The organism is Pedobacter sp. MR22-3, assembly GCF_026240075.1.
In the GTDB taxonomy this organism is placed as follows: Bacteria; Bacteroidota; Bacteroidia; order Sphingobacteriales; family Sphingobacteriaceae; genus Pedobacter.
In genome coordinates this window covers 346,029-461,371 of record NZ_JAPIVF010000003.1, presented here as the reverse complement: position 1 = coordinate 461,371, position 115,343 = coordinate 346,029, and the positions used below count along the sequence as shown (strand labels likewise).

General features: G+C 39.3%; 95 protein-coding genes and 2 tRNA genes (2 of these 97 cut by a window edge). 36 read left to right on the top strand and 61 right to left on the bottom strand.

Annotated features, from left to right (window positions below; all coding sequences use genetic code 11):
- Both OQ267_RS08915 and OQ267_RS08910 read right to left on the bottom strand, forming a co-directional pair.
- Positions 1-1,993: the 5' portion of an efflux RND transporter permease subunit gene (locus tag OQ267_RS08915; RefSeq protein WP_088302814.1), read on the bottom strand. Its footprint begins 1,178 nt before the window's first position; 1,993 of the gene's 3,171 nt are visible here — the first part of the coding sequence; its start codon is at positions 1,991-1,993; its stop codon lies off the left edge, out of view.
- A 21-nt stretch (positions 1,994-2,014) separates the two neighbouring features.
- A complete protein-coding gene (locus OQ267_RS08910) occupies positions 2,015-3,097 on the bottom strand; it encodes an efflux RND transporter periplasmic adaptor subunit (RefSeq protein ID WP_265818511.1) in 1,083 nt (360 codons plus the stop codon).
- Positions 3,098-3,430: 333 nt separating this feature from the next.
- Here OQ267_RS08910 and OQ267_RS08905 point away from each other — a divergent pair, with 333 nt between their 5' ends.
- A complete protein-coding gene (locus OQ267_RS08905) occupies positions 3,431-4,135 on the top strand; it encodes a RibD family protein (protein ID WP_265835612.1) in 705 nt (234 codons plus the stop codon).
- A 76-nt stretch (positions 4,136-4,211) separates the two neighbouring features.
- Positions 4,212-5,864 carry a carboxylesterase/lipase family protein gene (locus OQ267_RS08900; protein ID WP_265835611.1) on the top strand — a complete coding sequence of 551 codons (1,653 nt, stop codon included), beginning with the start codon at positions 4,212-4,214 and terminating at the stop codon, positions 5,862-5,864.
- 18 nt (positions 5,865-5,882) lie between these two features.
- Here OQ267_RS08900 and OQ267_RS08895 read toward each other — a convergent pair whose 3' ends face one another.
- The 4 genes from OQ267_RS08895 to OQ267_RS08880 all read right to left on the bottom strand — a co-directional run bounded on the left by OQ267_RS08895 (position 5,883) and on the right by OQ267_RS08880 (position 9,169).
- Complete coding sequence (locus OQ267_RS08895; RefSeq protein ID WP_265835610.1) at positions 5,883-6,605, bottom strand: MBL fold metallo-hydrolase; 723 nt, start codon at positions 6,603-6,605, stop codon at positions 5,883-5,885.
- 165 nt (positions 6,606-6,770) lie between these two features.
- The gene (locus OQ267_RS08890; RefSeq protein WP_265835609.1) at positions 6,771-6,965 is read right to left on the bottom strand and encodes a contractile injection system tape measure protein; all 195 of its coding nucleotides are present in this window, start codon (positions 6,963-6,965) and stop codon (positions 6,771-6,773) included.
- 112 nt (positions 6,966-7,077) lie between these two features.
- Entirely contained in the window at positions 7,078-7,542 is a 465-nt protein-coding gene (locus tag OQ267_RS08885; RefSeq protein ID WP_265835608.1) for a phage tail protein, read from the bottom strand.
- A gap of 46 nt (positions 7,543-7,588) precedes the next feature.
- Entirely contained in the window at positions 7,589-9,169 is a 1,581-nt protein-coding gene (locus tag OQ267_RS08880; protein WP_265835607.1) for a phage tail sheath family protein, read from the bottom strand.
- A gap of 814 nt (positions 9,170-9,983) precedes the next feature.
- On the opposite strand from OQ267_RS08880, the gene OQ267_RS08875 reads away from it, so the two are divergent.
- The 6 genes from OQ267_RS08875 to OQ267_RS08850 all read left to right on the top strand — a co-directional run bounded on the left by OQ267_RS08875 (position 9,984) and on the right by OQ267_RS08850 (position 18,305).
- A complete protein-coding gene (locus OQ267_RS08875) occupies positions 9,984-10,880 on the top strand; it encodes a S1 family peptidase (protein WP_265835606.1) in 897 nt (298 codons plus the stop codon).
- Between the two features lie 364 nt (positions 10,881-11,244).
- Positions 11,245-11,883: a hypothetical protein gene (locus OQ267_RS08870; RefSeq protein WP_265835605.1), complete on the top strand. Its 639-nt coding sequence runs from the start codon at positions 11,245-11,247 to the stop codon at positions 11,881-11,883.
- Between the two features lie 262 nt (positions 11,884-12,145).
- Positions 12,146-12,949 carry a hypothetical protein gene (locus OQ267_RS08865; RefSeq protein WP_265835604.1) on the top strand — a complete coding sequence of 268 codons (804 nt, stop codon included), beginning with the start codon at positions 12,146-12,148 and terminating at the stop codon, positions 12,947-12,949.
- Between the two features lie 207 nt (positions 12,950-13,156).
- The gene (locus OQ267_RS08860) at positions 13,157-14,383 is read left to right on the top strand and encodes a hypothetical protein (protein ID WP_265835603.1); all 1,227 of its coding nucleotides are present in this window, start codon (positions 13,157-13,159) and stop codon (positions 14,381-14,383) included.
- Positions 14,384-14,471: 88 nt separating this feature from the next.
- Positions 14,472-16,205: a hypothetical protein gene (locus tag OQ267_RS08855; protein WP_265835602.1), complete on the top strand. Its 1,734-nt coding sequence runs from the start codon at positions 14,472-14,474 to the stop codon at positions 16,203-16,205.
- Between the two features lie 669 nt (positions 16,206-16,874).
- Positions 16,875-18,305 (top strand): DNA/RNA non-specific endonuclease, encoded by a 1,431-nt coding sequence (locus OQ267_RS08850; protein ID WP_265835601.1) that lies wholly within the window; start codon positions 16,875-16,877, stop codon positions 18,303-18,305.
- A gap of 372 nt (positions 18,306-18,677) precedes the next feature.
- Here the strand turns inward: OQ267_RS08850 and OQ267_RS08845 are convergent, their stop codons facing one another.
- Together OQ267_RS08845 and OQ267_RS08840 are read right to left on the bottom strand one after the other, a co-directional pair.
- Complete coding sequence (locus tag OQ267_RS08845; RefSeq protein ID WP_088302800.1) at positions 18,678-18,962, bottom strand: GIY-YIG nuclease family protein; 285 nt, start codon at positions 18,960-18,962, stop codon at positions 18,678-18,680.
- A gap of 37 nt (positions 18,963-18,999) precedes the next feature.
- Positions 19,000-19,083: transfer RNA gene (locus tag OQ267_RS08840), tRNA-Leu, on the bottom strand.
- A gap of 403 nt (positions 19,084-19,486) precedes the next feature.
- Between OQ267_RS08840 and OQ267_RS08835 the strand changes: the two genes are divergently transcribed.
- Positions 19,487-20,125, top strand: coding sequence for a DUF6266 family protein (locus OQ267_RS08835; protein ID WP_265835600.1), 639 nt, complete (start codon positions 19,487-19,489; stop codon positions 20,123-20,125).
- A 34-nt stretch (positions 20,126-20,159) separates the two neighbouring features.
- On the opposite strand, the gene OQ267_RS08830 is transcribed toward OQ267_RS08835, so the two are convergent.
- From OQ267_RS08830 to OQ267_RS08810, 5 genes are all read right to left on the bottom strand, one after another.
- Positions 20,160-20,924: an MBL fold metallo-hydrolase gene (locus OQ267_RS08830; protein WP_265835599.1), complete on the bottom strand. Its 765-nt coding sequence runs from the start codon at positions 20,922-20,924 to the stop codon at positions 20,160-20,162.
- Positions 20,925-20,973: 49 nt separating this feature from the next.
- The gene (locus OQ267_RS08825) at positions 20,974-21,246 is read right to left on the bottom strand and encodes a hypothetical protein (RefSeq protein ID WP_088302797.1); all 273 of its coding nucleotides are present in this window, start codon (positions 21,244-21,246) and stop codon (positions 20,974-20,976) included.
- A gap of 507 nt (positions 21,247-21,753) precedes the next feature.
- Complete coding sequence (locus tag OQ267_RS08820; protein ID WP_265835598.1) at positions 21,754-22,656, bottom strand: right-handed parallel beta-helix repeat-containing protein; 903 nt, start codon at positions 22,654-22,656, stop codon at positions 21,754-21,756.
- A 270-nt stretch (positions 22,657-22,926) separates the two neighbouring features.
- Positions 22,927-23,577: a LolA family protein gene (locus OQ267_RS08815; protein ID WP_088302795.1), complete on the bottom strand. Its 651-nt coding sequence runs from the start codon at positions 23,575-23,577 to the stop codon at positions 22,927-22,929.
- Between the two features lie 60 nt (positions 23,578-23,637).
- A complete protein-coding gene (locus tag OQ267_RS08810) occupies positions 23,638-26,235 on the bottom strand; it encodes an FtsK/SpoIIIE family DNA translocase (RefSeq protein WP_265835597.1) in 2,598 nt (865 codons plus the stop codon).
- Positions 26,236-26,574: 339 nt separating this feature from the next.
- On the opposite strand from OQ267_RS08810, the gene OQ267_RS08805 reads away from it, so the two are divergent.
- Positions 26,575-27,228, top strand: coding sequence for an ankyrin repeat domain-containing protein (locus tag OQ267_RS08805; protein WP_265835596.1), 654 nt, complete (start codon positions 26,575-26,577; stop codon positions 27,226-27,228).
- Positions 27,229-27,271: 43 nt separating this feature from the next.
- Here OQ267_RS08805 and OQ267_RS08800 read toward each other — a convergent pair whose 3' ends face one another.
- The 5 genes from OQ267_RS08800 to pyrF form a co-directional block, all read right to left on the bottom strand.
- A complete protein-coding gene (locus OQ267_RS08800) occupies positions 27,272-27,490 on the bottom strand; it encodes a PspC domain-containing protein (RefSeq protein WP_010601800.1) in 219 nt (72 codons plus the stop codon).
- Between the two features lie 129 nt (positions 27,491-27,619).
- Positions 27,620-27,835, bottom strand: a complete 216-nt coding sequence (locus tag OQ267_RS08795) for a hypothetical protein (RefSeq protein ID WP_140418711.1) — start codon at positions 27,833-27,835, stop codon at positions 27,620-27,622.
- A 378-nt stretch (positions 27,836-28,213) separates the two neighbouring features.
- Positions 28,214-29,518, bottom strand: coding sequence for a DUF2851 family protein (locus OQ267_RS08790; protein WP_265835595.1), 1,305 nt, complete (start codon positions 29,516-29,518; stop codon positions 28,214-28,216).
- A 122-nt stretch (positions 29,519-29,640) separates the two neighbouring features.
- A complete protein-coding gene (locus tag OQ267_RS08785; protein WP_253249082.1) occupies positions 29,641-30,552 on the bottom strand; it encodes a DMT family transporter in 912 nt (303 codons plus the stop codon).
- A 144-nt stretch (positions 30,553-30,696) separates the two neighbouring features.
- Positions 30,697-31,527 (bottom strand): orotidine-5'-phosphate decarboxylase, encoded by an 831-nt coding sequence (gene pyrF / locus OQ267_RS08780; RefSeq protein ID WP_265835594.1) that lies wholly within the window; start codon positions 31,525-31,527, stop codon positions 30,697-30,699.
- Positions 31,528-31,947: 420 nt separating this feature from the next.
- On the opposite strand from pyrF, the gene rho reads away from it, so the two are divergent.
- Together rho and pssA are read left to right on the top strand one after the other, a co-directional pair.
- Positions 31,948-33,669 carry a transcription termination factor Rho gene (rho, locus tag OQ267_RS08775; protein ID WP_088302789.1) on the top strand — a complete coding sequence of 574 codons (1,722 nt, stop codon included), beginning with the start codon at positions 31,948-31,950 and terminating at the stop codon, positions 33,667-33,669.
- 65 nt (positions 33,670-33,734) lie between these two features.
- A complete protein-coding gene (gene pssA / locus OQ267_RS08770) occupies positions 33,735-34,427 on the top strand; it encodes a CDP-diacylglycerol--serine O-phosphatidyltransferase (RefSeq protein WP_265818556.1) in 693 nt (230 codons plus the stop codon).
- Between the two features lie 34 nt (positions 34,428-34,461).
- On the opposite strand, the gene OQ267_RS08765 is transcribed toward pssA, so the two are convergent.
- Positions 34,462-34,833, bottom strand: coding sequence for an Hpt domain-containing protein (locus OQ267_RS08765; protein WP_088302788.1), 372 nt, complete (start codon positions 34,831-34,833; stop codon positions 34,462-34,464).
- 16 nt (positions 34,834-34,849) lie between these two features.
- Positions 34,850-35,356 (bottom strand): 2-amino-4-hydroxy-6-hydroxymethyldihydropteridine diphosphokinase, encoded by a 507-nt coding sequence (folK, locus tag OQ267_RS08760; protein ID WP_265835593.1) that lies wholly within the window; start codon positions 35,354-35,356, stop codon positions 34,850-34,852.
- Between the two features lie 38 nt (positions 35,357-35,394).
- Here folK and sppA point away from each other — a divergent pair, with 38 nt between their 5' ends.
- Positions 35,395-37,161: a signal peptide peptidase SppA gene (gene sppA / locus OQ267_RS08755; protein WP_265835592.1), complete on the top strand. Its 1,767-nt coding sequence runs from the start codon at positions 35,395-35,397 to the stop codon at positions 37,159-37,161.
- 78 nt (positions 37,162-37,239) lie between these two features.
- On the opposite strand, the gene OQ267_RS08750 is transcribed toward sppA, so the two are convergent.
- From OQ267_RS08750 to OQ267_RS08740, 3 genes are all read right to left on the bottom strand, one after another.
- The gene (locus tag OQ267_RS08750) at positions 37,240-39,000 is read right to left on the bottom strand and encodes an ABC transporter ATP-binding protein (RefSeq protein WP_265835591.1); all 1,761 of its coding nucleotides are present in this window, start codon (positions 38,998-39,000) and stop codon (positions 37,240-37,242) included.
- On the bottom strand, positions 38,984-40,720 hold the full coding sequence (locus tag OQ267_RS08745; protein WP_265835590.1) for an ABC transporter ATP-binding protein: 1,737 nt from the start codon (positions 40,718-40,720) through the stop codon (positions 38,984-38,986). Before OQ267_RS08745 ends, OQ267_RS08750 begins: the two co-directional genes overlap by 17 nt.
- Positions 40,721-40,870: 150 nt before the next feature.
- Complete coding sequence (locus OQ267_RS08740; RefSeq protein WP_088302783.1) at positions 40,871-41,470, bottom strand: LURP-one-related/scramblase family protein; 600 nt, start codon at positions 41,468-41,470, stop codon at positions 40,871-40,873.
- A 117-nt stretch (positions 41,471-41,587) separates the two neighbouring features.
- Here OQ267_RS08740 and OQ267_RS08735 point away from each other — a divergent pair, with 117 nt between their 5' ends.
- Positions 41,588-42,433: a S1 RNA-binding domain-containing protein gene (locus OQ267_RS08735; RefSeq protein WP_088302782.1), complete on the top strand. Its 846-nt coding sequence runs from the start codon at positions 41,588-41,590 to the stop codon at positions 42,431-42,433.
- Between the two features lie 82 nt (positions 42,434-42,515).
- Here the strand turns inward: OQ267_RS08735 and OQ267_RS08730 are convergent, their stop codons facing one another.
- The 3 genes from OQ267_RS08730 to OQ267_RS08720 all read right to left on the bottom strand — a co-directional run bounded on the left by OQ267_RS08730 (position 42,516) and on the right by OQ267_RS08720 (position 46,192).
- Positions 42,516-43,181 carry an MCP four helix bundle domain-containing protein gene (locus tag OQ267_RS08730; protein ID WP_265835589.1) on the bottom strand — a complete coding sequence of 222 codons (666 nt, stop codon included), beginning with the start codon at positions 43,179-43,181 and terminating at the stop codon, positions 42,516-42,518.
- 190 nt (positions 43,182-43,371) lie between these two features.
- Complete coding sequence (locus OQ267_RS08725) at positions 43,372-44,805, bottom strand: ATP-dependent DNA helicase (protein ID WP_265835588.1); 1,434 nt, start codon at positions 44,803-44,805, stop codon at positions 43,372-43,374.
- 247 nt (positions 44,806-45,052) lie between these two features.
- Positions 45,053-46,192: a putative sensor domain DACNV-containing protein gene (locus OQ267_RS08720; RefSeq protein ID WP_088302778.1), complete on the bottom strand. Its 1,140-nt coding sequence runs from the start codon at positions 46,190-46,192 to the stop codon at positions 45,053-45,055.
- A 311-nt stretch (positions 46,193-46,503) separates the two neighbouring features.
- Here OQ267_RS08720 and OQ267_RS08715 point away from each other — a divergent pair, with 311 nt between their 5' ends.
- From OQ267_RS08715 to coaD, 3 genes are read left to right on the top strand one after another with little or no spacing between them, the layout of a single operon-like run.
- On the top strand, positions 46,504-47,310 hold the full coding sequence (locus OQ267_RS08715; RefSeq protein WP_265835587.1) for a DUF3822 family protein: 807 nt from the start codon (positions 46,504-46,506) through the stop codon (positions 47,308-47,310).
- Positions 47,301-47,837: a 16S rRNA (guanine(966)-N(2))-methyltransferase RsmD gene (gene rsmD / locus OQ267_RS08710; protein ID WP_265835586.1), complete on the top strand. Its 537-nt coding sequence runs from the start codon at positions 47,301-47,303 to the stop codon at positions 47,835-47,837. The genes OQ267_RS08715 and rsmD overlap by 10 nt, the downstream gene beginning before the upstream one ends.
- A 48-nt stretch (positions 47,838-47,885) precedes the next feature.
- Complete coding sequence (gene coaD, locus OQ267_RS08705) at positions 47,886-48,347, top strand: pantetheine-phosphate adenylyltransferase (RefSeq protein WP_088302775.1); 462 nt, start codon at positions 47,886-47,888, stop codon at positions 48,345-48,347.
- A 601-nt stretch (positions 48,348-48,948) separates the two neighbouring features.
- On the opposite strand, the gene OQ267_RS08700 is transcribed toward coaD, so the two are convergent.
- Complete coding sequence (locus OQ267_RS08700) at positions 48,949-49,560, bottom strand: NUDIX domain-containing protein (protein ID WP_265818566.1); 612 nt, start codon at positions 49,558-49,560, stop codon at positions 48,949-48,951.
- Here OQ267_RS08700 and pyrE point away from each other — a divergent pair.
- The 3 genes from pyrE (at position 49,559) to clpB (ending at position 53,613) form a co-directional block, all read left to right on the top strand.
- Positions 49,559-50,209 (top strand): orotate phosphoribosyltransferase, encoded by a 651-nt coding sequence (gene pyrE / locus OQ267_RS08695; protein ID WP_088302772.1) that lies wholly within the window; start codon positions 49,559-49,561, stop codon positions 50,207-50,209. The two genes, OQ267_RS08700 and pyrE, sit on opposite strands and share 2 nt — an antisense overlap.
- A gap of 47 nt (positions 50,210-50,256) precedes the next feature.
- A complete protein-coding gene (locus OQ267_RS08690) occupies positions 50,257-50,655 on the top strand; it encodes an SRPBCC family protein (protein WP_088302771.1) in 399 nt (132 codons plus the stop codon).
- Positions 50,656-51,000: 345 nt separating this feature from the next.
- On the top strand, positions 51,001-53,613 hold the full coding sequence (clpB, locus tag OQ267_RS08685; RefSeq protein ID WP_265835585.1) for an ATP-dependent chaperone ClpB: 2,613 nt from the start codon (positions 51,001-51,003) through the stop codon (positions 53,611-53,613).
- 72 nt (positions 53,614-53,685) lie between these two features.
- On the opposite strand, the gene OQ267_RS08680 is transcribed toward clpB, so the two are convergent.
- Positions 53,686-53,892, bottom strand: a complete 207-nt coding sequence (locus OQ267_RS08680; RefSeq protein WP_265818567.1) for a helix-turn-helix domain-containing protein — start codon at positions 53,890-53,892, stop codon at positions 53,686-53,688.
- A gap of 3 nt (positions 53,893-53,895) precedes the next feature.
- Complete coding sequence (locus OQ267_RS08675) at positions 53,896-54,387, bottom strand: DUF2975 domain-containing protein (protein ID WP_265835584.1); 492 nt, start codon at positions 54,385-54,387, stop codon at positions 53,896-53,898.
- Positions 54,388-54,827: 440 nt separating this feature from the next.
- On the opposite strand from OQ267_RS08675, the gene OQ267_RS08670 reads away from it, so the two are divergent.
- Complete coding sequence (locus OQ267_RS08670) at positions 54,828-55,688, top strand: sigma-70 family RNA polymerase sigma factor (protein WP_010601359.1); 861 nt, start codon at positions 54,828-54,830, stop codon at positions 55,686-55,688.
- A 716-nt stretch (positions 55,689-56,404) separates the two neighbouring features.
- On the opposite strand, the gene OQ267_RS08665 is transcribed toward OQ267_RS08670, so the two are convergent.
- From OQ267_RS08665 to OQ267_RS08630, 8 genes are all read right to left on the bottom strand, one after another.
- The gene (locus OQ267_RS08665) at positions 56,405-57,268 is read right to left on the bottom strand and encodes an AMP nucleosidase (protein WP_172406571.1); all 864 of its coding nucleotides are present in this window, start codon (positions 57,266-57,268) and stop codon (positions 56,405-56,407) included.
- An 82-nt stretch (positions 57,269-57,350) separates the two neighbouring features.
- Positions 57,351-58,622 (bottom strand): ATP-dependent Clp protease ATP-binding subunit ClpX, encoded by a 1,272-nt coding sequence (gene clpX / locus OQ267_RS08660; RefSeq protein WP_371566952.1) that lies wholly within the window; start codon positions 58,620-58,622, stop codon positions 57,351-57,353.
- Positions 58,576-59,283 (bottom strand): ATP-dependent Clp endopeptidase proteolytic subunit ClpP, encoded by a 708-nt coding sequence (clpP, locus tag OQ267_RS08655; protein ID WP_088302766.1) that lies wholly within the window; start codon positions 59,281-59,283, stop codon positions 58,576-58,578. Before clpP ends, clpX begins: the two co-directional genes overlap by 47 nt.
- Before the next feature lie 63 nt (positions 59,284-59,346).
- Positions 59,347-59,706 (bottom strand): four helix bundle protein, encoded by a 360-nt coding sequence (locus OQ267_RS08650; protein ID WP_029283759.1) that lies wholly within the window; start codon positions 59,704-59,706, stop codon positions 59,347-59,349.
- A gap of 60 nt (positions 59,707-59,766) precedes the next feature.
- Entirely contained in the window at positions 59,767-61,116 is a 1,350-nt protein-coding gene (gene tig, locus OQ267_RS08645; RefSeq protein ID WP_265835583.1) for a trigger factor, read from the bottom strand.
- Between the two features lie 136 nt (positions 61,117-61,252).
- Positions 61,253-61,334 (bottom strand) — tRNA-Leu (locus tag OQ267_RS08640).
- A 322-nt stretch (positions 61,335-61,656) separates the two neighbouring features.
- Positions 61,657-61,959 carry a hypothetical protein gene (locus OQ267_RS08635; protein WP_265835582.1) on the bottom strand — a complete coding sequence of 101 codons (303 nt, stop codon included), beginning with the start codon at positions 61,957-61,959 and terminating at the stop codon, positions 61,657-61,659.
- A 51-nt stretch (positions 61,960-62,010) separates the two neighbouring features.
- Positions 62,011-62,811, bottom strand: a complete 801-nt coding sequence (locus tag OQ267_RS08630) for an ABC transporter substrate-binding protein (RefSeq protein ID WP_265835581.1) — start codon at positions 62,809-62,811, stop codon at positions 62,011-62,013.
- Between the two features lie 140 nt (positions 62,812-62,951).
- On the opposite strand from OQ267_RS08630, the gene OQ267_RS08625 reads away from it, so the two are divergent.
- Positions 62,952-63,998, top strand: coding sequence for an L-dopachrome tautomerase-related protein (locus OQ267_RS08625; RefSeq protein ID WP_265835580.1), 1,047 nt, complete (start codon positions 62,952-62,954; stop codon positions 63,996-63,998).
- Here the strand turns inward: OQ267_RS08625 and OQ267_RS08620 are convergent.
- The 10 genes from OQ267_RS08620 to OQ267_RS08575 all read right to left on the bottom strand — a co-directional run bounded on the left by OQ267_RS08620 (position 63,982) and on the right by OQ267_RS08575 (position 84,222).
- Entirely contained in the window at positions 63,982-64,677 is a 696-nt protein-coding gene (locus OQ267_RS08620) for an ABC transporter ATP-binding protein (RefSeq protein WP_265818574.1), read from the bottom strand. The genes OQ267_RS08625 and OQ267_RS08620 overlap by 17 nt on opposite strands.
- Before the next feature lie 106 nt (positions 64,678-64,783).
- Complete coding sequence (locus tag OQ267_RS08615; protein ID WP_265835579.1) at positions 64,784-67,189, bottom strand: ABC transporter permease; 2,406 nt, start codon at positions 67,187-67,189, stop codon at positions 64,784-64,786.
- A gap of 71 nt (positions 67,190-67,260) precedes the next feature.
- Complete coding sequence (locus OQ267_RS08610) at positions 67,261-69,651, bottom strand: ABC transporter permease (protein ID WP_265835578.1); 2,391 nt, start codon at positions 69,649-69,651, stop codon at positions 67,261-67,263.
- Between the two features lie 83 nt (positions 69,652-69,734).
- Positions 69,735-72,116 (bottom strand): ABC transporter permease, encoded by a 2,382-nt coding sequence (locus tag OQ267_RS08605; RefSeq protein ID WP_265818577.1) that lies wholly within the window; start codon positions 72,114-72,116, stop codon positions 69,735-69,737.
- 78 nt (positions 72,117-72,194) lie between these two features.
- Complete coding sequence (locus tag OQ267_RS08600; protein ID WP_265835577.1) at positions 72,195-74,573, bottom strand: ABC transporter permease; 2,379 nt, start codon at positions 74,571-74,573, stop codon at positions 72,195-72,197.
- Between the two features lie 78 nt (positions 74,574-74,651).
- Positions 74,652-77,030, bottom strand: a complete 2,379-nt coding sequence (locus OQ267_RS08595; protein ID WP_265835576.1) for an ABC transporter permease — start codon at positions 77,028-77,030, stop codon at positions 74,652-74,654.
- 78 nt (positions 77,031-77,108) lie between these two features.
- Entirely contained in the window at positions 77,109-79,481 is a 2,373-nt protein-coding gene (locus tag OQ267_RS08590; RefSeq protein WP_265835575.1) for an ABC transporter permease, read from the bottom strand.
- A 78-nt stretch (positions 79,482-79,559) separates the two neighbouring features.
- On the bottom strand, positions 79,560-81,929 hold the full coding sequence (locus tag OQ267_RS08585) for an ABC transporter permease (protein WP_265818580.1): 2,370 nt from the start codon (positions 81,927-81,929) through the stop codon (positions 79,560-79,562).
- Positions 81,930-82,123: 194 nt separating this feature from the next.
- A complete protein-coding gene (locus OQ267_RS08580; RefSeq protein ID WP_088302383.1) occupies positions 82,124-82,822 on the bottom strand; it encodes an ABC transporter ATP-binding protein in 699 nt (232 codons plus the stop codon).
- A gap of 155 nt (positions 82,823-82,977) precedes the next feature.
- Positions 82,978-84,222, bottom strand: coding sequence for an efflux RND transporter periplasmic adaptor subunit (locus OQ267_RS08575; RefSeq protein ID WP_265835574.1), 1,245 nt, complete (start codon positions 84,220-84,222; stop codon positions 82,978-82,980).
- A gap of 296 nt (positions 84,223-84,518) precedes the next feature.
- Here OQ267_RS08575 and OQ267_RS08570 point away from each other — a divergent pair, with 296 nt between their 5' ends.
- The 3 genes from OQ267_RS08570 (at position 84,519) to OQ267_RS08560 (ending at position 89,747) form a co-directional block, all read left to right on the top strand.
- Positions 84,519-85,928 (top strand): sigma-54-dependent transcriptional regulator, encoded by a 1,410-nt coding sequence (locus tag OQ267_RS08570; RefSeq protein WP_265835572.1) that lies wholly within the window; start codon positions 84,519-84,521, stop codon positions 85,926-85,928.
- Positions 85,929-86,020: 92 nt separating this feature from the next.
- The gene (locus tag OQ267_RS08565) at positions 86,021-87,379 is read left to right on the top strand and encodes a sensor histidine kinase (RefSeq protein ID WP_265835571.1); all 1,359 of its coding nucleotides are present in this window, start codon (positions 86,021-86,023) and stop codon (positions 87,377-87,379) included.
- Between the two features lie 169 nt (positions 87,380-87,548).
- Positions 87,549-89,747, top strand: coding sequence for a bifunctional alpha,alpha-trehalose-phosphate synthase (UDP-forming)/trehalose-phosphatase (locus OQ267_RS08560; protein ID WP_265835570.1), 2,199 nt, complete (start codon positions 87,549-87,551; stop codon positions 89,745-89,747).
- Positions 89,748-90,207: 460 nt separating this feature from the next.
- Here OQ267_RS08560 and OQ267_RS08555 read toward each other — a convergent pair whose 3' ends face one another.
- A complete protein-coding gene (locus tag OQ267_RS08555) occupies positions 90,208-91,992 on the bottom strand; it encodes a glycoside hydrolase family 15 protein (RefSeq protein ID WP_088302147.1) in 1,785 nt (594 codons plus the stop codon).
- 268 nt (positions 91,993-92,260) lie between these two features.
- On the opposite strand from OQ267_RS08555, the gene OQ267_RS08550 reads away from it, so the two are divergent.
- The gene (locus tag OQ267_RS08550) at positions 92,261-93,679 is read left to right on the top strand and encodes a glycogen synthase (RefSeq protein ID WP_265835568.1); all 1,419 of its coding nucleotides are present in this window, start codon (positions 92,261-92,263) and stop codon (positions 93,677-93,679) included.
- A 2-nt stretch (positions 93,680-93,681) separates the two neighbouring features.
- Positions 93,682-94,950, top strand: a complete 1,269-nt coding sequence (locus OQ267_RS08545) for a glucose-1-phosphate adenylyltransferase (protein ID WP_088302144.1) — start codon at positions 93,682-93,684, stop codon at positions 94,948-94,950.
- 170 nt (positions 94,951-95,120) lie between these two features.
- Here the strand turns inward: OQ267_RS08545 and cobA (OQ267_RS08540) are convergent, their stop codons facing one another.
- The 9 genes from cobA (OQ267_RS08540) to OQ267_RS08500 form a co-directional block, all read right to left on the bottom strand.
- The gene (gene cobA / locus OQ267_RS08540; RefSeq protein WP_265835567.1) at positions 95,121-95,915 is read right to left on the bottom strand and encodes a uroporphyrinogen-III C-methyltransferase; all 795 of its coding nucleotides are present in this window, start codon (positions 95,913-95,915) and stop codon (positions 95,121-95,123) included.
- 518 nt (positions 95,916-96,433) lie between these two features.
- Positions 96,434-96,898, bottom strand: coding sequence for a hypothetical protein (locus tag OQ267_RS08535; protein ID WP_265835566.1), 465 nt, complete (start codon positions 96,896-96,898; stop codon positions 96,434-96,436).
- Between the two features lie 168 nt (positions 96,899-97,066).
- Complete coding sequence (locus tag OQ267_RS08530; RefSeq protein WP_265835565.1) at positions 97,067-98,317, bottom strand: sulfate adenylyltransferase subunit 1; 1,251 nt, start codon at positions 98,315-98,317, stop codon at positions 97,067-97,069.
- 91 nt (positions 98,318-98,408) lie between these two features.
- Positions 98,409-99,314 carry a sulfate adenylyltransferase subunit CysD gene (gene cysD, locus OQ267_RS08525; RefSeq protein WP_265835564.1) on the bottom strand — a complete coding sequence of 302 codons (906 nt, stop codon included), beginning with the start codon at positions 99,312-99,314 and terminating at the stop codon, positions 98,409-98,411.
- 81 nt (positions 99,315-99,395) lie between these two features.
- The gene (locus OQ267_RS08520) at positions 99,396-100,139 is read right to left on the bottom strand and encodes a phosphoadenylyl-sulfate reductase (protein WP_265835563.1); all 744 of its coding nucleotides are present in this window, start codon (positions 100,137-100,139) and stop codon (positions 99,396-99,398) included.
- A gap of 2 nt (positions 100,140-100,141) precedes the next feature.
- Positions 100,142-101,650, bottom strand: a complete 1,509-nt coding sequence (locus OQ267_RS08515; RefSeq protein ID WP_088302138.1) for a TSUP family transporter — start codon at positions 101,648-101,650, stop codon at positions 100,142-100,144.
- Complete coding sequence (cobA, locus tag OQ267_RS08510; protein ID WP_265835562.1) at positions 101,634-102,404, bottom strand: uroporphyrinogen-III C-methyltransferase; 771 nt, start codon at positions 102,402-102,404, stop codon at positions 101,634-101,636. Before cobA (OQ267_RS08510) ends, OQ267_RS08515 begins: the two co-directional genes overlap by 17 nt.
- A 130-nt stretch (positions 102,405-102,534) precedes the next feature.
- Complete coding sequence (locus OQ267_RS08505; protein ID WP_265835561.1) at positions 102,535-104,625, bottom strand: HEPN domain-containing protein; 2,091 nt, start codon at positions 104,623-104,625, stop codon at positions 102,535-102,537.
- 557 nt (positions 104,626-105,182) lie between these two features.
- Positions 105,183-105,629 carry an RrF2 family transcriptional regulator gene (locus OQ267_RS08500; protein WP_088302178.1) on the bottom strand — a complete coding sequence of 149 codons (447 nt, stop codon included), beginning with the start codon at positions 105,627-105,629 and terminating at the stop codon, positions 105,183-105,185.
- Between the two features lie 226 nt (positions 105,630-105,855).
- Here OQ267_RS08500 and OQ267_RS08495 point away from each other — a divergent pair, with 226 nt between their 5' ends.
- A complete protein-coding gene (locus tag OQ267_RS08495) occupies positions 105,856-107,073 on the top strand; it encodes a metallophosphoesterase (RefSeq protein ID WP_265835560.1) in 1,218 nt (405 codons plus the stop codon).
- 73 nt (positions 107,074-107,146) lie between these two features.
- The gene (locus OQ267_RS08490; RefSeq protein ID WP_265835558.1) at positions 107,147-107,773 is read left to right on the top strand and encodes a M23 family metallopeptidase; all 627 of its coding nucleotides are present in this window, start codon (positions 107,147-107,149) and stop codon (positions 107,771-107,773) included.
- A 13-nt stretch (positions 107,774-107,786) separates the two neighbouring features.
- Here OQ267_RS08490 and OQ267_RS08485 read toward each other — a convergent pair whose 3' ends face one another.
- Positions 107,787-108,905, bottom strand: coding sequence for a DUF808 domain-containing protein (locus tag OQ267_RS08485; protein WP_265835557.1), 1,119 nt, complete (start codon positions 108,903-108,905; stop codon positions 107,787-107,789).
- Between the two features lie 29 nt (positions 108,906-108,934).
- Here OQ267_RS08485 and OQ267_RS08480 point away from each other — a divergent pair, with 29 nt between their 5' ends.
- Together OQ267_RS08480 and OQ267_RS08475 are read left to right on the top strand one after the other, a co-directional pair.
- Positions 108,935-109,123 carry a hypothetical protein gene (locus OQ267_RS08480; RefSeq protein ID WP_140418690.1) on the top strand — a complete coding sequence of 63 codons (189 nt, stop codon included), beginning with the start codon at positions 108,935-108,937 and terminating at the stop codon, positions 109,121-109,123.
- A gap of 176 nt (positions 109,124-109,299) precedes the next feature.
- A complete protein-coding gene (locus OQ267_RS08475; protein ID WP_265835556.1) occupies positions 109,300-109,737 on the top strand; it encodes a hypothetical protein in 438 nt (145 codons plus the stop codon).
- A gap of 47 nt (positions 109,738-109,784) precedes the next feature.
- Here the strand turns inward: OQ267_RS08475 and OQ267_RS08470 are convergent, their stop codons facing one another.
- Positions 109,785-110,387, bottom strand: a complete 603-nt coding sequence (locus OQ267_RS08470) for a hypothetical protein (protein WP_265835555.1) — start codon at positions 110,385-110,387, stop codon at positions 109,785-109,787.
- 228 nt (positions 110,388-110,615) lie between these two features.
- On the opposite strand from OQ267_RS08470, the gene OQ267_RS08465 reads away from it, so the two are divergent.
- Entirely contained in the window at positions 110,616-111,230 is a 615-nt protein-coding gene (locus OQ267_RS08465) for a ferritin-like domain-containing protein (protein ID WP_322974828.1), read from the top strand.
- Between the two features lie 81 nt (positions 111,231-111,311).
- Here OQ267_RS08465 and OQ267_RS08460 read toward each other — a convergent pair whose 3' ends face one another.
- Positions 111,312-112,277 carry an SDR family oxidoreductase gene (locus OQ267_RS08460; RefSeq protein WP_265835554.1) on the bottom strand — a complete coding sequence of 322 codons (966 nt, stop codon included), beginning with the start codon at positions 112,275-112,277 and terminating at the stop codon, positions 111,312-111,314.
- Positions 112,278-112,470: 193 nt separating this feature from the next.
- Here OQ267_RS08460 and OQ267_RS08455 point away from each other — a divergent pair, with 193 nt between their 5' ends.
- The 3 genes from OQ267_RS08455 to OQ267_RS08445 are packed head-to-tail and all read left to right on the top strand — an operon-like array spanning position 112,471 to position 113,649.
- Positions 112,471-112,863 carry a hypothetical protein gene (locus OQ267_RS08455; RefSeq protein WP_265835553.1) on the top strand — a complete coding sequence of 131 codons (393 nt, stop codon included), beginning with the start codon at positions 112,471-112,473 and terminating at the stop codon, positions 112,861-112,863.
- Between the two features lie 38 nt (positions 112,864-112,901).
- The gene (locus tag OQ267_RS08450) at positions 112,902-113,396 is read left to right on the top strand and encodes a hypothetical protein (RefSeq protein ID WP_265835552.1); all 495 of its coding nucleotides are present in this window, start codon (positions 112,902-112,904) and stop codon (positions 113,394-113,396) included.
- Between the two features lie 19 nt (positions 113,397-113,415).
- A complete protein-coding gene (locus OQ267_RS08445) occupies positions 113,416-113,649 on the top strand; it encodes a hypothetical protein (protein ID WP_265835551.1) in 234 nt (77 codons plus the stop codon).
- Positions 113,650-113,763: 114 nt separating this feature from the next.
- Here OQ267_RS08445 and OQ267_RS08440 read toward each other — a convergent pair whose 3' ends face one another.
- Positions 113,764-114,345, bottom strand: coding sequence for a Crp/Fnr family transcriptional regulator (locus OQ267_RS08440; protein WP_265835550.1), 582 nt, complete (start codon positions 114,343-114,345; stop codon positions 113,764-113,766).
- A gap of 201 nt (positions 114,346-114,546) precedes the next feature.
- Here OQ267_RS08440 and OQ267_RS08435 point away from each other — a divergent pair, with 201 nt between their 5' ends.
- Positions 114,547-115,343: the 5' portion of an SDR family oxidoreductase gene (locus OQ267_RS08435; RefSeq protein WP_265835548.1), read on the top strand. 271 nt of this gene lie beyond the right edge of the window; 797 of the gene's 1,068 nt are visible here — the first part of the coding sequence; its start codon is at positions 114,547-114,549; its stop codon lies beyond the right edge, outside the window.

The window sequence follows — 115,343 nt, the reverse complement described above, 5'->3', positions numbered from 1 at the left end:
CAACTGTGGCCCCAGGAATATCTTTGGCTTTTTCTTCAAGCACTTTAATAACATCAGTTGCTGAATTTTTACGTTCGCTCCAATCTTTAAGGTTGATTAAACAGGTACCTGTATTTGATCCCGTACCTTCTGATAAAACCTCATAACCTGCCAATGAAGAAACTGATTTTACGCCTTCCACACTTTCAGACATTTTTTGCAGTTTTTCTGCAGCCTGATTGGTACGCTCTAAGGTTGAACCCGGAGGCATCTGAAGAATGGCATAAACCATCCCCTGATCTTCATTCGGAATAAAGCCTGATGGCACACTGTTACTGATAAAATAAATGCCCACACAAAATACGGCCAATACGCCAAAGGTAAATAACCGCCTGCCTACGACCTTACTTAAGACATTTTCATATCGGCCAGTTAGTTTGTAAAAGCCATTGTTAAAGCCATCCAGTAATTTATCAACAATCGTTTTCTTTTTAGCAACACCATGATTATTTTTCAACATCATTGCACATAGGGCCGGCGTTAAAGTTAATGCCACCACACCCGATAAGATAATCGCTGTAGCCATCGTGATGGAGAACTGCCGGTAAAAAATACCCACCGGACCAGACATAAAGGTTACCGGAATAAACACTGCCGCCATCAAAAACGTAATGGCAATAATGGCGCCGCTGATTTCTTTCATGGCCATTTGTGTGGCCTTCAAAACAGATAACTTCGGATCATGCTCCAGCTTGGCGTGTACCGCTTCAATTACCACAATCGCATCATCCACAACCACACCAATCGCCATGACCAAAGCAAAAAGTGTAATCAGGTTTAAAGTGATGCCAAAGAACTGCATGAACACAAACGTACCAATTAAAGATACCGGAACAGCAATCGCCGGAATTAGTGTAGACCTCCAGTCACCAAGGAACAAGAAGACCACTAAACCCACCAGGATAAACGCTTCTACCAGTGTGTGCACTACCTTCTCAATAGAGGCATCCAAAAATTTAGAAACGTCATAACTGATTTCATAATCCAGACCTTTTGGAAAGGATGTGGCTTTAATTTCAGCCATCTTGGCTTTTACATCTTTAATTACCTGCGTGGCGTTACTTCCGTACGATTGTTTTAATACAATAGCTGCAGAAGATTTTCCATTTAAAGTTGAGTAAAGGTTGTAGAATGAAGAACTGAAACTGATATCAGCCACATCTTTTAAGCGCAACATTTCACCATTGGGATTGGCCCTTAAAATGATATTGCCATATTGCTCAGGTGTGGTAAAACGGCCTGAATATTTTAACACGTATTCAAAAGCTTCAGAACGCTGACCAGAACTTTCACCTGTTTTACCCGGCGATGCTTCCAAACTTTGTTTACCCAAAGCATCCATGACTTCATCCGGAGAGATTTTATAGGTCTGCATCCTGTCTGGCTTTAACCAGATCCGCATGGCATAATCCCTGTCTCCCAGGATATCTGCAAAACCTACCCCGTCTACCCTTTTCAATTCCGAAAGTAAATTGATATCGGCAAAGTTATACAGGAAGTTCTGATTCATTTTTGGGTCGTTACTATACAAGTTGATATACATCAACATGTTAGGCTCTTCCCTACTGATTTTTACCCCTTCGCGAATGACCAAAGGCGGGAGCTTGTTGTTCACCGCAGCCACACGGTTTTGTACGTTTAATGAAGCCTGATTAGGATCAGTTCCCAGATTGAAAACCACCTGTACACTGGCTTCACCATCGTTACCGGCATTTGAAGCAATATATTTCATTCCTGGTACACCATTTAAGGCACGCTCTAAGGGAATGATAACTGATTTAACTAATAACTCGTTGTTTGCACCCGGATACTCAGCCGTGATGTTAACTTTAGGAGGTGATATCGTTGGAAATTGGGTTACGGGCAGACCTGTGATGGCCAAAACACCCAGAAACACAATAATTAGCGATATTACGATAGAGAGGACGGGCCTCTGTATAAATTTACCGAACATAATATGAAGATTAAAGGGTGATTACTCTGCAGCAAGTCTTAACTGGTTAATGACATCCTTCGGATTAGATAGCTTGTATTTGATTTTGTCGCCGTCTTTTACCTTCTGAATGCCTTCAAGCAAAATTTTATCGCCTTCTTTTAAATCAGTACCTACAATGTATAAATCTGGTATTTCGGTTACGATTGTAATTTCTCTTGAATGTACCCTGTTATCGTTTCCAACAACGAATACGTAGGTTTTATCCTGGATCTCATAAGTAGCTTTTTGCGGAATAACCAATGCCTTTTTTAATGGAACCACCATCTGGATTTTACCGGTTTCTCCGTTTCTTAACAAGTTATCCGGATTATTGAAGCGCGCCCTGAAAGCAATGTTTCCGGTCTCATTATTAAATTCACTTTCAATCACCTCTACTTTTCCTTTTGATTTAAGTACTTCGTTATTGGCCAGCAATAAACCAACTTCCTGTCCACCCTTTGCTTTAACCGTACTCTGGTAGGTTAAATATTCAGGTTCTGAAACGTTGAAGTAGGCAAAAACCTGGCTATTGTCTGATAAGCTGGTTAATAACGCACCCTCATCAACCAGACTTCCCAGTTTAAAAGGAATACGATCGATTGTCCCAGCGAAAGGTGCCCTGATTTCCGTAAAAGCAAGGTGCATTTTAGCCATCGCAGTTTCGGCATTGGCCGATTGTAATTTAGCCTTCGCCATCGCCAGCTCATTTTTCGACACTACATTTTTGTCTGAAAGCAATTTTGTATTTTCCAGTTCAATTTCTGCCGCTTTAGTTTCAGCTTGTGCTTTTAGCAATTCAGCCTGTGCCATTCTGGGCATAATTTTAAATAAAACCTGTCCGGCATTTACATGCTGACCTTCATCTACATAAATGTTTTGCAAATAGCCCTTTTCTTGTCCGTGGATTTCGATGTTTCTTACCGATTTAATTTGAGAAACATACTCTTTGGTGTATGAAGTATCGATCGTTAACGGCGTCGTAACCGCATAAGTAACCTCTTCTTCTTTCTCTTCTTTTTTTGATGTACATCCTGTTACATAAAGCAAAACGCTTAAAGCGAGGAACATGACATTTCTTTTCATTTTGTTTTTTGTGAATAGTTATCTGATTTTTTCTATCTGATTAATCTGGGATTGATTCATTCAAGATGACTGCTGTGCAGTTTGCAGTTCCATGCTGTAAATTAGTATACCCCATTCAATTAATACTGATACGAAATAACTACAGATTTATGAAGTTATAATGAAGTTGAAATTCATATTACAGTAATCAGTATAATAGATACTACAGCAGATCGATCATGTTGAGATTCGGAAGAGCGCTATTCCATACATGCTGATGCTTTAGAGCGTAAAGCCAGCGCGCCAAACAAGCCCGGTTAATTTTTGTTAGCTTTTTATATCAGTTAATGCAAGATGAAAAATGAACGACCATATGTAATTTGCCTCATGATGACTTCTGTTGATGGCAAGATTTTAGGTGAAAAATGGGGTAATGGTAAAAAAATGGAAACCCTGAGAGGGAAATTCGAACACATCCATGAAGAAATCGGAATTAAAGCCTGGATAGTAGGCAGAACAACCATGGAAAAGGATTTTACAGATTTCGAAAAACCGATTATAAAGCGTACGCATTCAGCTGTAGACCGAATTGATTTTACCGGTAAGCATGATGCTTCAGGCAGGTTTGCCATTGCCCTTGACGGGCATGCCAGGTTAGGCTGGAAGGAAGCCACACTACAGGGCGATCATGTCATTACCATTTTAACCGAAAAGGTAAAAGACGGTTACCTTGCCCACCTTCAGGAAATTGGCGTGTCTTATATTTTCGCCGGAAAAGATGAAATAGATTTAACATTAGCCTTAAAGAAACTGCGTAAATTGTTCGGAATTGAAAAACTGATGCTGGAAGGCGGTGCGCGCATTAACGGAAGCTTTCTTCAGGCCGGCCTGATTGATGAATTTCACCAGTTGTTGCTGCCCATTGCTGATGGTGGCCTGGAAACATCATCCGTTTTTGAGATTGATCCAAAAATAAAAGAAAATGCAGCTAGCCTGATGAAGCTTAAAAATGTAAAACAAATTGAAGATGATGTCCTTTGGCTGACTTATACATTTTAAAACAATTTAAAAATGACCTATCCGGATCAGCATTTTATAAGTGAAATGATGACCAGTTAACCTGCTATAACCTTACATGTTTACGAAAAAAACCATTCCCCTCCTGCTTACACTACATTTATTTCTTATTTTCAGTGACACTTTTGCCAGAAATGAAAAAATATCATCAGCAAATAAAGCCGTTACCGTAACTGGCGGACGGGTTCAGGGTTCGTTATCAGACAATGGTGTATTATCTTTCAGGGGAATTCCTTATGCCGCGCCACCAGTTGGCGAATGGCGTTGGAAAGCACCGCAACCGCCAGTACCCTGGAAAGGCACCAGGAGTGCGGAACATTTCGGTCCACGGCCTATACAAGATTCCAACCTGTTGTATGAATTCAGGTCGACAGATATGAGTGAAGACTGCCTTTACCTCAACGTTTGGACTGCCGCACGATCTAATCAGGAAAAACGGCCGGTATATGTGTTCATTCATGGCGGTTCATTTATTCACGGAGATGGCTCGCAGCCGGCTTACGATGGCGAAAGTATGGCAGAACAGGGTATTGTTTATGTTTCCATTAACTACCGCTTGGGGGTATTTGGATTTATGTCGCATCCGGAACTGAGTCAGGAATCCGGATATGGCGGTTCGGGGAACTATGGACTGCTTGATCAGGTGGCCGCGCTGGAATGGATCAAGAAGAATATCAGCCAGTTTGGCGGCGATCCCAACCGCGTAACCATTGGCGGAGAATCTGTTGGCGCACAATCGGTCAGTGCGCATATGGTATCACCACTTTCCAAAGGCCTATTTACAGGTGCCATTGCCGAAAGCGGTTCTTTAATAGATGTGCGTACCATGGTGCTGCCATTGAAAAAATCTGAAGCACTGGGTACGGAGTTATCAGGTTTATCGAAATCAAAAACAATCGCCCAAATGCGGTCAATGCCAGCGGAAAAACTGCTAAAACTGGTGGAAAAAGGAAATCCACGACGTTTCAGGCCCGTGGTAGATGGCTATTTCCTGAAAGAAAATCCTGAAAAAACCTTCATGGAAGGCAGGCAGACCAATGTTCCTTTACTGGTTGGATGGAATGCACAGGAAGTACCCGCAGCTGCCTTATTTCGACTTCGCCGCATCAATGCTAAAAATTATAAGGCCGCCGTAGAAAAGATTTATGGGGAAAGGGCTGACGACGTACTGGCACGCTATCCGGGTGAAACCAATGCCGAGGTAAAGCAGGCCGCGAGTGAGCTCATGAGCGACAGGCTCATTAATTACAGCAGCTGGAAACTGGCCGAACTGCATGCAAAAGCTCAATCAGCACCTGTTTACCGATACCTTTTCGCCCACCCACACCCTGGACTCAATCTGCGTACCATCAGGGAAGGCAATGTTTTCCAGGTTTTGATCAAGAAACTGCTGAATAAAGTGATTACCGGTACCTCGTTTCATGCTTCGGAAATTGAATATGCGCTGGGCAACCTTGAGGTGCAGGATAATTATGCCTGGAAAGCTGAAGATCACCAGGTATCCAGACAGATGCAAAGCTATTTCGTCAATTTTATCCGGAGCGGAAACCCGAATGGTGCGGGTATAGACGGCATTTCACTCACCAACTGGCCAGCTTACCATAACGGAAATAAGGGAGAATTTTTACGGATAGCCATCAACAGCAAAGCTGAGGCTGACGCCACGAAAGAAAGATATTTATTTTTTCAGCACCTGAATGAAACAGAATAATCAAGGAATGATCAGCTGTTAAAATTTCATGATCGGGTTTTCAAGGTCGTGGTAAAGCAATACCGTCCAATTTTGCTTTTTGCCTTCCTCCTCCCACTCCTGACGTGATTCGAGTGCCTTTTTACCATCAAAATCATTTTTAAAAGCCAGGGGATATTTTAAATAATTTTGCTGTGGTAGATTATCCGCGCCATAAAAAATGGTTTCCTCTTTTTCCTTTACCCAAAACACCTGATGAAAAGGCGTATGTCCGCCGGAAACCTGGTAAGTAATTCCATCTGTGATATTCCCCTGGTCATCGTCTAACAGCACCACATTGGGCAGTTTGGCCAGCTGTTGCAGCATTTCCATCCGGTAAGAAGGGTTTTCTGTCTGCGTGAGGGCAAAATCCAATTCCCGCCGCTGAAGATAGATCATAGCATTTGGAAAACTATCCATTAACTTTCCGTTTGAAAAGTAACCCATCCCATCAATATGGTCTTTGTGAAGATGTGAAATCAGCACTTTTGTAATTTGCTCCGGCTTGATATTTTCATTTTCTAAACATGCTACAACCGGAGGCATTTCCTCCTGACTGGAATTCAAACCGGTATCCATCAGCACATAATCATTTTCAGTCATCACTACAAAAGGCTGGATGGCCACTTTTGTTCCTGCAGCAGTAGAGTCTGATGCTATTAATGTAAATTTCTTTTTTGGATTAACGGTGTAGTTTCCTTGTTTCAGGGGGATTACTTTCATGCTATTTGTGGTGGTTCAATTTAGATCCGATGATTTAATATGGAATAAGTATTAACAGATGGAATCCATTCCTGTTTGCCTGACCGGGAAAATTGCGCCTTAAAGTTTTGTCCTTAAACAATGATCATCTGGTTGATCTGAAGATTTACGCCAAATTGATCCGGTTCATAAAGACTCCGCTGTTGCTAAAAACTGGAGATTATGAACAGCCACAGCCTGCTTTCCAGGCAGGAATGCTTTATTATGGTCTATAAGCTTTAAAAGTTCAAAAAGCATGGCGATATAATTATTCTTAAACACCAGCCCTGCATTTTGGACAGGAATACTCCCTTTAAATATTTCTTCCGGTGGATTGATCATAAGTTCCGGATGACTTCCTTTTTGGATTGAAGTTTAACCGGTTTTGCTTTCCTGAAAGGCGGCAGCTTCTGCTTTGACAAAAAGTTCAAAACAGAAGCCTGCCGTGTATTCTTTATTTACCATTGGTGATGGTTAACTGTTCATGTGCGATTTCGATGGTGTCAACCGCTACCTCATCGCCGTCCGATTTTAAATCGGTACTGGTCATTTTGATGGGCCATGCATTGCTGAGCGACCATTGCATCGTTACGTTACCCCCTTCATCCAATAACTTAATCAGCATGGTTCTCCTTTTAATGGTATTCATCTTAATTTCTTCATACCAGTTCCAGAAGGTATTGTCATTAACGAAAACGCCCCTCTTCATTGTCACCTTACCATATTTGGCAATGCCGGGCATTTTTACTGTTGAGAAGAGTTCGCTGCTGCCTGTACGGTATGCTATCACCTGCGTTTCGACATCCAGTCCGGAAACTTCCTGAAAAGCCACGCCTTTTAACTCCGGTCCAAAGTCTACCTCAAACCTAAACTTAGGCATGGGCCATGTGGAGCCTTGTTTATTGCCGTCGTCTGCCATAATTGTATGTATTTTATTAATTGAAAATAATTTGCCCGACTAATTGCTATGCTGAAACCGGCATTTTCTGCTGGAAAGTCAATACAATAAACTCTGCCGGACGAATCAGGGCTACTCTTACCACCACGGTCATGATGCCATTCAGCACATCATCTGCGGTCATGGTCGTACCCATGCCACAGGCTACAGAAAATGCATCGGCAGGTGTTGCGCCCATTAATCCGCCCGCTTTCCACATGGAGGTCAGGAAACTGCCAATCATTAATTTCACGGCTTCCCAGGTATTTCGATCATTGGGTTGAAAAACGTATGGATGACAGGCCATTTTACAGGATTGCTCCAGGAATGTCACCGTCCGACGCACCGGGATATATTTCCAATCCTCGCTATTGCCCTCCAATGTACGTGCACCCCAAACCAAAATGCCGATGCCCTTAAAAAAGCGGATGGCATTAATAGATTTACCGGAAACAGCATCCACATTTAAACTGGCTTGCTGACTTTCGGATAGATTGATCGGCAGTGAAGATGCACCTACAATACCTGTATTGGCAGGTGCCTGCCAAGGGCCCACCTGGTTATCAATAGTGTTAATTACCCCAGCCATGGCACCACTTGGCGGTAATATATTCGCTCCGGCCAACACCTGACTGATGATCGTACCATAAGTTTTACTGGCAATCTGCAAAGCATTGTGGTATTGCGCTACGGTTAAAGGTGCACCTTGAGGATTGGCAATATTGGCTAAAATCTGTGCTGCTGCCGGATTGGGATTATTAGCAGGATTTAAAAGTGGTGCCAGTTGCTTGGTATCTCCACCAAACAGATTGGTATAATCTATATCCGAAGTTTGCATGGTGGTGGTACCAATAAAAGGATAATATGCCGCTCCATAATCCAGCCCCACCACCCCGGTATTGTTTCTAAAAGTCTGAATATCCTGTGTGTATAAAACCGGATCAGGATTTCTACCGCCGATAACATCAAATATAGACATGGCGGTTTGCATTTGCGTGCATTGCAGCAACATGGCTTGCATTAAGGTGCCATTATCCGCTACCGACAATAATGTTGCTTCCGGGCAGATATACAGGGTGGGTTCCGGCTCATTCAGCAACAACTGCAGCCCAGCGGTTAAATCGGTCAGTTTCACATGAGGATTGACCAAAGGCGCACCTGCCGCCAGAGGGCTTTTAGATGGTGCACCATAGGTACCCACAGAAACAATATAGGCATCACCACCACCATTTTGGTAAAACATGCTAATGCTGTTGTAGAGGTAGTATATGGTATTCGGATCCGGAAGTATCGAATAGTAGTTGCCCTCAATGATCAGGCAGTTCTGATCAGCAGGTTTCGATTGCTGCTTTACCAGGTAATATTCCGGGCTGTACTGTTTCGCCGGACTTGCCGGTGCCGGCGGATCAGGGTAACAGTAAAAGGCCTGAAAATCTGAAAATGACGTGATCTTTTGCGGAACATTGATATAAGATTTCCCCTCGTACATGGCTTGTGGCGTATAACCGATAAATGCGGGTACGGCAGTGGCTACGGGCACCACTGCATTGGGAAAAGCATTGAGTTCATTGATGTAAACCCCTGGCGACTGGATATTAGACGAGTTCATAAGCGTTAATTTTTAATCATGGTGTTAAGTTTTAGATAAAGATATAAAATTTGAGAAAAGCCTGATTGACTATGGTATTTATTCGTCCAATTTCTCAGGCATGAGGTTCCGTATTTTTAAATAAGAATTGGGATAACCATTTTTTTGCTGCGCCCAACAATTGGGAAATGAATGATACAAAACGCTATCTAATCTAATATCGCTTTTCATTTAAAATTCCTAAATTTTAGTCCGGTCAAAATGATTTTAAAAAAATCATCTTCCAGATATATAGTAAAAAGATTGAAGTGGAATGTAGCGTTTTAAGCAATCGAATCGTATAAATAGTAAATAGCAAACGAAACCGTGTTCTTGATGCTTACTGAATATGTATTAAAACCAGACCATGGCGGAACAAAGCAGTATAGAGGAAATCTTTTTCAGATGTCTCTTGCCATATCAATTTGAGAAAAATGGCTTAGCCTATTCCATGGTAATTTGAAGCCTTTTCTGTTATTCGTAATTCAATTACCTGTTTTTTAGATGTTTACAAAATACAAAACCTTTTTTATTCTTCGAATTTCGGTAAGCTGCCAGGATATTTACTTTCCTGACTATGAGAAAAGCGGACAGCATTTTTGTGAAAGCAAAATTCACGAAAAAGACAGGCGGAATTTGAGCGTCAACCCTATCAAATACTTTTAGCCTTCTAAGCTCATATATTATGCAAGCAAAAACAGTATTATCCGTTTTATTCATAATCTTTGGAATATCGTTCCAGTCATGTAAACGAAATAATCCAATTCTTCCAGGAAGTGATCTGGGCGTCCCCAAAATGGAGGAAATATTAAATGGTAAGGACCAAGATCTGATCAACCTGCTCAACAGGGTAAGGGGAAGCGTTGGAAGACGAGGTTCTGGGTCAAAAACAATATGGAGCAGAAAAAACGATTATGGCCTGGGATTGTATATAAGCGCCAATCATGTCTATAACATCACTGGATGGAATTCCCGAAATGCCCATTTTTTTAATTTATCATCTGAAAACCCTGGCATTTTCGAAACGTCACAAATTCCCCCGGTTAACGGAAGCATAGCCTTAGGCCATACGCTGACAGCAGATTTTCCCTTCATTCATTTTAATATTTCTACCGGTGCTACCAATACGACGCTATTACCGGCAGAAGATTTTTATATAGGCATCATCGATAATCAACGAGCTGAGCAAAGTCCACTGGCCAATTACCCTGAGCTTGTTAAAACCTCGGTACCTTTGCAAATGTACGATCCCGATAACCGTACCAAAGCAACTCCAACCTGGAATATCGCTGTTGCAGGTGAAAAGGTAATTGCAGTGGGCTATCCTCAGGATAATGCCAATTACCCCAATGGAGCAGTTGCTTATGGAAAAATATTATCCGATACAGAAGCGACGCAAACCATCCAAAAACTGAAGATTGCCGGAGACACCGAAGGAGATATACCGTATAATTCGAGTGCCGAATTTTTAATAGATGCGCAGGCAATAGCAGGGATGAGTGGCGGAGGCGTATTTAATGCCGATGGGCAATTATTGGGTATCATGGTTAGAGCAAGCGACAAGGAAAATGCTCCCAAAATCATCAGAGCAGTTAAAATCGCTCATATTAAATCTACTATGATCGAATTTTACAATAGCCTGCCTGAAACGGATAAGAGCAGAATAAGACCATTTATAAGTGGTGAATTATGATCAGTCGTGAGATTGAGTAAGATAAATTTTGACGCATGCTTCTTTAGAATACGCTATTATTGAAATCGAAATATACTTTGATGCAGTTTAGGATGACGCCCCCAATTAATTTTGTAATAATTTAACTTGCGGTTTGCTGCAACCGTAATAATTAACATTTTTCTTTGAGATTTGAGATTTTGTTTCTAAATTGCTGATGCGAAATAATAATAAACAGAATTTTCAACTTAGACAGAGAAGCAATTAAGTAAGCAAATCAATTTTTAACAATATTCCTGGGTGAGCGGTTTGGCACCGTATCTAAATTTTCTCTGAAAAGAGTTTATTGTTGTTTCGCAGCACCCAGGATCTTTTTAACAATGTTATGCGAAACAACAATTGTAAAAACCAAAACACACAGCTCCCTGCTCAGGTTGCAGCTGAATCAGCCAACATGAATATATTACCTGCCATTTGTGCGGTAAAGGCCACCTTACATCATATTGATGGAAATGTTTCTGAAATCATGATGACTTTGCCACGCTATACCGGATGGGCAGAATTTTTAGAAGATGGGCAAAATGCTATTCGGGAATATGTGTATCAGCTCACCCGGCATTGGATTCAAATTACCCATTTCTTTATCGAAACCGGAACCATCACCGCCAATGGCACAATAGCTTCCTGTTTTTTGCCACGCAGGTTCGATATCCCTTTAGGCAAATTTTATAAACCAATGGTACCAGGTGCCTGGGTAGCAGCCACTCAGCACCCGCATCACCCCAAATACAACCAAAAAGGATCGAGCAAAAGTTTATCGGCATTGATGGCTATTGCAAGCAACAGAAATGATGTGGTTTATCATCAAATAGAAGCTAATATAATGCTTTGTGGTATTCCATTCGAAAGTAAATCGGCCTACTTCGAAAAAGGTGATATTCCTTTAGGGTATTTTGAAAAGAACGGAATCGAATATCTGGTGATTTATAGTTATGTGGTTGGTGGGAAAGGGAGTTTTGAGTGATGACTGGCTAAACTAAATTTAAGCCCTTGCGGATGGTGAGGGCTTTTTATTGCTCATAGCACCTAAGTTGAGAAGAAAAAAATTCATATCAATATACCACATATCAATATTTTCTAAAGACTGGATTAACCTTTAGAAGATTATTCTAGAACAAAGAAGTTTTTTATATTTACTATTCCACAATACCTTAACGATAAGTGTAAATAGATTAAAAGTTATTTACCTTTATTTATAAATTTAACTTTTAAATCAATTTAACGCCTTGGAACAAAATACAATAGACACAATAATAAAAATTGCTACACTAGCTGTGCCAATAGGCGCAGTTTTTGTTGGTATAGGCCTAGAACGCTTTAAAGCTAGGTATACCGTTTTAGGAAAAAACATCGAAATTAATAAGATCGGAGCTTCACTATCTGACGTTAATTATGGGGAAATAGAAATAAAATATCAAGGTAATGAAATAAAAGGAAATTTACTCTTTCTCACAGCGACCCTTATAAACTCATCATGGACTTCAATACCTGAACTAACAATCAAATATGGCTTTCTGGAGCATGTAACTATTTTACAATCTAGGTCTTTTTTGATATTTGACGAAAATACTTACGAATTGGTTTTTTCTGAAGCTTTTAATAGTCATTTTAAAAAAACATTCGATGACGGAAAATTAGAAGAAAAACCTGCCAATTATTCAAATGACTTAGGTTATGTCACACGACACAGAGAATACATTACACCTTACTTAAATAAAGGGCAAAAGATTGTTACAGAATTCTTAATCGAAACAGGCAATCAAACAGAAAATGTGATGGTACTTCCATTAAAGGAAAATATAAAAATTGTTGGAGTAAATGATGAAGAAACAATTAAAAGAAATAGAATGAACTATATTCATTTACTAGCTTCTGTCTTTTATATAGCAACGGCTATTATTCTTTTCTGTATTGATATCACCAAAAAAGAGAGTATCTGGGTTATGCTTATTAACTCTCTGACATGCTATTTATTTGCCTGGACAACCTGGTTTATAGTTAGATATGTCAGATATGTATTTGTGAAGTGATAAATATCTGCTAATTAGCTAATATTTTAAATTGTCTGTTTTTTTCGATATTTATGATATCTCAGAACTAAATTTTGAAACATCCCCTTTCTGCCCATAGATTTAAGAGCAGCTACTCTACGGAGTATAGTGTTGGGTTTCAGATTTACACATTGCTTTATTTTCAGTCTGTCTTTCCCTATTTTTATATTTTAATTATTACTTTTTATGATCGCCCCGACCAATATCCATCCCCCAAAGAACTGGCAAGATTTTGAAACCCTTTGCCTGAAACTATGGGGTGAGATCTGGCAAATCCCCCATGAGATCGAATTTAATTCAGATAATGCGCAGGGACAACATGGCGTGGACATTTATGGTCCGATAGATGGTGGCATATCTTTTAACGGGGTTCAATGCAAGAATAAAAAACTTAATCTGATTGATGGTTCCCCGAACCGGATTACAATCAGTGACATAGATGCGGAAATCAATAAAGCATTCAATTTTAAACCGGCCTTAAAAAAACTTGTTATTGCCACATCACTGCCAAAGGATCAGAAGATCGAGGAACATGTGCGTATCAAAAGTGCGGAACACGCCCGACAAAACCTGTTTACGATACAGATTTGCTTCTGGGAGTTTTTTGAGCGCAAACTGCCCGAGTTTCCAAAGGTTAATGATTGGTATCTCAAACACGAGGACTTCCAGCGTCCGGCATCAATGGAAATCAGTTTTTCAGACGGCGGAAAAACTAAAGCCTTTCACCCCAAATATCAAAAAACAATTACCCGGTATACCACAGAAAGGCCTCCTGAAATAAAACTACCCGAAAACCTGGCCATGCTTAGCCGTACGGGGATCAGTATCGAGCAGTTTATGGAATCGGCTAGGCAAAGACAGGAAAAGCACGACAAAACTATGGAACTGCTTTACCCAAAAATTGAATGGCGACAAAACTGCTGGATGAAGGTCTTTATCCAGAATACGGGTCAACGGATTATTGAAGATTTCAAGGTAAGGCTTGATTTTTCAGGAGACTTTATAGAAGTTGGTGCAGAGAGGCGGAGTGGCTTGGCAAACCAACATTTCCGCAATAATGTAAAGGAATATAGCAATTCAAATAACAGCTTATATATACAACCCAGCGAAAAGATACTGGTCCAGAAAGACAGTTTTACCAGCGGCAGCTTCTACATTAAACCCTTTTGGGACAGGGCCTGCGAAGTCACGCTGAAATGGAAACTTCTGGCTAGGGATTTTGAAGACACGGGCGAGTTATTGATCAAAATTGAGCCCAAATACTTTGTGGTAGAAAATAAAGTTTATGTCATTTCCGCTGAAGAGGAAAGGGTAACAACAGAAATAGGCCTGATCAAACGTGCAGGTTCATATAATGTTTTCCACGGGACCAGCAGGTATACAGATAGGGAATCTGATTATACATTTGAATAGTCCGCACCTCCACATTCTGGAATAGCTCTGCCCGGTGCTGGCCGGGAATCAGTTACAAAAAATATACACCTCACTTAACGTTCCACAGATGAGCTCCAAAAACAAACCCCTCATTTTCCTTTTGCCACTACTGCCCTACATTTTCCTCAAATACCAAAAGTTGAGTTGTTTTCCCGATGCGCTTGGGCTACAGCGATTGGATCCGGGTGACTATTTCGGGCTGATCCTCAACATCACAGCATCCGTTCTTGGCGTACTCATCACAGTAGTACTGCTGATGTTCCAGATGAACAAGGATACGCTGTTAAGGAGGAAAGGGGAAAATTTCACGGACAAACCCATGATTTTAACCATCATCGTGGTTTCCCTATCCATTCTCGTACTTGGATTTATATCATATATAACCATTCCCAAATTCCTCAGTAGCCAGGATGTAACGATTGGCTATTTGATAGGCTATCTGTTTATCGGCTTTATTGCACTGATTTTTCCCGCCATTAAGGACATTTTGGACGAACTGAATACTTTAAAGATTGCCGGCGATAGGATAAAATCACTTGTGGTTACCGACTTTTTCAGGGATGAAATTCAGCTGAATGATTATACCAGCCTTGGTTCGGACCATCCGCTCTCCAGGATCAGGCATGATCTGACCATCGCTGTGCGCAACGGAGACTACGAAGCCTACACACAGATCCTTTCAGAACTAAACATACAGGCCGGAAAACTTTACGGAAACGGAAGCAATAGAATCCTTACCCATGGCATAATGAACGGACTTAGCTACGTTTGGAAGGAAAGTATTTTTGAGGCTTCTAGAAATAACATCAAGCAATTTTACAGATCACTTTGGGATACCTTGGGCAACCTGTTTGCTGACGCTGCTACCGAAAAAGCCCCATTGCTCCATTTTCAGGAATTGGAGCACTTTATTTACGAACATATCCAGTTTCTTAGCCGCAACAATATGGGGGATGCATTAACCGAAGGGGTTTGGATGCTGGCAGAAGCATTAGGGAAAAACCTAGGTAATAACAGCCCAACTCAGGATCAGATCAGCGAACTTTACCACCGCTATGATGATCGGGAGCCAGTTGCACATAATATTAATGCATCAATGCAGTGGCATTATATCAAAAGGTTTTTAGGGTTCATTGAAAGTATCCAACTGTCCGCGATTGAAAATCAGGACAGGGAACTATACCAGACGTGCGGCTTTCACAGCAATAGCATACTCAATGATATTGCGCACGAAACCTACCCCTTGTTGGGAGACTATCAGGTAGCGGATCTTGCTATAGATATTATATGGCATCAAAAAGAATTCAGTAAAAACGCAATCAAAGCCGGGCTCTTCAACAACATTTTTAGTGGTTACGAAATCAATACCCATTTTATCTCGTACGCAATCCGTAAACAGGCATTTTACCTAAAAGAAGTGATGCGCTCGATCAGTGATTTCATGGTGACTTCCCAAAGAAATGGAAATCTGGCTGCAGATACCATTGTTATGTTCGGAGCGATAGGCCGACATGCATGCGCAATGTATGTGGGCAATCAAATGGCAAACAAAGTCGTAGGATATGTTGTCCGTACATTTAAACAAATGAAGGACGATATTGAACTCGATCCCTCACCTGTCAAAACACCAAACTATTTAGAAATCAAAAAACAGCTGGAATCGCAAAAAGCCTTTCTGATCAGGGATAATCCTGATCTGGATGCACCAATATTGATCCAGATAGCTGAAATACTTTCCGCTTTCAATACAGTTGAATCAGATACGGAAACCGACATCGTACCTTGGGATGAACAGGCTTAAAGTATAGATTACATTCAATCACCATTCCCACCTAAAAAATCGTGGTTTTTGGTCAAGGGCCTAGCCGAGCGGACGACAGTAGCCTTTCAAGCGCAAATCTTAGCGGTTGCGGAACTATTGTGGCTGACTTGTGCTTTCCAAAAACTTAATAAATTATTATTCATAATAATCATTTTATCAAAGCGCAAATCAATAGGAATGGAGCCAAGATTAAAAAACCTGAACTCTGGTTTAAGTACCGATCAGCAGGAATAATTGAATATTTAAATCACTCTCTTTCCCAATGTGTTTGATATCATGCAGGGATAATGTGGACTAACCAATTTATTTGACCCTGCTGCACCAACCCTTAACTACCTGTAAGTGCATTGAAAATTAGGATGTTATAATAAAATTACATTTAGCGAGATGAGGCCAGTTAATAGAGGCTTCCCCTATCAATTCAGCCAAATAAATCAGGTAAAGAAATCAAAACCAATCATCGAACGTGGTGAAACAGGGAGTTACCGTGGCGAAACAAGCATTAAACACCAGCATTCTACCCAATTGCAATTACCCTGCTCTTTGTTAATATTAACTTAACACAACAGACATCTTTTCTCCATACCTTCGTGCCGCATTGAAAAATGATCTATGTTAACGCGAACAACTAGACATTAAAATCAAAGCGTGAAATTAAAAAACATCCTTACCTATTCAGGATTTATCGGCATCCTGATCCTATCCTCCTGTTCAAAAAAAACAAGCATCGGAGATGAAACACCAACCACACCACCAAAATCGCCAACTGCTTATGCCATAACGGAGACTTTCGAATCTGGCAGCAAAGGCGCTTATGCGTTAGACAGCGTTCAGCTACTCACCGGCAAATGGACATTGAGCGATGCGCTGCTGGGCAATCTTGCAGCTGATGCTAAGGACGGCGCGAAGTCTGTCCGGTTAAGAACAGGTTACCTATCCATGAACTTTGATATTGCAGGGACTCAAATGATTTACGTTTCCCATGCCAAATATGGAACAGACGTCAGTTCAACCTGGCAGCTTCTGGCTTCTACCGATGGTGGTAAAACCTTCACGCAGTTAGGTACGGATATTACAGAAACCAGCACCACACTGGTGACCGATTCTTTTAAGGTGAATACAACAGGCAAAATACGCTTTCAGATCAAAAAAGCCGGTACAACCAGGATCAACATCGACGATATCATCTTTAAAGGTACAGGTGATCCGGGCATTAACGTAGGTGGAGCGGATACGGATCCTGTGGATAACGGCGGCTCCACAGCAAGCCCCGGAAGAGACACGCCGGATGCAGGTGCGGATGCACCACCGGCCGGAGGTGATAATTCCAACCTACTTTTCGGCAACCCATCAGGCGCTACGGCCAACCTGGTTTCAGCAGAAAATTACCTGATCGATCAAAAATATTACACCGAGAGTTACAGCATGACCCGCGGAACACCAAACTGGGTAAGCTGGCACCTGGATCCGAACAACTTTACCGGTGCAGCAAGCAGAAAAGACGATTTCGCTTCATTTACAGGCCTGCCGGCAAATTGGTACCAGGTACAGAGCAACAGCTATTCAGGTTCCGGTTTTGACAGGGGGCATAACTGTCCAAGCGGTGACCGTACAAGCTCAAATACTGCCAATTCAGCAACTTTCCTGATGACCAACATGATCCCTCAGGCACCGAACAACAACCAGAAAACATGGGAATCTTTTGAAAGCTATCTCCGCGCCCAGGCATTGAACGGATACGAGGTTTATGTGATCATGGGAAGTTATGGCACAGGCGGCATTGGTTCGGCAAGCGCGTCGGTAGTGAACACCATCAACAATGGCAAAGTTACCGTGCCGGCAAACGTATGGAAAGTGGCTGTACTTCTAAAAACGGGAGACAATGATATCAGCCGCGTGAGTAGTTCTACACGGGTTATTGCCATCAACACACCCAACGTCAACAGCACAAATCCAAGCTGGAAGAACTATATTGTGTCTGTCCGCGATATAGAAAGTGCAACGGGTTATAATTTACTTTCAAATTTACCGCAGAACATACAGGACGTGGTGGAGAAAGTGAAAGATCCTGGTAACTAAAATCAGTTATTAACTTGAGGATATAGCTATTCCCCCTACAGAGGCGAAATTTGCATCCCATAAACAAGCCGCATCAAAAAAATTGATACGGCTTTTCTGTTTAATCCAGAAAGCTATTAATCAAATCACCAGATTGCTTGAAATTGATATGTATCAAGGCCAGAAAAAATCAGACTTTTAAGTTACATTATTGGCTTGGTCAGGTAAGATATAAACTGAAGCTATAAACAAAAAAGCTTCGGTAGAACCGAAGCTTTTAAAGTACCCAAGAGGAGATCCGATAGCTATCGGATCGAACTCCCACACCCATACAGGCGCCAGCCCCTCAAGCTGGTGCGTCTACCACCCCGATAGCAATCGGGGTCGCCACCATTATCTGTACAGCATAATCAGCTTGGTCTGAATATCTTCGTATTTTTTTAGGTTTTCTATGTAAGTTCTACTTTTCATTTTTTTAATATGCAGTTCAATCTGTCTGGCTTGCTGGTATGCCAAATCATTGATATGAAGAAAAAGTTCCCAGTCAGTAGCTTTGCTCGTAAAACTATCAGGATAAACACCTTGTAAATGCTCATCTAGTCGTTGGGATAAATCCAGGCAACTACCAGTATAATAACGGTTCAATTTTTTGGAGAAAAGAATATAAACTGACGCCATATAACAAGAAAGAGTTTGGTAAAAACCAAACTCTTTGTACCCAAGAGGAGATTCGAACTCCCACACCCATACAGGCGCCAGCCCCTCAAGCTGGTGCGTCTACCAATTTCGCCACCTGGGTATTTTTACTACTTAATCATTCCCGAAGGCGTCTACCATCCCGATAGCAATCGGGACCGCCCACCTGGGTTTGAATTGTTGCAAATATATAAATTAACCATAGCGCTTTGCAACATTCATCAAATATTTTTTGAACTAAAATTCCGGATAGCTAATCTTAACCTGGTCAACCCGATACAGTAACACAACTTCCTATGGTAAACTTATTTCAGTATGGGACACCGGATAAGGCAGCTACAGAATCGTAACTGTTTTGACGGACTTTCGACGCATTTAAGTCGGGGTTTCGTCGGACTTATGACAATTGTACCCGAATAAAGGCCGGCGTAAATCAGGAGTAAATACAACTTATTGGTTTATTAATCAGCAATTTGCTATATTGTATTACATAAACTAATGCCATCATGGGAAAAATAGAAAACGGAATTAACGGTGGCTTCACCGGGCCGGTGGGCGCCGTGACCGGTTATTACCTGAACGGGAAATGGGTGATCAGGAGCAAACGCAGAAAATCCATCAAAAACAAAACCGGTACTGCTGATCAAAAGGCCTGCAGATCCCGTTTTACAACAATGCAGACCTTCTTGAGCCCTATAGTTGGTTTTATCCGGATTGGTTTTAACCTGGAGTCGAAAAAACGCGGGATGACCGCCCATAATGTGGCGAAATCCTATAACATGCTGAATGCCCAAAATGCCACCGGCGAAATCGACTATGCCACTGTGCGTTTAAGTTTTGGAAACCTCATCGGTGCAGAGGGTGTTAAACTGGAACACGACGATGAGGGTGTACATTTCAGCTGGACGGATAATGCCAACGGCGATTATACCAGGCAACATGACCAGGTGATGTTAATGGTTTATGATGTGGACAACAAAACGGCCATCTATGAAACAAGTGGCGCCAGGCGGTCAAAAGAAAGGGAAAGCCTGGAAATTCCTTCCTTTTATAAAGGAAATACATTTCACACCTGGATGGCTTTCATTGCAGATGACAGAATGGAGATATCTGCGAGTACGTATTGCGGCAGTTTCATTTTTTGATCACAAATGACTGAAGCTTTTACATTAAATAACGCTAACATTCAAAACTCAGCCCGTCGTAAGCCAGCCTGATATGTGCTGGTAAATCTTTTTCTACCTCCGCATGTAAGCCTAAATTATGGCTGATATGGGTCAGGTACGTCGTTTCTGCCCCAACCTTTTCTGCAAAGGCAATGGCTTCGTCCAGAGTAAAATGTGAAATATGGGGTTCTTTCTGTAATGCATTAATCACCAATATTTTTGTTCCTTTTATTTTTTGAAAACTCTGTTCTGATATGGTTTTGGCATCGGTAATGTACGTAAAGTCGCCAATCCGGTAGCCTGTAATCGGCAATAAATGGTGCATTACTTCAAGTGGAATGATGGTCATTTCGCCAATTTTAAAATCTTCTCCATTGGTAACGGTATGCAGGTTAATTTGCGGCAAACCATGGTATTTGGTTTCCGCAAAAATATAATAGAACTCCCTTTTTAAAGCCGTTTGAACCCTTTCGGTGGCATAAACATCTATTACCTTTTGCAACAGGTAATTAAACGGCCTGATATCGTCTAAACCTGCAATGTGATCCTTATGTTCATGCGTAAACAGTACCGCATCCAGATCCTTTACCTGCGCACGAAGAAGCTGATACCGGAAATCAGGCCCGCTATCCACTACAATGGTTTTATCTCCGGTTTCTATTAAAACAGAAGTCCTTAAACGGTTATTTTTCCGATCATCAGAGCGGCAAACTTCGCAATCACAGGCAATTACCGGAACGCCCTGTGAAGTGCCGGTACCTAAGAAAGTAACTTTCATTGTATATGACCTTCCTTTCTTAACATGTCATCTGCTGTCTTTATCTGTATCAAAATAACTCCGTTTGCTGTAGTGTATGAAAAAATTGCCGTTGTTTTTCATCCAACAGATGTACATCAGGACTGGTTTGCTTAATCAGGGCAACTAGGGCTGCGATTTTCCCTTCCAGGTTTGAAAACTTATTGACCACGATTATCCTGTTATGCTCCAACAGGCAAGAACCGGTTTTAAAGTTTCCTTTTTCATAACGAACCTTAAAACCCATCGCTAAAAGCAATTGCTCTAATTTTTCTAATGAATGATTGGTTAAAGGCAACGACATTAGAACAAACTTAGAGAAATCTGTGGAGCATTCATAAATAGATGATGAAAATTTTATCAATCACCATGTTCATTTCTAAAATAAAAATATCCAGAAAATTGGGGTTCTATTAACAATCGATCATGAAAGCCCTATCATTTTATCAATGGCATATGCTAAAATTGGCGTCATCTTGACCGGAGCAATGCGCAGTGGAGAGATCCTTGGACTGGATTAAAAGATCTCTCCGCTACGGTCGGGATGACGATTGATTGTAAACCTGTCATCCAGATCCTCGACACTTATTGTCTCTTAAAAGAACCAGGCCACTTAAACCCGACAGCAGCGGCAGCGCCCGATTCTTCATCGGGCCTATAGCGAATGGCGGGACTGCTGCAACCTAAGCATTACGGCTATTGCTTTTCAAAAAAGCAGTACATAATCTATGACACATATAAAAACCTGACTGTAATAAAACAAAAAAGGTTCAGCTGTTTCCAACTGAACCTTTTTACGGGGAGAAAAATCTTAATTAATCCGGTTAAAAAGTCCTTTTACATTACCGGAACCACCGCTGCCTGTGGTTGTGATGTGGCCAGCATTTCCATTTCCATCATAACCGCTTCCTTTGTTATTGCTGGCGGTGCAATTGGTCACCGTATGCGCAACATTTTGCCCGGCACTGCCCAGCTTGAAGCCATTTCCGTCACCATTGGTACCATAACCATTATTGGTGGCCGTACAATTGTTCATGACAACCGTATAAGGTTGTCCGTATAAATCCCAGCCATCATCAGAATTGTGGTAGGCATTACAGGCGTTAAACTGATTACCCGCTCCGGCAGATAACTTACAGGCATAACCATCTGCATTTTCACCTCCATTGGCCACGTCATAATTATCGTATGAGGTGGAATTATTAATGCTGTTATGGTGACCGCCGTTATAAATCTGAAGTCCGGAATCTTTGTTTCCATAGGTTGTTACCTTATTGACATAATTGTAGCCACCGGTTTGGAAAACAATCCCGCAGTCAGGTGCGTTTCTAATCGTCATATTGGTAATATTCCAGTAACTTCCGTTTACTTTTACACCCCAGTTGGCACCGGAAATACGGGAACAATCCAATATGCCACCGGTAAAATTAATTTTAGAACCGGATGTACCACTTTTAAGTAACTGCAGGGTGCTGGTGAGATAGATGGTACCACTTACCGTGATCACATCGCCCGGTTGGGCATTTGATATGGCAGTTTTTAAAGCCGCTTCAGTAGTTACTGTAGCACTTACAGCCGCAGCTGCCAATCCCAATTTGTTTGGCTGAACGATGGATTGACCATCTGCAACATCAGCCGTTGTAGTGTTGTCTTTCTTGCATCCGAACAATGCAATAGCCATCCCGAGTACGAGAATACCTGAGTTTTTTTTCATGATAATAGAATTATATTTGGTTATTAATGATGATGAAATTAATAATTAAACTACAATAATGTATCATAAATCATATATATCTATGCAATCGTTCCCGTAACTAAAAAAGAACTTAAATTACAAAACTGGATATCCAATGGATACGCATGACTTGTAATTAGATAGGAAGTAAAAGGTATATCAAAGAAAAAGCGATCTAACCAGGGAATATCCTGATTAAATCGCTTATCATATATTTAGCGCTGAAACAAGCGCCGTCTGCTAAAGCTGTTACCGCAAATCAACCACTTCCACGCCAGGATATTTTTTGGCGTCAAAGGCAAAAGTCGTTTCCGGTACATTCACATTGGGCGAGAAAGTTTTCACGTTATACGTGTATTTGTTTCCATTCTTATCAAACAACACCACATTTGCAATCTGTTTGGCAGCCTTATCAATACTTAAGCGAACCTTAAAGATTGATTTTTTGGTATCAACCGGTGTTAAATCAATCATCTGATAGGTTTTCGCACCAGCCTTTTCTTCCCCGGTATAAACATATTTAAAACCTTTTTCATAAACGGTAAAGATTTTAGCCGGATTAATGGCATCACCACTGTTATCTACGTTACTCACCTGAACTTCTTTGTCTTTTTTAAGATAAGTCCACTGGCTTTTACCATCACTGAACAATTCCTGATTGGTCATGGCCACCTTATACTTATTAGAGTTGGCCTTAACATACAAGGTACCTTGCTGTGTTTCTTTCACCTTTGCTTTGGGGTTATCCAATGTGAAAGAAAAATCTGTTTTAACTACGTTGTACGACTTATATTTTTTACTTACTTCTGCTAAAATTGCTTTAGCCCTGGCATCAGTCTGGGCATAAGTTGATGTGGTAAAGGCAACAACCACCATGACTGCTGAAATTAATTTCTTCATTTTTGTGCTTTTAAATTTTCTTGTGAAAGGTCAGAGTAGATTTTTTACGATTGGTTTAATCTAATCTTTGTTATTCATCTCATTCAAGAATTGTTCCAAAGAATATTCATCCGGATATAAAACTTCGCGTGCCTTACTGCCTTCAAAAGGACCGACAATACCGGCAGCTTCCAGTTGATCAATGATCCGGCCGGCACGGTTATAACCCAGTTTCAGTTTACGCTGAATGAGGGAGGTAGAACCTTGCTGGTGCATCACAATCAGCCTTGCAGCATCCTCAAAAAACTTATCACGCTCATTCGGATCAAAATCTGCCTTACTGCCTTCACCAGCTTCATCGATATATTCAGGCAGTTGATACGCATCAGCATAACCGCGCTGATTGCCGATAAATTCAGAAATCCGATCCACCTCTGGTGTATCCACAAATGCACATTGTAGGCGGATTAAGTCGCTTCCGGTAGATAAGAGCATATCTCCCCTGCCGATCAGCTGGTCGGCACCACCACTATCCAAAATGGTACGCGAATCAATTTTAGATAAAACCCTGAAGGCTAACCTAGCCGGGAAGTTGGCTTTGATGGTTCCGGTAATGATATTTACAGACGGACGCTGTGTCGCCAGCACCAGGTGAATCCCGATGGCCCGAGCCAGCTGTGCCAAACGGGCAATGGGCGCCTCCACTTCTTTACCAGCGGTCATCATTAAATCGGCGAACTCATCCACCACCAATACAATAAATGGTAAAAAGCGGTGTCCGTTGTTTGGATTTAACTTCCGTTTGATGAATTTATCATTGTATTCCTTCAGGTTTCTGACCTGTGCATCTTTCAATAGATCATAGCGCTGATCCATCTCGATACAAAGTGAATTCAGGGTGTTTACCACCTTTTTCGTGTCGGTGATGATCGCATCCGCTTCTCCCGGTAGCTTGGCCAGGAAATGGCGTTCAATTCTGTTAAATAAGGTTAACTCTACTTTTTTCGGATCAACCAGTACAAATTTTAACTGCGCAGGATGTTTTTTAAATAACAGCGAAACCAATATGGAGTTAATCCCTACTGACTTACCCTGCCCTGTTGCCCCGGCAACCAATAAGTGGGGCATTTTGGCTAAATCAGCAATAAACACTTCATTACTGATCGTTTTACCGAGTGCAATCGGCAGATCCATCGTATTGGAGGTCCATTTTTCGGTGTTCAGAATACTGCGCATCGGCACCATTTCCGGATGTTGATTCGGTACTTCAATACCAATGGTTCCTTTTCCGGGCATGGGTGCAATAATCCGGATCCCTAATGCCGCTAAAGAGAGTGCAATATCATCTTCCAGGTTTTTGATCTTTGAAATCCGGACACCAGGTGCCGGGATAATTTCATAGAGCGTAACCGTTGGACCAATGGTTGCCTTAATCTTATCAATTTCGATGTTATAATGATTAAGGGTTTCTACAATCTTGTTTTTATTGGCTTCCAGTTCTTCGGCATTAACTGAAATCTTATTGGTACCATAATTTTCCAGTAAATCTACTGTAGGGTATTTATAGCCGGACAAATCCAGCTTTTCATCGTAATTACCAAACTGTTCGACGAGGTCATCAGATTTTTTATCCTCTTCTGTTTTTTCTATGGTAAAAACAGGTTCTTTTTCTTCATCAATTACAGGCTCAACGGTTAGGGGCATAGATTCAGCTGCTGAAGTGGCAATGGGTAAATTGGTGGCCATTGGCGATAACACCACTGGTGCTACTGCCACATCTTCTACTTCTTTTTGTTCAAACCGGCTGGGCTGTAAAACCACGTTCTGCTGCTTTCTTTCATTTCCTGTTCCCGATTTATCCCGAACAGGAAATTCGATTGGTGCAGAGCGTTCATCTTCTTCTCTTTTGTTGGCAAATTTCTCGCGCACCTCATTTACAAAATCAGGCGTTTCATTGTCGAGATAAACTTCCTTTTCTTTACGTTCGGGAAATTTAAAATCAATGTTATAGGCAATGATCAGGATGGATAAGCCTGCAAAGGCAATTAAACCGGCAACCCCGGCGGCACCAATCTGCGCAGCCAGTAGTTTGTTGCTCCAGTAACCAAACTCACCTTCTACATAATGTGGCGATTCTGCCCAGAAGCCATGTGCAAAACCTAAGGTTAGGGAAATGAACAACAGAAAGAAAAAACTATACCCCAGTGTTTTAGAAATGGAAAGGATTTTGACTTTAAACAATAAGCGGTAGCCGATAATAAAAAACGCCAGTACAAATAAAAAGGAGGCAATGCCGAACCACTCATAAATAAACTGATGCGATAACAGCGCGCCGAACTTACCCAGCCAGTTCTGAACAACGGGCGTGGTCACACCGGCATCTTTCAACTCCTCTGCAGTCTTGAATAAATTCCCCCAGCCGCCGTTGGCATCAATCACATAACTCTGATCGTCCTGCCAGGTAAATAAATAGGACGTAAATGCAATTAAGAAATATAAGGAAAGGATGACAAAAAACAACCCTGCAATTTTCACAGCACGGCCATCCTGCAAGTCGAAGCTTGGCAGATACTCTCTTTTTCCCTTAGGCTGGCGATTAAAAGATGACCTGCCTGATGCATTTTCAGCACCTTTATCTCTGAATGTATTGGTTTTAAACTGGTTTCCCCTTACCGCCATTTTCTATCCTAATAATGATTAACGAACAAATATAAATATATAGTTGTATCTATCATGATTTAAAATATCCACTACATAAAAGAATGATCAGCAGTTAAACCTTTAGCTCAAAATCACGTCTATGATTTAACAGCACACAGTTGTACGTTTTGTCAAATGAAACGGATTTGTTTTAGGTTTTACCCCCGTTCGGCCAGGAGTGGCGAAACGGGGTTTTTATTTAAAAGCCATACCAGATATTCTTTTTGTCAGAAAAAAATACGGCAAAAAGTTTCAAAAATTAAATAATTATTAATTTTTCACTACTTTAAGTCAGTTTTTACAAAAGATTAATTCTACATGAGCATAGCGAAACTTGAAGAACAGATAACGCTGGGAAATTTTCAGGCAGTTAAAGATATTTTGATCGAAAACCCGGCATTGGCCAATACCAACACGTCACATCAGATTTCTCCCTTATTATTGGCCTGCTATTACAAAAAGCAGCAAATTGTCGATTTGATTGTGGAATTTACAGCTGATTTAAACTTGTTTGAGGCTTGTGCGGCAGGTAAATTTGATACGGCAACATTACTCGTTTTCCAAAATCCGGAGCATATCAATACCTTGTCTGATGATGGATTTACACCACTGGGTTTGGCCTGTTATTTCGGCCATGAAGATTTGGCGAGGTTTCTTATACTCAAGGGTGCAGATGTGAACATTCCCTCTAAAAATGGCTTTAATGTCTTCCCGATCCACTCTGCTGTGGCCTCAAATCATGTAAACCTGACTAAACTGCTTCTGGATGCAGGTGCCTATCCTAATGTTTGCCAAAAAGCAGGCTTAGCCCCATTACATACGGCAGCACAGCTGGGCAATATCGCGTTGATCATTCTCCTGCTGGAACATGGTGCTGAAGTAGGTTTAAGAATGGAAGGCGGAAAACTACCCGCAGATTTAGCTGCTGAAAAGGGTTTTCATGAAATTGCCGAAATATTAAGAGAAGATTAGTTTTCTGTCATGGTGAATCGTCAGCTGTACATGACCCACTGATCTACTCCCAGATTCTCAACCGCATTTTTTTCATGTAAGTCCTGATGTCCAGCACCACTGCGGCCAGAAAGTAAAACAATATGGGGAAGCCAACCGCCAGAAATGACGAATAGATAAAAAATAAACGAACCTTAGCCGTACTCATGTTTAACTTATTGGCAAGATAAGTTGACACGCCGAAACTTTGCTGTTCAAAATAGGTGATGATTCTCTGAAACATTTTAAGCTTATTTTAAATCCAACGCAATAGAAAAATAAATCAAGCAAAATAATAATGCCAATTGAATACTAATTTAGGTATAATATTTAGATAAAAATGCATGAATTAAATATGATACTGATAAAGAAGTTAATCCAGCACCAGTTTATCAAAATCCTGCCTGTTCTCGTGTTTTATAAAAAGGATCTGCTGCTCATCTAAATGTGCAAATTTCTTTTTCAATTCATTCTTAAACTTTTCAATATCCACCGCTGCATGCAATATAACAGTTAAAGCATCGGCATTACCTCTTACCTCGATAATTTTATCCGGAAAATGCTCTCTAAGTTCGTGTGGGAATTCCATAATCATAAAACCTTTCTAACGCCATAAAGTTTGATCTTGGTGTTTTAATTTTTTTATGGTATATGCCATGGATAATCATTTTAAAAAAGTTAAAGCCCTACTTTGGTAAGGCTTTAACTGTTAACCCGCATCCATCCAAATGCCTGGTTTTAGTTTTAAAATCATACAGCATACCCTGACTGCTTGGTTTTTGTTAATCTAAATCGTCCCATTGATTTAATTATAACTACCACTAAGATAACAGATTAAAAAATGTGCAAACGATCTTATTTGATAAAAGGGTAATTATACCCTTCAGTAATAAGGTTTATGCTGACTTAAAAAAAAGTATTTTTACGGTACACTCATATTTAACCGATGCCTGGATGTTGTTCATTATCAGGTATGATGAATGTTATTCAGATCAGGCTTTAATATGCTGATGCCTATGCCACACCGTAAGCATTTCTTCTGATCACAATATTGCTTTTTTAGCTGTAAAACGGCCTGAGAGGCAAAGGCTTTTTCAATGCTCACCCCCGCCCCGGTAAACTTTTCTGTTATGGCATTCTTTTCTGCCGGCAAACTTTCCAGCAGGCAAATTGCCCTGTCGATATAGTCCTGCATTCCAATATGCTTTCCATAAGCAAATAAGAATAGCGCAACAGTGTTTAATAAAATATTTTCGATAGATTTTTTACCGATCTGCGTATTTACACCTGCCGCTTTTTTATGAAAATGATAATGTTCCTCCCAAAAAGAATTAACCGGCAGTTTTTCAAAAAGCCGGCCTAATTCACCAATATCTTTTATGGCTATAATTTTTGAAAAGAGATGGTTAGACTTTGAAATTAATGCAGCAAACTGTGCTAAACGAAGTGTAGGAAAATTCTGAGGCCTCATCCTCATAAATTTCCAATTAGACATTTCTATGGGTTTAATCTTATATTTTTTCTGAAGAAAAAGAAATTCCGCTTTAAGTTTGCGCGGGTATTCTTCTTCAGCATGATGGTTTAAAAAACCTGCAGCACCATAAACCAAAGCTTCAATCTGAAAGGGATTATCTTTGTGTTTCCTGTAAATTGATGAAGGAATGGCTTTTGCCAGAAACTCGAAAGGTAAAGCATTCACTTTAAAACCGAAATTCCTGGCCATGAACTGATAAAAAATTTCATCCCAGTTGCCTCTGGCCTCCTCCAGACTTTTGAACAGTAGCTCCGTTTTTTCCTCAAACCTTTCCGTTAAAGTCCTGGAAAGGAAAGAATCGATAATCACACGATCCACTGATGCAATCTGCGCGGCACATGGAAAATCATTTAGGTTAAGAAAAAGATTTTCATATTTCTCCAGCAGCTCCCTTGCTATTCTATTTTTTAAGGTGAGTACAGGTATCACCGATCCATCCATCCGGTTGATTTCTACATCATGTTCATATACCACGTGCAGAATTACATTCTCATAAGCCTTGTCGTTTTGATGGCGGTGCTTTAGCCAATCAGACGATTTAAGGTGGATTTCTACATTTCCGGCCCATAGCGTTTCAGCGATCTGAATTTTAGCCTGGCTAAAATCAGGACCTGCATCTTTATTCAGAAATCCATGATGGATAATTTGAAGTGTTTGCGCGTCAGCAGTTCTTAAATCAACATGATCAAATGATTTGAATTGCCAGACATAATGCAGGAAATCTTCAGAAAAGTTCATTTACTGAAGATAAAAAATATTCCTTTAAGTTTTATACCATTTCATTCGTCACCCTGAATTTATTTCAGGGTGTTCTGGTAAAAAATGCTGAAAATACATTCAGCATGACGAAAGTAATTCATCTACAGCGGCTTGAATTGTGCTTTCTTCTTATAATTGGTAATAAAAACCCCTGCAATAATCAGTATTGTAGCCACAATCAAATCTACGCCAACTTCCTCATTCAGCATCAGCCATCCTAAAAATATCGCGATCACGGTATTGAAATACGTAAGGATGGAGACCTCTGATGCGGTCACTTTTTTCAGCGCATAATGGTAACAAAAAAAGGCCAGTACAGAACCAAATATGGCCAGGTAAACCGCTGCAAAAATACTTTCTGTTTTCCAGGCACTTACTTCAGCCTGGCCTGAAAAAATGAACGCCAGGCACCACTGAACGAGTGCTGAAAAAACAAATTGGTAAAATAAATTTAAAAAGATATACTGTGGCTTGCCACTGTGTTTTTTAGAGTAAATGGTGCCTATTGTCCAGCCGGTAACGGCTAAAACAAGGGCAATAATGCCGTTCCGGTAACCTGGTTCCATCAAATCGGTAATTCCATCCCGAAAAATAAACACAACACCTAAAAAGCCAATAAAAACACCGGTAAAGCCTTTCAGGCTTGGTTTTTGAATTCCCAGAAAAACACAACCCAGAAATACCATCAATGGTGAAGTGGCATTAATTAAAGATGTTAAACCACTTGGAATGGTTTTTTCAGCTACTGTGGTTAACCCGTTTGCAATAACCACCATTAAAATGGAAAGTATAATCTGCCTTTTAAAAGCCGACCAGCCAATCCACTTGAGTTCTTTTTGTTTAATCAGTATCAACAGAATAATCAGTGAAGCAATGCTTTGGCGGATGGCGGTGACGTACCAGGCTGGAATTGAAGATACGGCAATGCGGATCCCCAGATAGGTAGTTCCCCAAATCAGGGCTACACCTGTTAAGGCCAGTATAAGTTTTAAATCTAATGGGGGTTTCATCATGTGGAAATCAGCCGTAAAGGATGTGCTGCCTTACGTAAAAAAAAATGTTATTACCTGGAAACACAGCATATACAAAAAGCAAATCACTTTTCGTGTATGGGTAGCTCATCAAAACTAACCTGTGAAAAATCTGAAAATACTTGGCTAAATTAAACCGGCCCCGATTAAAATCTGCTCCATTTCTTTCTGCAGCTTCAATGCCTCTGCCCTTGCCTTTTCAGCAAAATCTTCGCCATTTCCGGCATAGATAATGCCCCGGGATGAGTTCACTAACAAGCCACATTGTGCATTCAATCCATATTGGCAAACTTCCTTTAAATCACCGCCCTGTGCACCTACACCAGGAACCAATAAAAAATGATCAGGTGCCAGTTTCCGGATATCAGCAAAGGCAGCACCACGTGTGGCCCCTACTACGTACATCATCTGTTCATCGGTAGCCCATTGCTGAGCGGTTTTTAATACTTTTTCAAAAAGCCTGTCGGTTCCGGTTTCCTGTAACTGAAAGTCAGCATGCCCGGTATTGGATGTTAAAGCCAGTAAGATCACCCATTTATTTTGAAATGTTAAAAAAGGTGTAACCGAATCACTTCCCATATAGGGTGCCACTGTAACAGAATCGAAACTCATTTCTGAAGATTTTTCATTAAAAAAAGTTTCTGCATACATGGCCGAAGTGTTGCCGATATCGCCACGCTTGGCATCTGCAATACTGAAAATATCTTTAGGAATGTATTTCCAGGTTTCAATTAAATTTTCCCAGCCTTTCTTCCCGTAACACTCATAAAAAGCTGTGTTTGGTTTATATGCTACACACAAATCTTTTGTGGCATCAATAATCTGCTTATTGAATTCCAAAATCGGATTTTCATATTTTAATAAGTGCTGGGGAATTTTATCAAGAGAAGAATCCAGCCCAACACATAAAAAAGAACGTTTTTTCTGTATCTGCCCGAAAAGTTGTTGCTTGGTCATATATGTGCTTGTTTGCTGCAAATATGATGTTTTTTAAGATTTTTAGACGATTAAAATATTTTCACATTCATTATTTTATAAACATTTTAAACTTTTTCTTGCGGATTACGTTTCAAATACATACAATTGCATCATAATTTCTCAACCGTTTATCTGAATATCCCAGAAAAAATTATCAAAACTTGTTTTTTGTTACCATTTTTTGAAAACGATTCATCGTTTTTTATTCAGCATGTAAACAATTATGAAACCATTTTGAGGCTTCAAGTTAATCACTCATTTTTGGTTTTATAGCCTAAGAATTTATACGCATGAAATGTCTGGCTTTTTAAAACTAACATATTTTAGCCCTGACAGATTTATAACCGGAAACATCCGTTATAAAAAAATGAAAAATTTCTTGAAACATATATATTCAGAATGTTTAGCAAAACAGAATTAAATGATAAGCTCACACCAGAATTACGTGAGCTTGCAAAATCTTATGGCATTGAAGGTGCCGATTCCTTAAGAAAGATAGACCTTGTTGAAGTACTTCTGCATCAGCAGGAAATTATAAATGCCGCCAAAACAGGTACCGATCCTTATAGTGAACCAGCAGTTGCAGAAGCCAGTGTAGCAGCACCTGCTGTAACCAAAACCAAAGCAGTTAAAGCTGAAAAAACTCCAAAGATTGCCACAGCAGCAGCCAGTGCAACGGATAAGCCTGTGAAGAAAAGAGCAAGATTGAGTAAAGATGAATCCGTTACACCTGTTGAAAGAAAAAGGGAATCGGTTACTTTATTTGATGAGCCGCAGCACCAGCAACGGGCAGAAAAACAACCCGACAGAATTGCAGAGCAGGAAGAAAGTGTTAAACCCATTTCTGCCCTGATTGAAGAAAGTGCGGAAGTATTACCTGTTCAGAAACAAAAGCAAGAGCCACGGGAAAAACAAGAAAAACCACAGCGCGAAGATAACCGCCAGCAGAAACAACCCGGAGGCGGCAACCACCATAAAAACGAAAACAGTTATTCTAATTTAGATTTTGATAACGTGATCACAAATGAAGGTGTTTTAGAAATTATGCCTGATGGTTACGGTTTCTTACGTTCTGCGGATTATAACTACTTAACCTCTCCTGATGATATTTATGTATCACAGTCGCAAATCAAACTTTTCGGACTAAAAACCGGTGATACCGTTAAAGGCAGTATCCGTCCGCCAAAAGAAGGCGAAAAATATTTCCCTTTAGTTCGTGTGGAGACCATCAATGGCAGAATTCCTGCCGAGGTAAGGGATCGTGTACCTTTCGATTATTTAACCCCCTTATTTCCAACAGAAAAATTAAATTTATTTACGGACAACAGTAATTATTCTACCCGTATTATGGATTTATTTACACCAATTGGAAAAGGACAACGTGGTTTGATTGTAGCGCAACCTAAAACCGGTAAAACCAATTTACTGAAAGAAGTGGCAAATGCCATCGCTAAAAACCACCCTGAAGTTTATTTAATTATTTTGTTAATTGACGAACGTCCGGAAGAGGTAACTGATATGGCCCGCAGTGTGCGTGCCGAAGTAATTGCTTCTACTTTTGATGAGCCAGCTGAGCGCCATGTAAAAATTGCCAATATCGTTTTAGAGAAATCCAAGCGTTTGGTAGAAAGCGGACATGATGTGGTCATTTTACTGGATTCGATTACCCGTTTGGCCAGGGCTTACAATACCACTGCTCCGGCTTCGGGTAAAATTTTATCCGGTGGTGTGGATGCCAATGCCCTGCACAAACCAAAACGTTTCTTTGGAGCGGCCCGTAATATCGAAAATGGTGGTTCATTAACCATTTTGGCAACTGCATTAACGGATACAGGTTCTAAAATGGATGAAGTGATTTTCGAAGAATTTAAAGGAACGGGTAACATGGAGTTACAGTTAGACCGTAAATTATCGAACAAACGCATCTTCCCGGCAATTGATATTACCGCATCAAGCACCCGCCGTGATGATTTATTATTGGATAGAGATATTCTGCAACGTGTATGGATTTTACGTAACCACCTGGCAGACATGAACAGCCAGGAGGCGATGGAATTTGTACAGGCACAGATAAAAGGCACTAAAAGCAACGAAGAATTCCTAATTTCGATGAATAGCTAAATAAGTTTGGCGTTTGGGGTTTGGCGTAATGCGTTTCAAACCCCATGCGCTTAGCGCATAACCCCATGCTAAAAAAAAATATCCCCAATGCAATCACCTGTGCAAACCTTTTTTCAGGTTGCATCGGAATTGTTTTTGCATTTAAAGGCGACTTAAAAATTGCCGCTTATTTTGTTATTCTTTCCGGAATTTTTGATTTTTTTGATGGAATGGTGGCTCGTTTGTTAAATGTAAAATCGGCCATTGGCAAAGACCTGGATTCTCTGGCAGATATGGTCAGCTTTGGATTTTTACCAGGGGTAATCATGTTTAACTTATTGCAATTAAGCGATTACACTTCTGCATACCTTCCATACCTGGGCTTTTTGATTACCATTTTTTCTGCTTTAAGATTGGCAAAATTTAATAACGATGAAAGACAAACGGAAGATTTCATCGGACTAAATACACCAATGAATACTTTATTTATCTGCTCGCTACCATATATTTACGATGATTACCCCAGTGTAATCGGATCAACCATCCTGCTTATATCCATTACAGCAATCACCAGTTTCTTACTAATCAGCGAGATTAAGATATTCTCTTTAAAATTCAGTGATCTAAGCTGGGCAAAAAACAAAATTAAATTCATTTTTCTGATCCTCTCGGCTGCTTTAATAGCCGTATTACAATTCGCTGCCATTCCTTTTGTACTGGTATTGTATATTGCCTTATCTGTTTTGCATTTTAAACATGTTGCAGAAAAGATCAGTTAACAGCTGAATAATAAATGCTTAAAGACACCCAGGGTCAGTTGAGGGGTTGAATATCTTTCTTAACCGAATCCAGCTGTGAATAGATGATCTGCACGATTATTTTCAGCCGTTCTATAGCAGCAGGAATTTGGTTCACATCATGATTCCGGGCCTTCAGTTCAATTTCCTCTACAAAATCCTTTATATCATTGCGGCCGATATAACTAAATGTCGGTTTCAGTTTATGAGCACATCTGCTTACTTCATCCCAGTTTTTCAGGGCCAAAGCATCATCCATTTCTGCCAGATAGATCGGGGTTTGTTGAATAAATGTATCAAAAATCTCGATCATAAATTCAGGATGATGTCCCACCATTCCAACGAGGTATGATAAATCTAAAGGATGATGATCATCGATATTTTGCATAAGGCAAAACTAATCATTACAATTTCCTAATTTCCAAAACATCCGTAATATTTTCATAGATATTCTGAACCGTTTGCCCTAAAACGGGATGAACAACTTCGGGTGCAATTTCGGCCAGCGGTGCCATGACGAACTTCCGTTCCTGCATGTGGGGATGTGGTACATGAAGTAGATTTTGAATATCAATCACTGCATCACCAAACAGGATCAGGTCGATATCAATCAACCGTTCACCCCATTTTTCTTTACGCACCCTTCCAAGAAATTGTTCAATATGAAGTGCTTTTTGCAATACCTCCAGGGCTGTAAAACCAGTTTTTACCGCAACCGCCTGATTTAAAAAAGCAGGCTGATTTTCCTTACCCCATGCCGCCGTCTCGTAAATGGAGGAAACCGATACGACCTCGCCAATTTCCAGCCCAATTAAAGAAATGGCCCGACTTAGATTATCCTGCCTGTTCCCTAAATTTCCACCGAGTAACAAATAAGCAATCGTATACTCTAAAGCCGTATTAACCGTCATGTATTTTTATATCTTTACGCCACAAAACTAACATTTAAATGAAAGATTTTTTCAAGTATCTCTTTGCCTCCATGCTGGGTTTTTTCCTTTCTGTGGTGATTATATTTATTATCGTAATTGTGATTATTTTCGGTGCCATTTCATCATTGGATGATGATAAATCAATTACAGTATCGAATAATTCCATTCTGTTTTTAAACCTTGACCAGCCCATCACCGAGCGGACGCCTAAAAATCCTTTTGGCAACCTCCCGATAGTGGGCAGTGCAGAAAAGGATGGAATTGGATTAAACGACTTGCTGAAATCAATAAAAAAGGCCAAAACAGATGATAATATTAAATGCATCTACCTAAACGTGAGCAGCCCGAATGCGGGTTTTGCAACCATGCGCGAGGTGAGGAATGCACTAATTGATTTTAAAAAATCGCATAAAAAAATCATCTCATACAGTGAAGTGTATACGCAAGGTGCTTATTACCTGGCATCAGTAGCAGATAAAATTTATTTAAATCCGGAAGGTGCGCTGGAATTTAAAGGATTCAGTTCTGAACTTACTTTTTTTAAGGGTACATTGGAAAAGGCTGGCGTAGAGATGCAGGTAATTAGAGTGGGTAACTATAAAAGTGCTGTTGAACCCTTTATTTTAGATAAAATGAGTGATTATAACCGCCAGCAGGTTACGGTTTATGTGGGTGGCTTATACAATACTTTTTTAACTGATATTGCCAAAAGCAGAAATATGGAACGTGATAGCTTGTTTTCCATTGCTGATCAATACAAAATTCAACAACCTCAGGATGCTTTAAACTATAAAATGATTGATGGCCTGAAATACAAAGATCAGATCCTGGAGGAACTTAAGGGCATTTCAGGCAGAACCAAAGGTGAAAATATCCGATCGGTTGCAATCAATGATTATGCAAAGAACAACAGCGATGCGGGCAGCAGCAAAAACAAAGTAGCTGTTATTTATGCCAACGGAGAAATTAGCGGTGGTGAAGGCAATGATAATCAAATTGGTTCTGAACGCATATCCAGAGCCATCAGAAAGGCACGTTTGGATGATGATATCAAAGCGGTGGTGATTCGCGTAAATTCTCCTGGCGGAAGTGCACTGGCTTCGGATGTGATCTGGCGGGAAATTGTACTGACTAAAAAAGAAAAACCTGTTATTGCCTCCTTTGGTGATGTGGCTGCTTCTGGCGGATATTATATCGGCTGTGCAGCTGACAGTATATTTGTTCAGCCCAATACCATTACGGGTTCAATCGGTGTTTTTGGAATCATTCCGAATTTTCAAAACCTGATGACCAATAAACTGGGAATTACTTTTGACGGGGTTAAAACGGGTCAGTATGCTGATATCATGGCAACCAACAGGCCGATGACTGCTGGCGAGAGATTTATTATTCAGAATGAACTAAACCGGGTTTACAGCGGCTTTGTAAGTCGTGTAGCCGATGGCAGAAAGAAAAGCAAAGCTTATATCGACAGCATTGGCGGTGGACATGTGTGGATTGGTACGGATGCCGTTCAGATTGGCCTGGCAGATCGTATCGGCAGCTTTAATGATGCCATTAACGCTGCTGCGAAGAAAGCTAAAATAAAAGATTTTAAAGTGGTAGAATACCCTGATGTGATTGATCCCCTTAAATCTTTAATGGATGAAAGTACAGATAAAATCAAAACATACTACACCAAACAAGAGCTGGGCGATCATTACATGCTTTACCAGCAAATGAAAAAGGTAATGGCCAGTTCCGGCATTCAGGCCAGGATGCCTTTTGAAGCAGTTATCAGATAATTCCTTTTGATACACTGGCTGGTAAATTGCCAACCAGTGTATCAATTTCCAGATACGGGGTGAAAACAGACTTATATGCTAACTCACCCGCTTCCCTTTTGTCAGCATGTTTAATGCATCATTCAAAGTTCCGGCTTGTTGCACCTCTCCTTCATTCACGAAATAAATTTCATCAGCATTTTCAATGGTATTTAACCGGTGGGCAATGATGACTAAGGTGGTTTCCTTTGATAGTTTATTTAAGATACTACTCAGTAATTGTTCTGTAATGGTATCAATATTTGCAGTTGCTTCATCTAAAATCAGTAATTCAGGGTTTCGGAGCACAGCCCGCATAAATGCAATGAGTTGCTTCTGACCTAAACTAATGCTGTCTGACCCTGAAGCAATTTTAGTACTGATACCTTCATCAAAAATTGCCAGCAATGCATTTAAATTCGCGTGTTCGATAATCCTGGTGAGTTCATCATCGCTCACATCTTTATATCGGCTGTTCCCATAAAGGATATTATCTTTAACCGTCCCGGTAAACAAAAAGGGTTCTTGTAAAATAAAGCCAATTTTCTGCGTACGCTCTTCTGCGCTGAAAGACCGGATATCCTTTCCGTTTAATAAAACAGTTCCTTTTGTAGCGTCGTATAAACGTGAAATCAATGAGGCCGTAGTGGTTTTACCGCCGCCTGTTGGCCCGATGAGGGCGTAGGTTTTCCCTTTTTCAAACTTCAGGCTGATGTGATGCAGAATTTCTTTTGAATCATCGTAAGAAAAGTGAACATCCTTAAATTCGATCAGGACATCCGAAGTAACGGTCTCCTCATTTTTGATTACCTGCAGGTTGTTCTCCAGTAATAAAATTTTAGAAATACGATCCCAACTGGCCATAGCTACCTGAAAACTGGTCCATAATGCTGCCAATTGCCTCAGCGGATTATAAAAATTGGTACAATAAGATAAATAACTCACCAGAAAACCTAAAGAAAACTGGCCTGTAGAAATGAGGTGTATACCGAAAAGCAAAACGATTAATTGTGCGATACTGGAAAGCAGCCCATAAACCGGAACAAAAATATTATTGGCCAGGCCTGCACCAATGGCGGTTTTGTAGTTTTCTTGGTTGGCCTCATCAAAACGTCGCCTAAAATAATCGCGGCGGTTGAAAGCTATAATCACCTTAAAATTATTCAGGCTTTCCTGAACCTCAGCACTTAGTCCGCCTACGCTTTTCAGGTTTTTAGCATTTTTACGTTTTATCCAGGGCGATAACACCATGGTAAAAACGACAATGACAATGGCTGGTGAAAGGGCGGCGGCACCAAGTTCCAAATTAATAGATAACAAGAACACACCTGCACCAATCATGGTGACAATACTCCCGATAAACTGCATCAGCGATTGAGAAAAAAACTGATTCAGCTTGTCTGTATCACTGTTTACCCTTGAAATTAAATCACCGGCCTTATTCTGGTTGAAAAAAGAAACCGGCAATTCCTGCAACTTATTGAAAATGGCATTTCTAAGGGTATATAACATTCTTTGGCCGATACCTCCCATCAGTTTGGTTTGGATATATCCGGTAACCATGGCAATTAAGTACATGCCCAAAAGAATGCCGCCAAAAACCAGCACACCATGAAACTGCTTGGTTCTGATATAAGCATCAATGGTATACCCCACCAAAAGTGGCCCCAGTAAAAGTAATCCCGAATTAATAAGGATAGCGATTAAGGCCAGTATAAGATTCTTTCGTTCCGCAGAGATGAATTTCAGCAATCTTTTAAGCGCCAGGTAGGTAGATTGCTTTTCCTGCTCTTCGTTGAGCTGGTTAAGATTGTAATTCATAATTGCTTGTGCTCTGTTGTGAATTGTAAATTTGAACATATTCAGGGCTGTGCTGAATCAATTCCCGGTGTGTTCCGGTAGCAATAACCTCCCCCTGCATCAATAAAATCACCTGATCGTAATTTTCAACTGCGGCAATTTTCTGTGTCACGGAGATCAGGGTTATACCTGGATAATGCTGCTGGATATTTTCAAGAATCCGCTTTTCGGTATTGGCATCTACCCTGGCGGTAAAATCATCCAGCAACAAAATTTTAGGGTTTACAGCCAATGCCCTGGCCAGCATGATGCGTTGCTTCTGTCCACCCGAAAGGCTGTTTCCACGTTCAGAAACAATGGTATCCAGTTTTTCAGGTAAGGCATCAATAAAATCCTTTAGTTCTGCGGTTTGAATGGCCATCGCCAAAGATTCGTCAGTAACCGTATTGCTAAAGGCGATATTCTCACGAATGCTCATGTTAAAAATAATACTGTCCTGAAAAACAAAGCCAACCTGCTGGTGAAAATTCTCCTGTTTATAGCTGTTGATTTCTTGATGATCATAAAGAATTTCACCGGTCTGGGGTTCGATCAATCCGGTCAAAATATAAAGCAGTTGCGTTTTTCCGGCAGCCGTAGGACCAATAATGGCTGTTCTGGACCCTGCCTTTGCAGCAAAAGAAACCTGCTTTAAAATGGGTTTCTGACCAAAGTTTAATTCAATATTCCGGGCTTCAACATCACCGGTTAGTACATTGGTTAGGGTACCGGGATGCTTTAATTCAGGTGCATGTAGTACACTTTCAATGCGTTGATAGGAAGCAGTAGCCTGGGCTATGACATTACTCATAAAACCGATCACCAAAATCGGAAATATAATCAGTGCCAGGTAACTGTTAAACGCCGCAAATTCACCAAGCGTCATGGTACCTGTGATCACAAAATGGCCTCCAAGTACAAGAATTGTAAGGCCGGAGAGGTTCGAAATAAAAACAATGATGGGAATCAGCCCTGCAAATAAACGGAGAATGGATAGGCCAAGATCACGTGCTTTGGCATTGGCATCTAAAAACTTCTGGTATTCAAGCTGTTGGGAATTGATCACACGAATCAGCGCTGACCCCAGAATACTCTCGCTGATTACTTTATTCAGCCAGTCGATCACTTCGCGACTTTTGATAAAGAGCACCCTCACTTTTTTCAATACCAGGTAAAATGCAATCCCTATGATTGGTACAATAGCAATTACACAAAGGGCAAGTTTCCAATTGATCATGAGGAGCAAAATGCTCGCCCCAACAATTAAAAATATTGACGATGCGAGTGACACAATCGCCTGCGACACAAACATTTTAATGGAATCTGCATCTGAAGTTAAGTTGGTGAGTAATTTGGACGGATTGGCTTCGATAACATAAGCGTGGCTCTGACGAGAAATCTGATCAGAAAGTTTTGACCTTAAATCTCTGGCTACCCGTTCTGATGCATAGGTTTGAACAATACTCTGCAAATAGGTAAAGATAAAAACCAATACGATGGCAATGGCAAACTGAAACAAAACCGAATCCAGATTAAATGTTTTGCTGGTATATGAATCGATGCCATGGGCAATAATTTTTGGCAGCAATAAGTTAATGCCGTTACTGAGCAGGGCAAATAAAATAAGTGAAAAGATTAAGCCTTTATAGGATGCCAGTAAACTAAAAACGCTTGGTTTTTTAGCTTCTTTGGGTTTTGTCATGTAGTTCATTAAATAGTGGACAGATCAAATTTAACCCAATTATTTGATACTGCCGGCAATAAAATATTAAAATATAAAAGGCGAATGATTAATAAAGTGGCTGAGGAATATCCGGATGCTACAAATTAACCATTCACCTTTTAAAATTGATTAGCTTTCTTTTAAAACCATATCAATGGTAATGGCTGTACATACGATGGCCACTTTCTGGTCGCTTTCTGCATAACCAGGATCTATCGATACATTGTATTTATCGGCTGTGGTGAACACTTCTTTTAATGCACCCGCCCATTTCTTACTAATCTTACCGACCTCGGCGCCAGTATTATTGGTGATGTTAAAATTCCAGGCCTTCCAATCGCCGGTTATTTTGGCAATTTCCGTTCCTGATACAGGGTTTGATATGGTGAATGTTGGTTTAAACAGTTTGAACTTCTGCTTGATAATGCCCACTTCAACACCCATCGGATCAGTCACGATAATTTTCGACATCCAGAAAGTCCAGCCCCGGCTGATGGTGGCCTGCAACTGACCGTTTACATCCGTAATCTCCAGTTTAAAAGGCATCATCCGTTTATCAACCAGTAAGGTTAAAGCCTTCTGCCAGCCACTTATACGCTGTTTAATCACCCCGATCTGCGTACCCTGATCATTGTAAACCTTATACTCATTTGCAAACTTCAGGAAGTTCACTTTTTCATCAATAAAATACTCGTCGCTCAAAAAAAAATCTGGAATCTGCTTATTCATATGGTAAAAATAGATTAAATGAGCAGCTAAATTATATAAAAAATTTAAATCAGATCTTGCCTTTAAAGATTAGTATCTTTGTACAAAAACCATTGAAGAAAATGGTTAACCATTACGATGATTGAAATAGGAAAATATAATGAATTAAGGGTTTTAAGCAAAACCGAAGCTGGCTTAAACTTAACGGATGGTGATAAACTGGTGATATTACCTTATCAGTACGTTCCAAAGGGCCTGGAAATAGGTGATAACGCAAAGGTTTTTGTTTACATTCAAAAAGACGGTCGCTTAACCGGAACCACACAAAAAGCTTATGCTGAAGTAGGCGATTTTGCTTTCTTAAAAGTAGTTTCTGACGGAGATGACGGCATTTTCATGGATCTGGGCATTGATAAGGATGTTTACGTTCCTACAAAAGAACAGAAAAGGCCGATGCAAAAAGGCTATAAATATGTGGTTTACCTTTACCTGGATGAAAACAGCGACCGTTTGCTGGCCTCCTCAAAACTTTATGATTTTGTTGAAGAAGAAAATTTCGATTTCGAAGAAGGTGATGAGGTGAGTTTACTGATTACGGAAGAAACTGACCTGGGCTTCAATGCCATTATCAACAATACCTATATTGGCTTACTTTACCATAACGAGGTTTTTGATAACATTCAGATTGGAGATTATCGTAAAGGCTGGATCAAAAAAATCCGTGTAGAAGGTAAAATTGACCTGACTTTACAACCCAGTGGTTACGGGCATATTTTAGATTCAAAAGAAGTCATTTTAAATGCATTAAAAAAGAATGGCGGCCTGATCGAGCTGGGTGATAAAAGCTCACCGGAAGAAATTTATCACCGTTTCCAGATCAGCAAAAGTGCCTTTAAGAAAACGATTGGTTCGCTTTATAAAGAACGCTTGATAGTACTTTCTGATGATTCAATCCGCCTGGTAACGGATGAGGATGCAGAATAACTGAGTCATTTAGCCGCAGATTACGAATCTTAGATAGATGCTGAAATAAATTCAGCATGCTAAATGAGTAATCTGCGGAATCTTAATTTAAATTAAACTTCTCGTTCTGAATTTTAACCATATTGGAAGCGGAAATAATAGAAACAACCATCACCCCGATAAGGACGGCTAAAATTCCCTGCAGGGAAGAATATATTTTGGTTCCGGAAACAAAGATTTTGGAATCCTTTATTAATTCATGACCCACATTTGATTGAATTTTAATCAGCGCAGAAAGTTTGACAAGTGTTTGGTTAGCTATTTTTTTTCCTTCAGACTGATAAATTCTAAGTGCATCTTCTTCCGCCATTTTCAGCACCTTTAACTCCAGTTGTTTTTGCTGACCTAAGGCACTTTTTAGATCATTCAGAAATACCTCTTCCTGCTTAACCAGTAACGTGAGTTGGTATTTCTGAATCACTGAGTCAATCTTGAAGTTATACTGATCAATTTTTGCCTGACCACTTAATGGCAAAGAATTATTGATTAGCGCATCATTAAAAATCATATTTTTCTGGTAAAGTTTTTCGGCAATGAAGTACAAATCAGTTGCCGGAACCAGCCGATCATTATACATAGAGATAAATGATTCATTAATTGTTGCTACACTTTTATCTTCCAAAAACCGGATTAACAACATGCAGCACATCATACAAAAGAGTAGGAAAGCAATTTTCAGCTTATTTTTAAGGCTAAATGCAAATTTCATGAGGTATTGAGGTTAGCCATTCAAGGTAAGAATTTAGAATGGTTTAGCTGCAGATATTATTGTAATTTTTGAAATGCCTGCATCATTAAAACATTTTTTATTGGGCAGAATTAAGCTGCGATCTGCAACTAAACTTGCTTCAGGTTTTCGCTCAGATAAAAATCCGTATTTCCACAGGAAGTTTAGCCGCTTAAAAATAATCTGCCTGAGCTGTTTTGGCAAAGAGCTGAGGCGCAAAATTAACTAAATATAACTCTTTCCTGGCCCGGGTTACGGCCGTGTATAACCAACGCAGAAAATCCAGATCAATCATTTCTTCGGTTAAATAACCCTGGTCTGCAAAAACGGCGTCCCATTGTCCGCCCTGTGCTTTATGACAGGTTACCGCGTAAGCAAATTTAATTTGCAAGGCATTATAAAATGGATCAGCCTTGATGGCGAGCATCCTTTGGCGTTTATTGGCAATGTGTTCATAATCTTCATTCAGTCCATCAAAAAGCTTTTTATTTTGCTCGTATGGCAGGTTTGCGGATTCGAGGTTTAAGGTATTCAACATCACCTTGCAACTGATTTGCCCGGCTGCCGGAAAATCCATAAACTCTAAAGTAGCATCCGCAAAGCGGAAACCATAACGTTCTTCTTCTCCCCTGACGCGGATCACTTTAGCCATATCTCCATTGGCGATAAAAGCCGTTTCCTCATTTTCCGGAAGCCAGAAATAATTATTGCGCACCACCATAATCTGATCGCCACCTGTTAACTCTTCTTCGCGGTACAACAACCTGGCGCGGATTTGCTGGTTGTAAATATTAGCCGATTTATTAGAACGGCAAACCACCAGTGTATTCTCCATTCCAAACTTACGGTAGGCATATTCTAAGCCTTCTACCAGCCTGGCACCCGCCATATTGTAAATGTCAGTATAATTTTTGGTTAGGAATTTGGGCAGGGGTTTATCGGGATTTTTAGAAATTTGATTCCGAAGCATGGTTGCATTAGCCAGGATACCTGATTTTTTTCCCTGGCGAACCACCTCTTTCAATTCTACTGAAGTAATGGTCAGTGCAAATTTATCCTTTAAGTATTGTTCGTTTAAAGCCGGACTATCTAAACTCCCCACCGGGGGCAATTGTGCCGTATCGCCAACAAATAGCAAAAAACAATTTTTAGTATTATAGACAAATTCTAATAAATCCCTTAAAATAGAGGAACCTGTCTCGTTAAATTCATCGGCAATCATAGAGGCCTCATCGATGATAAACAGGGTATTTTCAGAAAGATTTGGGGCCATCTGAAACTGCATTTCCGGCGATGCCGCAGAGCGTTTCCGGTAAATTCTTTTATGAATGGTTAAGGCCTTCCGCGAAGCATACTGGCTCATTACCTTTGCCGCCCGACCTGTTGGTGCCAGTAGCTCACTCTTTAAGTTAAATTTCGACAACACTTTCACCAAAGCTGCAACAGACGTCGTTTTACCCGTTCCGGCATAACCTTTTAATACAAAACAGCGATATTCATCTTCCTCCTGCAAAAACCTGGACATCCGTTCGCAAAAAAGCAATTGCTCTTTAGTAGGTATATGTTCATAAGCATCGGCAATGAGTTGACTTTTATCCGGGTACATTATTATTGAATCGTTTTATTGTTAAATTGTTTTGAAAAGCAAGTGCTGTAATGAATTGGAAAGCAATTGTGCCGCTAATTGGGCTCAAGGCTCCGTCTTTCCGTTACATCTCCGATAAAAATGGGGTATACCATACAGTTTAGCGGGCAAAGCTACCAGCTCTTTTTAATGTTAACCCTGCAAAATACGTAAACGAAATAAATTTCCAGCGAATCCTTGCAACAGTAAAGCAATGGCTTAATTTATTTTACAATAATAAAGTTTCAATCCGGTGTGCCATCACCATTTTTTGCTGTTTGCTCCAGCTGAAGATCGTAAAATGTCCATCCTGTGAAGCCACTAATCCAATGGCTTCAGGCTGATCATTTACAAATTGTGCCACTGAAAAATGCCTTGTTCCACCTAGCTGCCCCGGGTATAACAGTTTATCTTCTCCGCCAAGAATCGGTTCAGAAAAGGCAATCTGCTCAACAGTAGGCTTACCTTTAGCCCGGCCAATCTTTGCCCCAAAAGCAATCAGATCAAATTGATCATTTATAATGGTGGCCCCGTCAACGGCGGTTAATCCCGCCAGGTGTTCCACTTCGCGCCTTAATGCACCTTGTGAAAAAATTTCTGTCTGGTTACCGCTTTGTTTAGCCAGGTTTGATAAACCGGAGAAAGGAGGTTCAATTAAATATTGGATGGGCTGAATGATAGACTCTTTCCATTTGGTATTTTCTTTAGGTACAATTAATAGCGCACCACCACGCCCGTGCCCACGCATAGAAACCGAAAACTGAATCAGGATATTAATCGGATCATTCCAACTGGCCAATACCGTTAAATCCAGTAAAGCTTTTAAAATCGGCGGGCAATCACGATTCGTACAGGAAGTGTCATCCACAATTCTGATTTGTTCACCCTTTAAAACTGCTACATTGGTGTATTTTCCAATGCCGTAAATCCGGCGGTGTTTGATCACAATCAATCCAGGTTCAGAAACATCTACTACAAAACAAAAATTAGGGATATTTAAGGTGGTGCCCCAGATGTATAATTCACCATCCTCTTCCCATACCCCCAAATGGATCCCGGAACGCTCTATACCAGGTGCAATTTTAGTCAGGGTATTGGCATTTAAAGGTAAGGGTTTAGCAAACCTTAAAGGGTTTGAAGTTTGCGAAGGCGGTAAAAAAGCAACAGATATACGCGGTGAGTGCCCTTCTTCTTTCCGCAGGCTGCTCCAGAAAGCCACGTCTATCAACGCCTCTATTGTTTTCCTGTCTGGTTGTGAAGCCAGATCAACCTCTCCCTGTGCTGCGGCATTTTGATGCAAGCGAATAAAATGTTGCTCAATTTTGGCAGCAACCGTGTTCGCGGCTTTGTAAGTAGGCGTGTAACTCATGTTTCGAATTTAAGCTGAATATTTCAAATTTTTAATAAATGAAAGGTTTGATTTTGGTCAAAAGATTTGGCTGGATTTAACTCCTGCATATACAGATTTTTTATTCAGGCAGATAAAAAAATACCCAAACAATTTACTGCAGAATTACAGAAATATAAATGAGATTTTCATATTAATCTATGCTTAGATAACTCATACATGTAAAGGTTATCCCTTGAAAAGGACCAGATCTCCTTTCCAACTAAGCGCGCTTTGCGAAAAAACTTTGTGCCCTTTGCGGTTAATCTCCAAAAAACGCTATTTTTGCGATAATGAGTAATAACAGCCTATTATTGGTAGACCCGGATTTTAAAGCTGATGCATCAGTGAACTATCAGTTATTATTGAAAATAACAAACGATAGTTTTTCATATGCAGTGGTTGATCAGGACTCAGAACAGGTTAAGGTCATTTTTGATCAGCAAGGCTGTGAAGATTTGCCACTTGTTTTACAGGATGCTTTTGAATCAGATCATCATCTTTCCCATTCTTATGGTTCCATAAAAGCTGCCATACACACCTCAAATTTTGTTTTTATTCCGAATGAGTGGTTTAATGCCGATGATCTATCCGTTTATGCTAATTTTTTAGGTTCTGAAGGAAAGATATTAAGCAAAAGCCACAAGCATCTTGGCTTTAATACTGTTTTTTCTTTAGCAGAAAAAATAGAAGAGAAACTTCCGGAAAGCACAGTTGTGTATCCGCATTCTTCGCCTTTACTTGCTTTGTTTACCCAGTTAACCGACAATGCCTTGTTGATTGATTTTACAGCATCTTCCTTTAATGTACTTTTTATAAAGGATAAAAAAATTAACTTCCAGAATCATTACTCAGCAGAAACAGCCGAAGAATTTAATTATTTTCTGTTACTGATCATAGATCAATTAGCCCTCACGGAATCTTGTCCCGTATACCTTCAGGGAATTATAAATGAAGATGATGATAATTACAATACACTACTAAAATATTTTAATAACCTCTACTTCTTCCTTCCTGCTGAAAAACAACATTGTGAATTGCTGGCGGATATGCCTAAACACTATTTCAGCGGTTTGCTGGCCTTAAGCTTATGCGAATAATTGGAGGAAAACTAAAAGGGATCCGTTTGCAGCCACCGGCAAACCTGCCTGTCCGCCCCACAACGGATATGGCCAAAGAAGCACTTTTTAATATTTTAAACAACAGATTTGATTTTGAAACCTGCACCGTGCTTGATTTATTCTGCGGAACAGGAAACCTGACTTTTGAATTTGCTTCCCGCAATGCAGAAAAGATTTTAGCGGTAGATATGGATTATGGCTGTATAAACTGGGTAAAAAGTGCCGCACAAAAATATGAATTTAAGCAGGTGGAAGTGCGTAAGGCGGATGTTTTCAAGCTCCTGAAGCAGATGACAGGTGCTTACGATTTGATTTTTGCCGATCCGCCGTATCATATGCCCAATATCCCACAGCTTCCGGTTCTGGTTCAGGAAAGACAATTGCTTAAGCCACACGGATTATTAATTGTGGAGCACCAAAGCAATATGAGACTGGGCAATCAGCCAGGCTATACTGAAACCCGCAAATATGGAAACTCATCGTTTAGTTTTTTTGAATATGTTTAAGCTTGGCTAAACCTTTCACCTTTCCGCTTAAAAATCTATATTTGAATCATGAAAATAGCGCTGTTTCCGGGCTCATTTGATCCGATTACCATTGCACACGTCAACATCCTGCAACGTGCCACTCCCCTTTTTGATAAAATAGTGATCGGAATCGGATTGAATAGTTCCAAGCAAAATTTTCTGACGGCAGAACAAAGGCTTCATATCCTGGAAACGGTTTTCGCTGATTATCAAAACATCGAAATACAAACCTATCAGGGCTTAACCGTAGATTTTTGCAGAAAGATAAATGCCACTTATATGGTTCGTGGAATTCGTTCCGCATCAGATTTTGAATATGAAAGAGCTATTGCTCAGATTAACCAAACCATGATGCCTGAAGTGGAAACCATTTTGCTGCTCAGCAAACCCGAATACTCTGCGATCAGCTCAACCATTGTCCGAGATATTTTAAGAAACCATGGCGATGTAAGTCCTTTTGTGCCGAAAGAAGCTTTAGGGTTTTTATAGGCGTTTTTTTATTAGAATCCTGTTTCAGGATCTTATCTAAAAAGGTGCTGAACTCCATTCAGCAGGACGATTAGACCAATGCATTTCCACGAAATATCGTCATTGCGAAGCAAATTTTTCATTTGCTGAAGCAATCTCCATTGAAAAATCTCAGCAAAAAAAGATTGCTTAGTCGTACCTCCTCGCAATGACGATTCTACTTGAAAATCATTTTCCTTAGTTCATTTCAGCATCTTATCTAAAAAGGTGCTGAACTCCCATTCTGCGGAACGATTAGACCAGTGCATTTCCACGAAAAAATCGTCATTGCGAAGCAAATTTGTCATTTGCTGAAGCAATCTCCATTGAAAAATCTCAGCAAAAAAGATTGCTTTTTAGTACCTCCTCGCAATGACGATTCTACTTGAAAATCGTTTTCCTTAGTTCATTTCAGCATCTTATCTAAAAAGATGCCGAACTCCATTCAGCAGGGCGATTAGACCAATGCATTTCCAAGAAAAAATCGTCATTGCGAAGCAAATTTGTCATTTGCTGAAGCAATCTCCATTGAAAAATCTCAGCAAAAAAGATTGCTTCGTCGTACCTCCTCGCAATTGTAAAGTTACAATATTCCTCCGGCCCTCATTACATCCATAATCGATGGAAAAGTATTTTTAACTATCGGAGTAAGGTGATTTTTATCCAGCCAGACTGCTTCATCAATCCCCTCCTCCTTTTGAGGAATTAATTTTGGCTCACCCTTAACCTTCATCCTGTACCAGTTTGTCTTCTTGATCACCATTTTTGATCCGTTTGGATAAACATGGTACGTTTTACAAAGCTTCTCTTCGCGTTTGAATATTTTAATCCCACATTCCTCCTCCACTTCCCTGACAGCAGCTTCCTTCATACTTTCGCCCAGTTCAAGCTTACCTTTTGGTAAATCCCACTTTTTGTTTCTGAAAATAAATAAGAAATTTCCGTTTGCACTTTCTACCAAGCCACCGGCAGCTTTTATGATCTCACAATTCTTTTTAAGCTTTTTAAAGGTTTCTTCCGGATTTTTAGTTAAAAACAAGTAGCTTTTTTTAGATCCGTTTTTTAATTTTTTATAAAATGTTTGTAAATCAAAATCTTGAAATTCAAGTTGTTGAATCTTTTCCTTCTGCTCTGGTAAAACATCTGATATAAACAAAGTGTTATCGTTGATATAAATTCTGTAATTTTGGGCCATGTATAATAAAAGTGATATTGAATTAAAGGTAGCGGAATTTTTATTACAAATAAAGGCAATTAAATTACAACCTAATAATCCTTTTACCTGGGCATCTGGTTGGAAGTCGCCTATTTATTGCGATAACCGTGTTACCCTTTCCCATCCTCAGGTGAGAACATACATCCGCCAAAAGCTTGCACAAGCCATTCAGGAAGAATTCGGTTCAGTTGATGTAATTGCAGGCGTTGCTACAGCCGGAATCCCACAGGGTGTTTTGGTTGCACAGGAACTTGGCCTTCCTTTTATTTATGTGCGGGCAAAAGCGAAAGAACATGGCACAGGTAGCTTAATTGAAGGTGAAGTGGTAGAAGGACAGCGTGTAGTGGTTATTGAAGATTTGATCTCTACCGGGAAAAGCAGCTTACAAGCTGTTGAAGCGTTGAGGTCAGCAGGTTTATCAGTTGCCGGCCTGGCTGCAATTTTTACCTATGGATTCGAAAAAGCAGATGAGAATTTCGCCGCTGCAAAATGTCGTTATCTTACCCTATCCAATTATGCTGCACTTATTGATTATGCTGCAGAACACAGTATCATCGCAAAAAGTGATATGGAATTATTAAGCAAATGGCGTTTAAACCCTTCAGAATGGGGACAAATATTGAGTTAAAATATTGATGCCTCTAACCAAATATATAATCAAATTAAGAAAACACAATGACAATTATTGAAAGCGCTGTAGATGTAAACAGATCCGTTGCTGAGGTTTATGCTTTTCTCTCCAATATGAATAACCATCAGAGGTTAATGCCCGAAAATATATACAACTGGGAATCGACAGAAGATGAGGCACGTTTTACCATTCAGAATATGGCCAAACTGGCCATTAAAATCTCTAACCGGGTTGAAAATCAGGAACTCACCGCTATCCCAACGGAAAAAGCACCTTTTGAAGTGGAATTAAAATGGACGGTAACGGATAATGGCAATGGAACAACAACGGCCAAACACATCATTACCGCAGATTTAAATATGATGATGAAAATGTTGGCTTCCGGTCCACTACAAAAACTGGTTGATCATCAGACGGAAAGGTTAAAAGATATCTTAGGATAACTCAAATCACCTCATTCTATTTTAACGTAGCGAAGATATTCTTCGCTTTTTTTATGTCTAAAAATTCCTTTGATGTTGGTTAACCAGGTGTCATTTAATAACAGATGAGTCTGTATCGTAAATGGAAAAGTGCATCAAAAATAGCAGCAGGGATCAGCTGCTGATAATCTTATTAAAAAAATAACCTGCTCTAATATTGGTTTTCACCTGCCGTATTTCAGACAAAAATTCAGCATAAACCACTAAATATCAGAAATTTAGTCACCTTAAAAATAAAACAAGCGACAAAATTTCCGATTAAAAAATCAAAACTGACGTGGCATTTGTTTTGATCCAAAGGAAAATATGAACTTCAACAATTTCACTATAAAAGCCCAGGAAGCGATCCAACAGGCTTCTGAAATAGCCCAGGGCAATCAGCAACAGGCTATTGAAACCGCACACCTGCTTAAAGGTCTGCTCACTGTTGATGAAAACGTAGTTTCTTACGTGTTAAAAAAATTAAATGTAAACCTGAATGCGCTGAATCAGAATTTGGATACAGATATTGCAAAATTCCCTAAAGTAAGCGGAAGCAATGTATACCTGTCATCCAATACCAACAGCGTTTTACAAAAGGCACAAACATTTTTAAAGGAATTTAAAGATGAATTTGTTTCGGTAGAACACCTTTTATTGGGCATTTTGGCTGTAAATGATAGCACCGCAAAACTTTTAAAGGAACAAGGTGTAAACGAAAAGGACCTGAAAAAAGCGATTGTGTCGTTGCGTGGCGATAACAGGGTAACCGATCAAAACGCAGAAGCCACTTACCAGGCCCTCAGCAAATACGCCAGAAACTTAAATGAATACGCCGAAAGCGGAAAACTTGACCCGGTTATTGGCCGTGATGAAGAAATACGCCGGGTGATTCAGATTTTATCCCGCAGAACGAAAAACAACCCTATTTTAATTGGAGAGCCCGGCGTGGGTAAAACAGCTATTGCCGAAGGCATTGCTTTCAGGATCATTAAAGGCGATGTGCCTGAAAACCTGAAAAGCAAAACCGTCTTCTCCCTGGATATGGGTGCCCTAATTGCAGGAGCCAAGTACAAAGGTGAATTTGAAGAGCGTTTAAAGGCCGTTGTAAAAGAGGTGACGCAAAGTGATGGAGACATTATACTCTTTATTGATGAGATCCACACTTTAGTGGGTGCCGGCGGTGGTGAAGGTGCCATGGATGCAGCTAACATTTTAAAACCGGCTTTAGCCAGAGGCGAATTGAGGGCCATTGGTGCAACTACTTTAGACGAGTATCAAAAATATTTGGAAAAAGATAAAGCACTTGAACGCCGTTTCCAAAAGGTGATGGTAGAAGAACCTGATACACAGGATGCGATTTCTATTCTCCGCGGATTAAAAGAGCGTTATGAGACACACCATAAAGTGCGGATTAAAGATGAAGCCATTATTGCGGCGGTGGAAATGAGCCAGCGCTATATTGCAGATCGTTTCCTGCCGGATAAAGCGATCGATTTAATGGATGAAGCAGCCTCTAAACTCCGCATGGAAATGGATAGTGTTCCTGAAAATGTAGATGCATTAGATCGGGAAATTATGCGACTGGAAATTGAGCGTGAAGCCATTAAAAGGGAAAAAGACGATCGTAAAGTACAGGAATTATCAGAAGAAATTGCCAACCTTTCAGCAGAACGTGATGCCTTTAAAGCCAAATGGCAAGGTGAAAAAGACCTGGTAGATGCGGTTAATAATCAGCTGGAACAAATTGAGCACTATAAACTGGAAGCTGAGCAGGCCGAACGCGCCGGAGATTATGGAAAAGTTGCTGAAATCCGTTACGGAAAAATTAAAGAAGCCCAGGATCAGGTGGAAAAATTAAAGGCAGATCTGGAAAGTCAGCAAACCGATAGCAGAATGCTTAAAGAAGAAGTAACTGCTGATGATATTGCAGGTGTGGTTGGCCGCTGGACGGGTATTCCGGTGACCAAGCTGATTGCGAGTGAAAGAGAAAAACTGCTTAATCTGGAAGCTGAATTACACCATCGTGTAGCCGGACAGGATGAGGCTATTGAAGCAATTTCTGATGCCATTCGCCGGTCTAGAGCAGGCTTACAAGATAAACGTAAACCAATCGGTTCGTTTATTTTCTTGGGAACAACTGGTGTGGGTAAAACTGAATTGGCTAAAGCACTGGCAGAGTTTTTATTCAATGATGAAAATGCACTGACCAGGATTGATATGAGTGAGTATCAGGAACGCCACGCCGTTTCCCGACTGATTGGAGCGCCTCCGGGCTATGTAGGTTATGATGAAGGTGGCCAGCTCACTGAGGCCGTAAGACGTAAACCTTACTCAGTGGTTTTATTAGATGAGATTGAAAAAGCACATCCTGATGTATTCAACATTTTGCTGCAGGTACTGGATGATGGACGCCTGACTGATAACAAAGGCCGGACAGTTAATTTTAAAAATACCATCATCATCATGACATCGAACATCGGTGCGCATCTGATTCAGGATAACTTTAAAGACCTGAGCGATGAAAACCGGGATGAAGTAATTGCCAAAACTAAAAATGAATTATTTGAAGTCCTGAAACAAACCATCCGTCCGGAGTTTCTGAACAGAATTGACGAATTGATTATGTTCACACCATTAAACCGGAACGAAATCAGGGATATTGTTGCACTGCAATTCAGACAGGTACAACAAACATTGGCTGAGATGGGAATTGAAATGGATGCCAGTGATGAAGCCCTGGATTGGCTGGCTCAATTGGGTTACGATCCTCAGTTTGGTGCAAGACCCCTAAAAAGGGTGATTCAAAAAAGAATACTGAATGAATTGTCGAAAGAAATTCTGGCAGGCAAGGTAGATAAAGACAGCAAAATTAAGCTGGACATGTTCGATCATAACTTTGTCTTCCTGAACCAAAAGCAAGATGAAGCAATGAATTAAACATTTTTAATCCATAAAAAAGGCTCCTGATGATGGTCAGGAGTTTTTTTATGGTATGCTTTTCATTACAAACTAACTTTTGCGAAATTCAAGCAGATCACCTGGCTGGCAATCTAATACTTGACAAATTGTCTCCAGTGTTTCCAGGCGGATTGCTTTTGCCTTTCCGGTTTTCAGAATAGACAAATTTGACATGGTAATCCCAACCAGTTCACTCAATTGAGTAAGCGACATCTTGCGGCGGGCAAGCATTACATCTAAATTTATAACGATTGGCATGAATTATATGGTTAAGTCACTTTCCTGCTTGAGTTCAATTCCCTTTTGAAATACAAAAGCTATTGTAAGCAATGTTAAGCCAAAAATAAGCAGCCATATCTCAAAATCAACGTGTTTAATTATTTCAGTCAGCTGCATATGTTTAATACCGGAATGCCTGACATAATCGATCGCATTTAGCGCAAAAAGTAAAAATGGTAAAGACGTACAATAAAATCCCATCCTCGTTAAACGTATTGTATTTTCTTCATTGAATACACTTCCCTGCTGCACAGAATCGATGAAACGATAAAGGTATACCAGCACCCTCAGCATAAAAAAAGAAATAAATAATAACAATATTCCATACATCCACCCTGGCGTATTTTCATTTCCAGCGGCATTATAGCCATCAATAAATCCTCTTTTTGCTTCATCAAGTGAAGATAAGAATACAGCAATCAGGGTAGTTATATATCCTATCTTAATGAAGCGGATCTGGTTTTTAATTTTCATGTGAGATAATTTAAGAGTATATTCTGATGGTGAATGTAATTTATTAATGCTGATCATTATACTTAAATAGTGCACTGGATGATATTAATGAACTGCAATAGGAAAACTCAAATTATTGAGACCTATACTTTATTAAAGTTGACAACAACAAATCTAAGAAACGTCATCTTTTATGCTGGATCTGCTACAAACATAAAATATTTATTATTACAAAGCAAAATATATTTATTGTAAATCAATAAATATTAAGTAAAAGGCAATAATTAGCTAATCAATATAGAAAGAGTGACAAAAACTTTATTGGAATGATTTTTGTTACAAGTAATAGTATAAAAAACATGTGCAAACAGCAACACTTTCAGTATTTTATCCTTTCGGATTGCCGTACAATTTCGTAACTTTGCACACTTCAATAATTAAAGAGCACACAAAACGTATAAATGAGACAACTCAAGATAACGCAGTCCATTACCAACCGTGAAAGTCAATCACTTGATAAATACTTACATGAAATTGGTAAAGTAGATTTAATAACAGCAGAAGAAGAGGTAATTTTAGCAAGAAAGATTCGTGAAGGCGATCAGGCTGCATTAGAGCGATTAACTAAAACCAATTTACGTTTCGTGGTATCTGTTGCAAAACAGTATCAAAATCAGGGTTTAACCTTAGGCGATTTAATTAATGAAGGAAATTTAGGTTTAATTAAAGCGGCAAAACGTTTTGATGAAACGAAAGGTTTTAAATTCATCTCTTATGCCGTTTGGTGGATTCGTCAATCCATTTTGCAAGCCATTGCTGAGCAAAGCCGTATTGTGCGTTTACCTTTAAATCAGGTAGGTTCATTAAGCAAAATCAGTAAAGCTTTCTCTAAATTGGAGCAGGAATATGAGCGTGAACCTTCTCCGGAAGAGTTGGCTGATATTTTAGAAACTACGGTTGATAAGATTTCTGATACTTTAAGTAATTCAGGCCGCCATGTTTCTATGGATGCACCTTTCGTTCAGGGTGAAGAGAATACCTTATTGGATGTATTGGAAAACCATGAACCCAACACTGATAGCTCATTAATCAATGAGTCGCTTTCAGAAGAAATTAAACGTTCGCTGTCTACTTTAACAGAAAGAGAGAGAGAAATCATTGTATTATTCTTCGGACTAGGTTCAAACCATCCGCTATCTTTAGAGGAAATCGGAGAGAAATTTAACCTGACACGTGAGCGTGTTCGTCAGATCAAAGATAAAGCGCTTCAGCGCCTTCGTCATACTTCTAGAAGTAAAATATTAAAATCATATTTAGGCTAACACTAATTATCCTAATTGAATTAAAAACGGATCGGCAATTGTCGGTCCGTTTTTGTTTACCAGCATGTTAAGTTCTTTTTATATTATTTAAATATATTAATTAAGCTCTTAAAAAAATTGATAGTTTATAGGCCCAATCGTAATGTGGAACATTTTCCCTAATGGATGGTATTTCATCAACCAGCATATCCTTCAACATAAATAATCTTCAATATCAGCAATTAAAAGTCAAAACGTTTTCGGTTGGTGAGACACCAAACCGATAGATGGAATAAGATGGCTTAGTCGTTTATCCTCGCAAGAATAACCTTTCACATATTGTGTTTAAGCAGAAAACATTTTTTAGTAAATTGCTCCTGCCTCCTACTGGTTTGGTGTCTCACCAACCAGCATATCCTTCAACGTGAATAATCTTCAATATCAGCAATTTAAAGTCAAAACGTTTTCAGTTGGTGAGACACCAAACCGATAGATGGAATAAGATTGCTTAGTCGTTTATCTCGCAAGAATAACCTTTCACTTATTGTGTTTAAGCAGGAAACATTTTTTAGTAAATTGCTCCTTGTTGGATGACGCATAGACTGAGCATAAATACACCTGCTCTGGATTCAGTATCTGTTATGCGCATAAAAAAAGACCAGCATTTGCTGATCTGTGAATAGGAATAACTTACTATAATTTGAAGATTGTTTCGTTCCTTGCAATAACGATGAGGATTAAAACAACAAATGTTTAACCGTTAAGCCATTATTGATTAATTGTTTAAGCGAATCGATTCCAATTCTTAGGTGCGTCTCCACATATTTCTCCGTAACACTGCTATCGCTTTCAGCTGTTTTTACACCTTCAGGAATCATGGGTTGATCTGACACCAGTAATAATGCACCTGCAGGTATTTTATTGGCAAAAGCGGTGGTAAATACAGTAGCAGTTTCCATGTCTACGGCCATGGCCCGTAATGTTTTCAGGTATTTTTTAAATTCCTTATCATGCTCCCAAACCCTGCGGTTAGTGGTATAACAAGTTCCGGTCCAGTAATCTCTGCCATGATCACGAATGGTAGTAGAAATGGCTTTCTGTAAGGCGAAGGCTGGCAATGCCGGCACCTCAGCAGGAAGATAATCATTTGATGTTCCTTCTCCCCTGATGGCCGCAATTGGCAGAATTAAATCACCCAGTTGATTTTTCTTTTTCAAGCCACCACATTTACCCAAAAACAAAACAGCCTTAGGCATAATCGCAGTCAACAGATCCATCATGGTTGCCGCCAGCGGACTACCCATTCCGAAATTGATAATGGTAATTCCATTTGCGGTTACGCTCTGCATTGGTTTATCTAAACCCATAATCGGCGCATTGTCATTCCATTCGGAAAACATACTCACATACTTGCTAAAATTGGTAAGCAGGATATAATCACCAAACTGATCTAACGGGCGACCGGTATAACGCGGGAGCCAGTTTTTAACAATTTCATCTTTGGATTTTAGGCCAGATTTAACCGGACTTTCTACTTCCTTTACTTTTTTTGATTTCCCTACAATGGCTTCGTCTTTTTTTACGTCTTTTTCTTCATTCATAACCTTAAGTTTAGCGCCGAGCGCCGGGCGCTAAGCGTATTTACAAAAAATCCCCCCGATTTCGCGAGAGGATTTGATTTTTTTATGCGGCCTGCAACTTTTTAAAGTCTGCCTTTTCAAATTTTTCTATCGCATAATCGAGATTAATATGCAACTCCTTAACATCCGTTTGTGTTGGTGTATCAAACATGGCATCCAGCATAATCGCTTCGCAAATTGACCTTAACCCACGTGCACCCAGTTTATATTCCATTGCCTTATCCACAATAAAATCAAGTACATCATCTTCGAACACTAAATCTACTTCTTCATATGCAAAAAGCTTTACATATTGCTTAATTAAAGAATTTTTAGGTGCAGTTAAAATATTTCGCAAAGATTCTTTATCCAAAGGATTTAAGTGAGACAGTACCGGAATACGTCCAATCAGCTCCGGGATTAAACCAAAAGATTTCAAATCCTGTGGTGTAATATACTTATAGAGATTTTTAAGATCCAGAACGGTTTCATCTTTCTTTACTTTGTACCCTACTGCCTGCGTGCGTAAACGATTGGCGATTTTGCGCTCAATACCATCAAATGCTCCGCCACAAATAAATAAGATGTTATTGGTATTTACCGGAATCATCTTTTGATCCGGATGTTTACGTCCGCCCTGAGGTGGCACATTCACTACCGTTCCTTCTAAAATTTTCAGTAATGCCTGTTGCACACCTTCACCAGATACATCACGGGTGATGGAGGGGTTATCGCTCTTACGGGCAACCTTGTCCACTTCATCAATATAAACAATACCACGCTCTGCAGCAGCAACATCATAATCAGCAGCCTGCAGTAAACGGGTTAAGATACTTTCAACATCCTCACCAACGTAACCTGCTTCTGTTAAAACAGTGGCATCACAGATACAAAAAGGCACATGCAAAATTTTAGCAATGGTTTTAGCCAAAAGTGTTTTACCCGTTCCGGTTTCGCCCACCAACATGATATTTGATTTTTCAATCTCAATCTCGTCTTCTTTATCAACCTTCTGATTTAAACGCTTGTAGTGATTGTACACCGCAACCGACAATACCTTTTTAGCATCATCCTGACCAATGACATACTGATCAAGGTGTTGCTTAATTTCAAGAGGCTTTAATAAATTAATAGCCTCCTGAATATTTTTTGTCCCTTTGGTTCCTAATTCCTGAGCAAGCAACTGATTGGCCTGGGTAACGCATTTATCACAGATAAACGCATCCATACCTTCAATTAACATTAACGTTTCATGCTTGCCAGAATGGCAGAACGAGCAACGGGATTCTTTATTTTGTTTCGCCATCTTTTTTCGCGTTTCTCGATAACACTTCATCAACCATACCAAATCCTTTTGCCTCGTCAGCTGTCATCCAGTAATCACGATCTGAAGCTTTCTCTACCCAGTCGTAAGTTTGACCAGAGTGCTCTGAAATAATATCGTATAATTCTTTTTTCAATTTTAACATTTCTCTCAAATTGATCTCCATATCAGATGCCACACCCTGTGCGCCGCCTGATGGTTGGTGAATCATTACTCTTGAGTGTGGTAAAGCAGCGCGCTTTCCTTTAGCACCAGCAACCAGTAATACTGCTCCCATTGATGCGGCCATACCTGTACAAATGGTAGCCACATCCGGCTGAATGTACTGCATGGTATCATAAATACCTAAACCGGCATATACTGAACCACCCGGAGAATTAATATAAATCTGAATATCACGCTCTGCATCTGTAGATTGTAAAAACAACAGTTGCGCCTGAATGATATTCGCATTATGATCATGAATGGCATCACCTAAAAAGATAATACGATCCATCATTAACCTCGAGAATACATCCATCTGAGCCACATTTAACTGACGCTCTTCAATAATGTATGGCGTCATATTCTGTGGGTTCAGATTGGCCTGTGCAATAAATTTATCTACGTGTAAACCGCCAATTCCCTGATGTTTAACGGCAAATTTTCTGAATTCTTGTGAATCTATGTTCATAATCTTGTCTTGCGTTTGGAGTTTGGCGTTAAGCGTCTGAATAACGAGAGCCAAACCGGATTATTATTTTAATAAATATTTCCTGAAGTTTGTTAATTTCCGTGCCAATTTATCCAATTCTTCCAGATAATAAAGCAGTTCTGTGTCAGAAATATATTTTCTTCTTTCCAATACTACCAAAATATTTGCATTTTCAAAAGCAGATCGATGCGCAATATTCAGATAATGAGCAAATTCCTTGTTTGAAACAGATCCGGAACCCTCTGCAATATTATTAGATATGCTAAGAGCAGCCCCATTGAGCTGCTCTGCAAATCTATATTTTTTATCTACTGACAATCGGTCAGCAATATCAAGAAGTTTATCAGTTAATGCTATTGACAACTGCCAAACTTCGAGCGATTGAAATTTAAATTGAGCCATTACTAAATATAAGAATAGTTCAGGCAATTTAAAAGCTCCTTACGCTCACCGCCAAACACCCTACTTTTTATCTAACTCTACAAACTTATCGTAATCAATATCCTTTTGCTCAAGCGTAACGATAGATTTAATTTGTTCGAAAGTTTTTAATGCTTTTACTTCTTCGAAAACACGGTTAGCATTTTCTTTTTCCTGTAAGAATTGAACAGCGTATTGCGCCAGCTGATCTTCCTGAAGCGGAGCCGGGCTGTACATTCTGAATTGTGCATCCAGTTTTGCTTTAGCAGCCTGAACCACATCTTCATATTTAATTTCGATGCTGTTATCTTTAATGATTTTATTTTCAATCAACGTCCATTTCAGGTTTTTAGCAAAATCATCATAACCTTCCGCTAATTCTTCATCCGTTAATTTTTCGTTTGTGGCTTTTAACCAGCGACGTAAAAATTCATCAGGTAATTCAAAAGTATGTTTTTTCAACAGGTCTTCATAAATATCGTTAGATAACTTACGTTCTGCATCCTGTTTAAACATGCCTTCTACTTCTTCTGCAATTTTTGCCCTGAAAGCAGCTTCATCAGTTACAGCACCATCCGGAAAAATTTTATCGTAAAACTCCTGGTTTAGATCAGACTCTTCTAAACGGTTCACATTTTTAACCGTTAATTGGAAATCAGATTTTAAATCGGCAGCATCTTCTTCAGAGATATTTAATGCTTTTGCAACCGCAGCTTGATCATCAAGTGCTTTTGTTAAGTTAATGACTACCACATCGTCCTTTTTCAAACCAACTAAGGTTTTCAAAATCGCCTCATCTTTAATTAAATCTAAACGAAGCGTTGCACTATTTGCAATGCCACCTTCGAAAACAGCACCATCTGCACCTAATTGCACCAGTTCAGCGTATAATACATCACCTTCGGCTGAAACCTCCGGATTGGTCATTTTGCCATAACTGCGACGGATATTTTTAACACGCTCTTCTAAAGTTTTTTCGTCAGCCTTAATCACATATTCTGTGTATTTATCTTTTGAAGATACATTTACATCAAAGGCAGGTGCTAAACCCAGCTCATAATCGAACTCAAATTCGTCTGTATTATCCCATTTAAATTCACGCTCATTTTCCAACTGCGGCAACGGCTGACCCAAAATTTCTAATTTTTGTTCAGCGATGTAATTAGACAAAGTGTCATTTAAAAGGTTATTCACTTCTTCAACCAGAATACTTTTGCCATACATTTTTTTAATGTGGGCAGGCGGAACCATTCCTTTACGGAAACCTGGTAATTGTGCTTTTTTAGCCTGGTCTTTAATGGCTTTTTCTACTTTGGTACTATAATCAGCAGGTGCGATCTTGATTTTTACAACAGCATTTAAGTTGCCGGTTTTTTCCTGTGTAATATTCATTTTTTGAGATATGAGTATTGAGAAGTGAGATGTGAGACAAGCTTAATGTTCGCAAATCACCCCCGTTGTTATTAATCAATGTTTTAAAAAACAAAACCGTTCCGATGTTTAAATCGGAACGGCCTTGATCTTGTTGTGCGGAAGAAGGGACTCGAACCCCCACGCCGTGAAGCGCCAGATCCTAAGTCTGGTGCGGCTACCAATTACGCCACTTCCGCAGTTAGGATGTTGTAAGGACTGCAAAGATAGAAACAAGATTGAATATTCAAAAGGTATCGCATAAAAATCTTCAATTATATTTAGTCAAAAACGCTAAGTATTTAATTTTGAGGGAGAAAAATTTTATTTAAAATTCATTAGAAAAGCAGTTTCAGTGTTAATCGGTTTCGGCAGTCTCGCTTTTTGCTGCAAGCCCGGTAGAAAAAACCGGGGCTTTTCGCGACAATCGGGTTTAGTAAACTAACACTCCTGCTGATCACGCCGTACTAATGCATAAAATTAATGACATCAGCAGCAAAGTTGGCCAGCAGGAATAGTACTCTAAAACTTAATTAAAGTCACATCTAACAATTCAGGCCCGCCATCAACAGGATAACCTTTAACCTTGTTGCCTTTCACCGTCACCTTTCTGTTCATATACTGATCAAGGTTAATCGAGCCGCTTTTCAACGCATAAGTCTTATTTGGAGTGGTAAGCAAATGTGTACCATATTGAAAGGTTGTTACGCCAATTTTTTCAATGGTTCCGGTGGCTGTTGCACGATTTGCCGTATTTGAATCTTTAAAAGAGGTACAGCCGGAAAAAATGGCTATAAATAGTGATAATACAAGTATTTTTTTCATAATTACGGATATAACGAGGTAAATCTTAATAATGCGACAATTTAAAAAATGCTACCCATAAAGTTCTTTCTGAAACTCAAAAAAATATTGAACGGCCTTTACCAAACGGCTGCCATACCAGCTAAACATTTCACCATCAACCAGCATGATCCTGACATCTGGAACAGCAGCCTTGACTTCATCAATATGCTTTGAACCAAATGGATAGGGCTCTGATGAAAGCAGGATCAGGTCGCAGTTTAACGTGCGCAGTTCCTCAAGTATAATTTCCGGATAGCGGTCTTCTGTTATGACATTGGTCATCCCGTTCAGCGACAAAATGTGATTAATAAAAGTATTTTTTCCGGCCGCCATAAAAGGTTTCCGCCAGATCAGATAGGCCACTTTTTTGTCGATCTTATTTTGCAACGCAAGGCTTTGCAAATCTCTGAAACCAGCAGTAATCAGGTGATTCAGGTAACCAGCTTCCGGCTCCCGATCAACCAATGCTCCGATTTGAGTAATGGTTTCCAAGGCATCTTCCAATGTAAAAATATCACTCATCCACACCGGGAAATCTATCGCCAATTCTTCAATATCACTTTGCGCGTTTTCCTCCTTATTGCCGATGATTAAATCCGGTTTCAACGCCCTAATTAAATCTATATTCAGTTTTTTGGTGCCTCCCACTTTAGTTCGTTCCGCAAATTTTTCAATCGGATGAATACAAAACTTCGTCAAACCAATTATCTCCAGGTCTAACCCCAAATCGAACAGCAGCTCAGTTTGTGAGGGTACAATAGAAATAATTCTTTTTGGTGGAAAATTAATGGTGATCTCCTTCCCCATCTGGTCTGTAAAAGATTTCTGCATAAAACAAAGATAACTTAACAGGGTGAAAAACATTCTGCTTTAGTTTAAGGTTATTCAAGAGTGACCTGGAGAATTCATTCATGAAAAAATACATTTCCCCTATACTGTTCTTTATCAGCATCTTATTTAACACCAAAATAATGGCTCAGGAATCTAAACTTATGGAAGTGGCTTCCTTTGGAAAATATCAGCCTATCGGGGTGACTGTCTCCGCCAAAACCAACCGACTGTTTGTGTCATTTCCGAAGCGGGAGCCATATTTATATGGTTTAACAGAAATCGTTAACGGCGAAAGAAAGCCTTTTCCGGATGAGGAATGGAATAAAACTGATACCATCAATACGAGAAACCATTTTGTCAGCGTACAGGATTTATATGCTGATGAAAAGAATTTCTTATGGGTCTTGGATTCCAGGCCTGGAGGCAGTGCATCTATTTTCGGGAGTGTCCAGGCTCAAAAGAAAGAAGGCCATTTTAAATTATTACAAATTAACCTGACAGACAACAAAGTAGTAAATGTTTACCATTTTGACGATTTACCAAAAGATAAAAGCGCACTGAATGATATCGTCGTTGATCACGACAAACAACTGGCTTATTTATCAGATCCGGGTTTAAGTGCGATTGTAGTATTAGATTTGAAAACCGGAAAGTCAAGAACAGTACTTCAAAAGGATACAGCTACATTAGCCAATCCAGGCTTTATCCTTCATTTAGATAATCGTGATGTGGTGGATCAAGCAGGCAAACCCTTCACTTCCAATGTAAATGGGATAGCTTTAACACATGACAATCAATATTTTTATTTCAGGGCCATTAATCAAACTAAACTGTACCGAATTAAAACGGAATATTTGGCAGATACCAGGTTAAGTGAAACACAGATTTCTGAAGGGGTAGAAATGGTGGCTGAAACCGGTGTTTGTCATGGCATGATTGCCGATAAAAAAGGAAATATTTACCTCAGTTCATCACCTGATTATTCGGTTAAATATGTGAGCCCGGACGGAAAGCTACTTACCTTAGTAACCGATAAAAGGCTAAGCTGGCCAGATTCTTTCGGTATAGGTGATGACGGCTACCTGTACCTGAGTTGCGCGCAACTGAACCGGCAGGAAAAATACAATAAGGGCAAGGACAGAACAGACTATCCTTACCGGATATATAAAGTTAAACTGCCTGAATAGGCTTTACGGAAACGTCATCTTTTACCACACCATCAGCAATGTGCAAAATACGGCTACCATACGCTGCATTCTTTTCTGCATGGGTAACCTGGATAATGGTGATGCCATCTTCTTTATTTAATTTCTGAAAAAGCTGCATAATTTCTTCCGCCTGTGCCGACTGAAGGTTACCGGTTGGTTCATCAGCCAGAATAATGCCAGGTTGTGCGGCCAGTGCCCTGGCAATGCCCACCAGTTGCTGCTGCCCTCCGGAAAGCTGGTTTGGAAATAAGTCTTTTTTCGCAACAATATTAAAACGATCTAATAAATCCGCAATTCTGCTGGCTCTTTCCGCACTGCCAACCTTTTTATACAATAACGGGGCTTCAATATTTTCGTAAACGGTCATCTCATCAATTAAATGATAAGCCTGAAACACAAAACCGATATGATTACGGTAAAGTTCTATCCTTTTCCGCTCATTTAAGGTAGTTACATCTTCGCCCAGAAACTCATAAGTGCCGTAAGTAGGTTCTTCCAGCATCCCCAAAATATTCAGCAAAGTGGATTTTCCGGCACCGGATGGGCCCATGATGGAAACAAATTCACCCTGTTTAATACTGGTGGTGACGTGGCGCAATACATAGTGTTTAATGCCTTTGCTGGAATAGTATTTTTCAATGTTTTTAAGTTCGATCATTTTATTTTAGTATCAAGATTGTTTAAACAAGGTTAGAGGTTTAGGGGGTAGAAGCGATATGATGAAGAGACCTAAACCACTTAGCTCCCCACCTAACCGCTTTGTGCTATTCATATTTAAGTGACTTGACAGGATTAGCAATAGCAGCCTTTCTGGCTTGAATGCTTACGGTTAAAACGGCTATAACTACAGAGGTAATTGTGGCCATGATAAAGGGTAAAACCGGCATATCAATCCGATAAACAAATCCATCAAGCCATTTTTTAATTAAGATATAGGCTACAGGCCAGCTGATGAGGTTAGCTACCATAACTAAAATCAGAAAGGATTTATTAAGCAGATTAATGATTTGCATATTTGATGCGCCTAGTACCTTTCTTACGGCAATTTCTTTTGTTCTTCGTTTCGAAACAAAGGTAGATAAAGCAAATAAACCAGATAAAGAAAGAGAAACGGAAACAACACTGAATATAATCATCATATTCATAAAACGATTATTTTCTGCTAAACTATTGGTGAATGCGTGACTCAAAGATTCATAATTCATAGGGTAATTTGGATAATATTTTTTCCATATATCCTCAATTTTTCTGATAATACCCTCATATTGATCGGAGTTAAACCTAACCAGTAAATTTCCATTTGAACTCATTCCCCCCAGATAAGTCACCTTATAAATGGTCGGAATAATAGTTTTATCAAACGATTCTGCATGATAATCTTTAATCACACCAATGATTTGAAAAACATTTTCATAGGACCTGAATTGTTGTCCAACAACATTGCCCCCCAATGCCTTCGCTGCAGATTCATTAAGTACTACCGTATTTACAGTATCTTGTTTATAAAGTGATGAAAAAAGACGCCCCTGTAATGGCTTTATACCTAAGGCGGGGAATGCTTCCATGGTTACCGTAACCATATTTAAATCCAATTTTTTACCTCTAAAATTAATCTTATCAGCATACGCATATGTGTTTCCGATGACTTGCGTGGTAGAGCCAACATATTGTACACCAGAAACCCTCCTGATCTCCTTTGCTATTTTCTCGTTATAGTTAGTACTGATATTGATCACACGGCTCTTATCAAAACCCAGGTCTTTTTGATTCATAAAGCTTACCTGCCTTTGCATAATTCCTATGGCAATAATCAATGTGACCGAAATCACGAATTGCAATACAATTAATAAGTTACGTAAGGCCAAACCTTTATGACTGTTAGAAAAAACTCCTTTTAATATCGTAGCAGGTTTGTAATTTGATAGCACCTTTGCCGGATAAAAGCCGGCCAGCAGGGTGATGATTAAGAATAATCCAAATAGCTGCAACAGTATAAAAAACAATTTCTGATTTGACCAGAAAGTAATATGTAAGTCGAGCTGCTCATTAAAAACGGGTAAAAATAATTCGATGAGCACGCCACAAATTAATAAAGCAAATAAACTTTGCAGTCCTGTTTCCATTAAAAATTGCTTCATCAGTAAGCCTTTATTGGAGCCAAGCACTTTCTTAACACCAACTTCCTTCGCCCTTTGAAAAGATTGTGCTGTAGCCAAGTTAATAAAGTTAATAATGGATATTAAGAGTAAAAAGGTCACGATCAGAGAAACAGGCTTTATCTTTTCTGTCCAGCCAGCGGTAAACGGCGGGTTTTGATGCGCTTCATTGATGGGCAACAGCTTACAATCTGGCACATTTCCAGATTTAAGATAATCTGCATACGAATTTTGATCGTTGATAAATGTACTTTTAAGGTTATTGGTGTAAACTTTACGAATATTTTCATTTAGCTGATTCAGGTCAGCTTTGCTGAACAACCGGGCATAAATTTCTGTATACTTGTGAACAGATGGATGCTGATCATCTTTATCGAACATACCGGTACGAATAATACCGGAAAAATTAACACTTTGCGGCGTAACTGGCTCATCAACTACTCCTGTAATAGTAAAATCCGTTAGGGCATCACCTTCCCACCTTACTATGCTAATCGTTTTACCAATAACATCTTCTGTATCAAAAAGTCTTAATGCCACTTCTTTTTTTAAAACAATGCTCTTGGGTTTGTTTAGGGCGGTAATTCCATCGCCTTTTAAAAACCGGTATGGCATCACTTTAAAAAATGCCGAATCTGCATCGCGGATTCCCCTAACCATGAGCGATTTACGACCCTTAACCGTCAGGGCATAATTTTGATACCAATCATTTTCAACTTTTGTAATGGCACTGATTTGCGGAATGTTCTGTTTCAGCAATGCTGCAATTCTACTTTCATTTGACGTTTGCCAATATTGTCTGTTATCTGGCGAACTGTATGTATGATATGCCCTTACCTGATAAACATCCTTCAAATCTGGCGACCATGTATCATAACTTTCCTCATAATTAACATATAACAGCAGCAAGACGAAGGCAGTTAACCCAATGGCCAAGCCTGAGATGTTAATGGAAGCGTATAACTTATTTTTCCAGAGGTTTCGCCAGGCGATTTTTAAGTTTAGTTTGAACATTTTTGTAGTATCAAGTATTTAGTATCAAGTATCAAGACAATAGCAAATGCTTAGTCTTTGGTCTTTTAGCTTTATTCGTATTTAAGTGCATCAATGGTATTGGAAACAGCTGCTTTATAGGAGCGGATGCTCACGGTTATTAAAGTTATTGCCATAGATATGACCATTGCCAAAATGAATGGCCAGATGCTGATATTAATACGATAAGCGAAGCCGGAAAGCCATTTGAAAACGAATAAATACGCCAGCGGCCAGGCTACGAGATTTGCGATAAAAACCATTATAAGGAATGACCCGTTTAACATTTTTACCAATTCTATGGTTGAGGCGCCTAAAACTTTTCTGATGGCCACTTCTTTGGTTCGTTGTGTTGCAACGAAAGAAATTAATCCAAATAAACCTATGAAAGAAATGAAGATGATTATGCCTGCAAATACCTTGAATAAAAACCCCGTTACTTTTTCGTTTTCATAGTAATTGTTTATCCGGTCATTAACAAAAAAGGAATAATAAACATGATCGGGAAAGGTGCTGTTCCATAATGATTCAATATTTTGCGTCGCAAGTTTAAGTTGCCTGGTATCCATTTTGATAGCGGCCCTGTAATACTGGTTTTTACCTGCAGCAATGGTGAGCCCGGAGATGCTTTCTTTTAATGACTTATCATTAAAATCTTTTACCACACCTACAATCGGGATATTCTGACCATTAGAGTTAATTAACTTGCCTATTGCATCCTGCGGATTTATAATATGCACTTTTTTAAGAAATGTTTCATTTACAACGTAACCGTTAGCCGTATCACTTTTTGAAAATACCTTTCCGGCTATAATTTTTAAGTTGAACAGTTTAAAGTAGTTTTCATCTGCCTTTATCCTTCGTACTTCAAAATCTTTATTTTTTATTCCGTTAAAAGTAAAATCAGAAGAGTTTACATTTTGCGATAAGGGTGGGTCCTGGCAAAAACTGATCATTTCGACACCCGGTAATTTTGAAGCTTGCTCTTTAAAAGTATTTTGTTTGGTTAAACTCAAACTATCTGTAGGTATACTAATCATGACGACTTCGCTGGAATTAAAACCAAGAGGTTTTTGTTGTATATAATCCATTTGCTTCATTACCACTATTGTAGCGATGATCAGTATAATAGAAATTGAAAACTGTACAATGACCAAAATTTTACGAAGACTCAATCCTCCGCTGTTTAATGCAGCCTTGTTTTTAATGGCTAATGCAGGTTGAAATCCCGACATAATCAGTGCCGGATAAAAACCTGCTAAAAAACCAACCAATACGACCAATACAACCATAAATAGAAGTATGACCGGATGCTGGAATAATCCTATAGGGATACTTACTTTGAATAAATTTTGCAGATGAGGAATGCCCAGTTCTGCCAGTACACATGCTATCAACATTGCAATAAGGGTAACCATAAAGGTCTCCAGAAGAAATTGTAAAACCAGCTGCCTCCGCATACCGCCCATTACTTTTCTTACACCAACCTCTTTCGCCCGGTTAATGGCTTGTGCCGTACTTAAATTAATAAAGTTAATGCAAGCTGTAATAACCAGAAAAAGCCCAATGATCACCAAACCATAAATTTCTGTCCGGCCGATTGATGTATCGGAAAAATTATCATACAATTCACTAAAATGAATTTCTTTTAATGCCTGAAGCTTATTTTCCTGATTGCCTGCAATCTTTTTATCTGCATAATGCTTTTTGTTAAACTGATTCACAGCAACAGTCATATCTGCTGCTGTCAAACCTTTCTGAAGCAAAACATAGAACTCATTGCCAGAACTTACACAATCCCAGCAATTATCATCTTTATCCGGAAAACTTTGATAGGCAACTACAATTTTTAAAGGAAAACTGCTGTTTTTGGGCATATCTTTGAAAACGCCGCTTACTTTACAGATATTTTTAGTCCCAAGTAAAAGACTTTTGCCCATGGCATTCTGAGCATTACCAAAATATTTTTTCGCGCTTGTTTCAGATAGCACAACAGTATTTGGTTGACCTAATGCCTGAGTTGGATGACCAAAAATCCAGTTAATACCAAAAATCTCAAAGAAGTCTGGCTCCGCATAATATACATCTTCATCGCTTTTTATGATATCTCTTCCTTTCCGATCCTGAACGCGGACAATACTACCTCTTCTTACGATCGCTGCTGTTTTTTCTAATCCTGGAATTTCATCTTTTGCCACTTTTGCCACTGGTATGGGAACACCAGCAGAATAATCATCAAATGCCTCATATTTCCAATCGGTTACAAATCTGAAAATACGGTTTTCATTCTTAAAGTCTTCATCAAAACTTAATTGGTAACGGATAAATAAAAAAATAAGAATACAACTGGCCATCCCTATCGAAAGACCGATCACATTAATAAATGTATAGCCCTTATTCTTCCAGAGATTTCGCCAGGCGATTTTTAAGTTTAGTTTGAACATATTTTTAAGGTTGATGGTTGAAAGGTTAGAGGTTTGATGCACTTAAGGCTTCCACCTCCAAACCTTCTGCCTTTCAGCCATTTTTATTCATATTTAAGGGCATCTACCGCATTGGCTTTGGCTACTTTAAACGTTTGCAGACTCACCGTCAAAACAGCGATTATAATCGATGTTAAAAGTGCCAGTACAAATGGCCAGGGATTAATGGCGATTTTATAATCATATTTTTCAAGCCATTTACTAACTGAAACATAGGCTACCGGAATAGCAATAATGTTAGCGATAATAACCAGCTTCATAAAGTCTTTATTCAGCAGCATTAAAATATCTGATAAATTGGCACCCAAAACTTTGCGGATACTGATCTCCTTGCTTCTTTGCTCTGCCATGTAAAGCGCTAATCCTAATAAACCAAGGCAAGAGATGAAAATGGCAAAACCACCGAAAATATTCGAAAGTACGCTTAGTAATTTTTCACTACGTAGTTTTTCAGCCATGCCCTCGCTTACCAATTTAATTTCCGCCGGGTAAGCGGGATTGATCTGCTGACTCACCTGTTTAATGATATCTATTGATGCTGTTAGAGACTGCTTTGTATTTAATTTTAATAATAAAGACTTGCTATTTTTGATGTTGTAATAATAAACCGTTGGTGATACCTTGGCACCTAAAGATTCATTGAAAAAATCTTGCACCACGCCAACCACTTTAAGTGGTGGATTGTCTCCCCAGTGAAGTATAGCACCAATTGGATTTTTCAATTCCATCAACTTAACAGCCTGCTGGTTAAGTATGAGCGAAGTAGAGGTATCAGCAGGAAATTTGGGAGAGAAATCTCGTCCGGCAACAATTTTTACGCCGGCGGTATGGGCAAAATCAAATCCCGTACTTCTGTAACTCACAATAGAAACATCATTTTTTGCTTTTCCGGGCCATGAAAAATCGCCGGTTATGTTTCCACCCCTGGTAAAGGCACCTGCATATTCGCTTGCCGATTCTATTGCACCAGCTCGTTTAAGTTCATTCTTAAAAATCTCCAGTTTACCAGGTTTGGCAAACTCCCCTTCCAAGTCAATTTGAGCCAAAGCTGCCACATCAAATCCTAAAGGTTTATCCCGCATATATTGAATCTGATTGTAAACGACAATAGCCGAAATAATCATGCAAATTGATAAACTGAATTGTAAAACCACCAAAGTTTTACGGATAGATAGTGAACCTGCAGAACCTTTAAATCCTTTTAAAACCTTTACTGGAATAAAAGAAGAAAGATAAAATGCGGGGTAACTTCCTGCCAATAAGCCCGTAATGAAAACCATAGTGGAAAGCGTGATCCAAAAGGGAGCTGAACTATATTTTATGATGATTTTGATATCCAGTAAATTATTGAAGTAAGGCAGCAATACTTCCAACATCGTAAATGCAATGAGCATGGCAATGGATGAAAGCATGAACGATTCAATCATAAACTGTCCCATTATGGTATTTCTTGAAGAACCCAAAGCTTTACGCACTCCAACTTCACGTGCCCGTTTCTCTGAGCGTGCGGTAGAAAGGTTCATGTAATTTATACACGCTATTAAAAGCACGCAAAAAGCAAGAAATACAAATAGCCGCACCTGATCCATACGGCCACCTACAGATTTCCCATTCTCAAAATCATCATACAAGTGCATTTTAGCAAATGGAAAAAGGAATGGCTCATACGTCATTTTTTTTAATTCGGGCTCCTTATTCACGATAAAATGCTGCAACAATTGATTCGTTGCTTCTACCGATACATTATCCTTTAACTCGAAATAGGTAAAACATGTAATAGTGCCCCAGGGATTTTCTTTATCGCCGGGATTGAGCTGATCTAAAAATGACCATGGATGTAAGACATCAAATTGTATGGTTTGATTCTTTGGTAAATCTTCAATTACAGCACTGACTTTAAGCTCCTTTTTTCCGTCGTACGTGATTCTTTGCCCGATAGGATTTTGATTGCCAAATAGTTTTTTAGCCGTGCTTTCGTTGATAATCAATGAACCGGGTTCATTTAAAGCCGTATTGGCATCGCCATAAATAAAATGATAATCAAAAATTTTAATAAAATCAGGATCAACATACAATGAGGTGAGCTTGAAATTATCCTGGCCATGGCTGTACAGTTTTACATTATTTTCATTTGATGCCCTTGCACTTCGTTTAAAGCCGGGCAATTCTTCCATCGCAGCTTTCGACAGCTTATTTGGTATGGCCATGGTAGTGGCCAGTTTACCATTAATCTTCAGATTTAACCCTGTGATATAGATTTTATCAATGTTTTTAAACTGTTTATCATAACTCCATTCGTAGTTTACATAAAGCAACAACATCAAACAGCAGGCCATGCCAATGGCCAGTCCTCCGATATTTATTAAAGTGAAGCCTTTGTTTTTCCAAAGGTTTCGCAAAGCGATTTTTAAGTTTAATTTGAACATTTTTGTAGTTTTACGTGGTAAGTTTTAAGTTATAAGTTTTTCACTTACAACTTAAAACGTATAACTTATTACTTATTTTTATTCATATTTCAATGCATCAACAGGGTTCGATTTTGCAGTTTTATAAGCTTGAAAACTCACGGTAATTACAGCCATCGTTAAAGTTGCCATTGCTGCCATAGGAATTATCCACCAGCTTATTTCAGTACGAAACTCAAAGTTATCCAGCCATTTATTCATCGCAAAATAACTTACCGGCACCGCAATAAAAATGGCAACTACAATCATTTTGATAAAAGAAAGCGACAGCAATTGCATTAAATCCGCAACCGATGCGCCGAGTACTTTTCGCACACCAAACTCCTTTGTTCTTTGCTCGGCACTGTAAGCAACCAAGCCGAATAAACCCAGGCATGACACGAAAATTGCCAGTCCGCCGAACAAGTTGGAGAGAATGCCTAAGGTTTTTTCTGATTTGTATTTCTCCTGATATAAGGAGTTTATAAAAGTAATTTCCGTTGGATATGCCGGATTAAAAACCTTTGCAATTCTGCTGATGGTTTCAATATTACTTTGCAAACTGTTTGCGTTATTCAGTCGCATTGTAATGGTACCTGTTTGCTTTGGATTTAAAAATACAACCTGTGGGTTATTAGATTTATAAGGCGAATCCCAAACATAATCGTCAAAAACACCAATAATATAAGCATTTGTACCATACAGATTTACCCTTTTGCCAATAGGATTTTTATACCCAAATACTTTCACAGCCGAGGCACTCACCAGCAAGGCACTGGTATCTGATGCGAAGTTTTTAGAGAAATCCCGCCCCTCGAGTAATTTAATACCATTTGTTTTGATAAAATCATACGAAGTCGCCACCTGGTTAAACAAGACAGTATTTTCAGGCTTCGTCATGCCATCCCATGTAATATCCATAAAGTTGCGACCATGATGAGAAAGACTAACAGACGATTGATACATCGACTTTATCGCTCCGGATTTAAGCAGTTCGGATTTGAATAACTCGAATTTGGTTTTTAATTCTCCATCCTGAGGAATCTCCACCAAAGCATTCACATCGAAGCCAACCGGCTTGTTTTTGATGTATTGAATTTGGCGATAGATGACCAAAGTTGCGATAATCAGAATAATGGCGAAGCAAAACTGACCAACAACCAGCACTTGCCTTAAACTTATGCTTAGAAATCCTTTAGCCGAAATCTTTCTCTTTAATGTTTGAATTGGGTTAAAAGCTGATAAATAAAACGCCGGGTAACTGCCGGCAATTAATCCGGTGACAATTACGATTCCCAGGATACCAACCCAACTTGCCGTATTGAAGTATGAAATCCCGAGATTTATATTGAGGAGCGAATTAAATGCAGGTAGACAAAGTTCTATCAATGCTATCGCTACGACAACAGCAACCAGAGTTAATACCATTGATTCGGTTAAAAACTGAAAAATTAATGAACTGCGATTAGCACCGATGGTTTTCTTGATGCCCACTTCTTTTGACCGTTTTTCTGATTTGGCCGTAGCCATGTTCATAAAATTGATGCAGGCGATTAGCAATATACCAAAGGCCAAACCAACAAAAAGCCAGATTTGCTCAATGTCGCCGCCTACACTTTTACCATTTTCGAATTTGCCAAATAAATGTAGTCTGCTCGCCTGGTATAAAAAATGTGGTTGCGACTGCGGGGTTTGAGGCGTAGCTGCCTTTACCAAATCCTTAACTTTACGGTTTACCAACTCAATATTGGCATCCGGATTAAGCGAAACCATGGTTACAAAACTATAATTCGTCCAGTTTAAATCCTTTGCACTGTCGTCAATAATCTCGTAAAATGACCAAGGCATTAAAAAGTCGAAACGGTTAGAACTATTTTCAGGTAAATCTTTAATTACACCGGTAATGGTCAGGTTTTCTTTATCCTGATAACGAACGGATTTATTCAGCACATCAGCAGTTCCAAATAAGGTTCTAGCTGTACTTTCAGTTAAAATAACCGAAAGTGGATTGTTTAATGCCGTTTTCGGGTCGCCTGCAATAAACTCATAATCGTACAGTTTAAGGATATCGGGTTCGGCAAACTTAGAATTTTTTTTATAGCTATTTTGTCCGTTTGCAATGAGGCTTTTTGTACCATAATCCATACGGGCAATGTATTTCGCCTCCGGTAAATTTTGTTTCAAGAGCGGGCCCAATGCTGTGGTAGAACCATTAAAAGTACCTGCGATTTTATTACCTTCTCCGGGAACATTCGTCATGGCTACATAAACATTTTTCCAGTTTTTGGCCTGTTTATCGAAATTCCACTCGTAAGAAACATATGATAGCAACATTAAGCAAGCAGCTAAGCCGATAGCTAAACCAATAACGTTAATGAAAGAGGAGGTTTTATTCTTCCAAAGATTTCGCAAAGCGATTTTTAAGTTTAATTTGAACATTTTTGTAGTTTTACGTGGTAAGTTTTAAGTTATAAGTTTTTCACTTACGACTTAAAACGTATAACTTATCACTTATTTTTATTCATATTTCAACGCATCAACCGGATTAGCCCTTACGGTTTTTTTTGCCTGAATGCTCACCGTTATCACCGTTAATAAAATGGTAATGATTGCACTGCTAACAAAAGGAAGGAGAGGTAAATCAATCCGGTAGGCAAAAGTTTCCAGCCATTTCTTAGTAAGGATGTAAGCGACCGGCCATGAAATTACGTTAGCTGCAAGCACCATGATAAAAAATGAACTGTTAATCAATTTGAAGATCTGAACATCACTTGCACCCAAAATTTTGCGCACTGCGATCTCTTTGATGCGTCCGTTGGTGATGTACTTTGCAAAGGCAAATAAACCTAAAATAGCAATAAAAATGGTGAGTAATGCCGCTGCAAAAAACACGGATTGTAGCTGCTCTTGTTTTTTGAAAAGTTTGCCATAAAGTTCATCTAAGAACTCATACCTGAAATCTTCACCATCCTGAGGGTTAATTTGAGGCCATTGCGCTTTCAAAGCAGCCAAAGCATCAGACATTTTATTTTCCTCAATTTTTAGCATGATTTGCGTCTTATAATTGCCGCAAGGATTTTTAATTGCGTAAATGGTTGGCTGAACGGCACTTTCAAAGCCTTGAGCCTTAAAATCTTTAATTACACCAACAATTTTATAATCAATATTGCAGCCTCTGATTGTTTTTCCAACGGGGTTTTTCATGCCATATTTCGCAACAGTTCGCTCATTTATTATAGCAGAATTCGCAGTATCTGTACTAAATGACTTTGAGAAAAAACGCCCCTCTTTTAACTTGATATCCAGCGTCTCGAAATAATCAAAATCTACATCTATAAAATCAAGGCTGGATTGCACGCCCTCGAAAGTATAACCATTAGCCCCACCTTCTGCACCATCAGGGATATCAGTGGTCACGGTTGCCGATTTTATTCCAGGAATTTTTAAGATTTTATCTCTAACAGGAGTGAATTTTTCAGGCTTATTAAACATACTGATGTTCTTGATGTACACGACCTGGTTTGCCGTAAAACCTAAATCCTCACTCCTCATGTATTTAAGCTGAGCGTTAATGATAAACAAGCCAATAATGAAAATTACGGCGATACTGAATTGAAAAACCAATAATCCATTCCGCAACCAAGAGCTTTGTTTACTTGTAGAAAAATTACCCTTTAACACCAATGCGGGTTTGAAACCGGATAATACTAAAGCTGGATAAGTTCCGGCAATTAAGGTAATCAGACATAAAATTAAAGGCAATTGCCAGAACAGATCATTATTGGCATGCCATATTGTTAAATTAATTTGGAACAAGTTGTTAAAGTATGGCAATGCCGATTCAGCAAAAACCAATGCCATAATTGTTGCAAACAGGCACTGAATAAATATTTCAGTTAAAAATTGAGCAGTTAGCTGAAGGCGATAGGCGCCCATTACTTTTTTAATGCCTACCTCTTTCGCTCTTTTAGCGGCCTGAGCAATGCTGAGATTAGTGAAATTAATACAGGCAATCACTAAGATTAAAACACCAAGAACAGAAAGTGCAATTAAAATTTTATAAGGGGTATCATTTCCTGCTTTAGGCCTTAAATGTTGATGAGCCAAAGGATCCAAAAATATAGACACGCCCTTAATTTCTTCAATTGTCTTTACATCGGTTTCACCTTTTAATAGCTCAGCTCTGTATAAATTGGTGATTTTGTTTTGAAGATTTTCAACATCCGTTCCCGGTTTTACCTGAATAAAGGTATTATAATTATTATATCCATAGTTTTCTCCTTTTCCAATCTCGTTGCCTATGGATACCCCGTCAAAGCTAAAATTTGAATGCTCATTGTTAACAATAGCCCCGGCGATGGTTCCGGTTATTCCTGAACTGGAAGATCCGAAGCTCACCATTTCGGGTTTATTGTCTTTCTTACCAGGAAACAGTGTTTTAACGTTTTCAACATTCAGATAAGTTAATCTTTCTACATCACCCGATGGCTGGATCAAGCCACCTATTGGATTGATGTCCAGAATTTTGGCGGCATTGTAATCTGCCTGCAAAATGTTTTTCGTAAAAATGGCATTTTTGCCATTTTTAATAGCCAATTCCAATGAATGGTTTATCTTGGTGATCCCTGCATTTTCTACTTCCGGAAAATTTAACTTAATCGCTTTTACGAGCGGAGGAGAAGTGTAATTGGTTTTAAAATCAGGTTCAATTCTACCAACCACATAAATATTATTGTAGTTAGGATTTGTCTGATCGAAGCTGGTTTCATAGGTAAAGTACATGGCTACCAAAATAAAAGCAGCCAAAGCTATAGCTAAACCACCAACATTAATGGCAGTTATTCCCCGGTTTCTCCAAAGGTTTCGCAAGGCGATTTTCAAGTTTAATTTGAACATTTTTGTAGTTTTACGTGGTAAGTTTTAAGTTATAAGTTTTTTACTTACGACTTAAAACGTATAACTTATCACTTATTTTTATTCATATTTCAAGGCATCAACCGGGTTCGCTTTCGCTACCTTTACCGACTGAATGCTCACGGTTAAAACGGCAATTATAATAGAAATAGCGATCGCCAATGCAAAAGGCATAATAGATATGCTTATCCGGTATTCGAAAGATGAAAGCCATTTATTAATAATGATATAAGCCAGTGGAAAAGCAATGATGTTGGCTATCGCCACCAGTTTGATAAAATCTTTATTTAAAAGTGTAAGAATATTTCTCGTGCTCGCGCCCAAAACTTTACGGATGCTGATTTCTTTTTTACGTTGCTCGGCCATGAAAAGCGCTAATCCTAATAAGCCTAAGCAAGAGATGAATATCGCAAAACCGCCGAACCAGTTTGAAAGTGTGCCTAAAAGTTTTTCAGACTGAAATTTTTCTTCGAAAGATTCGCTGACAAATCTTCTATCCACAGGATAATCCGGATTTATAGCTTTTACGAGTGCATCTATTTGTACCAGTGAGGCACTGATATTTTGCGCTTCATTTAGTCGAATTAAAATTACTCCTCCTTCGTCACTATATATTTTATTAAAAATCATTGGTGCTACTTTTTGGTATGGAGATTCTGCAACAAAATCTTTCATTACGCCTATAATAGTAGCTTTGGAATCACCATAATTAATTATTGTACCCACCGGATTTTTAAGTCCCATTATTTTAACAGCAGCTTCATTTATCAAAACCTTGTTAGAATCACCTGGAAATTCGACAGCAAATTCTCTTCCTTTAATCATTTCAGTACCCGTAGTTGCTATAAAATCGTAACCAATCCCCCTTTGGTTAAATAATACCTTTTCATTGGGGTTTTTGCCCTGCCAGCTGATATCTGAGGTATTATTTCCACCTTCATCAATATTCATACTCATCAAAGAAACGTGTTGGGCGGCACCGGATTTGATAAGCTGCGTTTTTAATAAGTCGATTTTTTTTGTACTCGTTAAAGCACCTGCAGCTGCCATTTGTATCAGGTTACCCTGATTATAGCCTATTGGTTTGTTTTTAATGTAGTTTAATTGCTGATAGATAACTGCAGTGCAAACAATTAGACTTGCCGCGAATACGAACTGAGAAACAACCAATACTTTTCTAATCGACATAGCCGATCCTGTCTTGAGTCTAAAGCCTTTAAGCACTTTTACAGGTTCAAAAGATGACAGGTAAAATGCCGGATAACTGCCTGCAAGTAAGCCGGTAAATAAAATTAACCCGGTTAAAGTTGCCCAATTTCTCCAATCATGGTATTGAATAATCAGATTAATATTTAACAGCGTATTAAAGTACGGCAAACTAATCTCAACTAAAGTAAAAGCAACAACAGTTCCAATTAAAGAGAGTAAAATGCTTTCCAGAATAAACTGAGCTATCAATGATTTTCTGCTTGATCCAATTGCTTTGCGAACACCAACTTCTTTTGCTCTTTTCTCTGATCGGGCGGTAGAAAGATTCATAAAGTTTACACAAGCAATAAGGAGGATACAAATTGCCAGCATAAAGAAAATCTTCAGTTGGTCTATTTTTCCACCAATAGTTACCCCATTTTCGAATTCATTATACAAATGCCATTTTGATAAGGGATGCAAAAACAATTCGTTGGTATTTGATTCATTATCATGGGTTTTATAAATATCTTTAACTTTAGCATTTACTCCATCCAATAAACTAGTATTTTGAAGTTGTACCAGGGTTAAACAGAAATTACTCCCCCATCCCTGCTTAGCTATCCATTCGTGTGTTTTTTCATTTAATTTCCAGGGCATTAAATAATCGAATTTGATACTGCTATTTGCTGGTATATCAGCAATTACTGCTTCAACTTTTAACCCCTCTTTATTATCCAGCTTCACTATTTTACCTAAAGGATTTTCGCCTGCAAATAATTTTTCTGCTAATGATTGAGTTAAAATAACGCTATTAATATCCTTAAGTGGCGTTACCGCATTACCACTTAGAAATTTATAATCCAGTATATCAAGAAAAGATGGGTCAGCAAACAAACCTCTGTTTTTAATTTTTTTATCATTATAGCTAATTAGTTGCTCAAATGGATAAGAAGATCTCGCAGCATTTACAATACCGGCATATTTCTCTTTTAGCTCCGGGGCTAATAAACCAGGTGTCCAGGCCCAACTGTGCACTTTACCATTGGCTGTCATATTGGTATGGGCAATATAAGTTGTGTTGTAATTCTTAAACTGCCTATCAAACCCAAACTCGTATGACACATACAATAATAGCAGCATACAACTGGCTAAACCTATAGCCAAGCCACCAATATTTATTAAGGAGAAGCCTTTGTGCTTCCAAAGGTTTCGCAAGGCGATTTTCAAGTTTAATTTGAACATTTTTGTAGTTTTACGTGGTAAGTTTTAAGTTATAAGTTTTTCACTTACGACTTAAAACGTATAACTTATCACTTATTTTTATTCATATTTAAGCGCATCAACCGGGTTCGCTTTCGCTACCTTCACCGACTGAATGCTCACGGTTAAAACAGCAATTAAAACAGATATTGTAATGGCAAGTGCAAATGGCCAAAATGATATATCAACCCGGTATTCGAATGCAGAAAGCCATTTATTAATGACCAGATAAGCGAGTGGAAAGGCAACCACATTCGCAATAGCAACGAGTTTGATAAAATCCTTATTTAAAAGCGTTAGGATGTTGGCCGTGCTCGCACCTAAAACTTTACGAATGCTGATTTCTTTTTTGCGTTGTTCGGCCATGAAAAGCGCTAATCCTAATAAGCCTAAGCAAGAAATGAAGATGGCAAAACAACCAAACCAATTGGAGAGTGTACCCAGTATCTTTTCATCCTGAAATTTTACTTCAAAAGATTCATTGACAAATTTGCGGTTAACCGGATAATTAGGTTCTATTTCTTTTACGAGCGCATCAATTTTATTTAGTGATGAACTGATGTTCTGACCAGGATTTAAACGCACAAGAATGACACTAAAATCTTCGTTATGTGCCAAACGAAAAATCATTGGTGCCACTTTCTGATAAGCGCTTTCTACAACGAAATCTTTAACAACACCAACATTGGTGAACTTGGTACCCCAAAAAGTGATCACCGCACCAATTGGATTCTTTAAACCCATCATTTTTACGGCCGATTCATTGAGCATCACATTGCTGCTGTCGTTCGGATATTGTTCCGAAAATTCGCGACCACTAAGTATCTCCGTACCGATGGTTTTTATAAAATCATAGCCAATGGATCTGTGGTTAAAAGAAACTTCTTCATTTGGATTTTTTCCTGGCCATTGGATATCAATGGTATTATTGCCTCCTTCCGTAACATCCATACTAAAAAATGTCACATCACTCGTAGCGCCAGATTTAAGTAATTGTGTTTTGAGCAACTCCAGGTTTTTATATTTCTTCATCTTACCTTGCACGGCAATCTGGACGAGGTTAGATTGGTCATAACCAATTGGTTTATTCTTAATGTAATTCAGTTGCTGATAGATTACCGCTGTACACACGATTAAGCAGGCTGCAAAGACGAATTGTCCTACCACTAAAACTTTCCTCACCGATACTGAAGAATCAGTTTTGAGTTTTAAACCTTTTAATACTTTAATGGGTTCAAAAGAAGATAGGTAAAGTGCCGGATAACTACCCGCTATAAATCCTGTAAAAATCATTAAAATAAAAAGCGCAGTCCAAAATCTAAAATTGCTATAATCAATTTCTAATTTGATATTTAATAAATTATTAAAATAGGGAATGCTTACCTCAACTAAAATAAAAGCAATAACCGTGGCAACAACTGTGATTAGGATAGACTCTAAAAAAAACTGGTTGATTAAAGATTGCCTTGAAGAACCAATAGCTTTACGAACGCCAACCTCTTTTGCTCTACGCTCGGAACGGGCAGTAGATAGATTCATAAAGTTTACGCAGGCAATTAACAGAATGCAAAACGCAAGTAATAAAAATATTTTGAGCTGATCTATTCTTCCACCTACAGATTTTCCGTTTACAAAATCGCCGTATAAATGCCATTTGGATAAAGGATGTAATAATGCAACTGCCAGGTTTTCTTTTTGATTGCGTTTGTAAATATCATGTATATAAGTATTTGCCGCCGGAAAAAATTTATTATCCTGCAATTGAACCAGCGTCAGGCACATGTTATTACCCCAGTTATTTTCCTTTGCCCAAGTTTCTCTCTTCAAAAATAAATCCCATGGCATGATACATTCAAAAATTAAACTGCTATTGGCCGGGATATCTTCTATAATGGCCTCAACTTTTAAAACCTCCTGATTCTCCAGCTTCACCGTTTTGTTAATGGGGTCTTCGTCCCCAAATAACTTCTTTGCAAATGATTTTGTCAGAATTATAGTATTTACATTCTCCAAAACTTTTACAGGATTGCCCTTAAGGAACTTATAATTTAATATTTTAAGGAAAGAAGGATCAGCGAAAACAACCTTGCTAATCAGTTTATTTTGATCAACGGTAATTAGATGAGCTCGTGGATAGGTAGAATGTGATGCATATTTTACTCCCGGTAATTTTTCCTGCACTTCTTTAGCCATTACATTAGGGGTCCATGCCCAGCTAAAAGTTTTACCATTAGCCTCCATATTTTGATAAACCACATAAGTTTTATCGTTGTTGGTAAACTGCTTATCATAACTCCACTCGTAAGCAACGTAGAGCAATAAAACCATACAACTGGCTAAGCCAATGGCCAGTCCTCCGATATTGATCAGTGAAAATCCTTTGTTTTTCCAGAGGTTTCGCAAGGCGATTTTTAGGTTGAGTTTGAACATCTTTTAGTATCAGGTAAATAGTATCAATTATTCAAGACAGGTATATGAAAGCCTTAGCCTCTTTAATTTTATATTTTCGGTTTAGTCAGCTTTTCCAGCGCCTTGCCTAAATCTTCCCATCCGGGAAGATTTTTAGGAAGACCTATCATTAACTAAACTAAAATCTTTTTTTTACGAGGTGTAAGGTTTAAGCCTTAGATCAGCTCTTCGTTTCTACTTTTATTTATCTTTTCAGAAATTACATGACCATCTTTCAGGTTAATGATTCTGTTGGAAAAACTGGCATCATGACTGGAGTGCGTTACCATCACGATTGTAGTTCCGGTTTCATTCAGTTCACAAAGCAATTCCATCACTTCATTGCCATGCGAGCTATCCAGGTTTCCGGTAGGCTCATCGGCCAGAACTAATTTTGGCTTGGTCACTAATGCCCTTGCCACGGCAACCCGTTGTTGCTGTCCACCGGAAAGTTGTTGTGGAAAGTGGCCACTGCGGTTAACGATATTCATCCGTTCAATGATTTCGTTCACCAGTTGCTTCCGCTCTGCTGCCGGGATTTTATTGTAAATTAAAGGCAGTTCGATGTTTTCAAATACGGTTAATTCGTCTATCAAATTAAAATTCTGAAAAACAAAGCCCATATTTCGTTTCCTGAAATTGGAGCGCTCTCTGTCGTTTAAACTTAAAAGTTCAGTATCAATAAATTTATAACTGCCACTTTCTGGCTTATCCAATAATCCCATTACATTCAATAATGTAGACTTTCCGCAGCCTGAAGGACCCATGATAGAAACAAATTCTCCCGCTTTGACGTGAAGGTTAATGCCGTTCAGGGCCGTAGTTTCGACTTCTTCGGTTTTGTAAACTTTTTCCAGATTTTCTATTTTAATCATAGCGTTTTAGTATCAGGTTTTTAGCCCCACCCAACCCTCCCTGGCAGAAAGGGCTTTTGGAGTGTTCATATTAAATTAATTTGTGCCAACAAGTTAGCTTTTTCGTTATTTAGGTTTTACTTTTTGCTTCCCTCCGGGGAGCTCGGATGAGGATACTACTTAGCGATCTCCAACTGGTCGTACTGGTTAAACTGATCGTAAGATGAGGTGATCACTTCATCACCTTTGGTCAAACCATCCAATATTTCATAATAAAGATAATTTTTTCGCCCTATTTTTACGTTTTTCTTAGTTGCCTTGCCATTATTCACCACAAATACCCATGAGCCGCCGGTACTTTGAAAAAACTGCCCCTGTGCCAGCAATAATGATTTGCTGTTATCCGATAAGGTTAACTTCGTTTGCAAGGATAAACCTCTGCGCAAACCTTCCGGAGCTGCACCTTTAAACACCATTTCAACCTGAAACTGGCCCGCTGTAACTTCGGGGATTACTTTACTAACCGTCAGGTTGTACGTTTTCCCGTTGAATTCACAGGTGGAAGTTTGCCCCTCTTTTACACGATTAATATAGTATTCATCCACACCAGCCTGTAATTTATATCCCTTCAATACATCAATTTTCCCAATCATTTCATTGGAGTTATATGATTTACCGGTAACCGGATCATAAGATGATAATTTTCCGGAAACAGGTGCCTTGATGGTCATGTTCTCAATGTTTTTGCGGATCATTTCCAAACTTTCATTCATCTGCGCCATTGACTGGTCAATTTGCATCAGCTGCATTCTCCTGCTTTGATTTTCTTGTTTTACAGCCTGGCGAACAATCTTAAGTTTACCCTGGTAATATTCATAATCCTGACTTGATTTATTAAACTCCTGTAGGGTGATCACCTTTTTCGCAAAAAGTGCACTATCTAAATGATACTGACGCGCAGCAGTTCTTAAGCTATTTTCGACATCTAAAACATCCTGATTTAAAACCCGCTGATTTTGCTCCAAATCCAATCTGGATTTACGCAGTTGATTAATTTGCTCAGTCGCAGCGGTTTGGCTTGAGGTATAACTTAACATTGCATTAGCGTTCGAGATTCTCAATAATGGAGTACCTTTTACAACAGAAGCACCATTCTCTGTAAAGATTTCAGCAACCGTACCTCCTTCAGATGAACTTACGATAACCGAAGTTAATGGAACAACGCTGGCGTTCAGGAGCGCCACATCTTCAAAATCGCCGTATGCTACTTTGCTAATGGTTAACTTCTCTGCATCTGCATGATATGTTTTTTTAAGTGATAAAGTATAACCATAAAGTACAATGGCCACAAATGCTATTGCTCCTCCAATCATAATTAAGGTTTTACGGCTAAATCTTTTCTTCTCTATTTTTTTATCCATTGTTCGGTTGTACTATTTGATTTGCTTATTAACCAAGTATGTGCCAAAGCGACAAAAAACAATTAAATACCTGAAAATCAGAACATTAAAAAAATTATTAAATTTATTATGTTCATTTTCGGACAGTTATTGTGCGGGAGCGGACAGTTTGGCTAAATTTACCGCATGCCCCCAATAAAGTGGCAGTTACAGGCGAGGTGGAAATGACAAATTCCAAAAGAAATTACCCTCAAGAACAACATTTGAAAAGAATTTAGCCATGTTCAAATTAATGAAGTTTTAACAATACATTTGATATGAATGATAGAAAGGAAAGCTCCCCTTTAGGCGCTGGGGGTTTAGAAGCCACAGTTTTAATCATTGATGATGATGATGATATCTTATTAAGTGCCCGTCTCTTCCTCAAACAACAGGTAAAGCAGGTTATCACCTGTAAATCGCCCAAAGAAATTAATGTGTTATTGAGCAGGAATGAGGTAGATATTATTTTGCTCGACATGAATTACCAGAAAGGTGCCAGCGACGGGCGGGAAGGCTTGTATTGGCTTGAGCATATTTTATCCATCGATAAGGATTATGTGGTGATACTGATGACTGCTTTTGGAAATGTGGAGCTTGCCGTAAAGGCCATTAAAAAAGGTGCAACTGATTTTATCCTCAAGCCCTGGGAAAATGAAAAACTGTTTGCTACCCTTTCTGCAGCTTCAAAACTTCGCGAATCTAACCGGAAAGTAAAGAAACTCGAAAAAATTCATACCTCATTACAAAAAGATTTAACACGGGGTTTTGAAAACATTGTAGGTCAGGCAACAGGCATTAAACAGCTGCAAAATACGTTATTAAAAGTAGCACCTACAGATGCCAACGTTTTAATCCTCGGTGAGAACGGTACCGGAAAACAGGTTTTCGCCTATGAGATCCATGGAAACTCGCAACGGAAGAACCAGGTTTTTATGCATGTGGATTTAGGATCGCTCAATGAAAACTTATTTGAAAGCGAGCTTTTTGGCTATGCCAAGGGTGCTTTTACCGATGCAAAAGAAGATAAACCCGGCCGTTTCGAACTCGCAGATGGCGGGACGATCTTTTTAGATGAAATCGGGAATTTAACCCTTCCTTTACAGGCTAAACTGTTAAGTGTGTTACAAAACAGAACGGTGATTCGTTTAGGTGAAAGCAAAGCACGCAAAGTGGATGTTCGTTTGATCACTGCAACCAATATGCCCCTGAATGAAATGGTTGCCAAAAATACATTCAGACAGGATTTACTGTTCCGGATCAATACGGTTGAACTGTTATTGCCACCTTTGCGACAACGCGGTACAGATATTCTGCTTTTAGCCAATCATTTTATGCAGTTGTTCAGCTCAAAATACCATAAAGAAACCCGAAATTTAAGCAGCAAAGCTGAAGAAATCCTTTTAAATTATAAATGGCCTGGAAATGTGCGGGAGCTGCAGCATGTGTTGGAGCGGGCGGTTATTATGAGTGATGGAAAAGAAATTACTGATGAAGATTTACAGCTTAGTCCGCAACGTTTTACCCAAACTAATACTGTACCCGAAGAAATGGCATTGGGTGATATGGAAAAAATGATGGTGCAGAAAGCCATTGATAAACACAAAGGAAATATATCAAAAGCTGCCGCCGAACTGGGTTTAACCAGGGCAGCTTTGTACAGAAGAATAGAGAAATTTGGAATATAATCTAAGGTAGAAGGTAAAAAGGCAGCGAGCGAGAGGTTTATCTCGCAAGCAAAATCCTCCACCTTAAAACCTTCGACCCTCAACCTTAAAATATGTTTTACAAACGTTTTACTTTCCGTTTAATATTCCGGTTGCTGGTGATCAATATACTGGCTTACCTGCTGTTCTACCTTATTAAAAATACACAACTCTGGTTTACCATTATCGGGGTAGGACTGATCTTTCTGGGTACCGTCATCTCCTTGTATCATTATATCAATGAAATCCGTTCGGATATCAAACGGTTTATATTGGCAGTTAAAACACGCGATCATACCTTAAATTTTAAAAACAAAACCACCAAAGGAAGTTTCCCGGAGCTGTACGAATCATTTGGGGAGATTCTACAGGTTCATAAACAGATCCGCTTAGAGCAGGAAGCCATGTTTCAGCTTATTAAAACCATTCTGGAGCAGGTTCCTGTAGGGGTAATCGTAGTTAACAATGCTACAACAACGAGCCAAAATCAGGAAATTGCCTTCTTTAACCAGGCAGCCTCAAATTTACTGGGTGTGCCCACTTACAAATACTGGCATCGCTTAAAACAACATTTACCGGCATTCGCGAATGAAATTGATCAGATATCCGGCGGCGGCAAACGTTTCCTGGAACTGAAAATACAGGAGAAGTTTATTCAACTTTCAACGGAAGTTATTCCCCTTAACTTATACGGGAAAAATTATACGATCATCAGCTTTCAAAACATTAAGGATGAAATTGAACAAAAAGAAACTGAAGCCTGGAACCGGTTAATAGGTGTCATTTCACATGAAATTTTAAATTCCATTACACCGATCAGTTCGTTGTCTGATACCATTAACAGCATGGTTACTGATAAGGAGAACCTGAATATAGATGAGATGGAAGACCTGAAAATGGCCCTTCAAACAATTAAACGCCGTTCTGCCGGATTGCTGGATTTCGTAAAGGATTACCGCCTCATTGCAGAGTTGCCTACACCAAATCTCGAATCGCATACTATTGGCGAAATTTTAAAACACATCATGGTTTTAATGCAGCCTTTTGCGAAAGTTAAACATGTGCTTTTGGATATTGAACAAACCAGTTCAAAAATTACTGTTCAGCTTGATTTAAAACTGATTGAACAGGTATTAATTAACCTCATCACCAACAGTATTTATGCTGTTGAAGGATTTGATCAGCCTCATATCACAGTTAGGCACCGATTGGAAAACACTAAACTTTATATAGACGTCACCGATAATGGTAAGGGAATAGATCAGTCAGATCTGGAAAAGATTTTTGTTCCTTTTTATACCACCAGGAAAAATGGTTCGGGCATTGGCTTAACCATTAGCCGCAACATCATTAAAATGCATCGCGGAAGTATAGAAGTTGTGTCTGTTCCGAATGAACAAACCACTTTTTCTTTAGTATTCAATTACGTCTGATCCGGATTTAAAAAATCAGAGTCAAACCTGACCTTTTCACACCCTTAAGTTTTGAAAAATTATTGATAATATAATTTGGTTTAAATCATTTCAATGTTTTTTTAACACGAATATTCAAACAAAAACGCTGTTACAAGCTTTTATTTATGTGGATACATCAAATACAAGCATGAAAACAGTTATAATATCGAACAGACTACCCGTTAAAATTATAGAAGAAAATAACGAGTATACCTTCATCCCAAGTGAAGGCGGACTCGCAACAGGCCTTGGAGATGTTTATAAAACAGGTAACTCCATCTGGATTGGCTGGCCGGGAATTGAAGTTCCGGAAGAAAGGCAACAGGAAGTCATAGATAAACTCGCTGTACTTAACCTCTACCCAGTATTTCTTACCCAGGAAGAAATAAATTTATATTACGAAGGTTTTTCAAACGAGGTTTTATGGCCTGTTTTTCATTATCTCGTTACCTATGCGCATTACGAACAAAGCTATTGGGATTGTTATAAATCCGTAAATCATAAATTTGCAAAAGCTGCTTCAAATGTACTTTCTGCAAAAGATAAAATATGGATTCAGGATTATCAGCTCCTGCTCCTGTCAGGCATCCTGCGTGATCAATTGCCACAATCTACCATAGGCTTCTTTCAGCATATTCCCTTTCCATCTTATGAGATATTCAGGTTAATTCCCTGGAGGGATGAATTGCTGAACGGCATGTTAGGCGCCGACCTGATTGGTTTCCATACCTATGATGATGTGCGCCACTTTTTAAGTACAGCAACCCGCTTATTACCGGTAAATTCAACAGCCAATGTTTTAAACAACAACGAAAGGCAGATTGTAGTTGAAGCCTTTCCAATGGGCATTGATTTCGATAAGTTTTCCAATCTTACGTCGCACGATGAAGTTCAAAAAGAAATTGAATACTTCCGGAACGGAAAGGAAGACATGAAAGTTATCCTCTCCATTGACCGGCTTGACTACAGTAAAGGCATCCTGGAGCGCCTAAAAGCGCTGGAATTATTATTGCAGGCTCATCCCGAATTTATTGGTAAGATAGAGTTGTACATGATTGTGGTTCCATCCAGAGACACTGTTCCGCAATACAGGGATTTAAAAGAACAAATTGACCAGTTTGTAGGGAATTTAAATGCCCGGTACCGCTCCATTAACTGGATTCCGGTTAACTATTTTTATCGCTCTTTTCCGATTGAAATTTTATCAGCCCTTTATGCCACTGCAGACATTTGCCTGGTTACCCCCATGCGTGATGGTATGAATTTAGTAAGTAAAGAATATGTAGCCAGTAGAAATCATAATAACGGCGTACTTATTTTAAGCGAAATGGCTGGCGCATCCAAGGAACTAACAGATGCAGTAATTGTGAATCCAAATAACATTGGAGACATTATGGAAGCCATCGTATTGGCTTTAAAAATGCCAATAGAAGAACAGCAAATCCGCATGAAAGCCATGCGGAACATTGTAGAAAAATTCAATGTAAAGCATTGGGTAAATAATTTTATATTAAGACTAGACGAAGTGAAAGATTCTCAAAACTCATTACTTACAAAACATGCCGTAACGGCCATTAAAGAAGTAATTTCTGAAAAATATGACCATACCACAAACCGGGTATTATTCCTTGATTATGATGGAACCCTGGTAGATTTTGCCGGAAATATTGATGATGCATCGCCTGATGAGGAACTTTATAATTTAATTACCAGGTTAACGGCAGATCCGGCAAATACCGTGGTCATCATCAGTGGCAGAAGAAATGAAACCCTTGAAAAATGGTTTGGTCATTTAAAGGTAGACCTTATAGCGGAACATGGTGCCTGGCAAAAAGCCTATGGCGATAAATGGAATTGTTTGCCACTCCTCACCGATCAATGGAAACAGGAAATGAAATCTATCCTGGAAACTTATACAGACAGGACACCAGGCTCTTTCATTGAAGAAAAAAGTTATTCCTTAGTCTGGCATTACCGCAAGGCAGAAGAGGGATTAGGCGATTTAAGGGCGAATGAAATTGTAAGTCACCTGAAGATTCTGGCCGCAGATAAGGGACTACAACTAATGCCGGGCAATAAGGTCATCGAATTTAAGAATATGGAAGTAAATAAAGGAAAAGCTGCACTTAACTGGCTGTATGGTAAGCAACCCGATTTCATCCTAGCACTTGGCGATGACCATACCGATGAAGATATTTTCAAAGCCCTTCCAAATGATGCATTTACGATCAAAGTGGGAAATAACATCTCTGAAGCGAAATATTATTTAAATGACTTTAAGGAAGTGAGGAAATTACTATGGGGTTTATTAAAAGATGAGGTTATAGAAATTCAACCATCACTTTAATTTATTTCGTACATAATACATAATTTAAATGGTCTGTGTTTCGCAGGCCATTTTTTTACCCTTAAAAAGAATCTCCCGGATTCAAGAAGATCATCACGGAAAAAAATCAGCGGAAATCTTCTAAAATATCATTTCGTCAGACTCAAGGTGGCAATGACAAAAATCCCGCTGATTTAAGAAGATCATCGCGGAAAAAAATCAGCGGAGATCTTCAAAATCTGCGGGAAAATTATTTTCATCGTTATAAAAATATCGGCCTGTCTAATTTAATCGCGATGCGGTGGAAAATCCCCCCTTGACTTCCTGTTTTAGTATCAACATTTTCACTGAAGAATAATAAATAATATAATTTCGCCAGGTTAAATGTGACAATGACAAAAAATCCCGCTGATTTAAGAAGACCATCGCGGAAACAAATCAGCGGAAATCTTCTAAATCTGCAGGAAAATTATTTTCATCGTTATAAAAATATCGGTCTGTCTAACTTAATCGCGATGCGGTGTGCAGCGTTCATTAAACCAACATGGCTGTAAGCTTGCGGAAAATTCCCCCACTGGCTACCAGTTTTGGCATCAACATCTTCACTGAAAAGCAACAAATGATTACAGTATTTGATAATGTTTTCAAATTCTTTAATCGCTTCATCAACCCTGCCCACACAAGCCAATGCTTCCACATACCAGAAAGCACAGATTAAGAAAGTCGTTTTAGGCTTTCCAAAATCATCGGCATGCAAATACCTATAGAACAAGCCATCTTCAGTTTTTAACTCCTTTTCCAAAGCAATTAAATGATCTTTGGCACGGTCAGAAGCTGGGTCAAGATAATTCATCATGATCAGTTGTAACGTACTGGCATCTAAATACGGACTGCCAACAGCATTGGTATAAACCTTCCGTTCAGGATCATAGCAAGCTTCAATATGAGCGGCAGCTTTATCTATTAAAATTTGTGCCCGCGCTTCAAAATCAGGATTACCAATGGTTTTGGCCATTTTTAGTGCCGCATGTGCCCCGGCCCATTGAAACAGATTACTATAGCAATGCACATTGGCAATATTTCTGAATTCCCAAATACCAGCATCTTTTTCATCTATTGTTCTTTCAATTTTAGAAAGTACGCTTTCAATCCATTTTACAGAATCACTTCGCTCTGAAAACACAAAACGATGATCAGTGTAAAGCGGTAACATTGAAGTTAAAACCTGCCCATAAATATCGTTCTGAATATGTTCATAAGCCTGGTTACCAATCCTGATGGGTTTTTCGCCTTTATAACCTTCTAAATGATCGAGTGTGGTTTCAATGATTTCCCTTTCTCCTGCTATGCCATACAGGGGTTGATAACGTTCATCTTCATTGTGCGAAATATCAGAAAGGTAATTGAAATACTTCTCCATTTCTTCAAAATGACCAATATGATTTAAAGAAGTCAGCACATAATGAGAATCTCTCAACCAGCAATAACGATAATCCCAGTTTCTGGTACTACCCGGAGATTCCGGCAAACTGGTGGTGCTTGCTGCAATGATGGCACCCGTATCTTCATACTGATGAATTTTCAACACGAGGGCTGAGCGGATAACAAGAGGTTGATAGAACCCAGCGATGGTAGAATGTTTGATCCACAACCTCCAGTAGCCAATGGTTTCACGAAGAAAATTTTCTGCCGTACTTACAATAGGTGCCTCGAGGTTTTGTCCGTAGGTCATGACAAGATATTTTGTCTCATTGAGTACAAATGCCTTTTCATCAATAATATAAGTAAGAGAAACATTGGTACTCAACCTGATATTTTCATCGCAGCCTAAATAGTCAATATGATTGCTTCCGCGGCTGGCCCGCATCCTGCCTTTACCATAATCGCATACCGGCTGGCATTTAATGGTTATCCGTGGGTTGCCTTCTAATGGTTCAATTTTCCGGATGAACATCAGGGGTTTAAAGTACCTTTCATGCAATCTAAAACGCGGCGCAAAATCTGTAATGCGGTATTTTCCGCCTTCAGTCGTGATTTCCGTTCTTAATACATTGGTATTTTCGATATAATATTGAGTAGAACTATATTCACCCTGAGGAAGAATTGAAAATTCACCCCCCTTATTTTTATCCAGTAAACTTCCAAATACAAAAGGACTGTCAAAACGAGGCCAACATAGCCAAGATATATCAGTATTCTTATTAACATGTGCCATAAATGCACAATTTCCTATTATTCCGGTTTGATAAAGGTGCTGTTCAGCCATAAGCTATTTTAAGTGTTTATCAACAAACAAGCTTATGCCTAAAATGTTGGCAGGAATGTGAAATACCTGTTTTCTAATAATTATAATGTGCAATTGGATTAAAATAATATTCACATTTAAGGCTTTCTGTTTTCAAAAATATTTGCTCAAACCACTGGCTCACAACAGGCAATGGAAAATCATCTTTTCCAACCCAAATAAATTCCTCAATATTTTCAAATCGGAAAACAATTACTAACTTAACACAGTTATCTACACCAAATATTTGATGGAAATTATACATATAAGCGCCGAGTGTTACCCTGCTGCTAAAGTTGGCGGATTAGCTGATGTAGTTGGGGCTTTACCAAAGTACCAGAACAAAATAGGCCACATTGCCAAGGTGGTTGTTCCTGCGTACGATACTAAATTTATCCGTGAAAGTGAATTTGAAGTAACTTATGATGCCTGGTCTAATTACGGTAATCACCATTTTCAATACCGCATTTTAAAAGAAAAAACCAATAAATTAGGATTCGATTTATATTTAGTCCATATCCAGGGACTTACAGACCGGCCTAACGTTTATGGTTATGAAGATGATACGGAACGTTTTGTCGCTTTTCAGATTGCTACATTGGATTGGATTGCGCAATGGGAGCATCGCCCGGATGTTATTCACTGCCATGATCATCACACCGGACTGGTTCCTTTCATGGTGGCCAGCTGCCTGAAATATCAATCCATCAGCAAAGTTCCTACCGTCCTAACCATTCACAATGCCCAATATCAAGGTCAGTTTGGCTGGAACAAACTTTATTACTTACCAGCATTTGATTTATGGAAAGGTGGATTACTGGGCTGGGAAGATGCCATCAATCCCTTAGCTTCTGCCATTAAATGTGCATGGCGGGTAACTACGGTTTCGCCAAGTTATCTGGAAGAAATGATGGGTAATGCCCGCGGACTCGAGAGTTTATTAAGACAGGAACGGTGGAAATCTGTCGGGATACTGAATGGCATCGACAGTGAAGTCTGGAATCCGGAAACAGATCCGATGCTTAAAAAAGGTTACAATTTAAAAACAGTAGAAAGTGGAAAAGCCGCAAACAAAAAAGCGCTATGCGATGTTTTTCAGTTAGATTCTTCCAAGCCACTATTCACCTTTATTGGAAGATTAGTGGATGAAAAGGGTGCAGATTTACTTCCGGATATTTTTTATTCCGCTTTACATCAACACGGTGACAATATTAACATCCTGGTTTTGGGCTCCGGAGATAGTTGGGTGGAAGGAAGGTTAAATCAAATTAAAGATTACCACAGTAGAAATTACAACGCATACATTGGTTACAATGAACAGGTTTCTCACGAAATATATGCAGGTGCAGATTTTCTGTTAATGCCATCAAGGGTGGAACCCTGTGGTTTAAATCAACTTTATGCCTTGCGGTATGGTACAGTACCTATTGTGCGCAGGGTTGGTGGATTGAAAGATACAGTTGTTGATATTGGTGATGGCGGTTTCGGAATTTGCCATGACCAAACCAGTGTATGGGATGTAACCCATGCTATAAATCGAGCTGTTGAATTATATACTGATAAAAAAGCTTTTAAAGCCGTTCGGAAAACCATGATGAAAATTGATCATTCATGGGATAAGGCTGCTACAAATTATATAGAATTATACCAAATATTAAAACAAGCTTAAACATGACTGACAAAGTTTTAGGCGTTATCCTTGGCGGTGGCCAGGGCTCTAGATTATCGCCACTTACACAAACACGTTCTAAACCTGCAGTTCCAATTGCTGGTAAATATCGTTTGGTAGACATTCCTATTTCAAACTGTCTGAACTCAGGGATTCACCGCATGTTTGTGCTTACACAGTTCAACTCGGCATCCTTAAATAAACACATTAAAAACACTTATCACTTTAGTCACTTCAGTACGGCTTTTGTTGATATTCTGGCTGCTGAACAAACCGTTCAGAATGCAGGCTGGTTTCAGGGAACGGCAGATGCAGTACGTCAATGTATGCATCATATTGTTTCTCATGAGTTTGATTATATCCTGATTCTTTCCGGTGATCAATTGTACCAGATGGATTTTAAAGATATGATTGAGAAACATATCGAAGCAAATGCAGAAATTACCATTGCCACCATTCCGGTAACAGCAAAAGATGCGACAGATTTCGGCATTTTAAAAGCCGATGAGGAAAACATGATCACTTCCTTTACTGAAAAACCTAAAGTAGGTTTGGATGCCTGGGTTTCAGATACAGGTGCAGAAATGCAGGCCGAAGGTCGTAATTTCCTAGCCTCCATGGGGATTTATGTTTTTAACAGGGAATACTTAATCAATATCCTGAACGAAAACGAAGATGAAAAAGACTTTGGTAAAGAAATTTTACCAAGGGCAATTACAGAAAGCAGGGTATTGAGTTATCAATATGAAGGTTACTGGACAGATATTGGTAACATCTCTTCATTTTTCGAAGCAAACTTAGGCTTAACGGACGAAATTCCGAAGTTTAACATGTTTGATAGCAACCACACCATCTTCACCAGAGCGAGGATGTTGCCTCCATCAAAAATTTCAGGCACGACATTAGAGAAGGCCATTATCGCTGAGGGTTGTATTGTACAGGCCAGCAGGATTGAACATGCCGTTTTGGGAATCAGGGCCCGTATCGGAAAAGATACTGTTGTAACCAATGCTTATGTGATGGGTAGTGACCGTTATCAAACCCTGGAAGAAATTCAGATGGAAACAGAAATGGGAAATTCCCTTATTGGTATTGGCGACAGATGCTATATCAATAATGCCATCATCGATAAAAACTGCCGCATTGGCAATGATGTAAAAATTAATGGTGGTGCTCATTTAGAAGATGGCGACCATGAATTATACGCGGTTAAAGATGGAATTGTTGTAGTGAAAAAAGGGGCAGTATTGCCCAGCGGAACCATTATTTAAAGTAAAACTTTGTTATAATAATAAGACCAGTATCGGATAGCCAATACTGGTCTTGTTTTTTACAGCCAATTCTAAACAAATGAGATTTATTTAAATCTCTACACATGAAAAAACCGCAATGCTTTCGCACGCGGTTTTACAATAAAACAAATAGTTGGTTATAGTTGATATTAATACTCTTCGTCCATGATTTCATAAAAATCCCTGATGGGTTGAAACTGGGGATGTAAGGAAACCACATCACCAAACACCAGTAGTGCCGGCGCCTTAATTTTTTTATCTTCTACCACTTCTGCAATGGTATCTACAATTCCGATTGCAATTTTTTCATCTTTTGATGATCCATTTTGAATAACGGCCACAGGCAATAATCCTTTGTTTTCACCCTGAAAAATTGCAGCGATTTCTTTTACCTTTTCTATCCCGTTCAAAACGACAATCGTAGCTTTAGTTTTTGCGGCAATGTACAAATCTTCAGAAATTTCTCCTTTTGAGTTGGTTCCGGTTACCGCCCAGAAACTTTCGCTCAAATCTTTATAAATCATGGGTATTTTCTGCAGACTTGGTGCACCGGTTGCACTCGAAATACCTGGAATAATTTCAGTAGGAATACTGTATGACTCTGCGGCATCGATTTCTTCGTAACCTTTCGCAAAGAAAAACGGGTCGCCGCTTTTTAAACGAACCACATGACCGTAATTTAAAGCATAATCTACAATGAGTTTATTAACCGCATCCTGCGAGAAATCTTCATCATCGGTACGTTTACCAACATAAACTTTCGGAATACCCTCTGGCGCATGACACAGTAAAGCCTCGTTTACATTTGCATCATACAAAACAACATCAGCTGTTTTTAATGCTTTAACACCTTTTAAACTGAATAAATCCGGGTCGCCGGGACCAGCACCTATTAATGTAATTTTTGGTTCAATGTTCGCTTTTTCTACTTTACTTAAAATCATGTCAGAAAATATTAGCTCGTGATCATTATAATTAATTACACAAATATATAAAGTCTATAGATATTGTAGTAATTTATTTTAAAATATTTTTATTCGCTGTTTAATAACTGATTATAGCATTAAGAAATATTTCAATCACCTACATTCAGGCAGTTATTCAAGATGACAAATTATTAAAAATATGGATATGAAAACATTATGAGTACAGGAAACTCAACTGGCATGAGTCAAAATCTAAAATTGCAGATTTATGCAGCTATATCAGTGAGATTGCTTATTACCTCGCAATGACGGCAAGAGGTGTCGTCATTGCGAACTAGAGGGCAGGGCTTAATAACGGCGTGAAGCAATCTGATTCGCGAAAATAGATTGCTTCGTCGCTGAAAAAGCTTCTCGCAATGACGATGAGGCGAAGAGTTCATTTTCTTCTTTCGTTCATCGTTGATTATTTTAAGTTTGCTGCTTCAGATTCGTTTTTCCAGCATTCAGCTTTGTCTCTAAGCTTTAGTCTCTCACTTCTATTTACAAGGAACTTCCTGAAAAGTAAATTTTCCCGCATCATAATTGATGGGTTTACCTTTTACGAAGTAGGATCTGCCCAATGTAGTCTCAATTTGCGCAACGCCCATGATCAGTTTACCATCCTTTTTCAAAAATGCCAGTGGATTGGTGAATGCTTTGGTGGTATCCTTACCCGTATTAAACCGATAATCGACTAAAAGTGTATCCCCATGAAACTTACCATTTATTTCGCCCTTATTCTGAGGCTTTTCTGCATATTTTACCAATAATGAACCAGTCACTTTTCCAGAAGCCATTGTTTTTACAATCATGGCTGCACTGTCTTTTTCAAATGATGAGGCATAACAGGTTTCATTTATAACGGAATCTTTCTTTGCTGAATCAGCTTTTTTCTCAGACTGGTTACAGGCAAAAATAAATGGAACCGCAGCGAAGGCGATGTATAAAAGATTTCTTTTCATAATTATAAATTTAAAGTTTCTGAGTAAATTATACTAATCTGATGAAAACTTTTAAGTATTTCCATAAGCACTGACCTTAAAATAAAAAGCAGGCCCATCTTAAAAGATGTCCTGCTTAAAATATGTATCTGAAAGACCGAGTCAAACTATAACATGACTGCGACAAAGTTATTCCACTGCTGCCCTGAACATTAAGGCACCAACGGTCAGATTGGTACGGCTATCTACCAAAATGGCTGAACCATTTGCACGGTTATCATCATATAGATCAAAAGCCAAAGCGTCAGCCGTTTTAACAATTACCCTTCCGATATCATTCAGTCTGAATTCATCTGCGGGGTGTTTTTCCAAGGTATTGATATCTACTTTGTGCAGGATTTCACTGATTTTACATTTTGTAACCTTACTGTTATGTTGAATCAGGTACATGACAGTGGTATCCAGGGCGCGTCCATCCATCCAGCATAAATCGGCTTCAATTAATTTAGTATCCTGCGGCAATGCCGATGCATTTACAATAGTATCTCCCCGGCTGATATCCACATCATCTTTTAAATGAATCGTAACCGACTGTCCCGCATGTGCGGCATCCGGTGCCTGATCGAAAAATTCAATCTTTTCGATGGTTGAACTTGCTCCTGAAGGCAATACTGTAACTTTATCATTCAGGTTAAATGTTCCACTCAATACCCTACCCGCGTAACCACGGTAATCATGAAATTCATCTGTTTGCGGACGGATGACCCATTGTACGGGCATACGCGCCAGCTGAGATTTATCCAGATTATCCGTATCTACCTGCTCCAGAAAGTGTAATAAACTCTGGCCGCCATACCAGTGCATATGCTCCGAATGCTGAACTATATTATCGCCTTTTAATGCACTAACCGGAATATAGGTTACATCCTTTAATTTAAGTTGCTGCGCTAAAACTTTATATTTTTCAATGATGGAATTATAAACGTCTTCATCATAATTAACCATATCCATTTTGTTGATGCAAATCACAATATGTTTGATCCCCAGCAAAGAAACCAGGTAAGAATGACGGATGGTTTGTTCTACTACCCCATTCCGTGCATCAATTAAAATGATGGCCAGGTTCGCGGTAGAAGCCCCGGTAACCATGTTTCGGGTGTATTGGATATGTCCGGGTGTATCTGCGATGATAAACTTGCGCTTCTCCGTCTGAAAGTATTTATAGGCAACATCGATGGTGATGCCCTGCTCCCTCTCGGCCCTTAAACCGTCTGTTAAAATGGCTAAATCTATTGTTCCATCATCATTTTTACGGTTAGCGCTTTGCAAAGCTTCCAACTGATCAGCTAAAATAGAATTTGTATCGTATAACAAACGGCCGATCAAGGTGCTTTTACCATCATCAACACTGCCTGCTGTGAAGAATTTTAATATGTTCATGTTTTTTAGATATGAGATAATAGATGTGAGATAATAGATGTGAGATATTAGACAAATGCGAGGTTCTTAAATCTCACATCCCAATACTTTCTTAAAAATAGCCTCCCTTTTTTCTGTCTTCCATGGCGGCTTCAGAAACTTTATCATCCAGACGTGCGCCACGTTCAGAGATTTTTGAGGCACTGATTTCGTCAATAATGTCATCAATCAGTATCGCTTCTGATTCAACTGCAGCCGTACAAGACATGTCTCCAACAGTCCGGAAGCGCACCTGCTTATGGAAAACCACATCTTCATCATCCATGTTTAAGAAGGGAGATGCCGCCATTAACTGACCATTTCTGGTGATCACTTCACGCTCATGAGAGAAATAAATGCTTGGCAATTCAATTTTTTCTCTCCGGATATAATTCCACACATCAAGTTCAGTCCAGTTACTGATTGGAAACACACGAATGTTTTCTCCCTTATGGATTTTACCATTGTAAATATTCCACAGTTCAGGTCGTTGGCGTTTAGGATCCCACTGTCCGAATTCATCCCTGACAGAGAAAATACGTTCCTTTGCCCTCGCCTTTTCTTCATCTCTCCGCGCCCCGCCGATACAGGCATCAAACTGGTGTTCGGCAATGGTATCCAATAATGTAACCGTTTGTAAAGCATTTCTACTGGCATTTTTACCGGTTTGTTCTATTACTTTACCCTGATTTATGGATTCCTGAACGGAGCCTATAATTAAGCGTTCGCCTATTCTTTCGATCATTTTATCCCTGTAGGTAATGGTTTCTTCAAAATTATGCCCCGTATCAATGTGAACCAATGGAAAAGGAAATTTTCCCGGGCGAAAGGCTTTCTCTGCTAAGCGTACCAGGGTGATGGAATCTTTGCCACCAGAAAACAGCAAGGCAGGCTTTTCAAATTGCCCGGCCACTTCACGTAATATATGAATGGCTTCCGCCTCCAGTTCATCTAAATAATCAAAATTATATGTGCTCATTTATTAAGTTTTGAATTTTGAATGATAAAATGAGTGACAGTAATTTCTGTAGGTACTCATGTTATTATTCAAATGTTATATTCATTTGTTGTTAGTAAAGCTTTCCACTTTAGTCTTTAAGCTAGCTTCAGTTGCATGCAGTCCACACTCCTTTTTACTTTGGTCTTCCCACCACCATCTGCCTGCTCTAAAATCTTCGCCTGGCTGTACCGCTCTGGTGCAAGGGGCGCAACCAATACTGGGAAAACCTTTATCGTGCAAGGTATTGTAAACGATGTTATGCGCTTTAATATAACTTTTTACCTCGTCCAATGTCCAGTCAAAAATAGGGTGAAATTTTATTAATTGATTTCCTTCATCCCATTCCAGATCATGCATATCTTCACGATTTGGACTCTGCTCAGCCCTGATTCCGGTTATCCAGATCTCATTCCCTTTTAATGCCCTTTTCAGCGGTTCAATTTTACGGATATAGCAGCATTCTTTTCTATTGTCTACAGAGTCGTAAAAACTATTAGGTCCTTTCAAACCTACCATCTCCTGCAATAATTCGTGTTGAGGATAATAAGCATGAATGGGTTTCTGATATATTTCCAGTGTGCGGTTCCATACATAATATGTTTCCGGAAAAAGACGACCTGTTTCCAGCGTAAAGACTTTAATTGGAATCTGATTTGAAAAAATGATATGCGTAATGGCCTGATCCTCCCAACCAAAACTGGTAGAAAAAATAATCCTGCCTTCAAACCGGCTGGCCAGGTGTTTCAATTGATCGATCACCGTTAAGCCCGTAAGTTCCTGTCTGATCTCCGCTAAATGCTCCATCACTAAATTAATTTTAAAATAAATACGATTACACTGCGCAGGCTAACCAGCATAACGATAATTCCAACTGCCACCATAATGGTTTTGGCCGAAATTTTATTGGACACTTTTGCCGCAATCGGCGATGCGATGGCACTACCAATAATTAAGCCTACAACTGCTTCCCAGTGTTTTCCACCCAGCATCGTAAAAAAGGTTAATGAACTTAAAGTCGCAATAAAAAACCGGCTGATTTTGACCGTTCCCAGTGAAAACAAAGGATGGCGGCCACCCGCTATTAAGCTGGATAAAACGATAGAGCCCCATCCGCCGCCAAATGCAGCATCAATAAATCCACCGACAAACCCCAAAAGACCGATTTTTTTAATTTTTTCATCAGCCTTTTTTCTTTTAATATTGAAAGCCTTCATCAGGATTACACCACCTAAAAATAAAGTATAAACCGCAACAACAGGTTTTACGTAAGCAGCGTAATGTTCTAAAGAAGATAAGATATAAGCACCCAAAACCGCCCCGATAACCGCCGGGATAATCAATAGTTTAAACAGTTTCCAGTTGACGTTCCCCATTCGGTAATGCATCCAGCCTGCAATTCCATTGCTCATGACTTCTGAGATATGGATGGCCATGCTAGCCGAGGCGGGAGGCAACCCCATTGCAAGAGAAAATGATGCAGTAGTAACGCCATATGACATACCTATGGCACCATCGATTAATGCAAATAAAAATCCAGCCCCTAGAAACCAATAAAATAAGGGGTCGATATGAATTAAAAACGACTGAAATTCGGGTTCCGTATTCCATAAAGAAATACCAATAGCGCCAATCAGTAAAATGGAAGCCAGCCAGATTAACCACTTGATATTGCGCTCAGCAAAACTCTTTTTAGGGTTAATCAAACTTTTGGTCACCTTATTCAGCTTTTTGACTTTTGCTGAAAAATCGCCGGTTAAAGTTTGGCGCAAGGCACTCATGTTCTGTAAAGTCTCATCCAGTTCTGCCGGAATGCCTTCATTTAAGATCTGCTTCAAACGCTTGGCAATGGTTGGGGATTTACCATTAGTTGAAATGGCAATTTTTAAATCACCTTTCTGAACAATAGATCCCAGGTAGAAATCACATAGTTCAGGTTTATCGGCTACATTGATCAGTAAACCTTTTTCATGCGTTACTACCCTGATTTCCTCATTCAGGATATAATTATTAGTGGCCGCAAAAACAATATCAATATTTTCCAGATCGGAAACATCAAAGCTTTTTTGCTTCACTTTTATATGAGGATAGTTAGCCACCAAAGCATAAACCTCAGCGGAAACTGTTTCTGCAACTATTGTAATTTTCGCCTGCTGGCTGTTATTTACAATTGCCGTTAATTTCTCCAGGCCTATATTTCCGGCACCAATCAATAACGTACGCAGCTTGTTCAGTTTAATAAAAACCGGAAAAAGCTGGTTACCTTTTTCTTCTGAAAAAGACGCTTCACGATCTGACGGATTAGGCAATACTTGCATATTGTTTTACTAAGTTTTTAAATGACGGATGTAAGGAAACCACTTCACCAAAAATCAACAGTGCCGGTGCTTTGATATTTTCCTGTTGAACCAGACTTTCAATCGTTTCCACCATACCTACAATTAATTTTTCATCTGCTGATGAGCCGTTTTGAATCACCGCCGCCGGTAAAGCATTTCGACCTGCAGCCTTAAAGATCTCAACAATTTTAGCTAATTTTTTCAAGCCCATCAAGACTAAAACGGTTGCATTTGATTCTGCAGCCTGGTAAATATCTTTAGAAACCTCTCCAGAGGTAGTGGTGCCTGTAATTACCCAGAAACTTTCGCTCAGGCCACGGTGGGTTACCGGTATTTGTTGCAATCCTGGAACACCGATTGAACTGGAAATGCCGGGAATTACATCAACCGGAATGCTATAGGATGCCGCATAATCCAGCTCCTCGTATCCCCTGCCAAACACAAAGGGATCGCCACCTTTTAAACGCACTACATGGCCATAATTCAGCGCATAATCAATCATGAGTTTGTTGATGGTTTCCTGCGGATAAGAATGTTCCCCAGAGCGTTTCCCCACATATATTTTGATTGCTTCTGCTGGTGCATGCGCTAACAATGCCTCATTTGTTAAGGCGTCATATAGCACCACATCTGCAGCTTGTAAGGCCTTTACCCCCTTTAAGGTCAGTAAATCCGGATCTCCTGGACCTGCGCCTAAAAGTGTAATTCTTGACGCTTTATTTTGATTTAACATAATTTTGAATTTGAATGAGCTTTTTAATTATTGAATTTTCAAGGATAGATTGAGTGAATGTTTTACCAGCGATTGCACTATGAAATTCTCTCATTCTATAATTCTTTCATTCTGTCATTTTTTCATTCTGTCATTTTACTAAAGCTGCCCTTTTTTCTTTAATCTGATTGAGAAATGCATCTGCTTCGCTGAAATATTGTTGAGCAAATTCAGCCGTAGGCTCATTTTTATTAATTTGAAGTACCAGATCTGAAAAGTTTGTAGACAAATTAAACTCCCCGGTTTCTACATAATGATGATCAAATTCCCTGATCACTCCAACTTGAGTGCTGCTGTTTATGCCTTTATCTAAAAGCAATGATTTTGCTGCACTGACAAATGTGCTGTAAGTGTGATAAATGGCATCGGCATAAGCACCTTTCTCTACATTCTGTTTTGCCCATTCAAATTTTTCATCGGCTTCCAAAAGTAAAGTTGCAACTAAGTCAATTACCACTCCAGCACATTCACCTACGCCAATTGCTGTAACAAATTGTTCTACGTGACCCCAGTCTACAAATTCTTCCTGCTGCAAATTTGTTAAATCGGCCAATGGTTTTAACAGCTGATAAAAATGATCTTTACCCTTCCGGTCGTAATATTGATGGAAGTTTTCATCTACTTCATTATTCGCTTTGAAATCATTTAAAATGAAATGTAAGACACTCGTTGCTCTCTTTGAAGGCACTTTAATAACGCGTTCTGCCACACGACCTACGCCATTCCCGACTGTTCCACCTCCAAGCATCACCTGAACTGCCGGAACAACCTTCCCTTCTGCTTTGACAGAACTGCCGTGAAAACCAATTTCTGCTAAACCATGCTGTCCGCAAGAGTTCATACAGCCGCTGATCTTGATCTTGATATTCTTTTCATAAATAAATTCAGGGAAGTCATGGTAAATCACATCTTCCAAAACCTCGGCTAAAGTCATGGAATTGGAGATTCCTAAATTGCAGGTATCTGTTCCGGGGCAAGTGGTGATATCAGCCAGGCTATCAAATCCGGCGGTGGTAAAACCAATGGTATTCAAGGCAATATATAATGAAGGTAAAGCTTCCTGACGAACGAATTTCAATAACAACCCCTGATTCTGGGTGATCCTGATTTCATCTGCAACATAAGGTTTAATGGCTTCCACAAATGCCCTTGCCTTATCCGTTTTAATATCGCCTACCTGTACTTTAATATAAACGGCATAGAAACCGGTTTGCTTTTGTGGTACCACATTCGTAGCATGCCAGTGCTTATAATGCTGTTCATTCAGTATTTCGACAGGCTGATAATCTTGATGGGCCGGTGCCACGGGCTGTGGAACAACTTCGCGATCGATGGTAAAGGTTTTTACCTTATTGGCCACACGCTCTTCGGCAACCAAACGTAAAACTTCTTCTAAACCTAATTTTTGTACTAAATATTTTAAGCGAGCTTTATTCCTGTTGCTGCGCTCTCCATAGCGATCAAATACCCGGAGTACTGATTCGGTAAAAGGAATTAACTGATCCTCCGGCAGAAATTCATGCACCGGGCTGGCTAAAAATGGCTGAGCCCCCAAACCTCCTGCAAACAAAACCTTAAATCCTCGTTCCCCATTTTCATTTACTTTTGGAATAAATCCCAGGTCGTGAATGTAGCTGAAAGCGGTATCCTGATCACTGGAAGAAAAGGAAATTTTAATTTTCCTGCCCATTTCCTGGCAAATTGGATTGCGTAAAAAGTATTTGAAAACCGCATGTGCGTAAGGAGAAACATCAAAAGGCTCATCTTTGTCGATACCAGCATTTGGTGAGGCCGTAACATTACGTACGGTATTGCCACAAGCTTCACGAAGAGTAATGTCGTCTTGTTCCAGTTTTGCCCAAAGTTCTGGTGTTTTGTCTAAACTCACATAATGCAATTGAATATCCTGACGAGTGGTCAGGTGTAAATTTCCGCTTCCGTATTCATCTGCAATATCTGAAATGCGCAGCAATTGTTTGAAAGTCACCTTCCCGAAGGGCAATTTAATGCGAATCATCTGCACACCAGGCTGCCTTTGTCCGTAAACACCACGGGCTAAACGCAGGCTTCTGAATTTTTCATCGTGAATCGTTCCATCGCGAAAAGCTTTAATCTTATTCTCTAAATCAATGATGTCCTGCTCGACAATATTGTTTTCGAGTTCTGTTCTGAAACTTTGCATATGTGTTGTTAGCTTTATTCAAAAAATGCTTCCCTTTTTAATGAGAAGCATTCAATATTTATATCTATAAATTTAAAATACCTCTTCTACCTTGTTTTACAACAATAGCACATCATTTGAGTACGGGTATTTTTAACTGTAGACCTGAAGTTCATCTTCCAAATATATAAAGTATATAGGAATAGTAGTAATTTTTCTCGAAAAAATTTATGTATTGGTGGTTGGTTTTAGGAAAATAGATCTAATGTATTGAGTAGCCGTTGTTTTTATCCTGTCAATGGTAGGCAAAAAGCATCTGGATTATATAAAAGGTCAAGCATCATTTACCGAATGGCATCACATCCAGCTTGCAACATTTCGATGTTATTCTTATCCTGGCCGGACGGGCTTATTTTCTTTGGCGCTAAAAGAAACAAAGGTGGTCTTTCTTTTAAGAAACTACATTAGTATTTTCATCAATTTAAACAATCTCATTCTTGATATGGCATAAGCAAAAAGAGAATATTCTATTTAATAGATGTTGATTTGTATAGAATAAATAATATAGAAGTCAGAAATTATAAACTGTCTATCCCCAATTTCAGAGTATCTTCGCGGCCAATCACATCGGCGATGCTGGTTTCACTAAGTACTTTTAATGTAGCGTCTCTTACATCAATAAACGCACTTCGAATGCCACAGGTTTTTTCGTCTTCACATTCATCACATTTGTGATAAAAATTTAAACTGGCACAAGGCACCATTGCAATTGGTCCATCGGTAACACGCATTACATGTACCAGCAGAATATCCTCAGGTTTTTTATTCAAACTGTAGCCGCCCCCTGCTCCTTTCTTGCTATACAGGAAACCCGCATTACGCAGATCCAAAAGAATTTGTTCCAGGAATTTTTTAGGAATATGCTCCTCTTCCGCAATCTTAGAAATTTGCATCGGTGGTCTTTCTACATTTTTACCAAGTGCAACAAGTGCTTTAATGGCGTATTTGGTTTTTTTGGATAGCATATATCTTACAAAGCTACTAAATAATGTATAATTATAAAATATGCCCACGGCTGCCCTCATATTTATGCTGAAGCTGCAAACAATAAATCAAAATCATCCTTCCGGAGTGGCTACATTTAAAATCCGATGCCTTTAATCAACGTGAGGTAAAATTAAGTACTGCCTGAAACACAAATCAACAGATGAGGATTTAAAATTTAACTTTGCCACCGTTTGTACATTCAGAATGAAAAGAAGATCTCCCCTGCTCCCCATCTTAATCGTGATTATCCTGTTCTTTGCGCTGAGTGCATATGTGTTATCCAGCTTTAATACCATCAATCACTGGGAAGGCCTGGCACCTGCATTCTGGACTGTAATCATCAGCCTGGGTATGGCAATTATTTTTGCCATTTCTCAGATGCGGAAGGGCAGAAATATATTTTTCACTGTTGTTGGTCATATCTTTCTGATTGTACTTGTCGCTGAAATGGTGTTTGCCATTTTTTTATTCATTGGTGATCTTTATCGGGTGGTGAGTTCGATTTCGACAAATTTTCAGCCACAGGGTTATGAAATAACTGGTAGAAATGATTACTGGGTAGATTTTGCTTTTATCATGTTTTGCCTGACCGTATTGCTTTTTGCATTTGGTATAACCAGGGGAAAATATGCATACCGGGTGATTAAACATACCTTGTATTTTGATGATTTACCACAGCATTTTGATGGATTCACCCTCACACAAATTTCTGATATACATGCCGGAAGTTTTACCAAACCCAAAGCCGTGCAAAAAGGCATTGACCTGATCAATGCACAAAAAAGTGATTTATTTGTATTTACTGGTGATCTGGTTAATAATGCTGCATCTGAAATTGTTCCTTACATTCCTCTATTTTCACAGATTAAGGCACCATTTGGGCAGTTTTCCGTTTTAGGAAACCATGACTATGGTGATTATGTCAAATGGCCTTCTGAGACAGATAAAATCAAAAATTTAAATCAGTTAAAAGCTTACCACAAGGAATTAGGATTTAAACTTCTTTTAGATGAACATGTGGTACTGGAGAAAGGCGGGGAAAAAATTATCCTCGCAGGCATTGAAAATTGGGGTATCGGTTTTGGCGAGCGGGGCGATTTAAACAAGGCACTTCAACATACTGAAGCTAAAGATTTTAAAATTTTGCTCTCACATGATCCTTCACACTGGGATGCGCAGGTTAAAAACCACCCTTCAAAAATTCAGCTTTCACTGGCCGGTCATACCCATGGGATGCAGTTTGGCATTGAGGCTTTTGGGATAAAATGGAGTCCTGTAAAATACCGTTATAAACATTGGGCAGGCATCAAAACAGAAAATAATCGCCACCTGAATGTGAACAGGGGATTTGGTTTTCTAGGTTTTTCTGGAAGAATCGGCATCTGGCCGGAAATTACTGTAATCGAGTTAAAAAGAAAATAACCTAGCATATTAGCATAACTATATTAGTAGTTCTAGAGAAATTTTTCTTATTTTGATCTTTTATACAATGATAATGAAAATTAGCCTGATCCTGTTCTTATGCCTCTCCTTTTTACAAAATCCAACAATTGAAAAAGATAAAGATCGTTGGAAACCTTACTATACAGCTGCATCACCAGGTCAGATGGCAGATAGCTGGTATTTACCATTTAAAGGCAGTGACCGAAAGAAAATAGCAAACATTAAAATCATCAGTATTTTTGGCGATCACCGCAACAGCTATTATAAAGGCCACATTCATACGGCTATTGATATCAATCCATCTGCATCAAAAACAAAGCTGATAGAAGTGTATGCCATGGCCAATGGGGTGGTTTGTTCCATCCACCTGGGTGAAAATCAAAAAACGGTGGTGGTAAAACACCAGCTGAAGAATGGCACCATGATGTTTACCAGTTACAAACACCTCCGCGAAGTTTATGTTAAAAATGGTCAGCCTGTAAACCAGGATACTAAACTTGCCCGTCTATTTACAAAGGAGGAAAGTAAAAAATATGGTGGAGATTATCACCACCTGCACCTCGAAATCAGAAAAAAATTTGATGATTACGGCTGTGCCAGCTGGTTGACCATGAACAAATCACAGCTTGATGAAAGATTCTATAACCCGCAGGCATTTCTAAAAACTTACCTCAGGTAAATAGAATAGCCGGTTAATTTTTAAATAAGGGAATCAGTTTTTTCACTCCTTCCGCTATACCAACAGCTATTAACCCTGCTATCAGCCCAATGGCAAATTCTTTGATCGTTGACATTAAATCAGGCAGGAAATGGTGCAAGAAATCAATATTATGCACAAAGATACCACCAGAAACCAATATTAAGGCAATGGTACCCGCAAAGCTGAGCACCTTTATAATTACCGGTAAAGATTTCACCAATACATTGCCCAATGCCGAAAGGAATCCTTTATCATTGGAATATTTCACCAGCTTGTATCCGGCATCATCCATTCTTACAATTAGCGCTACAATGCCGTAAACGCCTATGGTAGCTAAAATAGCCACAACAGAAACCGTAAGGATCTGGATAGTGATGCTTTTATCCAGTACAGTACCAAGGGCAATGATGACAATTTCTACAGAAAGAATAAAATCAGTGGTTACTGCTGATTTTATTTTGGCCTTTTCTGCCGCCTGATCATCCTGAACAACATCTTTGGCTGCCCTGCCATGCTCATGGCGATGAAAAAGAAACTCAATGATTTTCTCAACCCCTTCATAGGCCAGGTAAAACCCACCTAAAATTAAAATAAACTTAATGGCTATCGGGAAGAAAAAATTCAGCAGCAGTGCCACGGGCACAATAATAATTTTATTAATCAAAGATCCTTTGGTGATGGCCCAAAGCACTGGCAACTCTCTGGAAGAGAGAAAGCCGGTCGCTTTTTCAGCATTTACAGCCAGGTCATCTCCTAAAATGCCGGCGGTTTTCCTGGTGGCAATCTTGGCCGTTACTGCCACGTCATCCATTAAAGCACCTATATCATCTAAAATTGCGAAAAATCCTGAAGCCATATTGATCTTATCTTTTTGAAGCCTGCAAAATATACATTCAATTTTACAATACCTCGAAAGCATAAAGAGATAATTGGCAAAAATTGTTTTAAATTTCATTTCTGGCGCTGGCTCTAACGTAATATCCATTACATCAGGAAGATTGCAAAGCCTGTTTAAGAAACATGCAAATCCGAATAATTTTTGAGCCTTTTTAATTTCACTTCCCCATGAAAGCTGAACAATATGATTTAAACTAAACTTTGCTTGTTGCATACTGTTGTATTTATATATAAAAGATGATCATGGAAAACGAAAAAAATAAAGCAGAAGAATCGAAAGAAAAAAAAGTTGGCGTAATCCCGGCTGATGAGATTAAAGGCAGCGATGCTGATGGTGCCTATACCGGCGATGAAGAAAGCCCCGAAGAAATGGCAAAACAACAGATCGCTACAGACGCGGCTGAAGATGATCAGAAAAGCAAGACTAAATAAGTTGCTGTCTTTCAGTTTATAAAAACGGAGTAACTGGATCTTATTCTGTTTCATTCGAAAAACAAATGCCTATCTGTTGAAATCATTTAATGCTGTTTATTTCCTGAAACATTATATTGATGAATCCTATAAAAGGGGCTTAAATAAGTGAGTAATAATTGCTACATCTATTTCATATGGACAAAATAAAAAATTTAATAGCAGGATTCGCAGGTGCTCTTGCCCTCAACATTTTACACGAAAGTTTAAAAGATAAAAGTTCAGATGTGCCCCGGATTGACCGTTTAGGGGAAGAAGCTTTAGGGCACACACTTGACTTTCTGGGCATTTGTGGTAAACGCGGCGAAAACTTATATGGCGCTACACTTGCAGGTGACTTAATCAGCAATACCATTTATTATAGTTTAATAGGCAGCGGCAATACTAAAAATGTATTCAGCAGAAGTATTGCATCTGGCTTAGCCGCCGGACTTGGAGCGGTAACGCTTCCAAAACCTATGGGACTAAACCCTAAACCTGTCGCTAAAAATAATCAGGTAAAAATACTTACTGTAGCCTATTACCTGGTTGGGGCTTTGGTTACCGCCAGTGTGATCAAAGTGATTAAGAAATAATTAACTACCGGCCGGTTAATGGGTTTACCGGCCGATATCAATTATATTTAAGCCATTATGCCCTTCACCAGCAATTTCCATTGCGGATAAGAGAAACCCAATCTGGCTGCGCCACCCACTAAAAAATTTCGAACATTATCAAGTGTATTTTCTGTATTTGTATTCGCCATTTCATTCCGTCCATGTTCTTCTGCCTGAACTTTTAGCTGCAACCTGCGTACAATAAAAGTTGAAGTGGCCGCATCCTGTAAAAAGTGTGCGGGTGAAGCTTCTTCTGAAAGGGGCTTTACACTCGGACGCACCTTAATGGCAAGAAAATCATCTTCTATCTGTTGTCGACTTGCAATTTCTTCGATTTTTACCCAATCGTAACCGCCACCGGATGGCGCTCCCGGACCAGGAATATCAATCCGGATGTAATCTCCCTCCTGCGCTTTACGGTGAACTTCTTTTCCATATCCATCAAAAAGCTGGAACCCTGACATACCAGATCTATTGCCCCAATCATTCACATTCAATAACCGGTTACAGGCCGTAGCGAAAAAAGCAGAAGCTTCATCCATTGTTTCAAAAGTACGGCGCTCTGTTACATCAATTTCACTTCCCTCCTGCTGATCCGGGATAAGATCATCGTGCTCATTTACTTTCATATTAAATTATTTTACGTGCTACCATGGATAAAACAACCTTCAGGAATGAAAGGTTTAATATTTTCAGGAGGGCGTGCCAGTTCAACATCCCGCTTCAATAAATAGTGAATAATTATTGGTGTATATCAATGCCTTTCTTAAGCAATCAGATTAAAATAAGATTAAAATAACCAAAACCTTATTTCAATTTAGGCAGTTCTATTTGTACATCATACTATATAAAAAACTATGGCAACTACAAAAACAACTGCTAAAAAAGCAAGTACAGGTAAAACATCAACAGCTGCTAAAGCACCGGCCACCAAAGCTTCAACCAATAAAAAGTCAGCTTCTAAAACTGGTAAAATGGAAGATTCAGAATTTCATGAATTTTTTGTTGATGAATTAAAAGATATCTATTGGGCAGAAAAACATTTAGTAAAGGCACTTCCAAAGATGAAAAAGGCTGCAACAAGCGAAGAACTTATTGCCGCATTTGAAAAACATACTGAAGAAACACAACAACACATCCAAACGCTTGAACAGGTTTTTGAACTATTGGGCGAGAAAGCAGTGGCAAAAAAATGCGATGCCATGGCTGGATTATTAGAAGAAGCTGAGGGCATCATTTCAGATACAGATCAAGGCACAATGGTTCGTGATGCAGGTTTAATTCTGGCTGCACAGAAAGTAGAGCATTATGAAATCGCTACATACGGTACCCTTAAAGTATTTGCTGAAAACATGGGTCATCAGGATGTGGCAGATTTACTTGATCAGACATTGGAAAATGAAAAAGCTACCGATGTGGCTCTGACTGAAATTGCTGTAAATTCTATCAATGCTGAAGCAGCAGCAGAATAATGAAAGCTTTATAAATTAGAAAAAACGGCATTTCTTTATCGAATGCCGTTTTTTATTAAACCAGATTTCTAATGATCTGTGTTATTTACCCAATATCTTAATCAAGGCGAGCACCGCAAGTGAAGCAGCCATACCTGCAATATATTTTCGATGTGCCCTGGGTTTACCTGGAATTCCCCAGCCGCCATGAACCGCATTACCAAACGGAACAGGTGCGAAGATATTTCCATTGGTGGTTGGTATTGGATCTGCCCTCTTCAGGTAACCCTTAATGACTGCGCCTGCAACAAATTGTGTGAGTGTAGGAAAAAGCCCTGCTGAAAGGCGCAGCAAAACCGATACACTTCCCAACATTTTTTCTTTTTTTGGCTGATCTGCCAGTTTAGCAATGGCTTGCGCCAGGCGCTCCGGATCGTAAACCGGCGGGGAAGGTTTCAGGTATTTGCCGGTATAATTGGCTGCGTGCTGTATGCCGGGACTGTCCAGAAAAGCGGGGAAAGCATCGCAGACATGAATATCAGGATAAGCAGCCAGTTCTGCCATAAGTGCCTGCCCAAAACCCCTTAAGCCAAACTTACTGGCCGAGTAGGCAGCACCCATCGGTACCGCTAAAAAACCACCTATAGAAATGTTATTGATTAAAATTCCTTTACCCTGCTTTTTAAAGTAAGGCAAAACAGCATGTGCGCCGTGCATGTAACCTAATAAATTGGTTTTTAATACCTGCTCTGAAACTTCCATCGGGATTTCATCAAAAGCACCTACAGCCAGTACACCTGCATTGTTTACCCAGATATCAATTCCATTTCCAAATTCATCAGCTGCAGCGGCCAGGTTGATGACAGCATGGTAATCGGTTACATCTACTTCCAGGCATTTTACCTCCGCACCAAAGGTTTCACATTCTTCAGCCACTTCTTCCAGCATCTTCATATTTCGTGAAGCCAGTATTAAACGGTCTGCCCTGCGGGCAAATTGTAGTGCTATTGCCCTGCCTGCTCCACTTGAAGCACCGGTAATGACAACGGTTCGTTTATTTATCTCCATATACCAATAACCTGCCCGGGAAAGGGATTGTTTTTGAAACCTTAAAGATGGCTGTCAAATTGATAACCAGCACAATCTCTGCCGGATGAATAGCGCTTGCCCTAAACCTCTTATGACTGAATTATAAAAAAAGCGGATGTTGTAACCTCTTATCAAAAGATGAGGTCATAGTATAATATTTCAAATCATGATTATGCTAAACCGTAATTTTTTTTTCTTCGCATTAATGCTTTTAACAACGGTGTATTGGGATAAAATTAAAGCTCAAACCTTAGCTACAGCAGAACTAAGCCCTCCGGCCAGGCCATTTTCTTTTCCGATACAGCTGGAGATGCGCTTACCTTTTGCCCCAACTGCTTTTCGAAGCGGATCGTACAACCATTTGATTTACGAACTATACCTGACAAACTTCAGTTCAACCCCTTTAAAATTGCATCAGATAGCACTCATTGACCCCAAAGCCAGCAAAGCCAAGCCGATCATAACCTTTGATACGGCACAATTGCATCCAATGGTTAAGCCATTAGGCGCTACGGTTTATGATAAACTTATGCTTGCAGTGGTCAGACCGCAGTTATATACATAGAAGTCATTACAGATTTAAAGCACCCCTTTCCCGAAAGTTTGGCACACCGGGTAATAACCACGACTGATTCGCTGGAGGGTGCCATAATTTCAACCCACCAGTCGCATTTACAGGTTTTAGGCCCTCCCTTGCAGGGCAGTAGCTGGACGGCAGTAGATGGCCCCGGAAATCATGAATCCAATCACCACCGTCGTGGAAACCTTATTTTGGGCGGGCTGGCAATCAATTCCCGCCGTTATGCCATCGATTGGAAAAAATTCCGGAATGGTGTTTCTTTTGCAGGCGATTCAAGAGATGTGCATGCCTATTTTTGCTATGGTGAACCCGTATTTGCCGTTGCGGATGGTCGTATTGTAAATGCAAAAGATGGCCTTCCGGATAATATTCCGGGGCATGGTGCCGCGTTTCATCCCGCTGTTCCCTTAACTTTTGACGGGCTTGCAGGAAATACCATTGTAATTGATTTGGGTAATTGGACAATATGCACATTACATGCACCTCCAGCCCAAAAGTTTACGCATCAAAACAGGTGATTAAGTCCGTAAGGGACAAATGTTGGCTAACATCGGCGCTTCAGGAGATGCCCGTGAACCGCACCTGCACTTTGAGGTTACCACCTCTGCTCATCTTCTTGTCGGAGAAGGTATACCCTATTTAATCAGCCGATATCAATTAAGTTCAGCCGGAAAACGACCTGACCAGATTCATACCAATGAACTTCCGCAAGATGGAGATATGATAGATTTTGAGCAGCGCAAAGCTGCTCATGATAGTTCCTATAAGTAATCATAGCCATTTAATATAATTTTGCCGGTATAAATAAGATTTATTTAATTAAAAATTACATATGGAAGGCCATCAAGCCGCTCAATCTGCCTGGCCGGTCATTCAGCTTGAAAATTACTTTCTTAAAGCCAGGTTCTTTTTAATCCGGCTGAGTGTTTCAGGTGCAATCCCCAGGTAAGAAGCAATCAGGTTTTGAGAAAGGCGTTCTGCAATTTTTGAATTTGATTCCATCAGTTCCAGATATTTTTCTTCGGCCGTGTGCGTTACGGAACTCATCAGACGGCGCTCTTTCGTAACGATGCTGTTTTGGTAAAGAATTCTGAAATACCTGTCCATTACAGGTACTGCTAATGTCACTGCCTCGTAATCTGCTTTCGAGATTAAAAGCAATTCGCAATCTTCAATGGCATCAATATTAAATAGGGCTGGTTCTTCTGATAAAAAGCTGTTAAAATCAGAGATCCACCAGCCTTCCCAACCAAAAACATTCATATGTTCGTTTCCCTTCCCATCAACATTATAGGTTCTTAACAAACCTTTCACCACAAACGCCAGGTATTTACAAACTTCACCTTCCTGTAAATGATATTGGCGTTTTCTTAGTTTTTTAGGAGTAAAAAAACGAGATATAGCCAATCTATCCGCTTCTGTGAGCGAAACTTTTTCCTGAATATGGTTAAAGAGTATATTGAACATAGGTGATGATGTTGAAGAATGACAAAGATAATTTTAAACGCTCAACAATATGCTAAGATCATACTGAAAATAGATTTGATCCAAATCAAGGGTGTTTTTTGATACAGGTCATCATCGTTCTGGCCACATTGATCTAAATTTGTAGAGCACAAAATAAGACCTTGCAAAATAGATCGGTCAATAAAATTTAAACAAAAAATTATGGAAAATATAGCTTTGGTAGTAGGTGCAAGTGGCATAACAGGAAGCAACCTGGCCGAAAAACTTCTTTCAAAAGGCTGGGAAACTTATGGATTGGCCCGTAACCCGAACAATGAAATTAAAAACCTGAAACCTGTTGCAGCAAACCTACTGGAGATTGATAGTCTGCGATTAGCATTAGCTGATATCAGCCCGACTCACGTTTACATCACCACCTGGATGCGAAATGAAACAGAAGCCGAGAATATTCGGGTGAATGGATTAATGGTGCGCAACATTCTGGATGTTTTGACTGAAAAAAAATCGGTAAAGCATGTAGCATTGGTTACCGGTTTAAAACATTATTTAGGTCCGTTTGAAGCCTATGCTGCGGAAGGTTTTTTACCTGAAACGCCTTTGCGTGAAGAGCATCCGAGGTTAGCTATAGAGAATTTTTATTATGCCCAGGAAGATGAGGTTTATGCGGCAGCGGAAAGAGATGGCTTTACCTGGAGTATACACAGGCCACATACTGTCATTGGGCAAGCTGTTGGAAATGCCATGAATATGGGTACAACCCTGGCCGTTTATGCCAGTATCTGCAGAGAAACAGGACGTAAATTTACCTGGCCAGGTTCGGCGGCACAATGGAACGGCTTATCGGATGTGACGGATGCCCGCATATTGGCGGAGCAATTAATCTGGGCATCAACTACCGAGGCTGCTCAGAATGAAGCATTTAATATCGTGAATGGAGATGTTTTTCGATGGAGCAGACTATGGAACAAAATAGCCGATTATTTTGGTGTAGAGGCCAT

What these genes read in the sequence shown, in the direction of transcription:
- OQ267_RS08910 (WP_265818511.1), bottom strand. Translation starts at nt 3,097, where the DNA reads ATGAAAAGAAATGTCATGTTCCTCGCTTTAAGCGTTTTGCTTTATGTA.
- OQ267_RS08905 (WP_265835612.1), top strand. Translation starts at nt 3,431, where the DNA reads ATGAAAAATGAACGACCATATGTAATTTGCCTCATGATGACTTCTGTT.
- OQ267_RS08900 (WP_265835611.1), top strand. Translation starts at nt 4,212, where the DNA reads ATGTTTACGAAAAAAACCATTCCCCTCCTGCTTACACTACATTTATTT.
- OQ267_RS08895 (WP_265835610.1), bottom strand. Translation starts at nt 6,605, where the DNA reads ATGAAAGTAATCCCCCTGAAACAAGGAAACTACACCGTTAATCCAAAA.
- OQ267_RS08890 (WP_265835609.1), bottom strand. Translation starts at nt 6,965, where the DNA reads ATGATCAATCCACCGGAAGAAATATTTAAAGGGAGTATTCCTGTCCAA.
- OQ267_RS08885 (WP_265835608.1), bottom strand. Translation starts at nt 7,542, where the DNA reads ATGGCAGACGACGGCAATAAACAAGGCTCCACATGGCCCATGCCTAAG.
- OQ267_RS08880 (WP_265835607.1), bottom strand. Translation starts at nt 9,169, where the DNA reads ATGAACTCGTCTAATATCCAGTCGCCAGGGGTTTACATCAATGAACTC.
- OQ267_RS08875 (WP_265835606.1), top strand. Translation starts at nt 9,984, where the DNA reads ATGGAGGAAATATTAAATGGTAAGGACCAAGATCTGATCAACCTGCTC.
- OQ267_RS08870 (WP_265835605.1), top strand. Translation starts at nt 11,245, where the DNA reads ATGCGAAACAACAATTGTAAAAACCAAAACACACAGCTCCCTGCTCAG.
- OQ267_RS08860 (WP_265835603.1), top strand. Translation starts at nt 13,157, where the DNA reads ATGATCGCCCCGACCAATATCCATCCCCCAAAGAACTGGCAAGATTTT.
- OQ267_RS08855 (WP_265835602.1), top strand. Translation starts at nt 14,472, where the DNA reads ATGAGCTCCAAAAACAAACCCCTCATTTTCCTTTTGCCACTACTGCCC.
- OQ267_RS08845 (WP_088302800.1), bottom strand. Translation starts at nt 18,962, where the DNA reads ATGGCGTCAGTTTATATTCTTTTCTCCAAAAAATTGAACCGTTATTAT.
- OQ267_RS08835 (WP_265835600.1), top strand. Translation starts at nt 19,487, where the DNA reads ATGGGAAAAATAGAAAACGGAATTAACGGTGGCTTCACCGGGCCGGTG.
- OQ267_RS08830 (WP_265835599.1), bottom strand. Translation starts at nt 20,924, where the DNA reads ATGAAAGTTACTTTCTTAGGTACCGGCACTTCACAGGGCGTTCCGGTA.
- OQ267_RS08825 (WP_088302797.1), bottom strand. Translation starts at nt 21,246, where the DNA reads ATGTCGTTGCCTTTAACCAATCATTCATTAGAAAAATTAGAGCAATTG.
- OQ267_RS08820 (WP_265835598.1), bottom strand. Translation starts at nt 22,656, where the DNA reads ATGAAAAAAAACTCAGGTATTCTCGTACTCGGGATGGCTATTGCATTG.
- OQ267_RS08815 (WP_088302795.1), bottom strand. Translation starts at nt 23,577, where the DNA reads ATGAAGAAATTAATTTCAGCAGTCATGGTGGTTGTTGCCTTTACCACA.
- OQ267_RS08810 (WP_265835597.1), bottom strand. Translation starts at nt 26,235, where the DNA reads ATGGCGGTAAGGGGAAACCAGTTTAAAACCAATACATTCAGAGATAAA.
- OQ267_RS08805 (WP_265835596.1), top strand. Translation starts at nt 26,575, where the DNA reads ATGAGCATAGCGAAACTTGAAGAACAGATAACGCTGGGAAATTTTCAG.
- OQ267_RS08800 (WP_010601800.1), bottom strand. Translation starts at nt 27,490, where the DNA reads ATGTTTCAGAGAATCATCACCTATTTTGAACAGCAAAGTTTCGGCGTG.
- OQ267_RS08795 (WP_140418711.1), bottom strand. Translation starts at nt 27,835, where the DNA reads ATGGAATTCCCACACGAACTTAGAGAGCATTTTCCGGATAAAATTATC.
- OQ267_RS08790 (WP_265835595.1), bottom strand. Translation starts at nt 29,518, where the DNA reads ATGAACTTTTCTGAAGATTTCCTGCATTATGTCTGGCAATTCAAATCA.
- OQ267_RS08785 (WP_253249082.1), bottom strand. Translation starts at nt 30,552, where the DNA reads ATGATGAAACCCCCATTAGATTTAAAACTTATACTGGCCTTAACAGGT.
- pyrF (WP_265835594.1), bottom strand. Translation starts at nt 31,527, where the DNA reads ATGACCAAGCAACAACTTTTCGGGCAGATACAGAAAAAACGTTCTTTT.
- rho (WP_088302789.1), top strand. Translation starts at nt 31,948, where the DNA reads ATGTTTAGCAAAACAGAATTAAATGATAAGCTCACACCAGAATTACGT.
- pssA (WP_265818556.1), top strand. Translation starts at nt 33,735, where the DNA reads ATGCTAAAAAAAAATATCCCCAATGCAATCACCTGTGCAAACCTTTTT.
- OQ267_RS08765 (WP_088302788.1), bottom strand. Translation starts at nt 34,833, where the DNA reads ATGCAAAATATCGATGATCATCATCCTTTAGATTTATCATACCTCGTT.
- folK (WP_265835593.1), bottom strand. Translation starts at nt 35,356, where the DNA reads ATGACGGTTAATACGGCTTTAGAGTATACGATTGCTTATTTGTTACTC.
- sppA (WP_265835592.1), top strand. Translation starts at nt 35,395, where the DNA reads ATGAAAGATTTTTTCAAGTATCTCTTTGCCTCCATGCTGGGTTTTTTC.
- OQ267_RS08750 (WP_265835591.1), bottom strand. Translation starts at nt 39,000, where the DNA reads ATGAATTACAATCTTAACCAGCTCAACGAAGAGCAGGAAAAGCAATCT.
- OQ267_RS08745 (WP_265835590.1), bottom strand. Translation starts at nt 40,720, where the DNA reads ATGACAAAACCCAAAGAAGCTAAAAAACCAAGCGTTTTTAGTTTACTG.
- OQ267_RS08740 (WP_088302783.1), bottom strand. Translation starts at nt 41,470, where the DNA reads ATGAATAAGCAGATTCCAGATTTTTTTTTGAGCGACGAGTATTTTATT.
- OQ267_RS08735 (WP_088302782.1), top strand. Translation starts at nt 41,588, where the DNA reads ATGATTGAAATAGGAAAATATAATGAATTAAGGGTTTTAAGCAAAACC.
- OQ267_RS08730 (WP_265835589.1), bottom strand. Translation starts at nt 43,181, where the DNA reads ATGAAATTTGCATTTAGCCTTAAAAATAAGCTGAAAATTGCTTTCCTA.
- OQ267_RS08725 (WP_265835588.1), bottom strand. Translation starts at nt 44,805, where the DNA reads ATGTACCCGGATAAAAGTCAACTCATTGCCGATGCTTATGAACATATA.
- OQ267_RS08720 (WP_088302778.1), bottom strand. Translation starts at nt 46,192, where the DNA reads ATGAGTTACACGCCTACTTACAAAGCCGCGAACACGGTTGCTGCCAAA.
- OQ267_RS08715 (WP_265835587.1), top strand. Translation starts at nt 46,504, where the DNA reads ATGAGTAATAACAGCCTATTATTGGTAGACCCGGATTTTAAAGCTGAT.
- rsmD (WP_265835586.1), top strand. Translation starts at nt 47,301, where the DNA reads ATGCGAATAATTGGAGGAAAACTAAAAGGGATCCGTTTGCAGCCACCG.
- coaD (WP_088302775.1), top strand. Translation starts at nt 47,886, where the DNA reads ATGAAAATAGCGCTGTTTCCGGGCTCATTTGATCCGATTACCATTGCA.
- pyrE (WP_088302772.1), top strand. Translation starts at nt 49,559, where the DNA reads ATGTATAATAAAAGTGATATTGAATTAAAGGTAGCGGAATTTTTATTA.
- OQ267_RS08700 (WP_265818566.1), bottom strand. Translation starts at nt 49,560, where the DNA reads ATGGCCCAAAATTACAGAATTTATATCAACGATAACACTTTGTTTATA.
- OQ267_RS08690 (WP_088302771.1), top strand. Translation starts at nt 50,257, where the DNA reads ATGACAATTATTGAAAGCGCTGTAGATGTAAACAGATCCGTTGCTGAG.
- clpB (WP_265835585.1), top strand. Translation starts at nt 51,001, where the DNA reads ATGAACTTCAACAATTTCACTATAAAAGCCCAGGAAGCGATCCAACAG.
- OQ267_RS08680 (WP_265818567.1), bottom strand. Translation starts at nt 53,892, where the DNA reads ATGCCAATCGTTATAAATTTAGATGTAATGCTTGCCCGCCGCAAGATG.
- OQ267_RS08675 (WP_265835584.1), bottom strand. Translation starts at nt 54,387, where the DNA reads ATGAAAATTAAAAACCAGATCCGCTTCATTAAGATAGGATATATAACT.
- OQ267_RS08670 (WP_010601359.1), top strand. Translation starts at nt 54,828, where the DNA reads ATGAGACAACTCAAGATAACGCAGTCCATTACCAACCGTGAAAGTCAA.
- OQ267_RS08665 (WP_172406571.1), bottom strand. Translation starts at nt 57,268, where the DNA reads ATGAATGAAGAAAAAGACGTAAAAAAAGACGAAGCCATTGTAGGGAAA.
- clpX (WP_371566952.1), bottom strand. Translation starts at nt 58,622, where the DNA reads ATGAAGTGTTATCGAGAAACGCGAAAAAAGATGGCGAAACAAAATAAA.
- clpP (WP_088302766.1), bottom strand. Translation starts at nt 59,283, where the DNA reads ATGAACATAGATTCACAAGAATTCAGAAAATTTGCCGTTAAACATCAG.
- OQ267_RS08650 (WP_029283759.1), bottom strand. Translation starts at nt 59,706, where the DNA reads ATGGCTCAATTTAAATTTCAATCGCTCGAAGTTTGGCAGTTGTCAATA.
- tig (WP_265835583.1), bottom strand. Translation starts at nt 61,116, where the DNA reads ATGAATATTACACAGGAAAAAACCGGCAACTTAAATGCTGTTGTAAAA.
- OQ267_RS08635 (WP_265835582.1), bottom strand. Translation starts at nt 61,959, where the DNA reads ATGAAAAAAATACTTGTATTATCACTATTTATAGCCATTTTTTCCGGC.
- OQ267_RS08630 (WP_265835581.1), bottom strand. Translation starts at nt 62,811, where the DNA reads ATGCAGAAATCTTTTACAGACCAGATGGGGAAGGAGATCACCATTAAT.
- OQ267_RS08625 (WP_265835580.1), top strand. Translation starts at nt 62,952, where the DNA reads ATGGCTCAGGAATCTAAACTTATGGAAGTGGCTTCCTTTGGAAAATAT.
- OQ267_RS08620 (WP_265818574.1), bottom strand. Translation starts at nt 64,677, where the DNA reads ATGATCGAACTTAAAAACATTGAAAAATACTATTCCAGCAAAGGCATT.
- OQ267_RS08615 (WP_265835579.1), bottom strand. Translation starts at nt 67,189, where the DNA reads ATGTTCAAACTAAACTTAAAAATCGCCTGGCGAAACCTCTGGAAAAAT.
- OQ267_RS08610 (WP_265835578.1), bottom strand. Translation starts at nt 69,651, where the DNA reads ATGTTCAAACTAAACTTAAAAATCGCCTGGCGAAATCTCTGGAAGAAT.
- OQ267_RS08605 (WP_265818577.1), bottom strand. Translation starts at nt 72,116, where the DNA reads ATGTTCAAATTAAACTTAAAAATCGCTTTGCGAAACCTTTGGAAAAAC.
- OQ267_RS08600 (WP_265835577.1), bottom strand. Translation starts at nt 74,573, where the DNA reads ATGTTCAAATTAAACTTAAAAATCGCTTTGCGAAATCTTTGGAAGAAT.
- OQ267_RS08595 (WP_265835576.1), bottom strand. Translation starts at nt 77,030, where the DNA reads ATGTTCAAATTAAACTTGAAAATCGCCTTGCGAAACCTTTGGAGAAAC.
- OQ267_RS08590 (WP_265835575.1), bottom strand. Translation starts at nt 79,481, where the DNA reads ATGTTCAAATTAAACTTGAAAATCGCCTTGCGAAACCTTTGGAAGCAC.
- OQ267_RS08585 (WP_265818580.1), bottom strand. Translation starts at nt 81,929, where the DNA reads ATGTTCAAACTCAACCTAAAAATCGCCTTGCGAAACCTCTGGAAAAAC.
- OQ267_RS08580 (WP_088302383.1), bottom strand. Translation starts at nt 82,822, where the DNA reads ATGATTAAAATAGAAAATCTGGAAAAAGTTTACAAAACCGAAGAAGTC.
- OQ267_RS08575 (WP_265835574.1), bottom strand. Translation starts at nt 84,222, where the DNA reads ATGGATAAAAAAATAGAGAAGAAAAGATTTAGCCGTAAAACCTTAATT.
- OQ267_RS08570 (WP_265835572.1), top strand. Translation starts at nt 84,519, where the DNA reads ATGAATGATAGAAAGGAAAGCTCCCCTTTAGGCGCTGGGGGTTTAGAA.
- OQ267_RS08565 (WP_265835571.1), top strand. Translation starts at nt 86,021, where the DNA reads ATGTTTTACAAACGTTTTACTTTCCGTTTAATATTCCGGTTGCTGGTG.
- OQ267_RS08560 (WP_265835570.1), top strand. Translation starts at nt 87,549, where the DNA reads ATGAAAACAGTTATAATATCGAACAGACTACCCGTTAAAATTATAGAA.
- OQ267_RS08555 (WP_088302147.1), bottom strand. Translation starts at nt 91,992, where the DNA reads ATGGCTGAACAGCACCTTTATCAAACCGGAATAATAGGAAATTGTGCA.
- OQ267_RS08550 (WP_265835568.1), top strand. Translation starts at nt 92,261, where the DNA reads ATGGAAATTATACATATAAGCGCCGAGTGTTACCCTGCTGCTAAAGTT.
- OQ267_RS08545 (WP_088302144.1), top strand. Translation starts at nt 93,682, where the DNA reads ATGACTGACAAAGTTTTAGGCGTTATCCTTGGCGGTGGCCAGGGCTCT.
- cobA (WP_265835567.1), bottom strand. Translation starts at nt 95,915, where the DNA reads ATGATTTTAAGTAAAGTAGAAAAAGCGAACATTGAACCAAAAATTACA.
- OQ267_RS08535 (WP_265835566.1), bottom strand. Translation starts at nt 96,898, where the DNA reads ATGAAAAGAAATCTTTTATACATCGCCTTCGCTGCGGTTCCATTTATT.
- OQ267_RS08530 (WP_265835565.1), bottom strand. Translation starts at nt 98,317, where the DNA reads ATGAACATATTAAAATTCTTCACAGCAGGCAGTGTTGATGATGGTAAA.
- cysD (WP_265835564.1), bottom strand. Translation starts at nt 99,314, where the DNA reads ATGAGCACATATAATTTTGATTATTTAGATGAACTGGAGGCGGAAGCC.
- OQ267_RS08520 (WP_265835563.1), bottom strand. Translation starts at nt 100,139, where the DNA reads ATGGAGCATTTAGCGGAGATCAGACAGGAACTTACGGGCTTAACGGTG.
- OQ267_RS08515 (WP_088302138.1), bottom strand. Translation starts at nt 101,650, where the DNA reads ATGCAAGTATTGCCTAATCCGTCAGATCGTGAAGCGTCTTTTTCAGAA.
- cobA (WP_265835562.1), bottom strand. Translation starts at nt 102,404, where the DNA reads ATGTTAAATCAAAATAAAGCGTCAAGAATTACACTTTTAGGCGCAGGT.
- OQ267_RS08505 (WP_265835561.1), bottom strand. Translation starts at nt 104,625, where the DNA reads ATGCAAAGTTTCAGAACAGAACTCGAAAACAATATTGTCGAGCAGGAC.
- OQ267_RS08500 (WP_088302178.1), bottom strand. Translation starts at nt 105,629, where the DNA reads ATGCTATCCAAAAAAACCAAATACGCCATTAAAGCACTTGTTGCACTT.
- OQ267_RS08495 (WP_265835560.1), top strand. Translation starts at nt 105,856, where the DNA reads ATGAAAAGAAGATCTCCCCTGCTCCCCATCTTAATCGTGATTATCCTG.
- OQ267_RS08490 (WP_265835558.1), top strand. Translation starts at nt 107,147, where the DNA reads ATGAAAATTAGCCTGATCCTGTTCTTATGCCTCTCCTTTTTACAAAAT.
- OQ267_RS08485 (WP_265835557.1), bottom strand. Translation starts at nt 108,905, where the DNA reads ATGCAACAAGCAAAGTTTAGTTTAAATCATATTGTTCAGCTTTCATGG.
- OQ267_RS08480 (WP_140418690.1), top strand. Translation starts at nt 108,935, where the DNA reads ATGGAAAACGAAAAAAATAAAGCAGAAGAATCGAAAGAAAAAAAAGTT.
- OQ267_RS08475 (WP_265835556.1), top strand. Translation starts at nt 109,300, where the DNA reads ATGGACAAAATAAAAAATTTAATAGCAGGATTCGCAGGTGCTCTTGCC.
- OQ267_RS08470 (WP_265835555.1), bottom strand. Translation starts at nt 110,387, where the DNA reads ATGAAAGTAAATGAGCACGATGATCTTATCCCGGATCAGCAGGAGGGA.
- OQ267_RS08465 (WP_322974828.1), top strand. Translation starts at nt 110,616, where the DNA reads ATGGCAACTACAAAAACAACTGCTAAAAAAGCAAGTACAGGTAAAACA.
- OQ267_RS08460 (WP_265835554.1), bottom strand. Translation starts at nt 112,277, where the DNA reads ATGGAGATAAATAAACGAACCGTTGTCATTACCGGTGCTTCAAGTGGA.
- OQ267_RS08455 (WP_265835553.1), top strand. Translation starts at nt 112,471, where the DNA reads ATGCTAAACCGTAATTTTTTTTTCTTCGCATTAATGCTTTTAACAACG.
- OQ267_RS08445 (WP_265835551.1), top strand. Translation starts at nt 113,416, where the DNA reads ATGTTGGCTAACATCGGCGCTTCAGGAGATGCCCGTGAACCGCACCTG.
- OQ267_RS08440 (WP_265835550.1), bottom strand. Translation starts at nt 114,345, where the DNA reads ATGTTCAATATACTCTTTAACCATATTCAGGAAAAAGTTTCGCTCACA.